Source organism: Nocardia sp. NPDC047654, from assembly GCF_043205035.1.
Lineage (GTDB): Bacteria > Actinomycetota > Actinomycetes > Mycobacteriales > Mycobacteriaceae > Nocardia.
In genome coordinates, this window is the sequence record NZ_JBIDDF010000002.1 from 1 (window position 1) to 114,861 (window position 114,861).

The 114,861-nt window shown below is 68.2% G+C and carries 101 protein-coding genes, 4 tRNA genes and 2 pseudogenes (1 of these 107 only partly in view); 48 read left to right on the forward strand and 59 right to left on the reverse strand.

Annotated elements, in window-relative coordinates; genetic code table 11:
• Positions 1–735 (forward strand): annotated as a pseudogene (locus ACGF7Y_RS08555) (cytochrome b); the annotation flags it as partial.
• 98 nt (positions 736–833) lie between these two features.
• Here the strand turns inward: ACGF7Y_RS08555 and ACGF7Y_RS08560 are convergent.
• Positions 834–1,043 carry a DUF397 domain-containing protein gene (locus ACGF7Y_RS08560; RefSeq protein ID WP_391460737.1) on the reverse strand — a complete coding sequence of 70 codons (210 nt, stop codon included), beginning with the start codon at positions 1,041–1,043 and terminating at the stop codon, positions 834–836.
• Positions 1,044–1,466: 423 nt separating this feature from the next.
• On the opposite strand from ACGF7Y_RS08560, the gene ACGF7Y_RS08565 reads away from it, so the two are divergent.
• The 3 genes from ACGF7Y_RS08565 to ACGF7Y_RS08575 are packed head-to-tail and all read left to right on the forward strand — an operon-like array spanning position 1,467 to position 3,649.
• Positions 1,467–1,949 carry a DUF309 domain-containing protein gene (locus ACGF7Y_RS08565; protein ID WP_393231055.1) on the forward strand — a complete coding sequence of 161 codons (483 nt, stop codon included), beginning with the start codon at positions 1,467–1,469 and terminating at the stop codon, positions 1,947–1,949.
• Positions 1,950–1,965: 16 nt separating this feature from the next.
• Positions 1,966–2,922, forward strand: coding sequence for a tRNA glutamyl-Q(34) synthetase GluQRS (gene gluQRS, locus ACGF7Y_RS08570; protein WP_393231058.1), 957 nt, complete (start codon positions 1,966–1,968; stop codon positions 2,920–2,922).
• A 46-nt stretch (positions 2,923–2,968) separates the two neighbouring features.
• Entirely contained in the window at positions 2,969–3,649 is a 681-nt protein-coding gene (locus ACGF7Y_RS08575; protein WP_393231060.1) for an RDD family protein, read from the forward strand.
• Positions 3,650–3,724: 75 nt separating this feature from the next.
• Here ACGF7Y_RS08575 and ACGF7Y_RS08580 read toward each other — a convergent pair whose 3' ends face one another.
• Positions 3,725–4,243, reverse strand: coding sequence for a DUF4190 domain-containing protein (locus tag ACGF7Y_RS08580; protein WP_040864386.1), 519 nt, complete (start codon positions 4,241–4,243; stop codon positions 3,725–3,727).
• 29 nt (positions 4,244–4,272) lie between these two features.
• Here ACGF7Y_RS08580 and ACGF7Y_RS08585 point away from each other — a divergent pair, with 29 nt between their 5' ends.
• Positions 4,273–5,052, forward strand: coding sequence for a queuosine precursor transporter (locus ACGF7Y_RS08585; RefSeq protein ID WP_393231063.1), 780 nt, complete (start codon positions 4,273–4,275; stop codon positions 5,050–5,052).
• Between the two features lie 67 nt (positions 5,053–5,119).
• Here ACGF7Y_RS08585 and tgt read toward each other — a convergent pair whose 3' ends face one another.
• The 5 genes from tgt to ACGF7Y_RS08610 form a co-directional block, all read right to left on the reverse strand.
• Positions 5,120–6,391 (reverse strand): tRNA guanosine(34) transglycosylase Tgt, encoded by a 1,272-nt coding sequence (gene tgt / locus ACGF7Y_RS08590; RefSeq protein ID WP_393231066.1) that lies wholly within the window; start codon positions 6,389–6,391, stop codon positions 5,120–5,122.
• Positions 6,392–6,448: 57 nt separating this feature from the next.
• Positions 6,449–8,353: an ABC transporter ATP-binding protein gene (locus ACGF7Y_RS08595; RefSeq protein ID WP_393231069.1), complete on the reverse strand. Its 1,905-nt coding sequence runs from the start codon at positions 8,351–8,353 to the stop codon at positions 6,449–6,451.
• The gene (locus ACGF7Y_RS08600; protein ID WP_393231072.1) at positions 8,350–10,083 is read right to left on the reverse strand and encodes an ABC transporter ATP-binding protein; all 1,734 of its coding nucleotides are present in this window, start codon (positions 10,081–10,083) and stop codon (positions 8,350–8,352) included. Before ACGF7Y_RS08600 ends, ACGF7Y_RS08595 begins: the two co-directional genes overlap by 4 nt.
• 88 nt (positions 10,084–10,171) lie before the next feature.
• A complete protein-coding gene (locus tag ACGF7Y_RS08605; protein ID WP_393231074.1) occupies positions 10,172–10,675 on the reverse strand; it encodes an RrF2 family transcriptional regulator in 504 nt (167 codons plus the stop codon).
• Between the two features lie 36 nt (positions 10,676–10,711).
• Positions 10,712–11,302 carry a TetR/AcrR family transcriptional regulator gene (locus ACGF7Y_RS08610; protein ID WP_393231076.1) on the reverse strand — a complete coding sequence of 197 codons (591 nt, stop codon included), beginning with the start codon at positions 11,300–11,302 and terminating at the stop codon, positions 10,712–10,714.
• A gap of 202 nt (positions 11,303–11,504) precedes the next feature.
• On the opposite strand from ACGF7Y_RS08610, the gene ACGF7Y_RS08615 reads away from it, so the two are divergent.
• Entirely contained in the window at positions 11,505–13,799 is a 2,295-nt protein-coding gene (locus ACGF7Y_RS08615) for an MMPL family transporter (protein ID WP_393231078.1), read from the forward strand.
• Between the two features lie 57 nt (positions 13,800–13,856).
• Here the strand turns inward: ACGF7Y_RS08615 and ACGF7Y_RS08620 are convergent, their stop codons facing one another.
• Both ACGF7Y_RS08620 and ACGF7Y_RS08625 read right to left on the reverse strand, forming a co-directional pair.
• Entirely contained in the window at positions 13,857–14,111 is a 255-nt protein-coding gene (locus ACGF7Y_RS08620; RefSeq protein WP_051174791.1) for a hypothetical protein, read from the reverse strand.
• Between the two features lie 213 nt (positions 14,112–14,324).
• Positions 14,325–14,525, reverse strand: a complete 201-nt coding sequence (locus ACGF7Y_RS08625) for a hypothetical protein (RefSeq protein WP_040864380.1) — start codon at positions 14,523–14,525, stop codon at positions 14,325–14,327.
• Positions 14,526–14,691: 166 nt separating this feature from the next.
• Here ACGF7Y_RS08625 and ACGF7Y_RS08630 point away from each other — a divergent pair, with 166 nt between their 5' ends.
• The 5 genes from ACGF7Y_RS08630 to ACGF7Y_RS08650 all read left to right on the forward strand — a co-directional run bounded on the left by ACGF7Y_RS08630 (position 14,692) and on the right by ACGF7Y_RS08650 (position 18,398).
• Positions 14,692–14,988 (forward strand): DUF6191 domain-containing protein, encoded by a 297-nt coding sequence (locus ACGF7Y_RS08630; RefSeq protein WP_393231081.1) that lies wholly within the window; start codon positions 14,692–14,694, stop codon positions 14,986–14,988.
• A 55-nt stretch (positions 14,989–15,043) separates the two neighbouring features.
• Entirely contained in the window at positions 15,044–15,367 is a 324-nt protein-coding gene (locus tag ACGF7Y_RS08635) for a hypothetical protein (protein WP_393231084.1), read from the forward strand.
• 1 nt (position 15,368) lies between these two features.
• Positions 15,369–15,986: a carboxymuconolactone decarboxylase family protein gene (locus ACGF7Y_RS08640; RefSeq protein ID WP_393231087.1), complete on the forward strand. Its 618-nt coding sequence runs from the start codon at positions 15,369–15,371 to the stop codon at positions 15,984–15,986.
• A 52-nt stretch (positions 15,987–16,038) separates the two neighbouring features.
• A complete protein-coding gene (locus ACGF7Y_RS08645) occupies positions 16,039–17,445 on the forward strand; it encodes an amidohydrolase family protein (protein ID WP_393231090.1) in 1,407 nt (468 codons plus the stop codon).
• Between the two features lie 116 nt (positions 17,446–17,561).
• The gene (locus tag ACGF7Y_RS08650; RefSeq protein ID WP_393231092.1) at positions 17,562–18,398 is read left to right on the forward strand and encodes an antibiotic biosynthesis monooxygenase; all 837 of its coding nucleotides are present in this window, start codon (positions 17,562–17,564) and stop codon (positions 18,396–18,398) included.
• Positions 18,399–18,404: 6 nt separating this feature from the next.
• Here ACGF7Y_RS08650 and ACGF7Y_RS08655 read toward each other — a convergent pair whose 3' ends face one another.
• The 4 genes from ACGF7Y_RS08655 to ACGF7Y_RS08670 form a co-directional block, all read right to left on the reverse strand.
• Entirely contained in the window at positions 18,405–18,860 is a 456-nt protein-coding gene (locus ACGF7Y_RS08655; protein ID WP_393231095.1) for a deaminase, read from the reverse strand.
• A 77-nt stretch (positions 18,861–18,937) separates the two neighbouring features.
• A tRNA-Ser gene (locus ACGF7Y_RS08660) sits at positions 18,938–19,025 on the reverse strand.
• 67 nt (positions 19,026–19,092) lie between these two features.
• Positions 19,093–19,527 carry a nucleoside deaminase gene (locus ACGF7Y_RS08665; RefSeq protein ID WP_357123370.1) on the reverse strand — a complete coding sequence of 145 codons (435 nt, stop codon included), beginning with the start codon at positions 19,525–19,527 and terminating at the stop codon, positions 19,093–19,095.
• 43 nt (positions 19,528–19,570) lie between these two features.
• Positions 19,571–20,110: a tRNA adenosine deaminase-associated protein gene (locus ACGF7Y_RS08670; RefSeq protein ID WP_040864375.1), complete on the reverse strand. Its 540-nt coding sequence runs from the start codon at positions 20,108–20,110 to the stop codon at positions 19,571–19,573.
• 70 nt (positions 20,111–20,180) lie between these two features.
• Here ACGF7Y_RS08670 and ACGF7Y_RS08675 point away from each other — a divergent pair, with 70 nt between their 5' ends.
• The gene (locus ACGF7Y_RS08675) at positions 20,181–21,119 is read left to right on the forward strand and encodes a prephenate dehydrogenase (RefSeq protein WP_393231098.1); all 939 of its coding nucleotides are present in this window, start codon (positions 20,181–20,183) and stop codon (positions 21,117–21,119) included.
• Positions 21,120–21,413: 294 nt separating this feature from the next.
• Here ACGF7Y_RS08675 and ACGF7Y_RS08680 read toward each other — a convergent pair whose 3' ends face one another.
• The 3 genes from ACGF7Y_RS08680 to ACGF7Y_RS08690 are packed head-to-tail and all read right to left on the reverse strand — an operon-like array spanning position 21,414 to position 25,820.
• Positions 21,414–22,028 carry a putative glycolipid-binding domain-containing protein gene (locus ACGF7Y_RS08680; protein WP_084499007.1) on the reverse strand — a complete coding sequence of 205 codons (615 nt, stop codon included), beginning with the start codon at positions 22,026–22,028 and terminating at the stop codon, positions 21,414–21,416.
• Between the two features lie 49 nt (positions 22,029–22,077).
• Positions 22,078–24,006: an ABC transporter ATP-binding protein gene (locus tag ACGF7Y_RS08685; RefSeq protein ID WP_393231101.1), complete on the reverse strand. Its 1,929-nt coding sequence runs from the start codon at positions 24,004–24,006 to the stop codon at positions 22,078–22,080.
• Between the two features lie 2 nt (positions 24,007–24,008).
• Positions 24,009–25,820 (reverse strand): ABC transporter ATP-binding protein, encoded by a 1,812-nt coding sequence (locus ACGF7Y_RS08690; RefSeq protein ID WP_393231103.1) that lies wholly within the window; start codon positions 25,818–25,820, stop codon positions 24,009–24,011.
• A 218-nt stretch (positions 25,821–26,038) separates the two neighbouring features.
• Between ACGF7Y_RS08690 and ACGF7Y_RS08695 the strand changes: the two genes are divergently transcribed.
• The gene (locus ACGF7Y_RS08695; protein WP_393231106.1) at positions 26,039–26,317 is read left to right on the forward strand and encodes a putative quinol monooxygenase; all 279 of its coding nucleotides are present in this window, start codon (positions 26,039–26,041) and stop codon (positions 26,315–26,317) included.
• On the opposite strand, the gene fadD32 (ACGF7Y_RS08700) is transcribed toward ACGF7Y_RS08695, so the two are convergent.
• Both fadD32 (ACGF7Y_RS08700) and ACGF7Y_RS08705 read right to left on the reverse strand, forming a co-directional pair.
• Complete coding sequence (fadD32, locus tag ACGF7Y_RS08700; protein ID WP_393231109.1) at positions 26,314–28,242, reverse strand: long-chain-fatty-acid--AMP ligase FadD32; 1,929 nt, start codon at positions 28,240–28,242, stop codon at positions 26,314–26,316. The two genes, ACGF7Y_RS08695 and fadD32 (ACGF7Y_RS08700), sit on opposite strands and share 4 nt — an antisense overlap.
• A 108-nt stretch (positions 28,243–28,350) precedes the next feature.
• The gene (locus tag ACGF7Y_RS08705; protein ID WP_393231112.1) at positions 28,351–29,601 is read right to left on the reverse strand and encodes a KasA/KasB family beta-ketoacyl-ACP synthase; all 1,251 of its coding nucleotides are present in this window, start codon (positions 29,599–29,601) and stop codon (positions 28,351–28,353) included.
• Positions 29,602–29,936: 335 nt separating this feature from the next.
• Here ACGF7Y_RS08705 and ACGF7Y_RS08710 point away from each other — a divergent pair, with 335 nt between their 5' ends.
• From ACGF7Y_RS08710 to ACGF7Y_RS08730, 5 genes are all read left to right on the forward strand, one after another.
• Positions 29,937–31,070, forward strand: coding sequence for a DNA cytosine methyltransferase (locus tag ACGF7Y_RS08710; RefSeq protein WP_393233052.1), 1,134 nt, complete (start codon positions 29,937–29,939; stop codon positions 31,068–31,070).
• Entirely contained in the window at positions 31,067–31,495 is a 429-nt protein-coding gene (locus ACGF7Y_RS08715; RefSeq protein WP_393231115.1) for a very short patch repair endonuclease, read from the forward strand. The genes ACGF7Y_RS08710 and ACGF7Y_RS08715 overlap by 4 nt, the downstream gene beginning before the upstream one ends.
• Positions 31,496–31,713: 218 nt before the next feature.
• Positions 31,714–32,439, forward strand: a complete 726-nt coding sequence (locus tag ACGF7Y_RS08720; protein ID WP_393231117.1) for a DUF998 domain-containing protein — start codon at positions 31,714–31,716, stop codon at positions 32,437–32,439.
• A 163-nt stretch (positions 32,440–32,602) separates the two neighbouring features.
• A complete protein-coding gene (locus tag ACGF7Y_RS08725; protein WP_393231119.1) occupies positions 32,603–32,995 on the forward strand; it encodes a RidA family protein in 393 nt (130 codons plus the stop codon).
• A 495-nt stretch (positions 32,996–33,490) separates the two neighbouring features.
• A complete protein-coding gene (locus ACGF7Y_RS08730) occupies positions 33,491–34,213 on the forward strand; it encodes a maleylpyruvate isomerase family mycothiol-dependent enzyme (protein ID WP_393231122.1) in 723 nt (240 codons plus the stop codon).
• Positions 34,214–34,238: 25 nt separating this feature from the next.
• Here ACGF7Y_RS08730 and ACGF7Y_RS08735 read toward each other — a convergent pair whose 3' ends face one another.
• Together ACGF7Y_RS08735 and ACGF7Y_RS08740 are read right to left on the reverse strand one after the other, a co-directional pair.
• The gene (locus ACGF7Y_RS08735; RefSeq protein ID WP_393231125.1) at positions 34,239–34,700 is read right to left on the reverse strand and encodes a DUF6228 family protein; all 462 of its coding nucleotides are present in this window, start codon (positions 34,698–34,700) and stop codon (positions 34,239–34,241) included.
• Between the two features lie 198 nt (positions 34,701–34,898).
• Positions 34,899–35,273, reverse strand: a complete 375-nt coding sequence (locus ACGF7Y_RS08740; protein WP_393231128.1) for a hypothetical protein — start codon at positions 35,271–35,273, stop codon at positions 34,899–34,901.
• A gap of 199 nt (positions 35,274–35,472) precedes the next feature.
• On the opposite strand from ACGF7Y_RS08740, the gene ACGF7Y_RS08745 reads away from it, so the two are divergent.
• Positions 35,473–35,691, forward strand: a complete 219-nt coding sequence (locus ACGF7Y_RS08745) for a hypothetical protein (protein WP_393231131.1) — start codon at positions 35,473–35,475, stop codon at positions 35,689–35,691.
• A 46-nt stretch (positions 35,692–35,737) separates the two neighbouring features.
• Positions 35,738–35,983 (forward strand): hypothetical protein, encoded by a 246-nt coding sequence (locus tag ACGF7Y_RS08750; RefSeq protein WP_393231132.1) that lies wholly within the window; start codon positions 35,738–35,740, stop codon positions 35,981–35,983.
• A gap of 89 nt (positions 35,984–36,072) precedes the next feature.
• Here the strand turns inward: ACGF7Y_RS08750 and ACGF7Y_RS08755 are convergent, their stop codons facing one another.
• From ACGF7Y_RS08755 to ACGF7Y_RS08770, 4 genes are all read right to left on the reverse strand, one after another.
• Positions 36,073–36,741, reverse strand: coding sequence for a pentapeptide repeat-containing protein (locus ACGF7Y_RS08755; RefSeq protein ID WP_393233055.1), 669 nt, complete (start codon positions 36,739–36,741; stop codon positions 36,073–36,075).
• A 179-nt stretch (positions 36,742–36,920) separates the two neighbouring features.
• Positions 36,921–36,993 (reverse strand) — tRNA-Arg (locus tag ACGF7Y_RS08760).
• A 34-nt stretch (positions 36,994–37,027) separates the two neighbouring features.
• Positions 37,028–37,117, reverse strand: a tRNA-Ser gene (locus ACGF7Y_RS08765).
• Positions 37,118–37,205: 88 nt separating this feature from the next.
• Positions 37,206–37,913, reverse strand: coding sequence for a dienelactone hydrolase family protein (locus ACGF7Y_RS08770; protein WP_393233057.1), 708 nt, complete (start codon positions 37,911–37,913; stop codon positions 37,206–37,208).
• Positions 37,914–38,030: 117 nt separating this feature from the next.
• Between ACGF7Y_RS08770 and hisC the strand changes: the two genes are divergently transcribed.
• Complete coding sequence (hisC, locus tag ACGF7Y_RS08775; RefSeq protein WP_393231134.1) at positions 38,031–39,104, forward strand: histidinol-phosphate transaminase; 1,074 nt, start codon at positions 38,031–38,033, stop codon at positions 39,102–39,104.
• Here the strand turns inward: hisC and ACGF7Y_RS08780 are convergent.
• Complete coding sequence (locus ACGF7Y_RS08780) at positions 39,101–40,174, reverse strand: alpha/beta hydrolase (RefSeq protein WP_393231137.1); 1,074 nt, start codon at positions 40,172–40,174, stop codon at positions 39,101–39,103. The genes hisC and ACGF7Y_RS08780 overlap by 4 nt on opposite strands.
• 574 nt (positions 40,175–40,748) lie before the next feature.
• On the opposite strand from ACGF7Y_RS08780, the gene ACGF7Y_RS08785 reads away from it, so the two are divergent.
• Complete coding sequence (locus tag ACGF7Y_RS08785; protein ID WP_393231139.1) at positions 40,749–41,891, forward strand: nitric oxide synthase oxygenase; 1,143 nt, start codon at positions 40,749–40,751, stop codon at positions 41,889–41,891.
• A 42-nt stretch (positions 41,892–41,933) separates the two neighbouring features.
• Here ACGF7Y_RS08785 and ACGF7Y_RS08790 read toward each other — a convergent pair.
• The 3 genes from ACGF7Y_RS08790 to ACGF7Y_RS08800 form a co-directional block, all read right to left on the reverse strand.
• A tRNA-Ser gene (locus ACGF7Y_RS08790) sits at positions 41,934–42,018 on the reverse strand.
• A 24-nt stretch (positions 42,019–42,042) separates the two neighbouring features.
• Positions 42,043–42,453 carry a MarR family transcriptional regulator gene (locus tag ACGF7Y_RS08795; RefSeq protein WP_357123355.1) on the reverse strand — a complete coding sequence of 137 codons (411 nt, stop codon included), beginning with the start codon at positions 42,451–42,453 and terminating at the stop codon, positions 42,043–42,045.
• Positions 42,454–42,584: 131 nt separating this feature from the next.
• A complete protein-coding gene (locus tag ACGF7Y_RS08800; protein ID WP_393231142.1) occupies positions 42,585–43,763 on the reverse strand; it encodes an alpha-hydroxy-acid oxidizing protein in 1,179 nt (392 codons plus the stop codon).
• A 136-nt stretch (positions 43,764–43,899) separates the two neighbouring features.
• On the opposite strand from ACGF7Y_RS08800, the gene ACGF7Y_RS08805 reads away from it, so the two are divergent.
• Positions 43,900–44,904 (forward strand): NAD(P)H-quinone oxidoreductase, encoded by a 1,005-nt coding sequence (locus tag ACGF7Y_RS08805; RefSeq protein WP_393231144.1) that lies wholly within the window; start codon positions 43,900–43,902, stop codon positions 44,902–44,904.
• A gap of 7 nt (positions 44,905–44,911) precedes the next feature.
• On the opposite strand, the gene ACGF7Y_RS08810 is transcribed toward ACGF7Y_RS08805, so the two are convergent.
• On the reverse strand, positions 44,912–46,114 hold the full coding sequence (locus ACGF7Y_RS08810; RefSeq protein ID WP_040864285.1) for a cysteine desulfurase-like protein: 1,203 nt from the start codon (positions 46,112–46,114) through the stop codon (positions 44,912–44,914).
• Positions 46,115–46,365: 251 nt separating this feature from the next.
• Between ACGF7Y_RS08810 and ACGF7Y_RS08815 the strand changes: the two genes are divergently transcribed.
• The 7 genes from ACGF7Y_RS08815 (at position 46,366) to ACGF7Y_RS08845 (ending at position 52,905) form a co-directional block, all read left to right on the forward strand.
• Entirely contained in the window at positions 46,366–46,971 is a 606-nt protein-coding gene (locus ACGF7Y_RS08815; protein ID WP_393231147.1) for a bacterial proteasome activator family protein, read from the forward strand.
• 213 nt (positions 46,972–47,184) lie between these two features.
• Positions 47,185–48,066 carry an ABC transporter permease gene (locus tag ACGF7Y_RS08820; RefSeq protein ID WP_393231150.1) on the forward strand — a complete coding sequence of 294 codons (882 nt, stop codon included), beginning with the start codon at positions 47,185–47,187 and terminating at the stop codon, positions 48,064–48,066.
• Positions 48,067–48,077: 11 nt separating this feature from the next.
• Positions 48,078–48,914 (forward strand): ABC transporter ATP-binding protein, encoded by an 837-nt coding sequence (locus tag ACGF7Y_RS08825; protein WP_357043370.1) that lies wholly within the window; start codon positions 48,078–48,080, stop codon positions 48,912–48,914.
• Positions 48,911–49,843: a glycosyltransferase gene (locus ACGF7Y_RS08830; protein ID WP_393231153.1), complete on the forward strand. Its 933-nt coding sequence runs from the start codon at positions 48,911–48,913 to the stop codon at positions 49,841–49,843. Before ACGF7Y_RS08825 ends, ACGF7Y_RS08830 begins: the two co-directional genes overlap by 4 nt.
• Positions 49,844–50,095: 252 nt before the next feature.
• Positions 50,096–51,142: a ribosome small subunit-dependent GTPase A gene (gene rsgA / locus ACGF7Y_RS08835; RefSeq protein ID WP_393231155.1), complete on the forward strand. Its 1,047-nt coding sequence runs from the start codon at positions 50,096–50,098 to the stop codon at positions 51,140–51,142.
• Between the two features lie 57 nt (positions 51,143–51,199).
• On the forward strand, positions 51,200–51,907 hold the full coding sequence (locus tag ACGF7Y_RS08840; RefSeq protein ID WP_357043364.1) for a hypothetical protein: 708 nt from the start codon (positions 51,200–51,202) through the stop codon (positions 51,905–51,907).
• Positions 51,908–52,053: 146 nt separating this feature from the next.
• Positions 52,054–52,905, forward strand: a complete 852-nt coding sequence (locus ACGF7Y_RS08845; RefSeq protein ID WP_393231158.1) for an SDR family oxidoreductase — start codon at positions 52,054–52,056, stop codon at positions 52,903–52,905.
• Positions 52,906–53,010: 105 nt separating this feature from the next.
• On the opposite strand, the gene ACGF7Y_RS08850 is transcribed toward ACGF7Y_RS08845, so the two are convergent.
• Both ACGF7Y_RS08850 and ACGF7Y_RS08855 read right to left on the reverse strand, forming a co-directional pair.
• Complete coding sequence (locus ACGF7Y_RS08850) at positions 53,011–54,927, reverse strand: glycosyltransferase (protein ID WP_393231160.1); 1,917 nt, start codon at positions 54,925–54,927, stop codon at positions 53,011–53,013.
• Positions 54,928–55,061: 134 nt separating this feature from the next.
• Positions 55,062–55,598, reverse strand: a complete 537-nt coding sequence (locus tag ACGF7Y_RS08855; RefSeq protein ID WP_393231163.1) for a GtrA family protein — start codon at positions 55,596–55,598, stop codon at positions 55,062–55,064.
• Between the two features lie 147 nt (positions 55,599–55,745).
• Between ACGF7Y_RS08855 and ACGF7Y_RS08860 the strand changes: the two genes are divergently transcribed.
• Positions 55,746–56,738 (forward strand): glycosyltransferase, encoded by a 993-nt coding sequence (locus ACGF7Y_RS08860; RefSeq protein ID WP_063048314.1) that lies wholly within the window; start codon positions 55,746–55,748, stop codon positions 56,736–56,738.
• Positions 56,735–58,330 (forward strand): DUF2142 domain-containing protein, encoded by a 1,596-nt coding sequence (locus ACGF7Y_RS08865; RefSeq protein ID WP_393231166.1) that lies wholly within the window; start codon positions 56,735–56,737, stop codon positions 58,328–58,330. The genes ACGF7Y_RS08860 and ACGF7Y_RS08865 overlap by 4 nt, the downstream gene beginning before the upstream one ends.
• Positions 58,331–58,379: 49 nt before the next feature.
• On the opposite strand, the gene rfbB is transcribed toward ACGF7Y_RS08865, so the two are convergent.
• Positions 58,380–59,396: a dTDP-glucose 4,6-dehydratase gene (gene rfbB / locus ACGF7Y_RS08870; RefSeq protein ID WP_393231169.1), complete on the reverse strand. Its 1,017-nt coding sequence runs from the start codon at positions 59,394–59,396 to the stop codon at positions 58,380–58,382.
• A gap of 306 nt (positions 59,397–59,702) precedes the next feature.
• On the opposite strand from rfbB, the gene ACGF7Y_RS08875 reads away from it, so the two are divergent.
• The gene (locus tag ACGF7Y_RS08875; RefSeq protein WP_393231171.1) at positions 59,703–60,410 is read left to right on the forward strand and encodes a hypothetical protein; all 708 of its coding nucleotides are present in this window, start codon (positions 59,703–59,705) and stop codon (positions 60,408–60,410) included.
• Between the two features lie 181 nt (positions 60,411–60,591).
• On the opposite strand, the gene ACGF7Y_RS08880 is transcribed toward ACGF7Y_RS08875, so the two are convergent.
• Positions 60,592–61,581, reverse strand: coding sequence for an alpha/beta hydrolase (locus ACGF7Y_RS08880; protein WP_393231174.1), 990 nt, complete (start codon positions 61,579–61,581; stop codon positions 60,592–60,594).
• Positions 61,582–61,809: 228 nt separating this feature from the next.
• Here ACGF7Y_RS08880 and rfbA point away from each other — a divergent pair, with 228 nt between their 5' ends.
• Positions 61,810–62,682: a glucose-1-phosphate thymidylyltransferase RfbA gene (rfbA, locus tag ACGF7Y_RS08885; RefSeq protein ID WP_357123196.1), complete on the forward strand. Its 873-nt coding sequence runs from the start codon at positions 61,810–61,812 to the stop codon at positions 62,680–62,682.
• 2 nt (positions 62,683–62,684) lie between these two features.
• Positions 62,685–63,233, forward strand: coding sequence for a dTDP-4-dehydrorhamnose 3,5-epimerase family protein (locus ACGF7Y_RS08890; RefSeq protein ID WP_040864275.1), 549 nt, complete (start codon positions 62,685–62,687; stop codon positions 63,231–63,233).
• Between the two features lie 177 nt (positions 63,234–63,410).
• On the opposite strand, the gene ACGF7Y_RS08895 is transcribed toward ACGF7Y_RS08890, so the two are convergent.
• Positions 63,411–64,877 (reverse strand): MFS transporter, encoded by a 1,467-nt coding sequence (locus ACGF7Y_RS08895; RefSeq protein ID WP_393231177.1) that lies wholly within the window; start codon positions 64,875–64,877, stop codon positions 63,411–63,413.
• A gap of 85 nt (positions 64,878–64,962) precedes the next feature.
• On the opposite strand from ACGF7Y_RS08895, the gene ACGF7Y_RS08900 reads away from it, so the two are divergent.
• On the forward strand, positions 64,963–65,391 hold the full coding sequence (locus ACGF7Y_RS08900) for a MarR family winged helix-turn-helix transcriptional regulator (protein WP_393231180.1): 429 nt from the start codon (positions 64,963–64,965) through the stop codon (positions 65,389–65,391).
• A gap of 20 nt (positions 65,392–65,411) precedes the next feature.
• Here the strand turns inward: ACGF7Y_RS08900 and ACGF7Y_RS08905 are convergent, their stop codons facing one another.
• On the reverse strand, positions 65,412–66,287 hold the full coding sequence (locus ACGF7Y_RS08905; RefSeq protein ID WP_393231182.1) for a helix-turn-helix domain-containing protein: 876 nt from the start codon (positions 66,285–66,287) through the stop codon (positions 65,412–65,414).
• A gap of 208 nt (positions 66,288–66,495) precedes the next feature.
• On the reverse strand, positions 66,496–67,074 hold the full coding sequence (locus ACGF7Y_RS08910) for a DUF4282 domain-containing protein (RefSeq protein WP_393231184.1): 579 nt from the start codon (positions 67,072–67,074) through the stop codon (positions 66,496–66,498).
• A 292-nt stretch (positions 67,075–67,366) separates the two neighbouring features.
• Between ACGF7Y_RS08910 and ACGF7Y_RS08915 the strand changes: the two genes are divergently transcribed.
• The 3 genes from ACGF7Y_RS08915 (at position 67,367) to ACGF7Y_RS08925 (ending at position 71,127) form a co-directional block, all read left to right on the forward strand.
• Entirely contained in the window at positions 67,367–67,885 is a 519-nt protein-coding gene (locus ACGF7Y_RS08915; RefSeq protein WP_245548778.1) for a hypothetical protein, read from the forward strand.
• A 190-nt stretch (positions 67,886–68,075) separates the two neighbouring features.
• The gene (locus ACGF7Y_RS08920) at positions 68,076–70,262 is read left to right on the forward strand and encodes a molybdopterin-dependent oxidoreductase (RefSeq protein WP_393231188.1); all 2,187 of its coding nucleotides are present in this window, start codon (positions 68,076–68,078) and stop codon (positions 70,260–70,262) included.
• 232 nt (positions 70,263–70,494) lie between these two features.
• Positions 70,495–71,127: a pyridoxamine 5'-phosphate oxidase family protein gene (locus ACGF7Y_RS08925; protein WP_393233061.1), complete on the forward strand. Its 633-nt coding sequence runs from the start codon at positions 70,495–70,497 to the stop codon at positions 71,125–71,127.
• 112 nt (positions 71,128–71,239) lie between these two features.
• On the opposite strand, the pseudogene ACGF7Y_RS08930 reads toward ACGF7Y_RS08925, so the two are convergent.
• From ACGF7Y_RS08930 to ACGF7Y_RS08945, 4 genes and pseudogenes are all read right to left on the reverse strand, one after another.
• A pseudogene (locus ACGF7Y_RS08930) lies at positions 71,240–71,824 on the reverse strand (NAD(P)-dependent oxidoreductase); the annotation flags it as partial.
• Between the two features lie 37 nt (positions 71,825–71,861).
• Entirely contained in the window at positions 71,862–72,089 is a 228-nt protein-coding gene (locus ACGF7Y_RS08935; protein WP_393231191.1) for a hypothetical protein, read from the reverse strand.
• A gap of 43 nt (positions 72,090–72,132) precedes the next feature.
• A complete protein-coding gene (locus ACGF7Y_RS08940; RefSeq protein WP_393231193.1) occupies positions 72,133–72,732 on the reverse strand; it encodes a DUF1109 domain-containing protein in 600 nt (199 codons plus the stop codon).
• Between the two features lie 343 nt (positions 72,733–73,075).
• On the reverse strand, positions 73,076–74,011 hold the full coding sequence (locus ACGF7Y_RS08945) for an AraC family transcriptional regulator (protein WP_393231195.1): 936 nt from the start codon (positions 74,009–74,011) through the stop codon (positions 73,076–73,078).
• Positions 74,012–74,227: 216 nt separating this feature from the next.
• Here ACGF7Y_RS08945 and ACGF7Y_RS08950 point away from each other — a divergent pair, with 216 nt between their 5' ends.
• Complete coding sequence (locus ACGF7Y_RS08950) at positions 74,228–75,055, forward strand: alpha/beta fold hydrolase (RefSeq protein WP_393231198.1); 828 nt, start codon at positions 74,228–74,230, stop codon at positions 75,053–75,055.
• On the opposite strand, the gene ACGF7Y_RS08955 is transcribed toward ACGF7Y_RS08950, so the two are convergent.
• Complete coding sequence (locus ACGF7Y_RS08955; RefSeq protein ID WP_245660055.1) at positions 75,056–75,511, reverse strand: GtrA family protein; 456 nt, start codon at positions 75,509–75,511, stop codon at positions 75,056–75,058.
• 118 nt (positions 75,512–75,629) lie between these two features.
• On the opposite strand from ACGF7Y_RS08955, the gene ACGF7Y_RS08960 reads away from it, so the two are divergent.
• From ACGF7Y_RS08960 to ACGF7Y_RS08980, 5 genes are all read left to right on the forward strand, one after another.
• Positions 75,630–77,117 carry an FAD-binding oxidoreductase gene (locus ACGF7Y_RS08960; RefSeq protein ID WP_245660056.1) on the forward strand — a complete coding sequence of 496 codons (1,488 nt, stop codon included), beginning with the start codon at positions 75,630–75,632 and terminating at the stop codon, positions 77,115–77,117.
• Positions 77,114–77,875, forward strand: a complete 762-nt coding sequence (locus tag ACGF7Y_RS08965) for a decaprenylphospho-beta-D-erythro-pentofuranosid-2-ulose 2-reductase (protein WP_393231200.1) — start codon at positions 77,114–77,116, stop codon at positions 77,873–77,875. The genes ACGF7Y_RS08960 and ACGF7Y_RS08965 overlap by 4 nt, the downstream gene beginning before the upstream one ends.
• A gap of 210 nt (positions 77,876–78,085) precedes the next feature.
• Entirely contained in the window at positions 78,086–80,041 is a 1,956-nt protein-coding gene (locus ACGF7Y_RS08970; protein ID WP_393233064.1) for a galactan 5-O-arabinofuranosyltransferase, read from the forward strand.
• 198 nt (positions 80,042–80,239) lie between these two features.
• Positions 80,240–82,039 carry a DUF6541 family protein gene (locus tag ACGF7Y_RS08975; RefSeq protein WP_393233067.1) on the forward strand — a complete coding sequence of 600 codons (1,800 nt, stop codon included), beginning with the start codon at positions 80,240–80,242 and terminating at the stop codon, positions 82,037–82,039.
• An 11-nt stretch (positions 82,040–82,050) separates the two neighbouring features.
• Positions 82,051–85,398, forward strand: a complete 3,348-nt coding sequence (locus ACGF7Y_RS08980; RefSeq protein WP_393231201.1) for an arabinosyltransferase domain-containing protein — start codon at positions 82,051–82,053, stop codon at positions 85,396–85,398.
• A 60-nt stretch (positions 85,399–85,458) separates the two neighbouring features.
• Here the strand turns inward: ACGF7Y_RS08980 and ACGF7Y_RS08985 are convergent, their stop codons facing one another.
• Positions 85,459–86,391 (reverse strand): NADP-dependent oxidoreductase, encoded by a 933-nt coding sequence (locus ACGF7Y_RS08985; RefSeq protein WP_393231204.1) that lies wholly within the window; start codon positions 86,389–86,391, stop codon positions 85,459–85,461.
• Between the two features lie 99 nt (positions 86,392–86,490).
• Between ACGF7Y_RS08985 and ACGF7Y_RS08990 the strand changes: the two genes are divergently transcribed.
• Together ACGF7Y_RS08990 and ACGF7Y_RS08995 are read left to right on the forward strand one after the other, a co-directional pair.
• Positions 86,491–86,892 (forward strand): winged helix-turn-helix transcriptional regulator, encoded by a 402-nt coding sequence (locus ACGF7Y_RS08990; protein WP_393231206.1) that lies wholly within the window; start codon positions 86,491–86,493, stop codon positions 86,890–86,892.
• A gap of 85 nt (positions 86,893–86,977) precedes the next feature.
• Entirely contained in the window at positions 86,978–87,136 is a 159-nt protein-coding gene (locus ACGF7Y_RS08995; protein WP_168434190.1) for a hypothetical protein, read from the forward strand.
• 157 nt (positions 87,137–87,293) lie between these two features.
• On the opposite strand, the gene ACGF7Y_RS09000 is transcribed toward ACGF7Y_RS08995, so the two are convergent.
• The 3 genes from ACGF7Y_RS09000 to ACGF7Y_RS09010 form a co-directional block, all read right to left on the reverse strand.
• Entirely contained in the window at positions 87,294–87,710 is a 417-nt protein-coding gene (locus ACGF7Y_RS09000; protein WP_393231208.1) for a type II toxin-antitoxin system VapC family toxin, read from the reverse strand.
• Positions 87,707–87,922: a type II toxin-antitoxin system CcdA family antitoxin gene (locus ACGF7Y_RS09005; protein WP_357123125.1), complete on the reverse strand. Its 216-nt coding sequence runs from the start codon at positions 87,920–87,922 to the stop codon at positions 87,707–87,709. The genes ACGF7Y_RS09000 and ACGF7Y_RS09005 overlap by 4 nt, the downstream gene beginning before the upstream one ends.
• A gap of 127 nt (positions 87,923–88,049) precedes the next feature.
• Positions 88,050–91,415, reverse strand: a complete 3,366-nt coding sequence (locus ACGF7Y_RS09010; RefSeq protein ID WP_393231211.1) for an arabinosyltransferase domain-containing protein — start codon at positions 91,413–91,415, stop codon at positions 88,050–88,052.
• Positions 91,416–91,599: 184 nt separating this feature from the next.
• Between ACGF7Y_RS09010 and ACGF7Y_RS09015 the strand changes: the two genes are divergently transcribed.
• Positions 91,600–92,097: a peptidylprolyl isomerase gene (locus tag ACGF7Y_RS09015; protein WP_393231214.1), complete on the forward strand. Its 498-nt coding sequence runs from the start codon at positions 91,600–91,602 to the stop codon at positions 92,095–92,097.
• Positions 92,098–92,163: 66 nt separating this feature from the next.
• Here ACGF7Y_RS09015 and ACGF7Y_RS09020 read toward each other — a convergent pair whose 3' ends face one another.
• The 14 genes from ACGF7Y_RS09020 to ACGF7Y_RS09085 form a co-directional block, all read right to left on the reverse strand.
• Positions 92,164–93,708, reverse strand: coding sequence for an acyl-CoA carboxylase subunit beta (locus ACGF7Y_RS09020; protein WP_040864253.1), 1,545 nt, complete (start codon positions 93,706–93,708; stop codon positions 92,164–92,166).
• Complete coding sequence (pks13, locus tag ACGF7Y_RS09025) at positions 93,705–99,059, reverse strand: polyketide synthase Pks13 (RefSeq protein ID WP_393231217.1); 5,355 nt, start codon at positions 99,057–99,059, stop codon at positions 93,705–93,707. The genes ACGF7Y_RS09020 and pks13 overlap by 4 nt, the downstream gene beginning before the upstream one ends.
• 110 nt (positions 99,060–99,169) lie before the next feature.
• The gene (gene fadD32 / locus ACGF7Y_RS09030; protein WP_393231220.1) at positions 99,170–101,083 is read right to left on the reverse strand and encodes a long-chain-fatty-acid--AMP ligase FadD32; all 1,914 of its coding nucleotides are present in this window, start codon (positions 101,081–101,083) and stop codon (positions 99,170–99,172) included.
• A 189-nt stretch (positions 101,084–101,272) separates the two neighbouring features.
• Entirely contained in the window at positions 101,273–102,316 is a 1,044-nt protein-coding gene (locus tag ACGF7Y_RS09035) for an LLM class F420-dependent oxidoreductase (RefSeq protein WP_083863172.1), read from the reverse strand.
• A 169-nt stretch (positions 102,317–102,485) separates the two neighbouring features.
• The gene (locus ACGF7Y_RS09040) at positions 102,486–103,421 is read right to left on the reverse strand and encodes a cutinase family protein (RefSeq protein WP_393233069.1); all 936 of its coding nucleotides are present in this window, start codon (positions 103,419–103,421) and stop codon (positions 102,486–102,488) included.
• 47 nt (positions 103,422–103,468) lie between these two features.
• A complete protein-coding gene (locus ACGF7Y_RS09045) occupies positions 103,469–103,993 on the reverse strand; it encodes a DUF732 domain-containing protein (protein ID WP_357123109.1) in 525 nt (174 codons plus the stop codon).
• Between the two features lie 115 nt (positions 103,994–104,108).
• Positions 104,109–105,908 carry an alpha/beta hydrolase-fold protein gene (locus ACGF7Y_RS09050; protein ID WP_393233072.1) on the reverse strand — a complete coding sequence of 600 codons (1,800 nt, stop codon included), beginning with the start codon at positions 105,906–105,908 and terminating at the stop codon, positions 104,109–104,111.
• A 222-nt stretch (positions 105,909–106,130) separates the two neighbouring features.
• Entirely contained in the window at positions 106,131–107,171 is a 1,041-nt protein-coding gene (locus tag ACGF7Y_RS09055; RefSeq protein WP_245548770.1) for an alpha/beta hydrolase family protein, read from the reverse strand.
• An 872-nt stretch (positions 107,172–108,043) separates the two neighbouring features.
• Positions 108,044–109,105, reverse strand: coding sequence for an alpha/beta hydrolase (locus ACGF7Y_RS09060; protein ID WP_393231225.1), 1,062 nt, complete (start codon positions 109,103–109,105; stop codon positions 108,044–108,046).
• Between the two features lie 301 nt (positions 109,106–109,406).
• Positions 109,407–110,474, reverse strand: coding sequence for an alpha/beta hydrolase family protein (locus tag ACGF7Y_RS09065; protein ID WP_051174760.1), 1,068 nt, complete (start codon positions 110,472–110,474; stop codon positions 109,407–109,409).
• Positions 110,475–110,698: 224 nt separating this feature from the next.
• The gene (gene zomB / locus ACGF7Y_RS09070; protein WP_393233075.1) at positions 110,699–112,639 is read right to left on the reverse strand and encodes a flagellar motor control protein ZomB; all 1,941 of its coding nucleotides are present in this window, start codon (positions 112,637–112,639) and stop codon (positions 110,699–110,701) included.
• Between the two features lie 4 nt (positions 112,640–112,643).
• Positions 112,644–113,570 (reverse strand): decaprenyl-phosphate phosphoribosyltransferase, encoded by a 927-nt coding sequence (locus ACGF7Y_RS09075; RefSeq protein ID WP_393231227.1) that lies wholly within the window; start codon positions 113,568–113,570, stop codon positions 112,644–112,646.
• A gap of 1 nt (position 113,571) precedes the next feature.
• Positions 113,572–114,132, reverse strand: coding sequence for a phosphatase PAP2 family protein (locus ACGF7Y_RS09080; protein WP_051174779.1), 561 nt, complete (start codon positions 114,130–114,132; stop codon positions 113,572–113,574).
• A 74-nt stretch (positions 114,133–114,206) separates the two neighbouring features.
• A protein-coding gene (locus ACGF7Y_RS09085; RefSeq protein ID WP_393231229.1) for a glycosyltransferase crosses the window boundary here: on the reverse strand, positions 114,207–114,861 show its 3' portion. Its footprint extends 1,280 nt past the window's final position; 655 of the gene's 1,935 nt are visible here — the last part of the coding sequence; its start codon lies beyond the right edge, outside the window; its stop codon occupies positions 114,207–114,209.

Consider the following 114,861-nt stretch of genomic DNA (forward strand, 5'->3'; position numbering starts at 1 on the left):
TTCTACATGATGTGGACCGACGGCTTGGCCCGGTTGATGCCGCCGTGGGAGCTGTATCTGGGCCGCTACACCGTGCCCGCGGTGTTCTGGGTCGCATTGCTCATGGGTCTGGTGTTCACCGTGCTGATCGCCTATCCCTGGATCGAGAAGCGGCTCACCGGCGATAGGAGCGCCCATCACAACCTGCTGCAACGCCCCCGCGACGTGCCCGTTCGCACGGCGATCGGCGCGATGGCGATCGCGTTCTACGTGGTGCTGACGCTGTCGTGCGTCAACGACATCATCGCCTACAAGTTCCAGATCTCCTTGAACGCGACGACCTGGGCAGGCCGCATCGGGATCCTGCTGCTGCCGCCGATCGCCTACGTGCTGGCCTACCGCATCTGCCTCGGCTTGCAGCGCAGCGACCGCGCGGTGCTCGAGCACGGGGTGGAGACCGGAGTGGTCAAGCGCTTGCCGCACGGCGAATACATCGAGGTGCATCAGCCGCTCGGCCCGGTCGACGCGCACGGCCACCCGATTCCGCTGGAGTACCAGGGCGCACCCGTCCCGAAGAAGATGAGCAAGCTGGGCGCGGCCGGCAAGCCGGGCACCGGCAGTTTCCTGCGTGCGGATCCGCGCGGGGAGAGCGTGCGGCACTTCGAGATCGAGCACGAAGAGGAACGCAGGCAGCTCGCCGTGCTGCGCAAGGTTCAGCAACGAGCGAACGGCGACGGAAACGGTTCCGCGCACTAGGGATTCGCGCCGCGGCCGAACCGCCCGAAAACCGCGAAGGCCCCGAGTCCACACGACCCGGGGCCCGCTTTGCCTTGTTCAGGCCATTCCGGAGCGGTTCAGCCGCGCCGGAACTCTCCCGTCGAGAACCCTATTAGGAATGCATCCCACTCGCCCGGCGCAAACGCCAAGACCGGGCCACGTCCACTGTCCTTGGTGTCACGAACCGCGACATTGCCGTCGACGAGAAAAGCGACTTCCACGCAGTTCCCATCCGGACCGCTGTATGTGCTCTTGCGCCACACAGCGCCCGTCCAATCAACCTCCACGGCACTAGCTCCTTTGCTGCGTCGAGAGCGAGATTTCTCCTGACATCGTTCCAGCTAGCATCGGTACCCGACTGGAAAGCCGAATCCCGTGGTGCACCCCGTGCCGGAGCGCACTTTCCCGGTGCGTAGATATCGCACATCGAGTTCGAGAGGAAATTAACCTCGCGCGGGGCCTGTCCCCGCGCGGTAACACTAGCAGGTCCTTCGAAAGTTTGCCCGCCTCTTGCCTATTCAACCATCGCAACCACACACGTTTGCGAAGTGCGGAAGTTGCGGGAGCATTGCCAGCCTCCCTCATCCATTCTGAACACTGGCGTACCACAATGTTTTTAACGGATGTGATTGCTCTGTTATCGGAGCACAATTCATGCTCGCCCACGGGGCGCGTCGACGCGGCCCCCGCGGCCGTGCATGATGGAACCTATGGTCGAACGCGCTCGTGACGACGCAGGTCGCGCCCGTAATGCCCGTCCGCGCGACCGTCTCGGGCGGCCGCTGCCTCCCGGGAGCACCGGAGTTGCCCGAATTCCGGACGATCTCGATCTTCCACCCCAGCAAACCTTGACCTTCGCCCAGCAACTGCTGGACGACGGACTTGCATTCAACGCACACGAGGTTTTAGAGGCCGCATGGAAGAACGGACCGTTCGCCGAGCGGATGCTGTGGCAAGCGCTCGCGCAGTTCGCTGTCGGGCTGACCCACATACAGCGCGGTAATCCGAAGGGAGCGCGTACACTGCTCGCCCGCGCTGTGTCGCGGTTGACGGCATACCAGCCGGAGAGCGGGCGAGCGCCCTACGATATCGACCTCGCCGGATTGGTCGCCCACGCCGAGGCCCTGCTCGCCACGCTGGATGCGGGCGACGAACCGGCGGACGCCGACCTTCGGCCGCGTCTGCGCGGTTGAGCGCGTCGCTCCTACCATGGCCGACGTGCGCACCTCATCGTCTACCGCCGGTCCCGTGACCGAACCGGGCGCGGGCCGGTATGCGCCGAGCCCGTCCGGGGACCTGCATCTGGGCAATCTCCGCACCGCGCTGCTGGCCTGGGCATTCGCTCGGTCCACCGGCCGCCGCTTCCTGCTGCGGATCGACGATCTGGACCGGGTGCGTCCCGGTGCGGAGCAGCGGCAACTGGACGACCTCGCGGCGATCGGCGTGGACTGGGACGGACCCGTGGTACGCCAGTCCGAGCAGTCGGCGCGGTACGAGGCGGCCATCGATCACCTCGCCGCCGCCGGTCTCACCTACGAATGCTTCTGCACCCGAAGGGAAATCCAGAAAGCTGCGACAGCGCCGCACGGGCCGATGGGCGCCTACCCCGGCACCTGCCGCACGCTGAGCGCCTCGGAACGGGCCCGGCTGCGCACCGAGGGTCGTCCGGCCGCGCTGCGTCTGCGCGCCACGGTCACCGAGTTCGAAGTGCGGGACGAGCTGCACGGTCGCTACCGCGGCCCGGTGGACGACGTGGTGCTGCGGCGCGGCGACGGCGTCCCGGCCTACAATCTCGCCGTCGTGGTGGACGACGCGGCCCAAGGCGTCGACCAGGTGGTGCGCGGCGACGACCTGTTGCCGTCGACCCCGCGCCAGGCCTACCTCGCGACCCTGCTCGGCCTGCCGGTGCCGAGCTACGCGCACGTGCCGTTGGTGCTCAATACGGACGGTCGGCGACTGGCGAAACGGGATGGGGCGGTGACACTCCGCGAACGATCGGCGCTCGGCAACACGCCGGAGGAAGTAGTCTCGGCACTGGCCGCTTCGCTCGGCTTCACCGCGACATCGTCGTCCGAGCTACTCGCGTGTTTCGACACCCGGCGGCTGCCCCGCGAACCGTGGATACTCGACGTTCATGGGTTGTTGCGAAGCAGCCCATGTCCGTAACGTACGCATCGTCCAACTACTGATCAATCGACGAGGACAAACAACTATGACAAGCGGTGGGTACGACCCCAACCAGTATCCTCAGGGCGGGCAGCCGTACGGGCAGCCGTACCCGCAGGGGGGCGACCAGTACGGGCAGCAGCCCCAGTACGGCCAGCAGCAGCCCCAGTACGGCCAGCAGCCGCAATACGGCCAGCAGCAGCCCCAGTACGGGCAGCAGCCGCAGTACGGTCAGCAGCAGCCGCAGTACGGCCAGGATCCCTACGGTCAGTACCCGCAACAGCCCGGGTTCAACGCCTACGGCGGTCAGCCGGGGGACCTCGGCACGCGCATCGGCGCCCGCGTCATCGACGCGATCATCCTGATGATCCCGTACTTCATCCTGTACATCCTGGTCAACAACTCGGTGGGCCTGACCATCGGGCTCGGCCTGGTGTGGACCCTGGTCCAGCTCGGCTACTTCGTCGGCATGGAGACCTCGCAGGGCACCACGCTCGGCAAGAAGATCCTCGGCCTGAAGGTGCTCGCCCCGGGCGGCGCCGCCAAGATCGACCCGGTCACCTCGCTGAAGCGCAACGCGTTCGTCGCGGCGAACATCATTCCGTGCGTCGGCGGCCTGGTCTCGCTTGGTCTGGCGATCTACATCATGGTCACCATCTCGCAGGACCCGAACAAGCAGGGCTGGCACGACAAGTTCGCCGGCGGCACCCAGGTCGTCAAGGCCTGATCCGCCACAGCGATATCGAAAGCGCAGGGGCGCACCCGGATCGGGTGCGCCCCTGTTGCTTTCCCGGCCGTGCCGCTACGTGCTGGTCGCCCCCGCGATGATCACGACGACGAACCACAGGATGCCGAGCACGATCGCGCCGACACCGATCCAGATGCCCGCCAGCGCCATGCCGCGTCCTTCTTGACCGCTCTGCTTGACCTGATTCAGCGCGATCACCCCGAGGATGATGCCGACGATCGAGCCGAGCCCACAGGTGACGAATCCGACCAGTGATGAGATCAGCGCGCCGATCGCCATGCCGTTGGTGCCCTGCGCCGGGACTCCGTAGGGCTGGTAGGGAGTCTGGTAGCCGTAGTTCGGCTGACCGTACGGCTGCACGGGCTGCTGGTAGGACGGATACTGCGGCTGCGGAGGCGGCGTCATCGGCTGCGAGGGCGGCTGTACCGGGTACTGCGGCGCCGACGGGTAACCCGAGGGCTGCTGCTCAGGACTCGGGTACTGCGGGACCGAACTCTGCCCACCGGACTCCGGCGACACGCCTTGGCCGCCGTACTGCTTCCACCACTCGTCGGAATCGCCGGGATTCGTCATTGCTACAGCGTATTCCACAACCTGGTTGGATGATGCGGGTGAGTGAGTCGAAAACCACGCAAGAGCACGGCGGGTCTGGGCGCCCCGCGGACCATGCGGCATTTGCCCAGGTCGCGCGGGGGTACTACGCACCGATCGTGGCCCTGTTCACTGCCACCCTGATCATTTCCAACATCTGCGCCACCAAGGGGGTGGAGTTCCTCGGCGATCGGTCGGTGTCGCTCGGGCCGCTACAAGTCCTGCCGATCGCGACCGATGGCGCCTTCTTCCTGTTCCCCCTGGCCTACATCCTCGGCGACGTACTGAGCGAGGTGTACGGCTTCCGCGCCACCCGCCGGGCCATCTACTACGGCTTCGCCGCCCTGCTGCTGACGGTCGCGTGCTTCGCCATCGCGATCCGGCTGCCCGCCGCGAGCTTCTACGACAACCAAGAGGCGTTCCGCACCGTCCTCGGGACGACGCCCCGGCTCGTCATCGCGGGCCTGGCCGGGTACTTCGTCGGCCAGCTGCTGAATTCCGCGACGCTGGTGCTGATCAAGGAGCGGACGAAGGAAAAGTACCTGTGGGCCAGGCTCATCGGATCGACCATCGTCGGCGAGTTCGCCGACACGCTGATCTTCTGCTCGATCGCCGCGGGCGCCATCGGCATCGATACCTGGCAGCAGTTCCTCAACTACGTGATCATCGGCTTCCTCTGGAAGACCCTCTGCGAGGTGGTCGTGCTCCCGATCACCTACCGGGTGATCGCGTTGCTCAAGAAGCACGAACCCAGCTACGCGCCGACCGGAGTGGATCCACTGCGCACCTGACGAGTTCCCCGACCACCCTGCGGCGCGGGCGCCGCAAGAGACGATCGCGGCTCCGTGGAGCTCCCGATCAGCCTTGCGGACCCGCGCCGTCGTGTTCCCGGAAAGCCTTTCCCCTCCCCCAACGCCCTAAAGTCTCGGCCTTGTGCTCATCGAAGTAGCCACCATCGATGCTGTGCCGGATGCGGTCGACCAGGCGAACCGTGAACCGTTCGTTGTGAATGGTGCACAGCGTGGAGGCGAGCATCTCCTTGGCCTTGAACAGGTGATGGATGTAGGCGCGCGTGTAGTTGGCGCAGGTGTAGCAGTCGCAGTTCTCGTCGATCGGGGTGAAGTCGCGACGGAAGCGGCTGGTGTTGATGTTGAAGCGGCCGGTGTCGACGTAGATCGCGGCGTTGCGGGCGACCCGGGACGGATTCACACAGTCGAAGGTGTCCGCGCCGTTCTCGATCGCGGTGAAGATGTCCTCCGGTTCGCTGATGCCGAGCATGTGACGCGGCTTGTCCTCGGGCAGCTCGTCGCAGCACCAACCGACGGTAGCGCCCAGGTTGTGCTTCTCCAGCGCCCCACCGATGCCGTAGCCGTCGAATCCCGTTCCCGCACTTCCGCGAATCGATTCCAGCCCTCGACACGCCTTCCGGCGCAGGTCCTCGTACTGCGCGCCCTGAATGACGGCGAACAGCGCCTGGTACGGACGATGCGTGCGCGCGGTGGTCAGCCGCTCGTGCTCGTCGATGCAGCGCTGCGCCCACTCGTGCGTGCGCTGTACCGATCGCTCCTGGTAGGCACGGGTGTTGAGCAGCGTGGTGAGTTCGTCGAAAGCGAACATGATGTCGGCGCCGAGCTGGTGCTGGATGCCCATCGACACCTCGGGGGTGAACCGGTGCGCGGAGCCGTCGAGGTGGGAGCGGAAGGTGACCCCGTCGTCGTCCACGGTGGCCAGCCGCTCTTTGCCGGGTGCGATCACGTCGTCGCTGCGCACGTCGACCGCCTCCATCGCCAGCACCTTCTTGAAGCCGACCCCCAGTGACATCACCTGGAACCCGCCGCTGTCGGTGAAGGTCGGTCCCGGCCAGTTCATGAACGCGCCGAGCCCGCCCGCCTCGTCCACGATGTCGGCGCCGGGTTGCAGGTAGAGGTGGTAGGCGTTGGCCAGCAGCGCTTGGGCGCCGAGTTCCCGCATGGTCTCCGGCAGCACCGCCTTGACCGTCGCCTTGGTGCCCACCGGGATGAACGCGGGCGTGGCGATCGCCCCGTGCGGCGTGGCGATCACACCGGACCGGCCGTGCCGCCCGTCCAGGCGCGTACCGACGGTGAAGGAGAAGGATTCGGGACCGGACACCCCGCTATCCTCGCAGTTCGCCACCCGCCGCCCGAACCAGCCCACCGCTCGCCCGCCTCACACCGCTCCCGCGAACTGGGCGTTGTACAGGCGGTAGTACGCCCCGCGCTCCTCGAGCAAACGCTCATGCGAGCCGTGTTCCACGATCCGGCCCGCCTCCATGACGACGATCAGGTCGGCGTCGCGGATGGTGGACAGGCGGTGGGCGATGACGAAGCTGGTCCGGTCGCGGCGCAGGGCGGCGGTGGCGTGCTGCACCAGCAGCTCGGTGCGGGTGTCCACCGAGCTGGTCGCCTCGTCCAGGATGAGGATGGACGGCTTGGCGAGGAACGCGCGCGCGATGGTGATGAGCTGTTTCTCGCCCGCGCTGACGCCGGAGCCCTCCTCATCGATGACCGTGTCGTAGCCGTCGGGCAGCGCGTGCACGAAACGGTCGACGTAGGCGGCGCGCGCCGCGGCGAGGATCTCTTCTTCGCTCGCGTTCGGGTTGCCGTAGGCGATGTTCTCCCGGATGGTGCCGCGGAACAGCCAGGTGTCCTGCAGCACCATGCCGATGCGCGAGCGCAGGTGGTCGCGGGTGATCTCGGTGATGTCGACGCCGTCGATGGTGATCGTGCCCGCGTCCAGTTCGTAGAACCGCATGAGCAGGTTCACCAGCGTGGTCTTGCCCGCGCCGGTGGGCCCGACGATGGCGACCACGTGCCCAGGGTCGGCCACCAGCGACAGTCGCTCGATCACCGGCTTGTCGGGTTCGTAGCGGAACGAGACGGCCTCGAACTCCACCCGGCCGCGGTCGACCGGACGCGCGTCGGCCATCACCGGGTCCGGGCTCTGCTCCTCGGCGTCGAGGATCTCGAAGATCCGCTCGGCGGAGGCGACGCCGGACTGCAACAGGTTGGCCATCGCGCCGAGCTGGGTCAGCGGCTGACTGAACTGACGGGAGTACTGGATGAACGCCTGCACCTCGCCGAGCGAGAGGCTGCCCGTGGCCACTTTCAGGCCGCCGACCAGCGCGACCAGCACGAAGTTCACGTTCCCGAGGAACATGATCGCGGGCATGATCATGCCCGAGATGAACTGCGCTTTGAAGCTGGCCTGGTAGAGCTGTTCGTTGCGCTGGTCGAACTCCTTGCCGACCTCGCGGTTACGGCCGAACGCGGTGACCACCTCGTGCCCCGAGTACGCCTCCTCGACCTGGGCGTTGACCAGACCGGTGTACTTCCACTGGTCGATGAAGTGCGGCTTGGACCGTTTCGCGATCTGCGCGGTGACCACGATGGCGGCGGGCACGGTAAGCAAGGCGATCACCGCGAGCTGCCAGGAGATCCAGAACATCATGACCAGGATGCCGAGCACCGAGAACACCGAGATGAGCAGCTGGCTCATGGTCTGCTGCAGGCTCTGCGAGACGTTGTCGACGTCGTTGGTCACCCGGCTGAGCACGTCACCGCGCGGCGCGGAGTCGAAGTAGCGCAACGGAAGCCGATGGATCTTGTCCTCGACCTCGCCGCGCAGCCGCTTCACCGTTCGATTGATCACGACGTTGAGCAGATAGCCCTGCAACCACCCGAAGACGGCCGCGCCGATGTACAGCAGGAGCACCAGGGCGAGGACCCGGCCGACCGCGCCGAAGTCCACTCCGACGCCGGGCACCACGTCCATGGCGCCGAGCATGTCGGCGAAGGTGTTGTCGCCCTTGGCTCGCAGGCCTTCGATCGCCTGGTCCTTGGTCACCCCGGACGGCAGCTGTTTGCCGACCACGCCGTCGAAGACGAGGTTGGTCGCTTTGCCGAGGATGTAGGGCCCGATGGTGTTCAGCACCACGGAGACGATGACGAGCGCGATGATCAGCCCGACCTGGAAACGCTCCGGCGCGAGCCTGCGCAGCAGCCGCTTCAGCGATGGTCCGAACGATTTCGCTTTGGCGTCCGGCGCACCGGGAGTGGGCATTCCGGGTCTCATCGCGCCTCCTCGGCACTCAGTTGCGACTCGACGATCTCCCGGTACTCCGAGCAATCCCGCAACAGTTGCTCGTGGGTGCCGATCCCGGCCATCGCGCCGTCCTCGAGCACCACGATCTGATCCGCGTCCCGGATGGTGGCGATGCGCTGCGCGACGATGACAACCGACGCGTCCGAGGTCTCCGGCTTCAGCGCTTCGCGCAGCCTGGCGTCGGTCGCGACGTCGAGCGCGGAGAACGAGTCGTCGAACAAATACACCCTCGGCTTCTTCACCAGCGCTCGCGCGATGGCCAACCGCTGGCGCTGGCCTCCGGAAACGGTGGTGCCGCCCTGAGCGACAGGTGTCTGCAGCCCCTCCGGCATCTCCCGGACGAAATCGGCGGCCTGCGCGATCTCGAGTGCGCGCCAGAGTTCGTCGTCGGTGGCGTGCGGATTGCCGTAGCGCAGATTGCTCGCGATCGTGCCGGAGAAGAGGTACCCCTTCTGCGGGACGAGGCCGATCTGCGAACGCAATACCTCCAGGTCGATGTGGCGAACGTCGGTGCCGCCGACGTAGACCGCGCCGTCGGTGACGTCCATCAGCCGGGGAATGAGGTTGATCAGCGTGGTTTTCCCGGCGCCGGTGGAGCCGACTATGGCGGTGGTGGTGCCGGGACGCACCTGGAAACGGATGGCCTTCAGCACCGGCTTTTCCGCACCGGGGAAGGCGAACTCGGCGAACTGGAAGTCCACGATGGCCGGGTCGTCGGTGAACGGCTGCGGCAAACGCGGCGGGTGCACCGAGGATTCGGTGTCGAGCACCTCGCCGATCCGGTCGGCGGAGACCGCGGCGCGCGGCGCCATCATGGCCAGGAACGAGGCCATCATCACGGCCATCAGGATCTGCATGATGTAGGACAGCATCGCGGTGAGCGAACCGATCTGCATGTGCCCGGCGTCGATCGCGTGCCCGCCGAACCAGATCACCGCGACCGCGGTGACATTGCTGATCAGCATGACCGTGGGGAACATCAGCGCCATCAACCGGCCGACCCGCAGCGCGGTGTCGGTGAGTTCGGTGTTGGCCAGCCCGAAGCGCCAGGTCTCCTGCCGTTCCCGTACGAACGCCCGCACCACGCGGATACCGGTGATCTGCTCGCGCAGTACCCGATTGACCTCATCGATCCTGGCCTGCATGTCGCGGAAGCCGGGCACCATCTTGGAGATGATCACGCCCATGGCCAAAGCCAGCGCGGGCACCGCGATCAGCAGCAGCCAGGACAGCCCGAGATCCTCGCGCAAGGCCATGATGATGCCGCCCACGCACATGATCGGCGCCATCACCAGGATGGTCGCCGACATCACGATGAGCAGCTGAACCTGCTGAATGTCGTTGGTATTGCGGGTGATCAGCGAGGGCGCGCCGAACATCCCCACTTCGCGCGCGGAGAACGTGCCGACGCGGTGCAGCAGCGCGCCGCGCAGGTCGCGGCCCGCGCCCATGGCCGCCTGCGCGCCGAGATAGACCGAAGCGGCCGAGGCGACGATCTGCACCCCCGTGACCGCGAGCATCCACAAGCCGGTGGTCCAGATGTAGCCGAGATCACCTTTGGTGACGCCGTTGTCGATCAAGTCCGCGTTCAGGCTGGGCAGATACAGCATCGCGATCACGGAAACCAGCTGAAGCGCAACAACCCCCGCCAGCTGGGCGCGGTAAGGGTACAGATGCGAACGAAGGAGTCTGGTCAGCATGATGAATCGCAGGCTACCGGCTGTCGGCGCGAGGCGTCGCGAAGATTTCTGACCTGCATGAATGCTCTCCAGTCGAGGGTATGCGGAGCTAGCGACGCGCCCAGGCGCCCGGGTCTTCGGTGAGCGCCTCGACGAATCCGGGAAGCCGATCGTTCGCGATGTCGGCGATGGAGACGTTCTCCAGCACCGCCCGGATGTTGACCCGCAGCGCGATCCACACCCGCTGCAACGGTTCGGCCGCACCGGAATAGTGGACGTCCTCGGGCCGGGCGCCACGCACCGACGCCAGCGGGCCCTCGATCGCGCGGATCACGTCGGCGATGGAGATGTCGGCCGCGGCCCTGGCCAGCCAGTAGCCGCCGTCCGGACCGCGCCTGCTGATCACCAGTTCGGCTCGGCGCAGCTCGCCGAGCACGGACTCGAGCACTTTCGGCGGAATCCGCTGGGCGGTGGCGATCGCTTCGGCCTTGACCACGGGCGCGGCCTGCACGAGGGGTGCGCCGAGCCCGACGACGGACTGGTCCAGTCGCGGCGCACTGGCGATCTCGAGCAGCGTCCGCACCGCGTAATCGACCTTCGCGGTGATGTGCACAGCAGCGACTCCTGGCGTCGAGGGGATAGCACGAATCTACGCGCCGCCGCCCGCCAGCACGCAGGTCGCGGCATCCAGCAGTGAGGATTCCACCAGTGAATCGTCCGCACCAGGCACGAGTTCCTTGGATACCAGCGCCACACCGATCACCTCGAGCGCGGCGCAGGCGCGCAGCTGCGCCTCCTCGGTGGCGTCCGGGCCGGCCAGCCACTCGCGCAGCGCCCGACTGGCGTCCATGAGATCCGGATAGCGGTCGGCCATGGCGTTGATGATGGCGACGGTGTCGCGCACGACCAGCGCCCCGGCGTCACGGTGATGAATCAGGCCGCGCAGATATGTGCGCAGCACCTGGCGGATGCTCTCGGCGTCGTGCGGTACCCGATCCAGATCGTTCACCACCGAACGCATGTGATCGACGATCGGATCGATGATCGCCAATAGCAGATCGAGCTTCGACGCGTAGTGATAGTAGAGCGACGCCTTTGTGATTCCTACCGCATCCGCGACCTCGCGCAAGCTGGTCTGCTCGAATCCTTTGGCCCCGAACAGCTTCACCGCGGCGTCTCGAATCGCGCTTTTAGTGCCTCCACCTGCGGCGACAGCGCCGGGTGTGTCACGCACAGACATTCGATGATCCTCTCATCACCTTCGCATCGAGCGAACGTCGCCCGCAGAATAGAGGTTGTTCCTCCGCTTAGCTCCTGGGTAGTCTACCTACCGCACGGTAGGCAGAAAGCGTCAGTGGAGGCGGAGGTAGGCAGGGCACCCCCGCGAGTGCTGTCTACACGCAGACCCAGCACGATCCCAGTCATCGCTAGGAGAACCACTCGTGTCCGTTTATCTGTACAGATGGGGAAAGTTCGCTTTCCGCCGGAAATGGATAGTCCTTCCCGTCTGGCTCGTCTTGTTCGTGCTCCTCGGTGGTCTCGGGGCACAGCTCAGCAAGCCGATGAGCAACGACTTCAGCATGCCGAACCTGCCGTCCGAACGTGCCAACGAGATCCTCGACAAGCACTTCCCGGGCGCCTCCGCCGCGTTCAAGTTCGACGCGGTCACCGGCACCTATGTCGCCGCCGCTCCGGAGGGACAGAAGCTGACCGACCCGGCGAACCGTGCGGCGCTGGACGCGTTCATCGCCGATCTCGGCAGGCTCGACATCGTCGATCACAGCAAACCCATCGTCAACCCGGTCGAAGCGGCCGACAAGATGGGCTGCCTGGCCAACCCCGACCCCGCGCAGTGCAGTGGCGCCCCGCTGAACGTGCTCAGCCAGACCGCGCCCGCGACCGTGGCGGTGATCAACGTCCCGTTCACGATCGCGAAGTTCACCGACGTGACCGACGCGCACCGGGAAGCGGCGTACGCCGTCGCCTCCGGCGCGCGTAACGCCGGGCTCACCGTCGAGATGAGCGGCTCGATCGCGCAGAAGCAGGAAGCGCCCAGCGGCAAGTCCGAGATGATCGGCATGGCCGTCGCGCTGGTCGTGATGATCGTCGCGTTCGGCGCCATCGTCGCGGCGTTCGTGCCGATCGTCACCGCGATCGTCGGTCTCGGCGCGGCCACCTCGCTGATCATGCTGGGCACCTCGGTGATCGAGATCCCCAGCTTCACCACGTTCCTCGCCTCGATGATCGGCATCGCGCTGTCCATCGACTACGCGCTGTTCATCGTGTCCAGGTACAAGCACGAACTCGCGGTCCAGGACTCGCCGGAAGAGGCCGCGGGCACCGCGCTTGGCACGGCCGGTTCCGCCGTCGTGTTCGCCGGTCTGACCGTCATCATCGCGCTGGCCGGCCTGAGCATCGTCGGCGTCCAGTTCATGACCTTCATGGGCCTGGGTGGCGCGATCGCCGCCGGTTTCGCGGTGCTCACCGCGATCACGCTGATGCCCGCGCTGCTCGGCGCGTTCGGTCGCTTCCTGTTCAAGCCGAAGCTGCCGGTCGTCGCCCAGCACGATCCCGAGGACGAGACCTCGGTCACCAACGGCATGCGCTTCGGCAGGCTGATCGGCCGCGTGCCGTGGGTCGCGCTGATCCTGAGCGTCGTGGTGCTCGGCGCGCTCGCCGCCCCCGCGGCAGGCCTGAACCTCGGCCTGCCCGGCGACGACAGCATGCCGAAGACCTCCACCATCCGGAAGGCCTACGAGCTGCGCACCGAGGGCTTCGGCGAGGGCAGCAACGGCATACTGAACGTGGCCGTCGACCTGAGCGCCGTGCCCGCCGAGAACCGGGACGCGGCGGTGCGGGCGCTGCGCGACAAGCTCGCGTCCTACCCCGGCATGGACTACGTCACCGAGCCGCAGTGGAGCCAGGACCAGCAGGGCGCGCTGCTGGACGGCGTCCCGAAGTCCGGGCCCAACAACCAGGCCACCAAGGACCTGGTGCAGGACGCCAGGGAGGCCGAAGGCCAGCTGAAGGCCGAGTACGGCATCGAGTACGGCATCACCGGCACCACGGCGATCTACGCCGACGTCGACCACGTGCTGCTCAGCAAGATCGTGCCCTACCTGGCGATCGTGGCGGGCGCGGCGTTCGTCCTGCTGATCCTGGTGTTCCGGTCGATCCTGGTGCCGCTCACCGCGGCGCTCGGGTTCCTGCTGTCGATGGCGGCGACCTTCGGCGCGACCGTGCTGATCTTCCAGGAGGGCAAGCTCGGCCTGATCGAGGACCCGCATCCGCTGGTCAGCTTCATGCCGATCATGCTGATCGGCCTGGTGTTCGGCCTCGCGATGGACTACCAGGTCTTCCTGGTGACCCGGATGCGCGAGGAGTTCGTGCACGGCAAGTCGGCCAAGGACGCGGTGGTCGCCGGCTACCACCACGGCGCGCGCGTGGTGACCTCGGCGGCGATCATCATGATCTCGGTGTTCGGCTCCTTCCTGCTGGAGACCGACGTGACCGCGAAATCGTTCGGCTTCGCCTTGGCGGTGGGCGTGCTGCTGGACGCGTTCATCGTCCGGATGGTGCTGATTCCGTCGCTGCTGGTGATCATGGGCAAGTGGTCGTGGTGGATGCCGAAGTGGCTCGACCGCATCCTGCCCGACATCGACGTCGAGGGCTCGAAGCTGCGTGAGTTGCAGCGGCGTTCGGCCGAGACGGCGAAAGAACCGGTCGGCGTCAGCTGATTCGACGGCCATGGCTCGGCCCCGCATCCGGATTCCGGATGCGGGGCCGAGTGCGTTTCACCGGCTCGGTTGCGGAAGTTCGCAGTCACCCACTCGCGGATTCACCCCGACGTAGTTGAGCGGGCCCGCGAGGGCGGTGAGACCGATCGTGCCCCAACCGGCGCAGTTCAGCGGGGGCCCGCTGTCGAAATAGTGCCGCTGACCGGCCGCGAGCAACCCGATCGCCAGCCAGGCCAGCAGCAGGAAGCCGAATACCCGGGAGCCGGCGCCCGGCCCGCGTCTGGCACGCGCACGGGATTCGTAGTCGCGCATCTCATCGGTTCCTTCCGTGCACCCCGTAAAGGGGAATACCCGGCCGCACCGACAGCTATCCAACAAACACCAGAGTGATACGCACACATTTGTAAATAGCAAATGTTCAGTTCACATCTGAGACCGCTCAACTCGCGGCTCGTCCCGAGCGTACGAATAGCGGACGGCCGGGTGCGCATGCCCACCCGGCCGTCCGCTATTCACTCGATCGAACTACGGACTGGGTTGCGGGACATTGCAATCCGCGACCTTCGGATTCACGCCCATGTAGTTGAGCGGTCCCGCGATGACAGTGACGGCGATGGTGCCGAAACCGGCGCAGTTCACCGGCCCACTGTCGAAGTAGTGGCGTTGTGCTGCGGCGATCACGCCGATCAGCAACCAGATCAAGACGATTACACTTCCGATTCTCATGTTTCTCTCGCGCATCGTTCCCGCGCGGACTGTCCGACGGCGCATCTGGCATCGCGTCCTTCCCGCACTTTCCGTATCGGGCGTATACCCGCGATCTCACCCGTTACCCGCCGTGAAACGAGCAATTTTCGAATCGGTTCGGCGCGGCCGGGTAGCTTTGGTAGGCATGGCATCGGTGTTGCAGTGGTGGATCCCCGGATGGGTGATCCTGCTCGTACTGGTGGCGGTCTACGAGCTGACCGTGAACAAACGTCGCAGGCGCCGCCGAACCCCCGTCTCCGGCACGTTCACCGACGAGTTCACCGCGCTGTTCTACGCGACCAAGCGCATGGAGCTGGACCATCGCGAATCCGTGTCGATGCTGCGGGACGAGCAGGACGAGGGCGCGCCACCGCTGGTCGGGGTCGACCTGGAGCACCACCGGGTGGTGCTTCGCAAGCAAGCGGAGGGCGGTAGCGACTGACGCTGCGCGCCTGCGATTTCCAGCGAAGGCGGCGGTCGTCGGCCAGAATGGGCCCATGCGTGGCTCGATGAGTGAGAAATGGGAGCGGTTCGGTGCGCACCTCGAGACCGCACCGGGGCGGCTGTCGAGCGAGATCCGCCGCGTCTTGCGAGCCAGAGCCGCCGCAACAGCTGATCCGGGCCCGCACGACCCGACGGAACTCGCCACCTTCGCCGATCTGGTGGCCGACCGGTCCTACCGGGTCACCGAGCAGCAGATCGCGGCGTTGAAAGCGGCCGGGCACACCGACGACGAGATATTCGAGGCGACCGCGGTCGCCGCCTACGGCGCGGCCGACCGGCGCCTGCGCGCCGCGCAGCTGGCGTGGGAGGGGAACTGAAATGTGGCTCGAAGCGGTGCGATCCGGCCACGACCGGCCCACCAGGTTCGTGTTGTGGACCATGCGTCGGTTCAGCGGCGTCGAGGTCCCCGCGGTGCTGAAGGTGCTGTTCTATCGGCATCGGTTCTTCGGATCGCCGCTGTCGGACCTGATCCAGGAGGCCATGCGCGGACCGTCGTACTGGACCGTCGCCGAACGCGAGATCTTCGCGACGCACACCTCCCAGGCCAACGAGTGCCCGTTCTGCGCGACTTCGCACGAGGCCATCGCCGGTGCGTACATCGACGCCGACGTGGTGACTCGCGCTTTGGCCGACGGCACGGATTCCCCGCTGCGCCCCGAGGCGCGCGCCATGCTCGGTTTCCTCGCGAAGATGGCCCGTGATCCCGAGGGATTGACCGCGCAGGACGCAGCCGTGGTCCGGCTGGCGGGGGTTTCCCGGGACGCGTTCGACGAGGCCGTCTGGGTTGGCACCTGCTTCAACGTGATCAACCGGATGATGAACGCCGTCGGGGCGGGCCCGCTGGAGGGCAGGCAGCCGAGCGTGAGCGCCCGATTCATCAAACTCGCCGGCTACCGTATGCCGCCGCCGGTGACATTGTTCTCGCGCGGCGTCTGACCGCTTTTCCCGCGATTCACTCGCGTACCGGATCGATGTGTGTTCTCCTCGAATGGTGAGCCAAGTCCACTTGGGGCACATTTTTCACATCGCCGGTAGCCCTGCTGCCCGCGATGCGCCCGACGCGCTGGCCGACGTCCCGGACGGGGCTTTGATAATCGACGACCGTGGTCGGGTCGTATTCTGCGGAACGCTCTCGGATATCCCGGACGAGTACCGCGCCGAAAAAGTGTTCGACCATCGACCCGGATTCCTGCTTCCCGGGTTCGTCGACACCCATGTTCATTTCCCGCAGACCTTCGCGGGAGATTCCTACGGCGGCGGCCAACTGCTGGAATGGCTGGAATTGTGCATCTATCCGGCGGAATCCCGTTACGCCGAAGTGGAGTTCGCGCAATCGGCGGCAGCCGAATTCTGTACCCGGCGCATCGCCGCGGGCACCACGGCGGCGATGGTGTTCGGCTCGGCGTTCCCGCACGCGCAAGACGCGCTGTTCGCCGAAACCCGCCGACGTGGTCTCCGGATGGTCGGCGGCCGTGGCATCCAAACGACCGGAGAGCCGTCGGCAGCGCCCTTGATCACCACCGAAGACGACGCCATCCGCTTGACGAGCGAGGAGATCGACAAATGGCACGCCGCCGACACCGGTGACGTGGATACCGCCCTGTTGCACGTGGCGATCGTCCCCCGCTTTTCGCTGGCGGTGACTCGGCGAACCTTGAACAACCTCGGCGAGCTTTACGACTCGGTGCGCGAACGCGGCGTCTATTTCCACACTCATCTCAACGAGAACAACCGTCCGGGAACCGGGGAAGTCGACACCACCAAGCACGCCTACGGCGTGACCACCTATCTGGACACCTATGACGGGAAATTCCTGCCCGGATCGGCGGTGGGCGGCAAGAGCCTGCTCGGTAGGCGCAGCATCCTCGCCCACTGCGTGCACTGCCAGGACGTCGAGCTGGCGCGGATGGCCGAAACGGGCACGTCGGTGGCGCATTGTCCGGTGTCGCAGCAGTTCCTCGGCTCCGGCACGATGCCGTGGAAGCGGACGCTCGCCTCCGGCGTCACGGTGGCCGCGGGCACCGATTACGGCGGTGGCGACGAATGGCTGATCCCGCAGGTGCTGGCGGCCGCGTTCAAGGTGCACATCTCCGAGCCGAGCGAGCACGGGGTGTCGATGCATCCGGCGGAAATGTTGTTCACCGGCACGCTGGCCGGGGCGCGCGCCTTGGATATGGAAAATCGTTTCGGGAATTTCGACGTCGGTAAGGAAGCCGACTTCATCGTGGTGGAACCGGCGCGCGTTCCGGCTCTGGAACACACGCTGGCACAGGGTATTCGTTCCGAAGACCCCGCATTGGCCCGGGATCAGACGTTGTTCGCGCTGCTGATGGGTATCCGCGAACCCGCGATCACCGAGGTCTATGTGCGGGGTCGCCGCATCGACGTCGCATAGCGTCGATGGACGCCGCCGCTACCGCCGTAACGGTCTTTCACCGACCGGCGCACGACGGGGATTTTCGGGACTGGCTCATGCGGATCACCGAAATCGCCCGTCGAATGGACGGATTCGTGAGTTCCTCCATGGCGGTCACCGAAGGCGCGCTTCTCGAACCGGGTTTCAGCGTCACATTCCGATCCGAACCCGCACTGCACGCATTTCTGGACTCAGCCGAACGAGCGGCCGCACTGGCCGACGGCACAACGCTCGGTTTTCATTGCAAGAGCTCGGATCTGGTCATCGTCGAAGGCGGGTCGCCACCGCCGGGTATCGGCGTGTTCCGGCACAGCGTCGCGCGCGACAAGGAAGCCGAATTCGAGGCCACCGAGGCACGGCTCGTCGCGGTGAGTTCCACGTTTCCGGGATTCGAAGGCGCCGCCCTTTTCCCGTCGGACGGCGGGCGCTGGTTTTCGGTGCTCCGATTCCGTACGGAGCGGCAGTTGTCGGATTGGCTGGGCTCGGACGAACGCGCCGCCACCCTACCGGAATTGCGCGCGAAGCTGACCGAGGACTTCACCGTGCAGGCGCACACCACGCCGTTCGGCTCGACCGTGCGAACGGTCGACGGCGAGACCAGGATGACGCCGACGTGGAAGACCGCCATGCTGGTGTTGCTGGTGCTGTATCCGACGGTGATGGTGCTGTCGCGTTTCCTCGGCCCGGTGCTGGACCGGGCGGGAGCGTCACCGTGGCTGGCGTTGTGGCTCAGCCAGATCGTGAGCGTGGGCTTGATGAGCTACTACCTGTCGCCCGCGGTGGCGAGCCGGTTCCGCCGGTGGCTCGATCCGATCGACGGCGCGGGCCTGCGGATCAGCGTCGCGGGGGCGGCGGTGGTCGTCGCGCTCTACGCGCTGACGCTGTTGCTGTTCGCGTCGGTGCGCTGGTTGCAGTACTGGGACTACGACTGAGCGTGCTCAGGACAGGTCGAGATGCCGGTTCATCGACATCGCCGCCTCGGCCAGTTCGGGCAGTTCGAGCACCGTGACCCCCGCCTGCCGCAGTTTCTCCACACCGACGCAGTTCACCACGAACGTCGACGGCTCGCGCCACGCGATCACCGCGACCGGGATACCGGCCCGCAGAATCCGGTCGGTGCACGGCAGCCGGTCCTTCGTTCCGCGTTCGGAGCAGGGCTCCAGCGTGCTGTAGAGCGTGGCCCGCCCCAGCCGCGGATCCGCCTGGTCGAGCTTGCCGAGCGCCGCCTCCTCGGCGTGCTCCTTGGGATCGGACTCGCGCGAGTAGCCGGTCGCGATCTCCACACCGTCGGCGACGATCACCGCGCCCACCGAGAACGCCCCCTCGGCCACCGGGCACAGGCGCGCGAGCTCGATGGCCCGGTACATCCAGTAGTGGTGGTCGGGCTCGGTCACCGGATCACCCTCCTTCGGCACTAGTCCCGCGAAAGATGAAAAGCCCCTCACCTGCGCGAACAGATGAGGGGCTGGAGCGGTGGCGGAGGGATTTGAACCCTCGGAGGGGGGTTACCCCTCACACGCTTTCGAGGCGTGCTCCTTAGGCCGCTCGGACACGCCACCGCCGACAACCATACCGGACCGTCGCCGGATCACTAAATCGCTTGCTGACCGGCGCTGCCCCGTGGGCTCAGCGCTGGGTCCGGAAGAACTCGTCGAGCAGTGCCGCGCACTCGTCCTCGAGCACTCCACCGCGCACCTGGGGGCGGTGATTGAGACGACGGTCGCGCACCACGTCCCACAGCGACCCGACAGCGCCGGTCTTCGGCTCCCACGCCCCGAAGACCAGGCGGCCCACCCGCGCGAGCACCAGCGCGCCCGCGCACATCGTGCACGGCTCCAGGGTGACGGCGAGGGTGGCGCCCTCCAGCCGCCATCCGTCGCCGTGCACCGCGGCGGCACGGCGCAGCGCCAGGATCTCCGCGTGCGCGGTCGGATCGCCGAGCGCTTCCCGCGCATTCGCGGCCCGCGCCAGTTCCCTTCCGGCGGAGTCGAACACCACCGCGCCGACCGGCACGTCACGATCCCCGGCGGCCGCCGCCGCGCTGATGGCGGCACGCACCATGTCGGCGTCCGACGAAATCGGGTCGTCCGGGAGAACACCCACGTCAGCGTGGCAGTTTGTCCAGTACCGCGGCGAGTTCGCCCGCGAAGCCGAGACGCTGGGCGATCATGCCGAGCTGCTCGTCCGGATACAGGTCGGTCTCGGCGAGGATGACGCTCAGCACCGGTTCGGGCAGGCCGAGATCGGCGAGCACCCCGAGGTCGCCCTCCTCCCACGGCTCGACGTCGTCCAGTTCATCCGGATCGATATCCGGAATCTCCACGTTCAGGGCCTCCAGGACGTCCGCGGCGATGTCGTAATCGATCGCGGCCGTGGCGTCCGAGACGAGCATGCGGGTCCCGCTCGGCGCCGGCCGGAGCACGATGAAGAACTCATCGTCGATGTCGAGCAAGCCGAACACCGCTCCGGAGCTGCGCAAAGCCTTCAGTTCGTTTTCCGCGGCGGACAAATCGGTGAGCGCGTCCCGGCTCAGCGGACTGCACCGCCATTTGCCTTCTTCGCGGACAACCGCCACTGCGAACCCTTCCACGTCGTCGTAATCGTCCGACGCCGCCCTGTTCGTGCCCGAGCGCTGTGCTGCCATGGCCGCAACGGTAGTCTGCTCGAGCGGAAATGTTGAAGTCGTGTGCCAATCTGTTCGGGTGACTTCGGCGATGAAAGCACCCGTGTGCGTCCTCGGGACCGGTCTGATCGGTGGATCGCTATTACGCGCGGCCGTCGCCGCGGGCTATGACGGCTGGGGATACAACCGGTCGGCGGCGGGCGCGCAGGCCGCCCGCGCCGACGGATTCGACGTCACCGAAGATCTGCCCGCCGCGTTGCGCCGCGCCGCGGGAACCGACGCGCTGATCGTCGTCGCGGTGCCGATGCCCGCGGTGGACCACATGCTCTCCGCGATCGCCACCTACGCCCCCGAGTGCGCGCTCACCGATGTGGTGAGCGTGAAGGCGCCGGTCGCGGCGGCCGTGCGCGACCACGGGCTCGCCGACCGGTACGTCGGCGGTCATCCGATGGCGGGTACATCCGAATCCGGCTGGGCCGCCACCGATCCGGAGTTGTTCCGCGACGCGGTGTGGGCGGTCGGCGTCGACGAGGGCACCCGGGCGGAGCCGTGGACCCGCGTGGCGCGGCTCGCCCTGGACTGCGGCTCGGTGGTGGTACCGGTGGTGGCCGCGGAGCACGATCGCGCCGTCGCGCGCATCTCCCATCTCCCGCATGTGCTGGCCGAGGCCTTGGCTCTGGCGGGCGCGACCGGGGGCGATCTCGCGCTGGGACTGGCGGCCGGATCGTTCCGCGACGGCACCCGGGTGGCGGGCACGGCGCCCGGTTTGGTCCGCGCGATCTGCGAACCGAATTCGGCGGCGCTGCTGGACGTTCTGGACGAAACGCTCACCGTGCTCGGCGCGGCCCGCGACAGCCTGCGCGAGGAGACATCCCTGGCGGATCTGGTCGAGGCCGGGCACGACGCCCGAGGACGCTACGAATCCGCGCGGCGTTGGGAGATCACGGATACCCGCCCGGGAGACCAGAATTGGCTGGAAGACCTGCGGGCGGCCGGACAGCGCGGTGGCGTCATCACGCAGCTGGGCTGACCTCGCGCTCCAACGGCGCCCCGCGGCACGTCATGCTGTCGGCGCGGCCTCGGCGACAGCCAGGGAACTCGACGATCCGGGCCCTCAGCATGACCAGCACGGCATCACCGCGTCGAGATCGGCTCGGTGGACTGTGCGATGTCCGGCCCGGTTCCCCGAGAATCGCGATCTGGACCGCCCAGCGTCCCGGCTCGGCGCTGGACGCGTACCCGTCGGACCCACGAGCGGGTCGCGACAACTCGGTGCGGCCCCGGCTTGCCACATGCGCAGCTCGGGCCACCATCCGCACCGCTATCAGATCCGTTCGGCCAGCCCCGGGTAGTCCAGGAGGAAGCCGTCGGCATCCACCGTGACCGTGGCGCTGGAGACCGGCGACAGCACGCTGATGCCGTCGGCGGCGCTGCTGTAGATCAGCGTGGCCTCTTGGACGAGCAGGTCGGGCAGGCGGACATAGACCACCGGGACCTGGACGTCCTCGACCGCGTGTTGCAGGTCGTAGCGGCGGATCGGCAGCGTGTTGAAGAACGGGCTGAGCACCACGTCCACGTCGAGGGCGCCTGCGAAGGTGGAGCGCACATGGTTGCCGCCCGCGTCGACGAGCCAGTAGTTCTCCTCGTCACGGGCGATCGAGGCGTGCCGCTCACCGGCGGCCGTCGTGGTGCGCAGCGACAGCCGCTTCGTCGCACCGTTCTCGTCGGTGACCAGGTCGTATGACGCGCTGAAGGCGGGGTGATCCGCGCTCGCGCCGCCGATCATGCGCCCGGCGGCGCGGATGCGGTTGCCATTGAGCTGCACCCGCACCGACTCCATCCGGGTCGCGTCGTGGGCGCGCCAGGTGAGGATCGCCGGCCACCGGGATTCCTGCGGACTCGCGGCGGGGCGCTCGGGGTCGGGGGCTGGGGTCGTCACGTATCTACCGTAAGCGACACCCGCCCCCGGCCCGCACAACCGCCGCTCATCACACCAGCGACTCCCGCCACGCCGCGTGCAGGCCCGCGAACCGGCCGCTGCCTCCGATCAGGGCGTCCGGCGCGCCGTCCTCGACGATCCGGCCGGATTCCAGCACCAGCACCCGGTCCGCGATCGCCACCGTGGACAGCCGGTGGGCGATGATCACCGCCGTGCGCCCGCGCAGCACGGTCTCCAGCGCCCGCTGCACCAGCCGTTCGCTGGGGATGTCCAGGCTCGAGGTGGCCTCGTCCAGCACGATCACAGCCGGGTCGGCGAGGAACACCCGCGCGAACGCCACCAGCTGCCGCTGCCCCGCCGAGAGCCTGCCGCCGCGCTTGCGCACGTCGGTGCCGAAGCCCTCGGGCAGCGCCTGCACGAAGTCGTACAGTCCGACGGCGCGCGCCGCCGCGAACACCTCCGCGTCGGTGGCCTCTGGCCTGCCCAACCGGATGTTGTCGGCCACCGAACCGGAGAACAGGTAGGACTCCTGGGTGACCATCACCACGTTGCGGCGCAGGTCGGCGTCGGACACCTCGCGCAGGTCGACGCCGTCCAGGGTGACCGTGCCGCCGGACGGGTCGTAGAACCGCGTCAGCAGCTTCGCCAGTGTCGACTTGCCGGCACCGGTCGCGCCCACCAGCGCGATCACCTGCCCGGCCGGGATGTCCAGGGTGAATTCCGGCAGCACCGGTCGCGCCCGCCGATCGGGCTCACCCGGTTCGGTGGACGGCGCTGAGTGGGCATCCTTCCGCGTGGACGAGTAACCGAACCACACCTTCTCCATGCGCACCGCGCCCGACGCCTTCTCCAATGCCACCGGTCGCGCGGGCTCTGGCACCGACGGCTCCTCCTCGAGCACGCCCGAGATCTTCTCCAGCGCGGCCGCCGCGGACTGGTAGGCGTTGAACACCTGCGCCAGCTCGTCCAGCGGCCCGTAGAACTCGTTGAGGTACAGCAGGTAGGCCGCGAGCACGCCGACCGCGAGGTCACCCTCGATCACCCGCCAGGCGCCGACCACGATGACGGTGACCGTGGTCAGGTTGCCGAGCAGCTTGGTCAGCCCGGCGTAGTCGCCCATGCCGCGCATCGCCGCGGTGGTCGCCTGGCGGTATTCGGAGTCCTCGATCGCGAGCACCGACTCGTTGCGCTGTTCCCGGCGGAACGCCTGCACCGCCCGCATGCCGCCCATCGACTCGACGAACTGCACGACCACCTTGGCGATCGCGGCGCGCGTGCGCCGGTAGCCCGCTCGCTGCCTGCGCTGCGCCCACCGCGTGACCATGACCAGCGGGACGAATCCGACCAGCACGATCGCGGCGAGAGCCTGATCCAGGTAGATCAGCAGAGCCGCGATGGTGAGCACCGACAGGATCGCGCTCAACGCCTGGTTCAGGGCGCTTTCCAGCAGATCCTGGAGCGTCTCGATGTCGCCGGTGAGCCGCGCCACCACCTTGCCGGAGGTGTACTTCTCGTGGAAGGCGACGCTGAGCCGCTGCACGTGCGTGAACGCGCGTACCCGCAGGTCGAACAGCACGCTCTGACTGAGCCTGCCGGACACCCGCAGGAAGGAGTACGTGCAGACCACGCCGAGCAGGACCGAGCCGAGGAAACCGGCCACGCTCCCGGCCAGCGGCCCCCAGTTCCCCTCGACGCCGCGCGCGATGCCGGTGTCCAGCGCGTGCGCGATGAACAGCGGCGCGGACACCTTCGCGACGTTGTCCAGCACGATGAGCACCAGCGCGAGCGCGGTGAGCTTGCGGTAGGGCTTGATCAGGTCGAGCAGCAGCCGACGGGAGCGCCCGGCCAGCACCAGATTGCCGGTCTCGGTGACCGCTTTGTCCTCGCCCGCGATGCCACGCCAGTCGGCCGCGACTTCCTCGCGGGCCGGAACGGGCTCCGGTGCTTCGTCTTTCGCGTCAGAGATCGTCGCGGTCATCGCTACTCACCTCCCATCAGTTCGCGGTAGCTCCTACTGGTACGCAGCAGTTGATCGTGGGTGCCCTCCGCGACGATCCGGCCGTCGGCGAGCACCGCCACCCGGTCGGCCAGCGCCGCCGTGGACGGGCGATGCGCGACCAGCAGCGTCGTCGCGTCGGCCAGCACGGTGCGCAGGCGCGCCTGCACCCGCTCCTCGGTCTCCACGTCGAGCGCGGACAGCGGGTCGTCGAGCACCATGATCCGGCTGCGCTCGCCCCCGCCCGCACCGGTGAGCACCGCGCGGGCCAGCGCGAGCCGCTGCCGCTGGCCACCGGACAAGCTGAGGCCCTGTTCGCCGATCCTGGTGTCCAAGCCCCAAGGCAGGTCGTCCACGAACTCGGTGGCCTGCGCGACCTCCAGGGCGCGGCGAACGTCGGCGTCGGTGGCGGTCGGGTCGCCGAGCGCGACGTTCTCGCGCACGCTCGCGGAGAACAGCACCGGATCCTCGAAGGCGACCGACACCAGCGACCGCAGATCGGCGACTCGCATCGTCGCGATGTCGATGCCGTCGATGGTGATCGCGCCGTCGGTCACGTCGTACAGGCGCGGGATCAAGTTGAGCAGCGCCGTCTTGCCGCTGCCCGTCGCCCCGACCAGCGCCACGGTCTCGCCGGGGCGCACCCGTAACGTCACCTCTCGCAGCACATCGTCTTCGGCCTCGGGGAAGGCGAATCGCACGGCGTTCAAGCGCAATTCGCCGCGGATGCGCTCGGGCAGCTCCACCGGGTCGGCCGGATCGGTGATGTCGGCGGGGGTGTCGATGATCTCCCAGTACCGGTCGGCGGCGGTGCGCGCGTCGTTCAGCTCGGCGAGCAGGAAGCCGGTCCAGATGATCGGCCACTGCAAGAAGGTCGCCAGCGTGATGCCCGCGATCAAGGTGCCGAGCGTCATCGTGCCGTGGGCCACCGCGTACCCGCCGTACCCCAGCGCGAACGCGATGGCCAGCTGCGGCAGGCTCACCATGAGCGACCACAACGTCGCGTCCAGGCGCGCTTTCAGCAGCTCGGTCTGCCGTAGCTCCTGCGCCTGCGCGGTGAAGCGGTGGCCGAAGAACACGCCGCGCCCGAACGCCTTGAGCACCCGGATGCCCTGCGCGGATTCCTCTGCCGTCGTGGCCAAATCGCCGGACTGGTCCTGGGAACGCCTGGACGCCACCGCGTATCGGCGTTCGAAGCGAATGCAGCCGATCACCAGCGGGATCGAGATCACCGCGAAGATCAAGCCGATCTGCGGGCTCAACGCGATCAGCACGAGCAGGCCGACCGGGATGATCACGCAGTGGACCAGCAGGAACGGCGCCGCGAAGGACACGAACCGGCGCATGGTGGCCAGATCATCGATCGCTCGCGAGAGCAGCTGACCCGACTCCCACGCGTCGTGCCTGCCGATCGACAGCGCTTGCAGCTTGCGGAAGATCTCGGCGCGCACCGTGATCTCGAACCGCGTCGCGGGCGCGGCGATCAGCCAGCGGCGCCCCCACACGCCTGCGGCCTCCACCAGGCCGAGCGCCGCGACCGCGGCCACCGGCCCGAGCGCGCCCGCGAGATCGCGGTGGGCGACAGGGCCGTCGATGATCCGGGCGATCATCAGCGGGATGACGACGGCCGTCAGGCCGGACAACACCGCGAGGCCGCTGGCGGCGAGCAGGATGCCGGCATGCGGACGCAGGTACGGCCCGAATCGGCGCAGAGAATGCAGGCGGCCCGTGGCGGCGGGCCGCCCCGTTCTATCGGCCTCCGGTTCGGCCGACGAAACGTCCAGTGCGACAGACAAGACTCCCCCTCGAGGTATGTGACTGGCGGCGGAGAACGGGACCCACGGTGATGTTCGCAGCGGGGTCCGACATTCCAGGGTCGCACCGGAACGTGTATCGACCAACCGATTTTCCGGCTGCCGCCGGAGATCCGCGGCGACGGGTGCGACGCTCATTCGCCAAGCCAACAACCTCGAGTGAACTCGAGGTCAAACCGCACAGATCTAGACTTCCTCCCATGCTGATCGTCGCCGGATATCTGCGGGTCACCGATCGCGACCGTTACCTCGACAGCTGCCGGGAGGTCGTGGCCCTGGCCCGCGCCCGCGAAGACTGCCTGGACTTCAGCCTCGGCGCGGACCTGCTCGAACCCGATCGGGTGAACGTCTACGAGCGCTGGACCACCCGTGCCGCGGTGGAACGCTTCCGCGGCACGGGTACCTCGGGCGACCTCGACGCTCTGATCGTGGGCGCCGACATCCGGGAATTCGAGTACGAGACCGAGACCCGGCTCTAGCCGACGACCGCGGTCTCCGACTCCCAATCCTGCGGCGCGTCCGGGAACGCCTGCTGCTGGTGGCCGCCGCGCAGCGTGCCCTCCAGATAGGCCGCCCGGCAGGCGCGGCGGGCGATCTTGCCGCTGGACGTGCGCGGAATCGAACCAGCGGGCACCAGCAGCACGTCCCGGACCATGACGCCGTGGCGATGCGCGATCGCGGCGCGCACGGTGTCGGCAACCGACTCCGACTCGAGCTTGCCCGCACCGGTATTGCGCTCGGCGACGATCACCAACTGCTCGGAGGTGTCCTCGGCGTCGAACGCCAGACCGGAGCGGCTGCCCTGCTCGAAGACCAGTGCGGGCAGTTCGTTGGCGGGCACCGAGAACGCCGCGACGAAGCCGGGGCGCAGCGCCGTGCTGGATTCCTGGGCCGAGAACTCCAGGTCCTGCGGATAGTGGTTGCGGCCGTCGACGATGACCAAGTCCTTGACCCGGCCGGTGATGTACAGCTCGCCGTCGAGGTAGGCGCCGAAATCGCCGGTGCGCATCCAGTTGGCGTCGGGCGGCGTGCCCTCCGCGTGACTGTTCTCGGGCAATCGGGCGGCCAGTTTCGCGCGGAAGGTGGCCTCGGTCTCCTCGGGGCGCCCCCAGTACCCGATGCCCATGTTCTCGCCGTGCAGCCAGATCTCACCGACCTCGCCGTCCCGTCGCTCGGTGCCGTGTTCGGGGTCGACGATCACCGCCCACTGCGACAGCGCGACGTACCCGCAGGACACCTGCGCGATGGCGTTGTCCGCGTCAGCGGCGACCTCGACCATCCGCCCGGCGTTCAACTCGGTCCGGTCGACATGGACGACCTTCGCCTTGTCCCGTGCCCGGGTGGCGGAGACGAACACCGTCGCCTCGGCCATGCCGTAGGAGGGTTTGATCGCCGTCTCCGGCAACCCGTACGGCGCGAACGCGTCGTTGAACTTCTTCATCGACGACACCGACACCGGTTCGCTGCCGTTGATCAGCCCGATCACATTGGACAGATCCAATTTCTCGCCCGGCTTCGGCTTCCCGCGCGCCGCGGCGTGTTCGAACGCAAAGTTGGGTGCGGCGGCGAATGTTCCGGCGCCGTCGGAGGCCGCGGCCAGCTCCTTGATCCAGCGATAAGGGCGGCGCACGAACGCGCTCGGCGACATGATCGTGATGAATCCGCCGCCGACCGTCGGCAGGATCACGCAGAGCAGGCCCATGTCGTGGAACAGCGGCAACCAGGTGACCCCGCGCGAATGCTCGGTGACGCCGATGGCATCGATCATCTGCAACAGATTCGTGCCCACCGCTCGATGGGTGATCGCTACGCCCGCGGGCGTCCGGGTCGACCCCGAGGTGTACTGCAGATAGGCGACGCTGTCGATGTTGATGTCCGGGCGCACCCACGAGGCGCCGACGCTATCGGGAATCGCCTCCACCGCGATGATGCGCGGACGCTGCGGCGGCGGCAGATGCCGGAAGAATTTCCGCACACCACCGGCCGCGGAGCCCGAGGTGAGGATCGCCGCCGGAGTGCAGTCACCCAGCACCGCGTGCAAGCGGTCGGTGTGGCCCTGTTCCTCCGGATCGAACAGCGGGACCGCGATAGTGCCCGCGTACACCGCGGCGAACAGCGAGACGACGTAGTCGAGTCCTTGCGGAGCGAGAATCGCCACTCGGTCGCCCGGCTGGGTGACCTGTTGCAGCCGTGCCGCCACCGCGTGCAAGCGCACACCGAACTGCCGCCAGGTGAGTTCGTGGTACTCGCCGTCCCTTTCCCGGGAGTAGTCGATGAAGCGGTAGGCGAGTTCGTCGCCGTTCTCCGCGCTGTGCTTGTCGACGAAGTCGATCAGGGTCCTGTCGCCGCGGATTCTGATATTGCCCTGATCGTCCAGATAGTCGTCGAAGGTTTCGTCGATCATCGCCTTATCCTTTTCCAGCGCACAGCCACTCAGGGCGTGCAATGACACCGAACACAGGTCGATAACGAAGCGCCGGGAAGGCTAGCAGGTGTCCCGGCCACCTGGCGGTCAGTACCGTCCGAAGGCGAGCGCGACATTGTGCCCGCCGAATCCGAACGAGTTGTTCAGGGCGTAATCGATGCGGCCGGGCCTGGCTTGGCCGTGCACCACGTCCAAATCGATGTCCGGATCCTGATTGTCCAGATTCAGCGTGGGCGGAACGATTTCGTCGCGCACGCTCAGCACCGTGAGCACCGATTCGAGCGCCCCGACCGCGCCGATGGAATGACCGAGGGCCGATTTGGGCGCGTAGACCGACGCGTGGTTGCCCACTGCCTGGCTGATCGCGCGTGCCTCCGCCGTGTCACCGATCGGAGTGGCGGTCGCGTGCGCGTTGACGTGTGTGACGTCGGCCTTGGCCAGACCCGCCGTCCGCATCGCACGGGTCATCGCACGCGCGGCCCCGGTGCCCTCCGGGTCCGGCGCCACCAGGTGGAAGCCGTCGGAGGTGATGCCGGCGCCCATCAGCCGGGCGTGAATGGTCGCGCCGCGCGCTCTGGCGTGCTCCTCGGTCTCCAGCACCATCAGCGCGCCCGCCTCGCCGAAGACGAAGCCGTCCCGCTCGGCGTCGAACGGACGTGAGGCGCTCTTCGGCGCGTCGTTGCGGGTGCTCATCGCGCGCATCATGCTGAACGCCGCGATGGCGAGGGCCTGGATGGAACCCTCCACGCCGCCGGTGACCACCATGTCGGCGTCACCCATGACGATCGCCCGCCACGCGTTGGCGATCGCCTCCGCACCGGAGGAACAGGCCGACACCGGCGTCGTCACCCCGGCCCGCGCCCCGAGTTCCAGCGCGACGCAGGCGGCGGCGCCGTTCGGCATCACGGCCTGGACGGTGTACGGCGACACCTTGCGGTAACCCCCGTTTCGCAGCTTGTCCCGAGCGTGGATCATCGCCTCCGCGCCGCCGAGCCCCGTGCCGATCGACACCGCCAGACGGTGCTTGTCCACTTCGGGACTGCCCGCGTTGCGCCAGACCTCACGCCCGAGCACGACGGCCAGCTGTTCCACGTAGGCGAGCCTGCGGGCCTCCGCCACGTCCAGATACGTCGCGGGCGGGACCTCGAGATGGCCGCCGATGCGCACCGGCAGTTCGAATTCGTCGATGAAATCGTCTTCCAGGACGTCGATACCGCTGTCGCCGTTGAGCAAGCCCTTCCACGTGGAATCCACGTCACCCGCGAGGGAGGTGGTCGCCGCGAGGCTGGTGACCACAACGGGGGGAAACTGTCCGTTTCTGGTGGAAGGCATCTGCATGTTTCGCTCACTTTCCCTAGCGTCGCTCTGGAACGTCGTCGAGCAGAAGCAATGCGCGAGCGCGCCACCAGGATCGTGGGCGGCCCGCACGGATAGCACTGGAGCGCAGGCGGAACGGCCGGTCATCACGTCCGTGCGCGACCACCCTTGTGCATTATTGGAAATGCGCACGGATCGCACTGCGTGACACGCGGACCGTACCAGGTGCCGAGACCGATGGTCGCGTGTTCGGGTATCGCCTCGGACGACTCGAGTAACCTGCTCCCCGGGCACGGGACGCGCGGGCGGCGTCCGGTGTGGACGCGAGAAAGGGAAGGTCGTTGACGGGCGCGCGGATGGTCGGGCTGTTCGCCGGGATCGGCGGACTCGAGCTCGGCCTCGGCAGGCACGGCTGGCACACCGAGCTGCTGTGCGAGATCGAGCCCGGGGCCCAAGGGGTGCTCGCCGCCCGTTTCCCGGACGTGCCCCTGCATTCCGACATCACCCGGCTGCGGGCGATTCCGGCCGGAACGGAGTTGGTCGCGGCGGGATTCCCGTGCCAGGACCTGTCCCAGGCGGGGCGCACCGCGGGCATCACCGGCACGCGCTCGGGTCTGGTCGACGAGGTGTTCCGGCTGGTGCGCCGCAAGCGCGGCCCACGCTGGCTCCTGATCGAGAACGTGCCTTTCATGCTCCAGCTCGGGCGCGGCGCGGCGATGCGGCACATCACCGGCGCGCTCGACGAACTCGGCTATACCTGGGCCTACCGCGTAGTGGACGCCCGCGCCTTCGGCCTGCCCCAGCGCCGACAGCGGGTGCTGATGCTGGCTTCCCGCACCGAGGACCCGCGCGGGGTGCTGTTCGGCGAGGACGCCGGTCCCCGCGTCATCGGCGATCCCGAGGTCGATCCGTGCGGCTTCTACTGGACCGAAGGGGTGCGTGGGCTGGGCTGGGCGGTGAACGCGGTTCCGACGCTGAAGGGCGGCTCCGCGCTCGGCATCGCCAGCCCGCCCGCTGTACGGCTGCCGTCCGGGGAGATCGTCACGCCGGGAATCTCGGACGCCGAACGCCTCCAGGGCTTCGACCCTGGCTGGACGGCACCCGCCACCGAGATGCCGGGCATCCGGAAGGGCCACCGCTGGAAGCTGGTCGGCAACGCGGTGAGCGTGCGGATGGCGGCCTGGGTGGGATCGCGGCTGGCCGCTCCGCTCGCCCCGATCTCCGGGGATCAGCCGCTGGCGCCGGGCACGCCATGGCCGGTCGCGGCGTGGGGGCGCTCCGGTATGGCCTACCGGGTGCCGGTCTCGACCTGGCCGGTGCACGAGCCGTACGAGGACCTGGCCCACTTCCTCACCGACGCGCGGTTGCTGTCCGCCCGCGCGACCGCCGGGTTCCTTCGCCGCACCACCATGGGCAGTCTGCGTTTCCCGCCCGGCTTCCTGGCCGATGTGGAATGCCATTTGGATCGGATGGGCGGCTGGGCGGCATGAACCGGCCCCCTACCGACGCGGCCACCAGCGCGCGGATGGCGCGCCAGCGGCGCACCGGAACCGATCCCGAACTCGCGCTGCGCCGGGAACTGCATCGCCGCGGGCTGCGCTACTTCGTCGACCGCGCGCCGATCCGGGGCCAGCGCAGGCGCGCGGATCTGGTCTTCCCACGCCGGCGAGTCGCGGTCTACGTCGACGGCTGTTTCTGGCACCGCTGCCCGCAGCACGCCACCGATCCGAAGAACAACGCCGAATGGTGGGCGATCAAGCTGGCGGGCAACGTGGCCAGGGACCGGGCCACCGACGCGGCGCTCGTCGCGGCGGGATGGCGCGTGGTCCGCGTCTGGGAGCACGAGGATCCCGTCAGCGCGGCCGATCGCGTCCAGGCCGAGTTGTCAGCGGTGGTGGCGCACCCGCACGAGTGAACGCGGAGCGTGTGCGGCCAGGTAGCCGGACATCACCATCACCGTGATGACCGCGATTCCGGCGGCGGCAGTCGCGAAACCGAGCATGGGGACCTCCTCGAGTTGCAGCTGTCACCCAGCGTGCCGGGCGAAGCTGACAAGACCCTGTGTCCCGGATGGTAATGATGTGTGCGGCCCGCCGCTGTCCGGCGCGCTCTGGAAACCAGCACAATGGGGACGTGACGGATGGCTCGGACATCGCCGTTCGGCGGGTGCGACCGGCAACTGTGCTGGTCGCCGCGGCGATCGCGATCGCGGGGCTCTGCTATTCGTCCTGGGTGCTCCAGTTCGCGCTGAAGATCGATCTCGACCCGGTCGACACGTTCCTCAGCGAACTGGACGCGGAGGGCAAGCCGTACCGGGAGGTGTTCGCGACCGCGGACCTGATCGTCGGGGTGTCGCTCATGCCCGCCGCCGTCGCGGGACTGCTGTTGTTCCCGCGCCGCAGGATGACCACGGTCGGCTGGATCGCGCTGTTCTGCTTCGGCGCGGCGACCATCGCCGACGTCCTGCTACCGCTGCGCGACTGCACGCCCGGCGAGAGCGGGTGCGGCGGCCCGAGCGAACTGTTTCCGCAACTGCATCAGCCGCACGCGCTGACGAGCACGCTGGCGGTCACCTCGATCGCGGTCGCCGCGTGCGCCTTCAGCCTCGCCGCGTTCCGCTACCGGCGCTGGCGGGTGCTGCGCGAATTCGGCTTCGTCGTGTTGGTGATCGGCGCGCTGGCGACGACCTGGATGCTGGTGGCCGACAATCTGCCGGGGAACTACGCGCTCGGGATCGCCCAGCGGATTCAGGTGGGAGCGATGTCGCTGTGGTTGATCGCCTTGGCGGCCGCCGTCATCGTGGAGAGCCGGGAGCGGACCGAGCCGAGCCGATTACCGAGTCGCCCGGACGGATCCTGACGACTGCGAGTCGATCGCTGCGGATGACGCTTCGGCGTGCACGGCGACACCGTGGTCGTGCGAACCTTCCAGGACCGCGAGAATGCCCTTGGCGCGGCTGATCGGCGCGTGTGGCGGGCCTCGCAGAGCGGGCCGCGCTCGGCGCCATGCGATGCTTTCGCCCATGAGTGATCGCGTGAACATCTCCTCGGGTTCGGAGTTCGAAGACCTCGTCGGCTACTCGCGGGCGGTCCGGCTCGGCAATGTCGTCGCGGTCAGCGGAACCACCGCTTCCGCCCCCGGCGGCACGGCCGTCGGCGGCGACGACATCGGCGAGCAGACGAGGGAAACTCTGCGGCGCATCGGCTCCGCGCTGGAGGAGGCGGGCGCGAGCCTGGCCGACGTGGTGCGCACCCGAATCTTCGTCACCGACATCGCCCGTTGGCCCGAGGTCGCCAAGGCGCACGCGGAGGTGTTCGGCGAGATCCGTCCGGCGACGGCCATGTACGAGATCAAGGGCTTGATCACCCCGGCCCTGCTGGTCGAGATCGAAGCCGACGCGATCGTCGCCGGGTAGGGCGACGAGCGGCGCGATTCCTTCGCGTGCCCGCAGTCCGCGCACACGCTGGTCGACGAACTGATCGTGCTCGACTCCGGTTACAGAACCCCGACGCCACGTCACCGCGCTCCCGAACATCACCAATCCGCCGACCGGACCGGCGATCGCCGCGAGACCCGTGGCCGCCGCGCCGTAGTTCGACGCCCAGCGCCGGACGAACTCAACGGCCCGGGCACATCACAGAGCCCGGCGGGCCGGCTCGCATGGGGTGGTGATCGCGCCGTGTCCGCGCTCGCCGAGACTCGACCGGCACCTGCCGCTCTTCCGGAGCCGACGCCATCCCGGCGTCGAGGACTGAGCAGTCCATCGAGCGGTAGCAGGTGACCGATTCGAGGGACGCCCATCCCGCACTCATGCCGTCGGTTTCCGGTGGCCTCGGATCACCCTGTTCCCAGAACGAACCCGGCCCGTCGTTCGCGACGAGCCGGGTTCTCTCTCGCTAGGGTCGAAACCGTGACCACCGCCTCGCAGACCCCCGTGCAACTCGACACCGTCGCCGAGGCGACCACCCGCCTGCTCGACACCATCCGTGGCCTCGACGAGCACGCCGTCACCCAACCCTCCTTGCTGCCCGGCTGGACTCGCGGCCACGTCCTGGCCCACCTCGCCCGCAACGCCGACAGCCTGGTGAACCTGCTGCTGTGGGCCCACACCGGCGTCGAAATCCCGCAATACGCCAGCGCTTTCCTGCGCGACAGCGACATCGAAGCGGGCGCGCCCCGCCCGCTCTCCGAGCAACTCGCCGACAACGAGGCCGCCGCCACCCGCTTCCTCGGCCTCGCCCGCTCACTCACCGACGACGCGTGGCAAGCCCAGGTCCGCACCCGCCAAGGCCGCCCCATCCCCGCGACCGAAGTCCTCTGGATGCGCCTGCAAGAAGTCGAAATCCACCACGTCGACCTGAACGCGGGCTACACCCCCGCCCACTGGCCCGCCCCCTTCGTCACCCGAATCCTCCCCCAGGCCACCGCCGACCTCACCCGCCTCACCACCGACACCCCCCTCGCCCCCTTCACCCTCCACGCCACAGACTCCGACTTCACCGCCACCATCGGCCCCACCCCCGCCACCCACACCATCTCCGGCCCCGCCTCCTCCCTCGCCGCCTGGCTACTGGGCCGCAGCCCCGGCTCCGACCTGACCGGCACCCTCCCGGACCTTCCCGCCTGGAAGTGAAATGTCGTTCATCCATCGGTTCGATTCACGAGGGTTGAAGGAACCGATGGACTGCCACGGCGAATCGCCGCATCTCCTCCCCTGCTTCCAGACCCGTGACCACGGATGCGCTCCACGTGTTCGGACGGGCGCAGTCGTGTGGGCTCAACGTCCAGGTCATCTCGACGTAGCCACGCGCATGGTGCTGCGCCTCGACCCGCAGATCGCGATCCAGGCTTTCCCAGATCCGGATGCCGGACCAGCCGGTAAATTCCGCCGCCAGACCATCGAGAAACCGTGCCAGAGAGCTACCTTCGTACAAATCGACAGTGAGCCCGTGAACCGCGGCACGCATCTGCTCGCCGGAGAGCTCGGCACAAAACGCCACGATCTCGTCGTCATAGGGCGCAATACGGTTCCAAATCCTGACCCTGCTCCCGAGAGTTGGGTAGATCAATTCCACCGCCTGCCCGTCCTCGGCCGACCCGAGGTCGAATTCACACCCCACAACTCCAGGCTAACTCCGGGCGCGAGCGCCAAGCCAGGCCTTCCGGCGCAGATAATTCACCGGCCGCGCTCGATTACCCGGCTCCGTTCCTGGCTGTGCCGATAACCACGCTGCACCTGCGGCGACGTGCCCGGAGGTTCCTTCTCCGCCGCCTCACGTACCTTGAACGCAGCCTCTCGTTCCTGTCCGGGGGCCCAGTCAAGCCTGACCTGCCGTCCGGTCCGGTTCGCTCTGCTCCCACGCGGCGACCGGCAGCGACAAGTAGACCCCGAAATGGTCCAGTCCTGTCGCCTGCTCGATCTCGGCGTACAGTCGCTCGACCCGCTCCTGCCTACTGTCGGCCCGGCTGGCGAACCACTTCGACCGCACCTCGATCACCACATCCAGCCCACTGCGATCGAACGGACCCAACTCCCGGAATCGAATCTCGACATCTCCCGGCTGCAGATCCGAGTCGTACGGTTCCTCCGGGCATTCGACCGCCACCGAGACCAGATGCGGAAGTCGTTGCGCGAGTTCGCGAAGGATCGCCTCGGGGACACACGATGCATAGGTCACCTCGATCAACGGCACGCAGAGAGTATATCGATCTGCCCCTGTGATCAGGGCTCGGCGACGTCACCCCCGCCCCAGAGCCGACAAGCACCGACTCGTCCGAATTCGACGTCGAGCTTCCGGTGGAGCCGACGTAGCCATCACCTGAAGACAGCTTCGTCCAGCGGCGCACGCACAGACGATCGCCACCGCGGCGCCGAGGGCAGCAATCCACCCGATGCGAACCTGGAATGCGCCAACCGAGCAGTCGCCACGGATACGACACATTCACATCGAATCCGGCGCGCTGACGCTGGACCATCAGGCAGGTGCAGAGCAAGCCCAGCATGTCGCCGACGCCTTGGCCACGCTTTCCGGCTTAGCGCTCGTCGTGACCATCGACGACGACGTGCGAGCCGACCTACCACCGCTGCCCTGCGCTGAGCTTTGGGCTTGAACGCCCTTCTCGACAAGCCCCGCGTCAAACGATCGAAAGGAGCATCGTGACGTCGTCCGACCGCCCGGAGCACTCGGCAGAAGCACCCCGGCCCTTTCCATCTGCCGAGGACCACAAGACCTTCGTCCAGGCCGACGGAAAGCTGGCGGAACACATGTGCAAGGTCCACCTGTTGGATCTGACGCCTGAGCGCGCCGAGAAGTTGCGGAATATCCACGCCCGACATCGCCCGGACGACTGCCTGGTTCACCTGGCTGCGGCATATCTGCTGCTCGGTGAGGACCGCGTCTGACCAGCGCGCCGGCCAGAGTGCCGGAGGGACGTCGGCTGAACATAGTTTCTGTTCCCAGCGAATGCGGCCGCGCTCGGCGGCTCACCGCCCTATGCGGGTTGGTGAACCTCGACATCAGCCGCGCCGTTGGACGTGAACCAACCCAGCAATTCCGGCCCGTCCAGAAGATCTGGGCAGTCGACACCGACGTCGACAGGCCCGATGACCAAGCCGCTCACGCCGTCGACAGCACAGCCCGCCAGCCGAGCACCCGAGAGTCGTGTTCGTTCGAATACGCACCCGCGGAGGTCGGCGTCACGAAGATCCGATCCGGAGAACGAGGCTCGTCGCAGGCACGCTCCACGGAGATCCGCGCCGAGGAAATCGGACTGGCTGAAATCCGCTCGCTGCATGTCGGCGTCGCACAGCTTCGCGTACCGCGCGTGACAGCCACGCCCCTGGACCTTTCGAAGATCGGCTCCGCTCAGATCAGCTTCCGACAACCGCGCCCCGGCAAGCCAAGCGGTGTACAGATCGGCTCCGACAAGCAGCACTCGGTCCATCGCGGACTCACTGAGTTCTGCTCCGAGTAGGTCCAGCCCGGACAGGTCCGAACCCGCGAAATCCAGCCCGTTGCCATTGAGGAGTGACGACGTCGTCTGCTTCGCCGACGGGCGGGCGGTAAGCCTCTCCAGATAGTCGGACAGCGCCCGGTGAGCCAGCGGGTCCTCGGGCCAACGACGAACGCTACTCAGCGAACGACCGCGCGCAGTGGTCATCTCTGCCAAAGCACCTTCCTTGCCATCTCGCCCCGCCGCTGCACAACGCAATTCACCTAACGCCGCGCAGCGTAACGGGGTGAGGGCCTGGCTGCTCCACTCAGCGGCGAAGTTGTCATCAGGTGTCGAAAGAAATGCGGAAGGCCCCTCCACATCAAGCGGAGGGGCCTTCCGAAGAGTGCGCCCGAAGGGATTCGAACCCCTAACCTTCTGATCCGTAGTCAGATGCTCTATCCGTTGAGCTACGGGCGCAGGTGTTATTCAGTTGTACCCGGTTTCCCGGGCTTGGCGGAGGCGAGAGGATTTGAACCTCCGGTCCCCGTGAAGGGACAACTCATTAGCAGTGAGTCCCATTCGGCCGCTCTGGCACGCCTCCTGGAGCCTTCTCTTCGAGGGCACCGGTCCTTTCGAACCGCCGAGCCAAAAGGTTACAGTAGCTACCGTCCAGATCACAAAACGGCTGGTCAGCGTAGGTTACTGTCGAACCAATCGAAGATTCTGGTCTGGGAATCGACCGCATCATCCCCGTCGTCCGCGTCGGAGGTGTCGGCGCGGTGGTGCGAGCCGGGGTAGGTGACGACCAGGCTGGCGACCGCGGCGCGAGCGGTGGCGTCGCGCAGCTGGTCGACCTGGGCGGGCGGGGTGGCCGGGTCGTCCACGCCGAACAGGCCGAGCCACGGCGCCTGCAGGTTCGGAGCGGCGCGCACCAAGGCGTCGGCCTGGTCGGTGAGCGGCTCGACGATGCCGGGCGACGCGACGCTCACCGCGGCGCCGATCGGACGATTGGTCGCGACCAGGAACGCCGCGGTGCCCGCGGAATCGAAGCCGAGCACGCCGATGGTGTCGGGGAACACCCCACGCCGGGTGAGCCAGTCGAAGCAGGCGTCGAAGTCGTCGAACAGCTCGTCGCCGAAGACTCCGTCGCCGGGTTGGCCGCCTCCCCGATGGAAGAGTTTGGGTGCGACAACCGTCCAGCCCTCGCCTGCCAGCGCGTCCATCAGGTCGCGTAATCGGCCGGTGAACTCGCCGGACTCGTGCAGCAGCACGATCCCGCCGCGTGCGTTTCCTTCCGGCTCCACCACCGTGATGGGCACCTGCCCACCGCTGGCCGGCCGCTCGTCTTCCTGGTCGCTCGCCCGCAGCGGGGCCATATCGTCGTAGGTGCCCGACATGAAACCAGCGTAGGGCGCGTTGCCGATCTTCGGTAGAAATTGCACGTGAGGGCCTATAGACCAGAGATTTTCCGGTACGCCGATCGGGCTTTCCACGGCGCGGATTAGGGTTGGAGTGTGACAGCGCAGATCCGGCCGGACCTCGAATCGATCCCGGCGTACACCCCCGGCCGCAGCAATCCCGGCGCGGTCAAACTGGCCAGCAACGAGACGACCGTCGGTCCGCTGCCCGCCGCCGCCAAAGCCATCGCCGAGGCGGCCGAACTGGCCAACCGGTATCCGGACAATCAGGTCACCGAGCTGCGCACGGTGCTGGCCGAGTTCCTCGGGGTCGGTTTCGAGAACGTCGCGGTCGGCTGCGGCAGTGTGGCGCTCTGCCAGGAGCTGGTGCAGATCACCTGCTCGTCCGCGTCCGACGAGGTGCTGTTCGCGTGGCGCTCCTTCGAGGCGTATCCGATCGTCACCAAGGTGGGCAACGCCACCGCCGTGCAGGTGCCGCTCACGCCGGGGCAGGTGCACGATCTGGACGCGCTGGCCGCCGCGGTCACCGAGCGGACCAAGCTGGTCTTCGTCTGCAACCCGAACAACCCGACCGGCACCGCCGTCGGCAAGGCCGAGTTGGTCCGGTTCCTGGACGCGGTGCCGTCGCACGTGCTGGTGGTGCTGGACGAGGCGTACTACGAGTACGTCCGGCTGGCCGACCACCCCGACGGCGTCGAGATCGGCCGGAGCAGGCCCAATGTGGTTGTGCTGCGGACCTTCTCCAAGGCGTACGGCCTGGCCGGGCTGCGGGTGGGTTACGCGGTGGGCGACCCGGCCGTGATCACGGCCCTGCTGAAGGTGCACATCCCGTTCAGCGTGAACCGCCTCGCGCAGGCGGCGGCGATCGCGTCGCTGGAGGCGCGCCACGAATTGCTGGATCGCACCGACCTCCTGGTCACCGAACGCGCACGGGTGCGCGACGCCTTGGTGGCGGCGGGCTACCCGGTGCCGCCGAGCGAGGCGAACTTCGTCTGGCTGCCGCTGGGCGCGCGCAGCGCCGAGTTCGGCGAGGCGAGCGCGGCGGCGGGGGTGCTGGTGCGGCCGTACGGGACGGACGGGGTGCGCGTCACGATCGGCGACCCACACGAGAACGATCTGTTCCTGAGCTTCGCCCGTGAGCCGGAGGTGCTCGCGCGGTTCCTGGTTTAGCGCACGCCGATCGCGGGCGCGATCGTCGGCCAGGAGAGGGCGAGTTCGTCCTCCCAGTACGGCCAGGAGTGCGTGCCGGTGGCACGGAAGTGCGCGGTGATCGGGATGCCGAGCGACCGAAGCCGGTCGGTGAGCCGCCGGGTGCACGCGTTGGTCGCGGCCTCCAGCGGGCCGCCGAACGTGATGGCGCTGGGCAGGTCGACGTTCGGGGTGCCGGGCACGTCGTGCACGCCGGGCAGGCCGCTGCCGACGGACAGATAGATCGTCTTGCCGCGCAACGCGTCCGCGTGCAGGGTGACGTCGTGCGCCAGCCAGGCCGGGTCGTCCTGCTTGCCGAACATGTTGTCCGGCTCGCCCATGTAGGTGGCCACCACGGCGCGCGCCTGCGCCTGGCCGATATCGGTGCCCATCGAGAAGCAGCCGCTGTGCGCCGCGATCGCCTTGTAGAGCGTCGGCTGGCGGAACGCGAGCATCATCGCGGCCTCCGCGCCCATCGAGACGCCCATGACCGCGTTGGTGCCGTTGCCGTCGAACTTCGCGTCGATCAGCGGGGGCAACTCCTTGGCGAGGAACGTCTCCCACTTGTTGGTGCCGAGCACCGGGTCGGCCTGCTGCCAGTCGGTGTAGAAGCTGGCCGGACCGCCGACGGTGAGCACGACGTTGACGTCCTTGTCCGCGTAGAAGCGGTCGGCGTGCCCCAGCTCGGTCCAGTTGTTGCTGTCGGGGCTCGCGCTGCGCCCGTCGAGCATGTACACGGTGGGACGGGGGTGCGACTGGTCGCGCGGGAGGAGGACCTGCACCTCGACCTCACGACTCATCGCGGGCGAGGCGACGAAGACACGCAGCCAGCGATCGTTGATCGGTTCGACGCGCTCGATCCGTGGCGTCGAGGGCTGTTTACTGGTCGGTTCGGCCGGACCCGGCCCGTCCGCGGACCCGGTGTTGACCGGCGGCGTTTTACCGGGCGCCGCCGTGACCTGGGGAGCACCGAACGACACCGCACCGGAGACGAGTGCGGCAGTGATCAGGGCGCTGGAAAGCCAACGCCGCACCCGGCGGCGACAGAGCATGCGAACCATCCTGCCAGAGACGTCGAGGGTGGGCCGAGGGCCATCACCATGTCGAGGAACACCCACCGCACTCAGCATGCGGCAGTGGCCTTCGGTGACCTCCGACAGCAGAAGCCAGACCGTCGACATCGGGCAGAAGCGAACCGCCCGGCCCTCGAAAGGTAGACCCGGTCAACGGTACTCGGCACGCCGGATCCGGTTCCCCTCCGGACGATCCAGCAAATCCAGCAAATCGCGGCACACCATCAGCACACCCGCCGTACGCTGAGCGCCGAGCCTTTTCGGAATTCGAACCAGGACGGGCATGATCGCGTATCCACACCGCTGGCGCCGAGGTCATCGCCCTGCGTTTCGGCGAGGTATGCGGACCGGCCGCCCGGTTCTCGTTCTCGAAAGCCCTTCTGGGATCGAAATGATGTTCGGACGGGAGCTATTTCACGGCATCTGCCCTGCGCGCCTTCGCGGGCCGCCACGCGACTCCAGCGGTACCGGCGCGCTCACGCGCGAATTCTCCTGCTCGACTCGTCTGTTTCATCGCAGCACCTATGCCCGACCGGAGAAAACCGTGAATCCAATGTCACCCGTCTCCTCGATCGAGAACGAATCGGACACAGCGACTTTCCGCGCCGATCTGGAACGCCGGATGCGGGAGTGTGACGAGTTCTTCCGGCTGCCCGAATTGGCGCACCTGAGCGCCCAGCGCAGGCGCAGCGCGCTGGAGCAGCTCGAACAGACCGGCTCCTATCTCCAGACCGCCGAGGAGATCCTGATCGGAGCCAAAGTCGCCTGGCGTAATCACGCCCGCTGCGTGGGCCGGAAACACTGGCGCTCGCTGAAATTGCTCGACGCCCGGCGGGTGCGCTCGGCACGCGATCTGGCCGAGATCTGCTGGCAGCATCTGCACATGGCCACCAACAACGGCGCCATCCAGTCGATGATCACCGTCGGGCCGCCACGGCAAGCGGACGGGCGCGAGTTCCGCATCGTCAGCCCGCAGATCATCCGGTACGCGGGCTATCGCAACGGGGACGGCACGGTCACCGGCGACGCCGCCAACGTCGAGCTCACCGAATTCGCGATGAAGCTCGGGTGGCGCGGCGCCGGAACGCCGTTCGACATTCTCCCGCTGCTGATCAGCACGCCGGACGAGCCGATCCGCTGGTTCGACATCCCGCCCGAACTCGCACGCGAGGTGGAACTCGAGCACCCCGAGTTCGAGTGGTTCGCCGGCCTGGGCCTGCGCTGGCACGCGCTGCCCGCCGTGTCGAATATGAATCTCGAGATCGGCGGCATGACGTATCCGTTCGCGCCGTTCAACGGCTGGTACCTGGGCGCGGAAATCGGCGCGCGCAATCTCAGCGACGCCAACCGCTACAACATGCTCCCGCTGATCGCGGAGATGATGTGCCTGGACACCAGGGCCGAGCGCAACCTCTGGCGCGATCAGGCCCTGGTCGAGCTCAATCGCGCGGTGCTGCACAGCTTCCGCAAGGCGGGCGTATACATCGTCGACCACCACACCGTCGCCAAGCAGTTCTGCGATCACGTCCAACGCGAGGAAGCCGCGGGCCGCGCCTGCCCCACCGACTGGTCCTGGATCAACCCGCCGATCTCATCCGGGCTGACACCGACCTTCCACCGCTACTACGACCCACCCGATCTCGACATCCGGCCGAACTTCGTCCGCAGGGATTTCAGCGCGGACACCGCGGGATAACCGCTCATGCACTCCATGCGCATGGGTCGGCGAGGAGTGGAGCGGAGACGGAGGGATTTGAACCCCCGGTCGCTCTCGCGACGCTCGCTTTCAAGGCGAGTGCATTCGGCCGCTCTGCCACGTCTCCAGGGAACCGATCGTAGCCGACGGCTCAGCCGGAGTGCTTACCGATTTCCTCGTCCACGCGTCCGAAGACGTCGCCGATCACCTCGAGCTGGGCAGGGGCGAGCAGGTCGATGAAGTGGCGCCGGACGGCTTCGACGTGGCCGGGCGCGGCGGCTTGCAGGCGGCGCAGGCCCTCGTCGGTGAGTTCGGCGAGCACGCCGCGGCCGTCCTCCAGGCAGGTGTTGCGGCGGACCATCTGCTGCGCCTCCAGCCGCCGAATCTGATGGGTGAGCTTGCTGCGCGAGGACAGCACGCCGTCGGCCAGCTCGCTCATCCGCAGCGAGCGGTCCGGAGCCTCCGAGAGCAGAACCAGAATCCGGTATTCGGCGACGGACAGGTCGCTGTCGCGCTGCAACTGACGATTCAACGCCGTCATCAGGCGCTGGTGACCGTCCATGTAGGCGCGCCAGGCGCGCTGCTGCGCCGGGGTGAGCCAGCGTGGCTCGGCCAGGACGCGACCGCTCGGTTCGGGATGCACGCTGGCCATTCTATGCTCGGCTAACTGCGGAAATGGGCAACTATCGCAGGTCAGCGCACCGTGGACAGCAGGGCGCGGTTCACCCCGGCCGGGCTCGTGCACCCGGAGAGGCCGAGCGCGGAGTCGAAATCGGCGAGCAGTGCCCGCAACGCGTGCCGGGCCCCCGCCGCGCCCGCGAGACCGAGGCCGTAGGCCCACGGCCGCCCGTACAGCACCGCCTTCGCGCCCAAGGCCAGTGCGATGAGCACGTCGGAACCGGTGCGCGGACCGGAATCGAACAGCACGTCGGCGCGGTCGCCGATGGTGGCCACTACCGCGGGCAATGCGTCCAGCGCCGCGATCGAGCCGTCCACCTGGCGGCCGCCGTGATTGCTCACCACCACCGCGTCGGCGCCCGCGTCCACCACCTGGCGCGCGTCATCGGGATGCAGGATGCCCTTCACCGCGATCGGGAGGTCGGTCCACTCGCGCAGACGTGCGAGGTCGGCGGGCCGCAGCGTGTGGTTGCCGAAGAGTCCGACCCAGGTGAGGACGGCCGTTCGCATCGCATCCTCGCTCTCCTCCGGCGCGGCCGGCAGCTTGGCCCGGAACACCGGGTCGGACAGGTAGTTGGCGATGCCCTTGCCGTGCAGGAACGGCAGGTGCGCCTGCTCGAGGTCGCGCGGTCGCCAGCCCAGCGTCGGGGTGTCCACGGTGACCACGATCGCCGAGGCCCCGGCCCGCTCGGCGCGCCGGACGAACGAGCAGGCCAGTTCGTCGTCGGCGGGCCAGTACAGCTGGTACCACCACGCTCCGGCCGCGGCGCCGACGTCCTCGATGGTCGAGGAGGCGGCGGTGGACAGCACCGTGCCGATGCCGAGTTCCTTGGTGACCTCGGCGACGATCACCTCGCCGCCCTCGTGCAGCAGTTCGAGGACGCCGATCGGCGCGGTGAGCACGGGCGCGGCCAGCTTCGTGCCGAGCACCTCGACGGACAGATCGCGGACGCCGGGCCCGGTGGAGCCGCGCAACATTCGCGGCAGGATGCGATAGCGGTCGAAGGCCGACCGGTTGGCCGCGGCGGTGCGCTCCGCGGACGCGCTGCCCGCGACGTAGGCGAAGGCGGCCGGATCGAGCCGCTCCCGGGCGAGCGTCTCCAGACCCGCGGCGGTCATGGGCAATTCGGGTGTCGAGCCACCCAGACCGCCCAGGTAGATCTCGTTCTGGAAATCGATGAAGCCGCCACTCACCACCGGAACGGTAGTCCGTGACGCCGGTCACCGCAGGCCGCTTGCCGGATTGCGTTTCCGCAGCACGTTTCCCTCCCGGCTCCCCTGCGCGGGGGGCAGCGCGCAACCGCCGCTGCGGGCGGAGCACTATGGCACGGTGCGCGCGATAGTTCTGAAAGGTTCCGGCGGTCCCGAGGTCATGTCGTTGTCGGAGGTGCCGGATCCGGAGCCCGGACACGGTGAAGTGCTGATCGAGGTGGACGCGGCGGGCGTCAATCGGGCCGATCTGTTGCAGCGTCAGGGCTACTACCCGCCCCCGCCGGGAGCCAGCCCGCTGCTCGGCCTCGAATGCTCCGGTGTGATCGCCGAACTCGGCGACGGAGTGCGGGAGTGGGCGGTCGGCGATCGAGTCTGCGCGCTGCTGTCCGGCGGCGGTTACGCCGAGCGGGTCGTGGTGCCTGCGACCCAGGTGCTTCCGGTTCCCGACGCCCTGGACCTGGGCGCGGCGGCCGGGCTGCCCGAAGTGGCGGCGACCGTGTGGTCGAACCTGGTGATGACCGCGCGGCTGCGGGCCGATCAGCTGGTGTTGGTGCACGGTGGCGGCAGCGGGATCGGCACGCATGCCATTCAGGTCGCCAAAGCTCTCGGCGCGCGTGTGGCGGTGACCGCGGGCTCGGCGGACAAGCTGGCGCGCTGCGCGGAGCTGGGGGCGGATGTACTGATCAATTACAAGGAGGACGATTTCGTCGCCGTCGTGCGCGCCCAGCGATCGAGCGCCGGCGGCGTCGGCGCGGACGTCATCCTGGACAACATGGGCGCGGCCTACCTGGGACGGAACGTCGACGCGCTGGCCGAGCACGGCCGACTCGTGGTGATCGGCATGCAGGGTGGCGTGTCCGCCGAGCTGAACCTGGGTGTCCTGTTGCGCAAGTGGGGCACCGTGCACGCCACCAACGTGCGCGCGCGGCCCGCGACCGGCGTCGGCAGCAAAGCCGAGATCGTGGGCGAGGTGCGCAGGCAGCTGTGGCCGCTGGTCGCCGACGGCACGGTGGCGCCGGTCATCGCCGCCGAACTGCCGATCGAGGAGGCCGCCGAAGCGCACCGGCTGCTGGACTCCGGCGAGGTGTTCGGCAAGGTGGTGCTCCGGGTACGGGAGCTGTGAGCGCCGCTCACTCCAGCGCGAGCAGTGCCCTGCCGAGCTGATCGATCTCGAACTTGGTGGTGTAGGGCGCGAGGCCGATGGTCACCGCGCCGCCTTCGTCGTTGACGCCGAGCGCGTCCAGCAGCCTGCTGCCGCCGTGCACGCCGCTCACCGTGCCGATCCGGTTGTCGGCGAGCTTCGCCGCGACCTTCTCCGCCTGCATGCCGCCGAGCGTGAAGCTGACCGTGGGGATGCGGGTGGACGCGCGGCCGATCACGGTGAGACCGGGGATCGAGTCGAGCACGCTCATCAAGTGCTCGAACAGCTGGTCGTGGTAGTCCTGCAACGAGGTGATCGACATCTCCAGGCGCTCGCGCCGGGTGCCGCGCGCCCGCTCGTCCAGCCCCGCCAGGAAGTCGATGGAGGTGGTCAGGCCCGCCAGCAGCGCGTACTGGTGCCCGCCGACCTCGAGCCGCTCGGCGCCCTTGGCGTAGGGGTTCAAGGACATGGACGGAATCCGGTCCAGGAAGGCCGGGTCACGGAAGACCAACGCGCCGATCTGCGGACCGCCCCATGCCGGTGCGCTCAGCGCGACGACGTCGGCGTTCAGTTCATCGATGTCGATCAGCGCGTAGGGCGCGGCGCCGAACGCGTCGGCCACCAGCAGCCCGCCCACTTCGTGCACCCGGTCCGCGGCCACCCGCACGGCCGGGGCGGAGCCGACGATCGGCGAGGCGGCGGTGAGCGCGACCAGCCGCGCTGTAGGCCCGATCAGTTCCTCGAACTGCCAGGACGGCATCTCGCAGGTCTCGATCTCCACCTCGGCCCAGCGCACGTGCGCGCCGTAGCGGTTGGCGATGCGCAGCCACGGCGCGACGTTGGCCTCGTCGTCCAGCCGCGAGAGCACGATGCCGGTGCCGAGGCCAAGGCGAGAACTCAGCGATTCGGCGAGCCAGGCCAGCAGGACCGCGCGGTCGGGGCCGAGTACGACACCCGCCGGGTCGCCGCCGACGAGGTCCGCCACGGCCTCGCGAGCCGCGTCCAGAATCGCCGCGCTGCGCACCGCGGCGCCGTTGCGGCCGATATGTGAGAAGGAGGAGGTTCGGAAACCCGTTGACACGGCGCGGGATACCGCGTCCGGAACCAGCATGCCCGCTTGCGGGTCGAGGTGGATCCAGCCGTCGCCCAGGGACGGTATCAGGCCCCGAACCCTCGCGACGTCGTAAGTCATGCTGGCCACTCTAAGGGCAGCGGACGAGCCTGTGTAACCGCGTTCCCCTCCACATCGTGGCGGGAGCACAGCAACCTGGGACTCAGCATGGCGACCGACTTTCGACAAATCCGAACCACACGACCCGAACAGAATAGAACGCCGACCTCCCGCGGCGGCGTGGACCGGCGGCGCGCGCCGAACCATGCCGCGAGCGCGGCCCGGGAGCACCGGCTTAGCGCGTTCGGACCGAACACGACATGATAGGGACCATGACGCACTCGGACGAGGCACCGGACCACATCGTCGTTGTCGGACCCGACGGCAGGCCCCTGGCCATTCCGGCGGTAGCCGGATCGGAGACGCCCTACACCGCTCAGGTCGTGACCGACGACGATAATAAGGACAACTCGGACGACCGGGACGACTCCGGCGAATCGCTCGCCGACATGGTCGAGCAGCCCGCGAAGGTCATGCGGATCGGCACCATGATCAAGCAACTGCTCGAGGAGGTGCGGGCCGCTCCCCTGGACGAGGCCAGCCGCAATCGCCTCAAGGAGATCCACAAGTCCTCGGTGCGCGAGCTCGAACAGGGGCTCGCCCCCGAACTGCGGGAGGAACTCGAGCGGCTCACCCTGCCGTTCACCGACGACACCGCTCCGACCGACGCCGAGTTGCGGATCGCGCAGGCCCAGCTGGTCGGCTGGCTGGAGGGCCTGTTCCACGGCATCCAGACCGCACTGTTCGCCCAGCAGATGGCCGCGCGCGCCCAGCTCGAACAGATGCGTCAGGGCGCGTTACCGCCCGGCATCCAGGCCGTCGACCCGCGCGGCGGACAGACCAGTCACGTCACCGGCGGTTCCGGCCAGTACCTGTGAGACCGGCGACGCGCGTGTGCCACGCGGGGGTAGGAAGCCGCAAGGGTAGTCTCGTGCACCGTGCCCGCCGCTGCCGCTCGCTCCGACTCGGTCTCCGACCCGAGTGCGGTGCGTCCTGAAGAGAGCTCAGTTGGTTCCGATGACCAAGCGCGTTCAGATGACACCTCGCCCGAGCACACGGCGCCGTCCGGCGACGACTCGCAGGAGCGTCCGGTGAGCGCGGCCACCCCGGAGACGGAGACGTTGCACTCGGGAGCCACCGAGGCGAAGATCGTGCCGGACTCCCAGACGTTCCGGCGCGCGTTCCAGGATTTCGCGGGCGGGTTCGCGCAGCGCGAGCTGTGGCTGTCGCTGGGCTGGCAGGACATCAAGCAGCGCTACCGCCGCTCGGTGCTCGGCCCGTTCTGGATCACCATCGCCACCGGCTTGCAGGCCGTGGCGATGGGTGTGCTGTACGCGGCGCTGCTCGGCCAGCCGCTGCGCGAGTACCTGCCGTACGTGACGGTCGGGCTGATCATCTGGAACGTGATCAGCGCGAGCATCCTGGAGGGCTCGGAGGTCTTCATCGCCAACGAGGGCCTGATCAAGCAGCTTCCTTCCGCGCTCAGCGTGCACGTCTACCGGATGGTGTGGCGGCAGCTGCTGTTCTTCGCCCACAACATGGTCATCTACCTGGTGATGCTCGCCGCGTTCGGCGTCTGGCGGCACCTCGGGGTGGCCAGCCTGATGGCGATTCCGGCGATCGCGCTGATCTTCCTGAATTCCATGTGGGTGTCGATCGTCTTCGGCATCTTCAGCACTCGCTACCGCGACATCGCGCCGATTCTCGGCAGCACCACGCTGATGCTGTTCGTGCTGACGCCGGTCATGTGGACAACCAAGACTCTGCAATCGCAGGTCGGCACCGGCGACCGCGCGAAACTGGCCGAACTCGTGCCGACGTTCCACTATCTCGAAATCGTCCGGGCGCCGTTGCTCGGCGAGCCGCAGGAGCTGCGGCACTGGGTGATCGTCGGCACGATCACCCTGGTCGGCTGGATCGTGGCGATCTTCGCCATGAAGCAGTACCGTTCGCGCGTACCGTACTGGGTATAGGAGCGCCCCCGATGAGTCGTGTGAGTATCGAGACCCAGGAGGCGTGGGTCGAATTCCCGATCTTCGACGCCAAATCGCGGTCGTTGAAAAAAGCGTTCCTCGGTAAAGCGGGCGGCGCGATCGGGCGCAATCAGTCCGATGTCGTCGTGGTCGAAGCCCTTCGGGAGATCAATCTCTCGTTGAAGGAGGGCGACCGGGTCGGCTTGGTCGGGCACAACGGCGCGGGTAAGTCGACGCTGCTGCGCTTGCTTTCCGGCATCTACGAGCCGTCGCGCGGCAGTGCGCGCATCCGCGGGCGGGTGGCGCCGGTGTTCGACCTCGGCGTCGGCATGGATCCGGAGATCTCCGGCTACGAGAACATCATCATCCGCGGCCTGTTCCTCGGGCAGACGCGTAAGCAGATGCTGGCGAAGATCGATGAGATCGCGGATTTCACCGAGCTCGGCGAATACCTGTCCATGCCGCTGCGCACCTATTCCACCGGTATGCGGGTGCGCCTGGCAATGGGCGTGGTCACCTCGATCGATCCGGAAATCCTGCTGCTGGACGAGGGTATCGGCGCCGTCGACGCGGAATTCATGAAGAAGGCCCGGCTGCGGTTGCAGTCCTTGGTAGCGCGTTCCGGCATCCTGGTTTTCGCCAGCCATTCCAACGAATTCCTCGCGCAGCTGTGCGATACGGCGCTGTGGATCGACCACGGCCAGATCCGCTTGCGCGGCGGCATCGAAGAAGTGGTGCGAGCCTATGAGGGGCCGGACGCCGGGAATCACGTCGCGACCGTGCTGCGCGAAATGGAAGCCGAACGGGCCGGCGAAACAGAACGAGAATTGGAGCGGAACAAGGCATGAGCGGTCTCCCGGCGAAGTCCGCTGCGACGGACTCGGATTCGCCGCAGCGCATCGTGGCGGTCGTGGTCACGCACAGGCGCCGTGAACTGCTCGCCGAGTCGCTGAAAGTCGTTGCGTCCCAGTCCCGGCCGGTGGATCACCTGATCGTGATCGACAACGGCAACGAGGCGGAGGTCGCCGACCTGGTGCGCGACCAGCCGGTGGAATCCACCTACCTGGGCTCGGCGCACAACCTGGGCGGCGCGGGCGGGTTCGCGCTCGGCATGCTGCACGCGCTGAGCATCGGCGCGGACTGGGTGTGGCTCGCCGACGACGACGGCAGGCCCGAAGGCCCCGATGTGCTGTCCACCCTGCTGGACTGCGCGAAGCGGCACGGCCTGGTCGAGGTCTCGCCCGTGGTCTGCGACATCGATGAGCCCGACCGTCTCGCCTTCCCGCTGCGCCGCGGCGTGGTCTGGCGCAGGCTGCGCTCGGAACTCGGCGACGAGGATTTCCTGCCCGGCATCGCCTCGCTGTTCAACGGCGCGCTGATCTCCGCGCAGGCGGTCGACGTGATCGGCGTGCCGGACCTGCGCCTGTTCGTGCGCGGTGACGAGGTCGAGGTGCATCGCAGGCTGGTGCGCTCCGGACTGCCGTTCGGCACCTGCCTGCAGACGGCGTATCTGCATCCCAACGGCGCGGCCGAGTTCAAGCCGATCCTCGGCGGCCGGATGCACACGCAGTACCCGGACGATCCGGTGAAGCGCTACTTCACCTACCGCAACCGCGGCTATCTGATGTCCCAGCCGGGTATGCGGAAACTGCTTCCCCAGGAATGGGTTCGCTTCTCCTGGTTCTTCCTGGTCACTCGCCGTGACCCCGCCGGCCTGCGCGAATGGTTCCACCTTCGCTCCCTCGGCCGCCACGAGCAGTTCGGCAAACCCGACTGATCCGCCGCGGGTCGCGCCGTCGGCGGTGCGCGGCCCGCGGAAGTCGGAAATTCGGTTGTGCCGGACGGGGGCCGGGTGCGAGAGTGGGTCGACTGCGAGAGCGGAAGGAGGTGTGGACCGTGACGAGGAACGTGCGGATTGTCGTGTCCGGGCGAGCCGATCTCAGTCGCGCCGCCACACGAGACTCCACCTCATTCTCCGCTCGCTGAACCCTGGTCGGGTTCGGCGCCCGACGAAGGATTCCTTTCCACCATGGTCGACCACGACCTTCTCGTCCCTTACGGCTGGACCGAAGCCGTTTCCGCCCGATACTCCTCGATGATCGAGGACGGTTGTGTGCCCGCGCGGGTGATCCGCATGGATCGCAGTGAATGCGATGTAGCCACACCGAACGGGCTGGCCCGCGCTCGCTGCCCGCGCTCGGATTCCGAGGTCAGCGGGTTGTGCACCGGTGATTGGGTGACCGTCGACGCCACGTCGGCCGTGCGGCGCTTGCTGCCGCGCCGCTCGGCGATCGTGCGGTCGTCGGTTTCCGGCCGGTCGCAGGGCCAGGTGCTCGCCGCCAATGTCGACACCGTCCTGATCTGCACCGCCGCCGACGGCGATGTGGACCTCGGTCGCATCGAACGCATGCTCGCGCTGGCCTGGGAGAGCGACGCCCAGCCCATCGTGCTGCTCACCAAGGCCGACGCGGCCGACGACCTCCCGCTCGACGAGGTGCGCGCCGTCGCGCCGGGCGCTGCTGTACTCGAGGTGAGCGCGAACACCGGCCTGGGGCTCGATGTGCTCACCGCGATGCTCGACGGCACCGTCGCACTGCTCGGACCCTCCGGTGCTGGGAAGTCGACCCTCGCCAACGCGCTGCTCGGCGCGGAGATCTTCGCCACCAACGCGGTCCGCGACGCGGACAAGAAAGGCAGGCACACCACGGTGCACCGGGAACTGCGCCCGCTGCCCGGCGGCGGCACCCTGATCGATACGCCGGGGCTGCGCGGCATCGGGCTGTGGGACGCCACCGAAGGCATCGAGAAGACCTTCAGTGACATCGAATCCCTCGCGGTCCAGTGCCGTTTCGGCGATTGCGCGCACCGCGGCGAACCGGGGTGCGCGGTGCGGGAAGCGATCGACAGCGGCGAGCTCACCCAGCGCAGACTCGACAGCTACAACAAGCTGGCGCGCGAAAACGAGTGGGCGCGGGCGCGCACCGACAAGCGGCTGCAAGCCGAACGTGAACGGGCTTGGCGGGATATCACCAAGCAGCACCGCAAGATGTTCCGGGAGCGGAACTCGCGACGCTGACCCAGCGGGGGGCACGGTAGGGTGCCCCTCGCATCATTCGCTATCTGGGAGGGATAGATGAGTCATCCCGGCGGGTATCCGCCACACGGCCAGCAGCCCGGTTCATGGCCCGGGCAGCCGGCGTTCGGTCAGCAACCGCCCGTCGGTCAGTATCCGCCGCAGGCGCCCGCGCAGTACGCGCCGCCTCCGGGGCAGCATCCGAGCCAACCGCATCTCGCCCAGCCGCAGGCGGGGCAGCCGCCGTACGGGCAACCGCAATTCGGCCAGCCCGCACCGCAATACGGTCAGCCGCAGCCATATGGGCAGCCGCAGCAGTTCGGGCAGCCGCAACCGTACGGGCAGCCGCAGCAGTTCGCACCACAGCAGGGTTACGGCCAACCCGCCGACCCACCGGGCATCACCATCGATGCCTCGTACTCGATCTGGACGTTCCTGCTCGCGCTGACCAAGCCGAAGATCCTGGTCAACGGCCAGCGGGTGCCCAACACCCGATGGGGCGCGAACCACATCCCGGTCGGGCCGGGCCAGTACCACGTCCGGGTCACCACTCCGTGGTTGTTCGACATGGGTGCGGCGAACGTCACCGTGCCGATCGCCGAGGGACAGGCCGCGCGGTTCTACTACAAGCCGCCGGTTGTGATCTTCCTCAACGGCGCGATCGGACCGGTTCCGCAGAAGGCGCCGGGCATGCTGTTCCTCTACATCGTCTGGGCCCTGGTCGGACTGATGTTCCTGCTGAACATCGTGCTCATCGCCACGATCTGAGCCGCGGCCGGAGGGCGCCGGCACGCCGGCGCCCTCTCTTCGCGCACCCTATGCAACTGGTTGCATAACGGCGAGGTTTACGCTTAGTCTGCAAGCGCGTACAGCCGAGGGCCGGTGCTCGCGGCGGAAACGAAGGAGCAGGTCAGATGACGGAATCGGGATCAAAGCCGCTAGCGGGCCGGACGATGATCATGTCCGGCGGCAGCCGCGGCATCGGGCTGGAGATCGCCAAGCGGGCCGCGGCGGACGGCGCCAACATCACCCTGATCGCGAAGACCGATCAGCCGCATCCGAAACTGCCCGGCACGATCCACACCGCCGCCGCGGAGCTCGAGGCGGCGGGCGGCCAGGTGTTGCCGTTCGTGGGCGACGTCCGCATCGACGAGTCGGTGGCCGAGGCGGTGCGGCGGACGGTCGAGCGCTTCGGCGGCATCGACATCGTGGTGAACAACGCCTCGGCGATCGACCTGTCCCCCACGGACGCGCTGACGATGAAGAAGTACGACCTGATGCAGGACATCAACTGCCGCGGCAGCTTCCTGCTGTCCAAGCTGAGCATCCCGCATCTGCGCGAATCGGCGAAGTCCGGGCGCAACCCGCACATCCTCACCCTGTCGCCGCCGCTGAACCTCGACCCCAAATGGGCGGGCGCGTCGCTGGGCTACACCATCGCCAAGTACGGCATGTCGCTGACCACGCTGGGCCTGGCCGAGGAACTCAAGGGCGACGGCATCGGCGTCAACTCGCTGTGGCCGCGCACCACCATCGCGACGGCCGCGGTGAAGAACCTGCTCGGCGGCGAGGAGATGGTCTCCACCTCGCGCACCCCCGACATCTACGCCGACGCCGCCTACCTGGTGCTCACCTCGCCCGGCAAGGAGACCAGCGGCAACTTCTTCATCGATGACGAAGTCCTGGCCGCGCACGGCATCACCGATCTGGACAAGTACCGCGTCACCCCGGGCGACGGCGAACTCACCACAGATCTCTTTCTCTGACGCGCCGGCTGCCGCGACGCGAACGCTCGCGCGGCAACCGGTTTCGTGAAGAGTGCCGGGCGCCCCCGATGCCGTTCGCGGCTTCGGGGGCGCCCGGTCTCCGGCCTACGTGCGAGGCGTGGCGGACCCCTCGATCCCGTACAGCCGCTCCCAGTTCTCCCGGCTGGTCAGTTCCGGCATGGCGGCGCGGTACTGCGCCTGCAACGCGGGCAACTCCCGGCGCAGACGGCGCAGCACACGCACCATGCGGCGCAGCAACTGAAGCGCGCGGGCCTTGTCGCGCCTGCGCACCCGGACGCCGGACTGCGAGGCGTCGGTGACCACTACGTGGTCGAACAGCGAGACATGCCACCAGTAGGCGTCTTCCCTGGTGACGCCGATGATGCCGTGCTGGGTACGACCGAGCCACTGATTGATCGCGCGCTTGATCAGCACCAGCAGCACACGACTGGGTTCGCCACCCGCACGGCGCAATTGGATGTCGGCCGAGCGGACCGGCGGCGTCGCGGCCGGGTGCTTGATCGTCTCGGCGTAATCCGCCCGGCTCGTGCGCGCGGCGGCCAGCGCTTCGATACCGCCGTCCCGCAGCACCTTCGGGCCCTTCAGGAAGTCCTCGATGCCCTGCAACGTGGTGTGCACCAGGCCATACTGCATCGCGACCAGTTGCTCGGACATCTCCCGGAACAGCTTGCGGCTGATCTCCTTACCGTCCAGCTCCGTATGCATCGAGCCGACGATCAGCGAGTTCCGGGTACTGAAGTAACGCGCCCAGTCGTCGTAGTCCTTCCAGTAGAAGTCCGCGTGCCAAACCGCGGCGTTGGGCAGCGTGACGGTGACGAAACCGTGCTCGCGCGCCCGGACGCCGTATTCCACGTCGTCCCACTGGAAGAAGATCGGGATCGGCAGCCCGATCTTCGCGACCACCTCGGCCGGGATCAGGCAGGTCCACCAGGCGTTGTAGCCCGCGTCGACACGGCGCTCCTGGTTCTTCTTCAACATGCTGGTGTTGCGCAGCGCCTTCGGCACCTTCTGGCCGTGCCGCAGCCGGTTCAGGTGCACCTCCTCCGCGCCGACGTTGAGGTAGTCGGGGTTGAGCAGGAACAGCATCTGCGCGCCGACCAGGGTCGGCTCGACCGTCAGGTTGGCGAACGCGTTCAGCCGCAGCACCGTCTCCGGCTCGCACAGGATATCGTCGTCCATCAGGATGACGTCGGCGTGCTCGTTGACCGCGGACACCTCGTAGAGCCCGCGGGTGAAGCCGCCCGCGCCGCCGAGGTTCGGCTGGCGCAGGTAGCGCAGCTTCTCGCCGAGGACCGGTGCGACCTCCTGGTAGCGCGGCCGGTTCTCGACCAGATCGGTGCCCTGGTCGACCACGTACACCGCGTCGATCGCGGCGAGCACGGTCGGATCGGAGGCGAGCGCCGCCACCGTCTCGGCGCAGTCGGCCGCGCGGTTGAAGGTGCAGATCGCGATGGCGACCGGGCGAACACGCTCCGGCGCGACGGCGGTCCAGCTCAGCTCCGCGATGCCGAGCGCGCCGCCGATGGCGTCGAACTCCAGCCATAGCGCCCCGCCGTCGACGTACTGGTCGAGCGGGGCGGTCAGCGTGACCGAACCGCTCGCGTCGACCCGCGCGGTGTCGATGATCCGGCGATGCCCCGCGATGTCGGAGGCCACCAGCCGAATCCTCGCCTTCGCGACCACCTCGAGCACCATGGTGGCCCGCACTTCGGTGACCGTGGTCCAGCGCTGCCAGTAGCTGGCGGCGAACCGGCCGAAATAGGTGTTCGTGTGCGCGGTCGCGCCCTTGTCCAACCGCAAGGTCTGGCGTTCCCGGTGCGCGCCGCCTTTCACGACGGCATACAGCTCGTCGCTCACCTTCGCCGACGGACCGGTGAAGATGCCGCGCTGGAGCACGAGCCGGTCCGGCGCCCGATGGTCGGCGCGCAGCGCGGCAGGCGCCTCAGCGGCCGTCGAGCGATCGTTTGTTTCGGTAACGGCCTCGATAGCCGACTGATCCATGAAATCCTCGAAATTTCTCATTGTGCCGGACGGGACAGACACGCCCCTCGATGCCTCACGGCGGGGGTGAGGATATCAACCGCCCTGTGCGCTTGCCCGCCGTACAGCCATGCCGACGTGTGCTCGAACCATTGCTAAACGTTCGCCGATTCGTTGTCGGTAGCGCCGCTCGTGCCCGCCCGCGCCCCGGTGAAGACGAATTTGTCGTAAGCCCAGAACCGGAACACCACGGCCACGATCTGCCCGATCAACGTACCGGAGATGTTGTCCGACAGCGGGCTGGACAGGTCGAGCACGTAGCGGGAGAAGCCGAGACAGCCCAGTTGCAGGCCGATCGCGACGACGTTGAACACGGCGTACAGGAGGTACTCGCGTCCGGGATTGTCGGTTTGCTTGTGCGCGAAAGTCCACCATTTGTTGCCGAAATAGGTCACCACCGTCGCCACCGCGATCGCGATGATCTTGGCCGGAAGCGGGTAGTGATACAGCACGCCCTCGCCGCCCCAGAAGACCAGGAGGTTGTACGTGCCCGCGTCCACCAGGAAGCCGATCGCGCCGACCACGAGGAACGCCCCGCCTCTGCGCAGCGCGGTGAGCACCTTGCGCACGACCGATGCGGTCTCCGGCGTCACTGGCTGGCCCGCGGGTGCGGTGGACTCACTGGATGGCACGGCCCGACGGTACCGCAGCCTCGCGCAACCGCCCGCGAGGGGAAAATCGGCTCCCGCGCACGGTGAGGTCGGCCACGCACAAGCTGTGAGTTCCCTGTACCCTCCCCGTGTTCCCACATTCACCACCGATCGCGAGGATTGACCCGGGTGGACTCCACCGAGCTCCGTATTGCCGCCGTGGTTCCGTGTCACAACGAAGAGGCCTCGGTCGCCAAGGTCGTGGCCGATCTGCAGGCCGCCGTGCCGGGGATCGTCGTCTACGTCTACGACAATCTGAGTACGGACGCCACCGCCGAGCGCGCCCGGGAGGCCGGAGCGATCGTGCGGCACGAGCACACCAAAGGCAAGGGCAATGTGGTGCGCCGCGCCTTCGCCGATATCGAAGCCGACGTGTACCTGATGGTCGACGGCGACGACACCTACGAGGCGTCGGCCGCGCCGCTGATGATCAAGACGCTGCTGGACGGCCCCTATGATCACGTGCTCGGCGTGCGCAAGCAGGACGAGGGCGCCTCCGCCTACCGCGCGGGCCACGAGACCGGCAACAGGGTGCTCAACGGCGTGGTCGGCAAGGTGTTCGGGGAGAACGTCGAGGACATGCTCTCCGGCTTCCGGGTGTTCTCCCGCCGTTTCGTGAAGAGCTTCCCCGCGGTGTCCCGGGAGTTCGAGATCGAGACCGAGCTCACCGTGCATTCGCTGCACCTGCGGGTGCCGCAGACAGCGGTGCCGGTCGGCTTCCGCGATCGCCCGGCGGGCAGCGAGAGCAAGCTGCGCACCTATCACGACGGGTTCAAGATCCTCGCCCTGATCATCGGGCTGGCCCGGCACGAGCGGCCGGTGGCGTTCTACGGCCTGTTCGGCACGCTGAGCTGGCTGGTCTCGATCATCCTGACCATCCCGATAATCGTCGAGTTCTACAACACCCACACGGTGCCCCGGTTCCCGACGCTGTTCCTCGCCTTCACCCTGCTGCTGCTGGGCAGCCTCGCCTGGACGGCGGGCCTCATCCTCGACGGCATCCGCCGCTCCCGCCACGAAGCCGCGCGCCTGGTCTACCTGCGCTACACCGCGGTGGGCGCGGACGACCCGCGGATCACCGGCGCCGGCGCTGCCGCCCGTGACGCCGGAGCCGGGCGTTGACGACCAAGGCGGATCCCACCGCGACGCCGGACAAGGATCTGGACGAGCCGACGGACACCGCACCACTACCCGCGACCGACACCGCACCGCTACCCGCCGTCGACGCCGAGGCGGAGACTGCTCCCGGCACGGACCGGGGCCCGAAAGGCTTCGCGGGCCGCATGGTGACCCGGCTGGGCGCAGCGACGATCGCCTTCACCCTGCTGGCGACGATCTTCGGAGCGCTGTTCACCGTCCTCACCCCACCGTTCTGGGGTCATGACGAGATCACCCAGTTCGGCCGCGCCTACCAGGTCGCGCACGGCGGTTTCCTGCCGCAGAAGATCCACGACGATCGCGGCATCGCCTACGGCGGCGACATCCCGTCCAGCATCACCGTGCTGATGGGCTACGCGTTGCAGGACTACACCACCAACCCGGACGAGCCGGATCCGATGGTGGGCGATCCGGCCCGCTACGACCGGTTGACGAGCGCCGCGGTGTCGGATGCCACCGAACCGGTCTGGTTCACCAACACCGCCGCCTACTCGCCGGTTCCCTACATTCCCGCCGCCATCGGTATCCGCCTCGGCGAACTCTTCGGGCTCGACGTGGGCGGCCTCCTGCTGCTCACCCGCCTGGCCGGACTGGTGGCCTACCTCGCGGTGGTCGGGTTCGGCCTGTACGCCTTGCGCGCGCACCGGGTGCAGTGGCTGGCGTTCACCGTCGCCGTGCTGCCGATCGCGGTGTTCCAGGCGGGCACGGTCACCGCCGACACCATGACCAACGCGCTGGCCATCCTGGTCTCCGCGCTGCTGGTGAAGGCCCTGTTCCTCGGCGAGCGACTGGGCCGGGTGGAGATCGGCGCGCTGCTGGCCGCGACGATCCTGCTGCCGGTGAGCAAGCCCACCTATGTGCTGCTGGCATTGCTGGTCGCCTTGGTGCCCGCCGAGCGGTTCGGTTTCAGCGGCCGGCGGCGCGGAATCCCGTGGATCTTCGCCGCGCTCGGCGCGCTCGCCTTCGCGGTGTGGATGAAGATCGCGGCGCCGACCGGGGACGGGATGGGCCTGATGCGGCCGCCGCACCAGTGGCATTCGGTGCGTCCCGGCGATCAGCTCAATGGCATCCTGCGCGACCCACCGGAATTCGTGCACGTATTCGGCGAGAGCATCGCGCTGCGCGACCAGCGCTGGTTCAGCCAGTTCTTCGGCGAACTCGGCTTCGCCTACGTCGACGTGCCCGCCCTGTCGATGCTGGCCTGTCTGCTGGCGTTCGCGGTGAGTCTCGGCATCGCCGAACGGATGACCGCCCCGGCCTTCCGCCGCACCCTGATCGTCGCGCTCACCATGGCCGCAAGCGTCGCGATGATCTACGTGACGCTGTACATGTCGTTCACGCCGGTCGGCTACTACATCATCGATGGCGTGCAGGGCCGCTACTTCGTGCCGCTGGCGATCGTGACGCTCGCGGTGCTGCTGCGCTGGATGCCGCTGCGGCTCACCGATTCGACGGGCAAGACTCCGTCGGTGGGCCCGGCCGTCACCGTGCTGGTGGCGTCCAGTGTGGCGCTGATCGCCGCGGCGGCGAAGTACTACACCATCGTCTGGGGCTGAGGGTCGATCACGGCGCCTCGGGGCTGGTCCCCGAGGCGCCGTTGTCGTTTCAGTCGCCCGTCGCGCTGAGCGTCCGCTCCCCCGCCGCGGTGTAGGCCCGCTCGGTGGCCGCCTTGTATGGGCGCCACCAGGATTCGTTGTCCCGATACCACCGGATGGTCGCCGCGAGGCCGGCGCGGAAGTCCGCGTAGCGGGGCCGCCAACCGAGTTCGGAACGCAGCAATGTCGCGTCGATCGCGTAGCGCTGGTCGTGGCCGGGCCGGTCGGTGACGTGATCGAAATCGTCGGGATCGCGGTCGAACTCGGCGAGGATCATCCGCACCACGGACTTGTTGTCGAGTTGGCCGTCGGCGCCGATCAGGTAGGTCTGCCCGATCCGGCCGTGGCGCAGGATCTCCCACACGGCGCGGTTGTGGTCCTCGACGTGAATCCAGTCGCGCACCTGATGCCCCGCTCCGTAGAGCCGGGGACGCACCCCGTCGATCAAGTTGGTGATCTGGCGCGGGATGAATTTTTCCACGTGCTGGTAGGGCCCGTAGTTGTTACTGCAGTTGGAGATGGTGGCGCGCACGCCGAACGAACGGGTCCACGCGCGCACCAGCAGATCGCTGGATGCCTTGGTGGCCGAGTAGGGGCTGGACGGGTTGTACGGGGTGGTCTCGGTGAAGGCCGGGTCGTCGGGGGCCAGGTCGCCGTAGACCTCGTCGGTCGACACGTGGTGGTAGCGCACGTCGTGCCTGCGCACGGCTTGCAGCAGGGCATAGGTGCCGACGATATTCGTCTGCACGAACGGCCACGGCTCGGCGAGAGAGTTGTCGTTGTGTGATTCCGCGGCGAAGTGCACCACCGCGTCGACGCCACCGACCAGCTCGTCGACCAGATCGAGATCGGCGATGTCACCGTGCACGAAGCGGATGCGGTCGGCCACCGGGTCGAGCGAGGCCCGGTTCCCGGCGTAGGTCAAGGCGTCGAGGACGACGACGGTCGCATCCGGGTGGTCGGACACGGTCTGCTGGACGAAGTTCGCGCCGATGAACCCGGCGCCGCCGGTGACGAGCAATCGCACCCCATGACTGTACGTGGGGCCGCGCCGAACCGGCGAAGGACTCGAAACCCGGTGCGGCCGAGTGCCACTCCATGATTTTTAACTGTGACGTTCGTCTCATTGACTTCCCAGCGAATAGAATTATCGGATTGTTTTGTTCCGGAAAACCCCGGTCAGCGCCCACATTTCCGAGACCCCACCGAGCCGTGGGTCTCGATGGTGAACAAAATTTGAATAAACAGTCACAAGCGGTTCACCACGCGTTAGCTGGTCTAGATTTTGCTCGTCTAGTCCCCTCCGAACGTTCCAATCGAGGTTCCAAACAAAATGCTGATGAGGAAATTCGCCGCGACGTCGGCACTGCTGATCGCCGCCCTCGGCGTCACCGCCGGCACCGTGAACGCGGCTCCGGCCCCCGAGGCCGATGGCGCGGTGAACTTCACCGCCCACGCGACCGACACCCAGTCCATCATCACGACCGATGCCGGTTCCATGGTCGTCGAGGATGGCACCTTCAAGGTCAAGGCCGCCAACGGCGACGTGCTGACCGGCATGCCGCTGACCTTCCGGGTCGACGACTTCGAGTTCCCGATCGCTGCCGAGATCGCGGACCACACCGCCACCCTGACCCCCCAGTTCGACATGGCGCACGCGACCTACAAGCCGGTCGCCCTCCCCTTCGAGGACAAGGCGCCGTGGAAGTCCGAGTACGACCGTGAGACGGCCGCCTTCAACCGCATGAAGGACACCATCTCGACCGGCGCCACCATCGGCACCCTGGTCGGCGGCCTCAGCGGCGCCGCAGTCGGCTGCGTGCTCGGCGGCATCGCCGGCGCCACCGTCGCCTCGGCGGCCATCATCGGCCTGTTCGGCGCGTTCATCCCGGCTGCCGCCATCGGCTGCCTCGGCGGCATCATCGCCGTCGGCGCCCTGGGCACCCTCGCCGGCCAGCTGCTGGTCACCGCTCCGGTCGCGATCGGTGCTGCGATCCAGTACTTCAGCACCATCAACCAGCCGTTCAACGCGCCGAAGTAATTCGCGAACGAACGCACAACTGAAAATCAGCGAAGCCCCGTCCGCGTGATCGTGTGGACGGGGCTTCGCTTTTCTTCGATTCGGAACCGATCTCGGCCGGTGCGGCGCAGCGCTCCGTACAGGACGCGAGCCCCGTCCCGCCTGGAATGCGGGGCGAGGCTCGCCTCGAAAGGCCGGGCGGTCAAGCCGTCCGTGCCTGCTGGTCGTCCTCGATGCGGGCCCGCACGAACCGCGAGACCCGCGCCAGCGCCGCCCTGCTCTCCGGCAGGCCCGGCGCGATGCTCATGAAGGCGTGGACCTGGCCGCGCCACAGTTCCAGCGCGTTCGGCACGCCCGCCGCGGTGAGCCGCTGTGCCATCAATTCGGAGTCGAAGCGCAGCACCTCGTCCTCGGCGGCGATCAGCAGCACGGGGGGCAGCGCGGACAGCACCGCGTTGACCGGCGACAGACTCGGATCGAGCGCCCCGTCGATCTCGGCGCCGATGCGCACCACCGCTTCCAGCGCCGACAGCGGGATATACGGATCGCGCGTCACATTCACATAGTCGCGCTTCGCCCCGTAGTCCAGATCGAGCAGCGGGCTCAAGCCGACCAACCCGGCGGGCGCGGGCAGACCCGATTCCAGGGCGAGCAGCGCGGTCGCGAAGGTGAGGTATCCGCCCGCCGAGTCGCCCGCGAAGATGATCCGCCCCGGATCGGCGCCGTGACGCAGCAGCCAGCGGTAGGCGGCGAGGCAGTCGCGCACCGAGTCGGTGATCCGCGTGCCGGGCAGTTGGCGGTACTCGACGTTGATCACGGGCAGACCGGTACGGCGGGCCAGGCTGGCCGCGATCGGGCGGTGGCTGCGGGTACTGCAGATCGCGAAACCGCCGCCGTGCATATAGAGCACCGCGCCGTGGCGCAGCGCACGCGACGCACCGGCCGGGCGGATGATCTCCAGGCGGATACCGTGCAGCGACACCTGCTCCCGGTCGATGCCGTGCGGCCGAGGACGCAACCGCGCCAGCCCGTCCACGGTGGCGGCGCCGAGAGGAATGGTCGACCTGGTGACCGGGAAGGTTCGCAGCACCGGCCGGACCACGCCCATACAGGTGGCCAGCAGCAGCCGCGATTGCGCGCTGGGGCCCTTCGGGTTCATCACCACGCCGGGCTCGCCGTCTCTGGTCGCCATCGCGCACCTACCTCACAACTGGTGCGCCGAATCACGACCGGACCGAGGTCGCCCAGGCGAGCTGTCGGCGCTGACATCTCACGCGGTGTCTTTTCAGAACACCATGCGCATAGTGACCTACGCAACAGAATCGCTCGATCCGCGCCGCGGCGAAACAACCGTGACCGAATCGAGGACTACTCGGAACCTCACCGAATCCCGGCGTCGTGAAACTGGCAGACTCCATGCATGCGCGGAATCATCTTGGCGGGCGGCACCGGCTCCCGGTTGCACCCGATCACGCGCGGGGTGAGCAAGCAGCTGGTCCCGGTCTACGACAAACCCATGGTCTACTACCCCCTTTCCACGCTCATGCTCGCGGGGATCAGGGACATCCTGGTGATCACGACACCCGATGACGCCGCGGCGTTCCGGCGGCTGCTCGGCGACGGCACGCAGTTCGGCCTGTCGCTCGGCTACGTGGTCCAGCCCGAGCCGGATGGCCTGGCCAGGGCCTTCGTCCTCGGCGCCGACCATATCGGCGCGGATTGCGCCGCACTGGTGCTCGGCGACAACATCTTTCACGGCCCCGGCCTCGGCACCAGCCTGAATCGCTTCCACGGGATCGACGGCGGCGCGGTGTTCGCCTACTGGGTCTCCGATCCCACCGCCTACGGCGTGGTGGAGTTCACCGAGGGGCGGGCGGTGTCCATCGAGGAGAAGCCCAAGACGCCGCGGTCGAACTACGCCATTCCGGGCCTGTACTTCTACGACAACGACGTGGTGGAGATCGCCCGGTCGCTGCGACCCTCCGCGCGCGGCGAATACGAGATCACCGACATCAATCGCGCCTACCTGGAACAGGATCGCCTGAGCGTGGACGTACTCGCCCGCGGCACCGCGTGGCTGGACACCGGCACCTTCGATTCCCTGCTGGACGCGGCCAATTACGTGCGCACCATCGAAGAGCGGCAAGGCCTCAAGATCGGCGTCCCCGAAGAGGTGGCCTGGCGGATGGGTTTCATCGACGACGAGCAGCTGTGCAGACTGGCCGAACCGATGATCCGCTCCGGTTACGGCCGCTACCTGCTCGATTTGCTCGAACGCGGACGGGACTGGTGAGCATGGAGTTCCGGGAGCTCGCGGTGCCGGGCGCGTGGGTGGTCACGCCTCGCCAGCACGGCGACGATCGCGGCATGTTCCTCGAGGGCTTCAAGGCCTCGGAGTTCGAGAAGGCGACCGGGCGACCGTTCGACCTGCGGCAGGTGAACTGCTCGGTGTCGGCGGCCGGGGTGCTGCGCGGCATCCACTACACCGAGGATCCGCCGGGCCAGGCCAAGTACGTGACCTGCGTGCGCGGTGCGTTCCTCGACGTGGTGGTCGACCTGCGCCCCGGTTCGCCGACCTACGGTCGCTGGGACAGCGTGCTGCTCGACGACGTCGACCGGCGCTCGGTCTTCCTGTCCGAAGGACTCGGCCACGCGATCCTGTCGCTGGAGGACGGATCGACCGTCACCTACCTGTGCTCACTGGAGTACCAGCCGGAGTTCGACCACGACATGGACGCGTTCGATCCGACGCTGGGCATCGAATGGCCGCGCGTGGGGCGGGACGGCAGCGAACTCACCTTCGTCCGGTCAGCGAAAGATACTGCGGCCCCGCCGTTCTCCTGATCCGCACGAAGGAGCAACGCCCGTCCTGACCCGCGCGCCGGACCGCGCGGGTCAGGACAGCCGCACGACAAGCGCTGGGCGACGCAGCCGGTCCGAGGCTCGAGAGAAAGGCGACCCCTGCGACGCCGAGCGCCGCCACCCGGTGCGGGTGACGGCGCGTTGCGGCCGGTACAGCGGTCAGGCCACGAGTTCCAGTTCCTTCGACTCGTCCACCACCCGCTCCCGGGTCCGGAATCGCGGCGCGAAGGCGAGCAGGGCGACGAGCGCGCCGACGATGGACACGCCCGCGGCGAACTCCAGGCCGGGACGGTAGGTGTCGAGCATCCCGGCGGCCGAGATGTCGGCGTGTGCGCCGGAGGAGATGATCGCCGTGGTCACCGCGAGCACGATGGCCGCGCCAACCTGCATGGAGGTCTGCAGCACGCCGGCCGCGAGACCCTGCTCCTCGTCCTCGATACCGTTGGTGGCCTGGATGTTGATGGCGGGGAAGCCCACCCAACCGATGCCGATGAGCAGCACCGCGGGCAGCAGCATCGTCAGGTAGGAGGGGGCGGTGTCCAGCCGCAGGAACAGCAGGTAACCGACGGCCATCACGACCATGGTCACCGCGATCACCGGCCCGGTGCCGAAACGATCCACGAGCTTGTCGGAGAAGAACGCCGACAGCACCACCAGCAGACCGACCGGCAGCAGCGCCATCGCCAGCTTCAGCGGGGACCAGTCGAGGGTGTCCTGCATGTACAGGGTCACGATGAACTGCCAGCTGAAGTAGGAGCCCGCCACCGCGACGATCGCGAGACTGGCGCGGACCAGCGAGGACTTGCGCAGGATGCCGAGGCGGACCAGCGGGTAGCGCACTCGCTTCTCCACCGCGACGAACCCGGCGAACAGCGCGACGACCGCGAGGAACGAGCCGATGGTGCGCGCCGACGCCCAACCGGCTTCCGGCGCGGCCACCACGGTGTAGACCAGCAGCAGCATGGCGGTGGTGGACAGCAGCGCACCCAGCAGGTCGTGTCCGCCTTCCTCGGCGGGCTTGTCCTTGGGCACCAGCACGTACGCCGAGACCAGCGCGGCGAGCGCGATCGGCACCGGCAGCAGGAAGGTCCAGCGCCAGCCGACGCCGGTCATCAGGCCGCCGAACAGCAGGCCCATGGAGTAGCCGCCCGCGCCGAACACCGTGTAGATGGACAGCGCCTTGTTCCGGGCGGGGCCCTCGGCGAAGTTCGTGGTGATGATGGACAAGCCGGTCGGCGCGGTGAACGCGGCGGCGAGGCCCTTGACGAAGCGGGTGAGGATCAGCAGCGGACCGGAGCTGACCAGACCGCCGGCCAGCGACGCGACCGCGAAGACCGCGAGGGCGATCAGGAAGACCTTGCGGCGCCCGAGCAGGTCGGCGGTGCGGCCGCCGAGCAGCAGCAGCCCGCCGTAGCCGAGCACGTAGCCGCTGACCAGCCATTGCAGGGTCGAGGTGGACAGGTCGAGTTCCGCGCCGATGGACGGCAGGGCGACACCGATCATCGAAACGTCGAGGCCGTCGAGGAACAACACGATGCACAGCGTGATCAGCATGCCCCAGAGCCGGGCTGACCATCTGGCCGGATCGGTCGCCTGAGCGGCCGAGAGCGTCGCTGGTGAAGTCATGCGGGGAACATTACATGCGTGTGCATTAAATGCCAACACATTTAATGCGGTTGCATACACTTGTCGAGCCCACTAAGATGGGGCCATGTCGAAGCCGACCACCGTGAGCACAGCCCAGCGCGCTCTCGCGCCGGCCGGGCTGGTTGCAGAGTGGCGCGAGCTGCTCGACCGGCACGCGGCGGTGAGTTGCGCACTCGAGAAGGCGCTGCAGAACGGGCATCACATCGGGCTCAGCGAATTCGAGACGCTGGACCGGCTGGTGGACGCGAACTGCGGCGACTACCGCATGAGCGACCTGGCCAACGACATCTACCTCAGTCAGAGCGCGCTCTCGCGGGCCGTGGCCCGGCTGGAGCGCGACGGGCTCGTCCAGCGCACCATGTGCGCGCAAGACCGCCGCGCCGTGTTCGTATGCCTCACCGAGAAGGGCCGCGAGGTCTACGAGCAGGCCTTGCCCACCCACCGGGAGGTTTTGCGCGACACCTGGAACCTGCCGGGGCCGCCGAAGTGCTGATCAGCGCCGGATAGGCCTGGTCAGAGCGATTTCCGGGCGTCTTCGATGCGTGCTCGCGCGTCGACCGCCGCCGCCTCGATGCTCGCGAAGGCCGCCCGGAAGCGCGCGATCTCGTGTTTCTTGTCCATGTAGACCGGCCCGGTGAATGCCTCCAGGTAGACCACCGGCGGTTCGGACGGTTCGCCGGAGCGCACCTCGGGGAACTCCAGCAGCACGAACCGGCCCGACGTCATGCCGTCGTGGTAACCGCACTCGGTGGGCACCACCCGGAACCGGACGTTCGGCAGTTCGGTCACGCACAGCAGGTGGTCGAGCTGCCCCGCGGTTACCTCCGGGTCGCCGATGCGCCGTCGCAAGACGGCCTCGTCGATCAGCGCGTCCAGCCGCAGCGGCGCGTCGGCGCGGGTGACCAGCGCCTGCCTGGCCTGGCGCAACCGCACCCTGCGGTCGATCTCGCCGGCGGACAACTCCGGGTGCGCGGCCGTGACCACCGCGCGGGTGTAGCCCTCGGTCTGTAGCAGTCCGGGAACGAGCTCGTTCTCGTAGGTGAACAGCCGGGTGGCCGCCTCTTCCAGCCCGATGTAGACGTCGAAGCCCTCCGGGATCACGTCGCCGTAGGCGGTCCACCAGCCTTTTGCCTTCGTGTCGCGCGCCAGCGCGCGCAGCGGTTCGAGCAGGTCGGGCGGCGCGCCGTAGACCTTGCACATCGCCTCGACATCGAGACCACGCAGCGAGGTCTGGCCGGTCTCGATTCGCCAGATCTTCGCCTCCGACCACTCCAGCTGCTGCGCGGCCACCCGCGTGGTCATCCCGGCCCGGGTGCGCAGATCGCGCAAGTGCCTGCCGAGCTGCCTGCGCGGCATCGTCGATCCGGTCGTTCCCTGTGGTAAAGCCATGCTTCCCCCCTGTCCAGCCGCACACCGCCCGCACCGTGCGTTTGCGCGGTGTGCGGCGCGGCGCGCACTCTCCGGAAACCCGTGGTGGATGTGCCGGGTATCCGAACAGCATTGTTCACAGTGAGACTCACAGCGGTCACGGCACGCGTCTCAGCCAGGCCGATGGCTTCCGAGAGTCAAACCACTTCCGCACGCCGCGCTTTCGTCCCTACCTGCGCGGGTTGCGCTTGCGGAAGCGCCAGAACTGCACTGCTCGAACGTCTTCGGACAACTGGTTGACCGGCTCGGCCACGTCCGACAACGCCTGGAACAGATCGTCGGCCAGCTCGCTGATGTGCTCCACCCTCGTCGCCAGGCGGGCGGCGTTCACCAGGAACTCGAGCATCAGGCGGACGGCGGCCGCGATGGTGAGGCCGAGCGGGACGCCCAGCAGCGCGGCGAGCACGCCGAGCGCCGCGGACACCCGCCATGCCGCCACCGTCAGCGTGATCGGCACGGCGAAGGCGAACACCAGCCCCAGGATGTAGGCCAGCGGCAAGAGCGTGCGGGTGGCCGGGCGGTGGAACTGCACATCGAGCAGGGCGCGCGCGGCGGCGGCGCTCCACTGCGCGAACGCGCGGGGGCTGCGGAACGGCTCGGCGGGTTCCTCTTCGTCGGAGGCGGTCCCGGCGAGCCGCTTGGCCGCCGACTCCTTCCACGTGAGCCAGCGCGACTCGGCCTCGTACTCCTCGACGTCCGCGGTTTCGCGGTCCGCGGGCGCTCCGGCACCGTGGGGTTCGTCACTCATGCCGAGAATCCTCCTTGCCCGGGGCGCTCCGATCCAGCCGGAAACGCACGCCACCGGTATGTTTTCGCACCCGCGACTCCCAGGGGGCCATCCACAGCGACCTCACAGCTCCGGCGCAGCGAGTGGCCAGGTCCGGGGTTGAAAGTAGCTGCGTGGCAACCATGGCGAGCCACCTCGGGATGCCCGGCGAGACACGTACGAACCTCTCGGAAATGAGACGTAGGCGACACTCCGGAAATTTTCTCGGAGAACGCGTAACGCCCGTGGCGGCCCCCGCCGATACGACCCATGAATGCAGGACCCAAAGATCTACCGGGGAATGGAGAAGACAGTGCGCACCACGTTTCCGACTTCCGTCACGGCGGCCGAACTGACCGCCGCTGCGCAGGACTACAACCAGCGCGGGTGGACGGTCGCCGAAACGGCCAACGGTCTGAGCCTGATCACCGACGACGACCTGTCCGGCATCGAGGTCACCGGCGAACTGGCCGGCGAGGTCCGCCGCTTCCTGCGCGCGAACAACCTGTCCGGCGCGGTGATCGAGATCCCCGGCCCGGAGCGTCGCGAGATCCACCTGGTCACCGGCGTCCGCAAGGCCGCGATGGCGTTGCAGGCGCTGCGCGAGGCCGGGGCCACCGTGTACACCGACGGCGCAGGCATCCCGCTGCCGCCCACCCAGCTCTCGGCCGGCTCGGCCTGCTGGGGCGTCGCGCCCGCCGAGGCGCGTTGGGTGCCGCCGGTCGTCGCCCTCGCCGCAGCCGTGCGCGCCGCCACCTCGGCGCGCCGCACCAAGCTGACCATCGCCTGCTGAGCAACGCCTCCCTGATCGGATGAACCTGCTGATCGCGGGCCGGGGCCGCGCTACCCGGCCTGTTTGCGACCGGTATCCGTCCTGACGCTCCGGATCCCCACCCCGGAGCGCCGCCGGGTACCGGTCGTTTGGCGTTGCCGAATATCGAGCGTTCTCTTTTCAGTTCCACCGCCGGACGACAAGATGGGGTATGGCCCCGATCACGCAAGCGCGCAATCTGCTGCGGACCTGCCCACTCTGTGAGGCGGTCTGCGGCTTGGACATCACCCTGGACGCCGACGACCACGTGACCTCGGTCCGCGGCGACCGCAGCGATCCCTTCAGCAAGGGCTTCATCTGCCCCAAGGGAGCCAGCTTCGGCCATCTCGACGAGGACCCGGACCGGGTGACCGAACCGCTGATCCGCGACCGCGCGACCGGCGCCTGGCACGCCGCGACCTGGGACGAAGCTTTCGATTACATCGCCGCGCGGTTCCCCGCCGTTGTGGCCGAGCACGGGAACCAGTCGGCCGCGGCCTACTTGGGCAATCCGAACGCGCACACCGTGGCCGGCGCGCTGTACGTGCCGATGCTGCTGCGCGCGCTGGGCACCAAGAACATCTACTCGGCCAGCACCGCCGACCAGATGCCCAAGCAGGTGGCCAGTGGGCTGATGTTCGGCGACCCGCTGACCGTGCCGGTGCCCGACCTGGACCGCACCGATTATCTGCTGATGCTGGGCGCCAATCCGCTGGAATCGAACGGTTCGCTGTGCACCGCACCGGATTTCCCGGGCAGGCTGAAGGCCCTGCGCGGCAGGGGCGGCCGCTTCGTGGTGGTCGACCCTCGGGTGACCCGCACCGCGAAACTCGCCGACGAGCACCTGTTCATCCGGCCGGGCAGCGATGCCTACCTGCTGTTCGGCATCGTGCACACGCTCTTCGCCGAGCAATTGACCGATCTGCGCGTCGAAGTCACGGGGGTGGACGAATTGCGCGCGACCGCCGCGGCGTTCGACCCGGATACCGTCGCGGCCCGCACCGGCGTGCCCGCGTCCACGATCGTGCGGCTCGCCCGCGAGCTCGCGGCGGCGCCGACCGCCGCGGTGTACGCCCGCATCGGCACCTGCACCGCCGAATTCGGCACGATCACGCAATGGCTGGTCGACGCGATCAACGCGCTGACCGGCAACCTCGACTCCCCCGGCGGAGCTATGTTCGCCACGGCTGCCGCCGGCGGCATCCCCCGGACCAAGCCGTTCCGTGCCGGGCGCTGGACCAGCCGGGTCCGCGAGCTACCCGAGGCGATGGGCGAGCTGCCCGTCGCGACGCTCGCCGACGAGATCACCACGCCCGGCGAGGGGCAGATCCGCGCCCTGGTGACGGTCGCGGGCAATCCCGTGCTGTCCGCGCCGAGCGGCGCCCGCCTGGACGAGGCATTCGCCCAGCTCGACTTCATGGTGAGCGTGGACCGCTACGTGAACGAGACCACCAGGCACGCCGATGTGATCCTGCCTCCCCCGCGTCCCACCCAATCCCCGCACTACGATTTCGCGCTGCTGCAATTCGCCGTGCGCAATTACACCCGCTACTCGCGCCCGCTGGTGCCGCTGGGTGACCGGCCCTCCGAGCCCGCCGTCCTGGCACGTCTGGCCGCCGCGCTCACCGGCAGGCCGCACAACGGCTCCGACGGGATGGATCCGCTCACCGCCATGGACGAACTCGTCATCGCGGGCCTGCTGCACAAGGCCGGGCTTGCGGAGCGGCGCGGCGACCTGATCGGCGAGAACAGCACCGAGCAGCGTATCGACCTGATGCTGCGCCTCGGGCCGTACGGCGAATGGAACGGCGGCACGCTCAATCTGCAAGCGCTGCTGGACAACCCGCACGGCATCGACCTCGGCCCGTTGCGGCCGCGCCTGCCGGGTGTCCTGCGCACGGCGAGCGGCCGCGTGGACCTGGCCCCGCAGCCCCTGCTCGACGACGTGGCGCGGATGCGGGCTCGCCTGGCCGACGAGGCGCCGGAGATCGTGCTGATCGGGCGGCGGCAGCTGCGGTCCAACAACAGCTGGATGCACAACATCGCGCCGCTGGTGAGCGGGTCGAATCGCTGCACACTGCACATCAATCCGGCCGACGTGGCACGGCTGGGGCTCGGCGATCAAGCGGTGGTCAAGTCGGCCGCCGGGACCCTGACGGTTCCACTGGAGCCGACGGAGGCCATCATGCCCGGCGTGGTGAGCCTGCCGCACGGGTGGGGCCACGCCGACAGCGGCCAGACCGTGGCCCGCGCGCACGCGGGTGTCAACGCCAATGTGCTGACCGATGATTCGGTGGTCGACGCACCCTCCGGCAACGCCGTGTTCAACGGGGTTCCGGTCACGCTGACCCCGGCCTGACACACCGCGAACCACTCCCGCAAATGCCGACCGGCCGGAAACAGTTCCGGCCGGTCGGCTTTTAGCTAATCGTCCGAAATGCTTGGTACGTACGAAAATCGGCAGGATTTTCGATACTGATTTCCACGTTTTACCTAGCGATCCTCATCTAAAATCGACACGATCTCGGTACGACCGCGGTTCAATGTCGAGCCTGGTGGACCCCGGATTCCGGCGACCAGAGGGGGCGGCGATGCCCGGCATGCACGGTGGCAGCAGCGGCGAGCGTGAGCTGCAGGAACAGTACGGAACACAAGATCGAGCACAGCGGTTCTACGACGATCAGATGCTCGATCGGCTCAACCCGACGATGATCGATTTCATCGGCCGGATGGATATGGCGTTCATCGCAACGGCGGACAAAAGCGGCGAATGCGACTCGAGTTTCCGTGCCGGACCGCCCGGTTTTCTGCACGTCATCGATGAACATACGATCGCCTATCCGGAATACCGTGGCAACGGCGTCATGGCCAGCCTCGGCAATATCCTGGAGAACGCGCACGTCGGGATACTGCTGCTCGATTTCGTGCGCGACCTCATCGGACTGCACATCAACGGTTCGGCACACATCGTCTCCGACCACGCCCTACGCAACGTCGTTTCCGACCTGCCGGTCAACCACAAGGGCCGCGTGGCCGAACACTGGGTCGTGGTCCGCGTGGAAGAGGCCTATATCCACTGCCGCAAGCACATCCCGCACCTGGTACCCGCCCCACGCGAACAGCGTGAGTGGGGCACCGACAACGTGCGGGCCAAGGGCGGCGACTACTTCGGAGCGAAGGCGGAGAAGAACGAACTGGCCGAGTCGCTCGTCAGCGGGCCCTGACCGGCGGAGCCGCTCCCAGCCCCGAATCCCATCCTGCCCGCGGGGGGCACACCATGGAGATCTCTTCTCGGGAAATGCCGCCGCTGGGTGCCACTCGTGGCCGGTGCCGGGGTCAGGAGGAGATGGCTACGGTGGTGGCGTAGGTGCGATCGTCGTCGAGGGCGGCGAGGAGGTAGTCGGCCAGGTCGATTCGGGCGGTGCGCGGGCCTACCTTCATCTCGGCATGGAGTGAGATGCGGGGGCGGCCGCCGGCGGGAGCGTCGGTCAATCGGGAGGGGCGGACGGCTGTCCAGCGCAAGTCGCTGTGTGCGAGCGGCTGTTCCATGCGCGCCATATCCGCATAGGTGTGCCGCATGACGTGGCGCAGGGCTCGGGCGAACAGCCGGGTGCCCGGTCCGGCATCGGCGGGGACGCCAAGGCCCGCTGAGGAGATCACCAGGAGTCGTCCGGACGGGCGCATGGCAGCGATGATCTCGGTGGTGCTGGTGGAATAGACAGTGGTGGGGCCGCGCCCGGTGGCACCGAGTGCGGAGAGCACCGCGTCGTGGTCATCGAGTAGTCCCGCCAATCCGTTCGGCGCGCACGGATCGGCCGTCACCACGGTCACGCGCGGGGCGGGAACCGTATTCGCGGCCCGGCGGACGATCGCGGTGACCCGATGCCCACGAGCCAGCGCGCGATCCACGACGATCCGGCCGGTGCGACCGGTGCTCCGAGGACAGCGATGGCGGCCATCAGTCGGCCATCAGTGCCATGGCGGCCCGTCGGGGTAGCAGCCGCAGTGCGGCGGCGAATGCGCGGTTGACCCGGCTGGTGTGAACAATGGGACCGGCATTGCCCGCCAACGCTTTGCGGGTGCGGTCCGCGACCTGCTCAGGCGTCCGGATCAACCAGGACGGCACATCAGCCGCAGTCTGGGAGGCCGTGGCGGTGACCCCGGGGCACAGGGCCGGCACTCGCACGCCGCGCGCTTTCTGTTCTTTATTTGTCTCGCCGCCCGCGACGTCAGTCGATGACGAAGACGAACGAATACCAGTGTCCGGACAGCTTTTCGAACCGACGGGCCCCGCTCCCCACCGGCTCGGCGCTCGGCGAGTAGACCCAGCCGTGGACAGTCGAGCCCACGAACCCATCGGCGTCGTAGAAGTAGACGGAACCATCGGACTGACGGTGCGCCGAACTGATCTCGAGCCCACCGAAGTTCAGATCGCGGCGGATACTCGGCCCGGTCTCGCGCAGCATCTCGACCGCGACTTCTTCCATCTCCGGACGTGCGGCGTCGAAGCCGTCGGGCCGAAAGATCAACCCCGCGACCAGCCCTGCGAGCACAACCACCGGTACCGCGGCGACCTTCCAGGACCACCGATGCTCTCTGCCGACCAGATACAGCGTCTTGATCGCCCACACCAGCAGGGAAAGACCCAGCAGAATCCCGCCGGCCACCAAACCGACGAGCCGATCCGGTCCGGTCGGGTCACCGACGAACGGCGCCCAGTCGAGATGGACGCACAAGAGAACCGCGACACCGAAGACTGTTCCCGCCAAGACCGCGCCCCCCGGCGCGGTGGCGGCGCCCTGTCCACCCTCGGTATGCCCATCAAGCACACGAGATGTCTCGATCGGAGCCTCCTCGTCTCGACGACCGTCCCAACGCCCGATCCGCGCTCGACGATGCCCTCGGCCGAACTCTACCGGCGTCCGGCCATCGGTACCGAGGGCCGGACGTGAGAGGTGATAACTCGGCGGCGACCGTCGTGGTCATCGGGTTGGAGATACGCGTTCAGTTTCAACAGAAGGGCCAGCGCAGTAGCCAGTTGCGGGACAACGCGGCTCGCGTCGGCGCCTACTTCTCCGCCGAAGAATCGTGTGGCCGTTGGGGTTCAGGTGGACGGCGCCGTGCTCGATCCCGCCCCGTGTGCCGACGAACACCGCATCCGACGACCTTCGCTCAGCGCGGTCGTACTTCCTGCGGAGTCACCCCGAACCGCGTTTTGAACGCGGCTCCGAAGGCGCTGAGCGAGCGGAAACCGCTGGCGTACGCGATGTCGGCGACGGCTCGGTCGCGTGGGGCTTCGCGGAGGCGGCGGTGCGCGCGGTCGAGGCGTTCGGCGCGGATCAGGTCGCTCGGTGTCGTACCGGTGTGGTGCAAGGCCAGTTGGATCTGGCGCAGTGACCAGCCGAGGCTTCGCGCGATCACGGTGGGCGTCAGGCTCGGGTCGTCGGCGTGGCGGCGGACGTGATCGCGGACCGCGGCGTCCACCGTGGCCAGCACGGTGGGTGCCGGGTCGCGGCGGCGCAGGCAGAGGCCGAGTAGATCGACGATCGTGGCACAGGCGGAAGCGAACTCGGGACCGTCGACGGCCGCGCGCTGCTTGCCGAGTTCGGTGATCATGCCTGTGACAACCGATCCCAGGCCCTCCCGCAGGTCGATCAGTGCGGGTCCCGCGCCGAGCTCGAGGGGCAACGCGCCCGCCGGGACGTTCAACACCCAGCCGCGCGCGGCCATGGGCTGGCGGAATTCCACGGGACGGGTCTTGGTGACCACCGCCCCATGCCCAGGGACTACCTGGGCGGCGATGTCGTCCTGCCGAAGATGCAATGCGCCCGCGACCGGGATCATCATCCGCAGGCTCTCATCGCCGTCGTGCCGGATGTCCGCCCGGGTTCTGGCGTAGACGATGCTGTCGGACCAGAAATCGATCAGCTGATAGCCCGCGTATCGCTGCACGGCCGTAGCGCCACGGAACGACGCCGGACTGGCGAAGCGGCACTGCAACGTGCCCTGGTTACGACAGACGTGCTCGGCCCAGAAGTCGGCCGACTCGCGGGGCAGGACTGCGCCCGTATCGACTCGTTCCACGCGATATGGCTCGGCGATCGACACGAGCATCCTCCAGACCGGCGTGCGCGCTTGCGTCAGACCCGTGCACGGATCAGGTCGAGCGCGCATGGTTCCACGCCTAACGTGAGAGTCCGATCGTACAGATCACAGCCCAGAACATCGGAGCGTAGCAACCGGCGGCGGGACCCGTTCGACGTGGCGGGAAGACAACCCGGCCGCGCACCGGCCCGCCGCTCACCGCGAGGAATGAGCACTGTCATGGACCGCAGGCATATCCACATACAGACTCGGCTCGGGTTGCTGCACGTCGTGCTGACCGGCAGCGGCCATCCGATCGTGATGTGGCCGAGCCTTCTGATGGACGCCGCCCTCTGGGACGCGCAGGTCGCTCACTTCGCACGGAATTTCCTGACCATCGCGGTGGACCCGCCCGGCCACGGCGGGTCAAGTCGTCTCGAGCGGCCCTTCACCTTCGACGAGTGCGCGGGCTGTGTGGTCGACATCCTCGATCAGCTCGGCTTGCCTCGGACGCATTTCATCGGGAACTCCTGGGGCGCGATGATCGGCGGCACCCTCGCCGCCGAATTCCCTGATCGCGTCGAGTCCGCCGTTCTGATGAACGGCACGGCGTCATCGGCACCGCTCGGTCAGCGGCTGCAGTACCGGACGTTGCTGATGGTGATCCGGATCCTCGGCGGGATTCGCCCACCGCTCACCAGATCGGTGGTTCGCGCGTTTCTCGGCCCGACAACCGAACGCACCCGCCCGCAGGTGGTCCGGCAGGTCGTCGACGTGGCGCGTCGCAATGATCCGGCATCGGTCGCTCACGCCGTGCGATCGGTGGTGATCGACCGCCCGGACCAACGAGGCCGCTTCGCCTCGATCACCTGTCCCACACTGATCGTCGGAGGCCGCGAGGATCGCACGTTCCCCGTGCCCGAACTAGAGGTCATGGCGAAGTCCATCCCCGGCGCGGAACTCGTGGTCGTGGACGGTGCCGCACACCTCGCGGCAGCGGAGATCCCCGACGAAGTCAATCGATTGGTGGAGACCTTTCTGACCCACCGCGGCGCGACGAGCGAATAGTCAGCGGATCTTGAAGATCACCAAGCGCTGGACGACGAAGTTGATGACGGTCGCGGTGCCCTGGGCGATGACGAAGGCCAGCGGCTGGCGCCACCACTCGCCGGGGAGGGTGAAGTAGAACAGGTTGTTGATGCCGACCTGCACCGCGAAGGTCACCGCGTAGAGCGCGACGACCGCGAGGAAGCGGGCGCGGCTGGGTGGGGCCTGGAAGGTCCAGCGGCGATTGATCAGGTAGGCGGTTGTGGTGCCCGCCACGAAACTGATCGACTTGGCGACGATGACCGGCAGGCCCACCAGGTTGAGCAGCAGGCTGTAGAGCCCGTAGTCGACGACGGCCGAGAACCCGCCGGTGAGGGTGAACCGGATGATCTGCGTCTTGAGGTCGACATCGCTGCCGCCGGGCTCGTCGACCAGCGGCAACTCCGCCGGAAGCGGCAGGTGGGGTTCGGCTTGCACGCCGACGAGCGTAGCGTCGAACCGGCGATGACCGGGATTCGGCGTTGATCCGACGGGTACGCCACTACCCATGGGTAGAGCGACCCCGTTCCCATCTGGCGTCATACCTGTAGCCTCTATGCCGATGTCCACGAAAGCTCCGACCGCCACCAAGACAACCGGGAACGACAAGGGCGCCGGCGTCACGAACGACGGCCCGGCCGCGGGGAACGCGTTCGACCTTCCGACGCGCACCCGTACGTTGACCGGGTGGGGTCGCACCGCACCCACCTCTTCCGAAGTGCTCTCGACCAGCGATCCCGAACTGATCGCCAAGGCAGTCGCCATGGTCGCCGAGGACAACGACGGCAAGCCCGCCCACCTGCGGCGCGGCGTGATCGCCCGCGGTCTCGGCCGCTCCTACGGCGACCACGCGCAGAACGCGGGCGGCCTGGTCGTCGACATGACCGCGCTGAACAACATCCATCGGATCGACCGCGACACCCGCATCGTGGACGTGGACGGCGGCGTCAGCCTGGACCAACTCATGAAGGCGGCGCTGCCGTTCGGGCTCTGGGTGCCGGTGCTGCCCGGCACCCGCCAGGTGACGATCGGGGGCGCGATCGCCTCCGACATCCACGGCAAGAACCACCACAGCGAGGGCAGCTTCGGCAATCACGTGCGCTCGATCGATCTGCTCACCGCCGACGGGCAGGTGCAGCACATCACGCCGAAGCGCAACGCCAAGCTGTTCTGGGCGACCGTCGGCGGCAACGGGCTCACCGGCATCATCCTGCGCGCGACCATCGAGATGGTGCCCACGGAGACCGCCTACTTCCTCAACGACGGCGTGAAGACCACGACCCTCGACGAGACCATCGCCGCGCACAGCGACGGCAGCGAGGCGAACTACACCTACTCGAGCGCCTGGTTCGACGTGATCAGCCCGCTGCCCAAGCTGGGCCGCGCCACGATCACCCGGGGCAGGCTGGCCAAGCTCGACGAACTGCCCAAGCGGCTGCGCAGCAAGCCGCTGAAGTTCGACGCGCCGCAGCTGATGACCGTCCCGGACATCTTCCCGAACTGGACGATGAACAAGGTCACGCTGATGTCCATCGGCGAGGCGTACTACCGGATGGGCGGCAACTACACCGGCAAGGTGCAGAATCTGACGCAGTTCTATCACCCGCTGGACATGATCGCGGAATGGAACCGCGGCTACGGCTCCAACGGCTTCCTCCAGTACCAGTTCGTGGTGCCCACCGAGGCGGTCGAGGAATTCAAGCGGATCATCATCGACATCCAGGCGTCCGGGCACTACTCGGCGCTGAACGTGTTCAAGCTGTTCGGCCCGGGCAACCAGGCCCCGCTGAGCTTCCCGATGCCGGGCTGGAACATCTGCGTCGACTTCCCGATCAAGCCTGGCCTCAACGAGCTGGTCGGCGAGCTGGACCGGCGGGTGCTCGAGTTCGGCGGGCGGCTGTACACCGCGAAGGACTCGCGGACCACCGCCGAGACCTTCCACAAGATGTATCCCAGGATCGACGAGTGGATCAAGGTCCGCCGCAGCGTCGACCCCACAGGCGTGTTCATGTCCGATATGGCGAGAAGGCTGGAGCTGCAGTGATCAATGCCGTTGGCAACCCGCAGTCGATTCTGCTGCTGGGTGGCACCTCGGAGATCGGCTTGGCGATCTGCGCGGAGTACCTGAAGAAGGGGCCCGCGCGCATCACCCTCGCGGCGCTGCCCGGTGATCCGCTGCGGGAGGACGCGGTCGCCCAGATGAAGGCCGCGGGCGCGAGCCAGGTCGACGTCATCGACTTCGACGCGCTCGACACCGAGAGCCACCCCAAGGTGATCGACGCCGCGTGGGACGCGGGTGACGTGGACGTCGCGATCGTCGCCTTCGCCCTCGACGGAGATCCCGAGGAGCTGTGGCAGAACCAGAGCAAGGCCGTGCGGGTCGCCCAGATCAACTACACCGCCTCGGTCTCCGTCGGCGTGCTGGTGGGCGAGAAGATGAAGGCGCAGGGCTTCGGCCGGATCATCGCGATGTCGTCGGTCGCCGGTGAGCGGGTGCGGCGCTCGAACTTCGTCTACGGGTCGACCAAAGCCGGCCTGGACGGCTTCTACCTCGGGCTCGGCGAAGCGCTGCGGCCGCACGGCCCGCGCGTGCTTGTGATCCGGCCCGGCATGGTGCGCACCAAGTTCTCGGCGCACGTCAAAGAGGCTCCGCTCACCGTCGACAAGGAAGATGTCGCGGCGCTGGCGGTCGCGGCCTCGCAGCGGGGGAAGGAACTGGTCTGGGCGCCGGGCGGCTTCCGCTACGTGATGATGGTGCTGCGGCACGTCCCGCGCGCGATCTTCCGCAGACTGCCGATCTGACCCTCGGCGAACGAACTCGGTGCCCGCGTGATCGGTGATCGCGCGGGCACCTATCGTCTGACGGAGTGGACCCTGTGAACCCGGAGGCGCCATGCGAGTAATCCAGTGCGACGAGTGCGGAGCGGTCCGTTGAGCACGGTGACCGCAACGGACGAAGCGCCGCCGCGGCCCGCCGATCCGGCCCCGGCGCCGGGGCGGAGGTCGCTCGCGATGCGGCAGATCGCCTCGGGCGTCGGCGAGGCCGCGCTCGCGGCGATCGTCGCCGCGGTGGTGGCCGCCGTCGGGCTCGTCGCGTTCTCGCTGGTGCAGTGGCCCGCCTTCAACGCCTCGAACGTGACGCGGGCGCTGACCACGGTCGGGCAGGTCGCCGCCGCGGTCATGCTCGCGGTCGCGATCGCGCTGCTGCAGCTGCGCAAGTGGCCCTGGGTCGCGAAACCGCTGTCCTGGGTCGGTCTTTCGACGTTCGTCACGTTCACGCTCGGCATGCCGCTGGCGGCGACGAAGCTGTATCTGTTCGGCGTCTCGGTGGATCAGGAGTTCCGCACCGAGTTCCTCACGCGGCTCACCGATTCCGCCGCGCTGCGCGATATGACGTACGCGGATCTGCCGTCCTTCTACCCCGCGGGCTGGTTCTGGATCGGCGGCCGGGTGGCGAATCTGCTCGGGATGGACGGCTGGGAGGTGTTCAAGCCGTACGCGATCGGCTTCCTCGCGGTGGCCGCCGTCGTCGCGCTGGTGCTGTGGTCGAAGCTGATCCGCGCGGATTGGGCGGTGGGCGTCGCTGCGGCGAGCACGGCGGTCACCCTGGCCTACGCCGCGCCCGAGGCGTACAGCGCCGTCATCGTGCTGCTGCTTCCGCCCGCCCTCGTGCTCGCTTGGGGGGCGCTGTATCGACCCCTCGAGGACGTGAAGGCGGACGACGCCGAGCAGCGCACCGCCGGTGGGTGGGGCGCGGTCGTCGGCACCGGATTGTTCCTGGGCTGGGCGGCCACGTTCTACACCCTCTACTTCCTCGTGGCCGCCTTCGCGGTCGCTCTGATGGGGCTGCTGGCGGCCTTCTTCGCCGTGCGCGCGCAGCGTACCGCCGCCCACCCGCGCCGCGCTCGCGTGGCGACGGCCTCGGCCCGCCCCACATGGCGCGCGGCGGTGCCGCCGCTGACGCGGCTGGTGGTGATCGCGGCGATCGCCGGACTGGTCGCGCTCGTCGTGTGGGCCCCGTACCTGGCGAAGGCGCTGCGCGGCACGACCGCGAGCTCCGGAACCGCCCTGCACTACCTGCCGGAGGCGGGAGCCGAACTGCCCCTGCCGATGTTCCAGTTCTCGCTGCTCGGAGCGCTGTGCCTGGTCGGCACCATATGGCTGGTGCTGCGCGGGGCGTCGTCGCGGAGGGCGCAGGCGCTGGGGATCGGGGTGGCGGCGATCTACCTGTGGACGCTGCTGTCCATGGTGGCGACCGCCGCGGGCACCACGCTGCTGTCGTTCCGGCTGGAGCCGGTGCTGCTGGTGTTGCTGTCGGTCGCCGGCGCGTTCGGGTTCGTGGAGGGCGCGCGGGCGATCTACCAGGCTTTGAACGAGCCCGCCCGGTTCCGGCTGGTGGCGATCGTCGTCGCGACGATCGGCGCGTTGGCCTTCGCTCAGGACATCCCGCATGTGCTGACCGCCGAGATCACCACCGCCTACACCGACACCGACGGTGACGGAAACCGGGCCGACCAGCGAGCCGCCTCAGCGGTTGCGCGCTACCGCGAGGTGGACCAGGCGCTCACCGCGCAGACCGGGCGACCCCGATCGGACACGGTGGTGCTCACCGCCGACACCAGCTTCCTTTCCTTCTACCCCTACTTCGGCTTCCAGGCGCTCACCTCGCACTACGCCAATCCGCTCGCCGATTTCGCGGAGCGCGGGGCCACCATCAAGCGCTGGAGCGAACTGAAGACGTCGCAGGAGTTGCTCGACGCGATGGCGGCGAGCCCGTGGCGTGCGCCGGACGCGTTCCTGTTCCGGCGCAGCGGCGACAGCTACACCTTGCGGCTGGCCAAGGACGTCTACCCGAACGACCCGAACGTGGCGCGCTACTCGGTGAGCTTCCCCAAGGAACTGTTCGCCGACTCGCGTTTCACCAGCACGGACATCGGGCCGTTCACGCTGGTCACCGTCCGCCGCTGACCGACGCGGCGAATTCGCCACGGTTGAACTCGCGCAAAGTGGATACCCCTCCCGTTTGTCGGTCCACGCACAGCGTGGTTGGTACGGAGGGCGCTGTCGAGGAGTGATGCGCAGGTGACACGTGCACAAGACGTCGAGACCGGCGCGGAGACGGAATCGGCGGAGGTCGCGGTCGCGACGGAAGCGACAGCGGCCGGAGTGCTCACCAGTCCCGCGCGAACCCGGCTCCCCCGCCTCCGGGCCGGTGGCGCCGATCTGCTCGTCGGTCTCGGCTACCTGGCACTGGCCGCGGCGGTGCTGTCGGGTCAGTGGCGCGACACCGACAGCGGATACCTGATCAAGAGCGGTCAGGACCAGACGATGTGGGAGTGGTTCTTCGCCGTCACCGCGCACTCGGTCGCCAACTTGCAGAACCCGCTCGGCACCGACCTGCAGAACTTTCCGGCCGGGGTGAACATGATGGCCAATACGGCCATGTTCGGCGTCGGCGTGCCGCTGACGCCGGTCACCTTGCTCTTCGGGCCCACCGTCACGTTCGTGCTCGTGCTCACCATCGGCCTGGCCGGTACGGCGTTCGCCTGGTATCACCTCTTCTCCCGCGAACTCGTCCGATCCCGGGTCGCCGCGGTGATCGGCGGTCTGTTCTGCGGTTTCGCGCCCGGGATGATCTCGCACGCCAACGCGCACCCGAATTTCGTCGTGCTGCTGCTGCTTCCGATCATCGCGGGCCTGCTGATCCGGATGACGCGGCGAGCAGCGCAGCCGCGCCGGCGGGTGCGCGATGCCGTCGTCCTCGGCCTTCTGGTCGCGATGCAGATCGCGCTCGGCGAGGAACCGCTGCTGATCTTCGCACTCGCGTTCGGCCTGTTCGCGCTCGTCTACCACCTGCATGCTCCACGCGCCGGACTGCGCGTGGCGCGGACGATCGCCCCCACCCTCGTGCTGGGCGCGGTGATCACGCTGGCGCTCGCCGAGATCCCGCTGTGGTGGCAGTTCTTCGGCCCGCAGAGCTATCGCTCGATCGACCACGGCCCGATGGGCAACGATCTCGAAGCGCTGGTGCAGTTCCCATCCGAGTCGCTGGGTGGCGTGTTCGCTCCCGGCCAGAACGTGGCGATCAACCCGACCGAGCAGAACGCGTACTTCGGCTGGCCGCTGCTGCTCCTCGTGGTGTTCACCGTGGGGCTGCTGTGGCGCGACCGGGTGGTGCGGGCCGCGGCCGTGGTGATCGCGGTCTTCGGAGTGCTGTCGCTGGGCGCGGTCGCCACGATCGGCAAGCGGCCCACCGGCATCGCGCTGCCGTGGCGCTTGGCCGAACAGGTCCCGCTGCTGAACACGGTGCTGGAGAGCAGGCTCAGCATGGCCGCGATCCCGGCCATCGCGATCGTGCTCGCGCTGGCCAGCGAGCGGGCGGTGCAGACCTGGACGCAATCGGCGGTGGACTGGAAGCCGCTCGCGTGGTTCGGCGCTCTCGCCTGCGCGCTGCTGCCGTTGATCCCGACAATCCTGCCGGTGGTCGAACGGACGCCGACGCCGGATTTCTTCGCCGACGGCGCCGTACGCCGCTACGTCGGCGACGGATCGGTGGTTCTGGTACCGCCGCCCCGGCCGCCCGACGCGCGGGGGCTGCGCTGGCAGGCCGACGCCGAGTTCAGCTTCCCGCTCGCGGGGGGTTACTTCGTCGGCCCGACCGGTACGACCAAGAAAGGGATCTACGGCCCCGAGGCCCGTCCGACCACCGCTCTGCTGGTGCAGGCGCAGGACACCGGGGTGGTGCCACGGATCGACGCCGACGTGCGCGCCCACGCGCTGGATGATCTGCGGTTCTGGCGCGCCGACGTCCTGGTGCTGCCCGCGACGAGGAACGGCGAGGTACTACGCGAGACGGTCACGCAGCTGCTCGGATTCACGCCGACGCGCGTCGAGGACGTCTGGCTGTGGGACGTTCATACGCTGCGCGCGTCGGGGGCAGTCGGAATCACACCGGACGGTAGCTAGCATCAACCACCGTGCGACCGGACCGATCTTCTCGAGCGTTCACCCGTATCCGCTTGATCGCCCTCCTCTCCGGGCTTCTCGGATTCCTGCTGGCGTTGCTGACCCCGATCCTGCCGGTGCGGCAGGATCGGGCGAGCGTGGACTGGCCCGAGCCGGGCGCCGCGAGCGTGGCGGCGCCGCTGGTGTCCTACGAACCGCTGCGGTTGCGCGCGACGCTGCCCTGCTCGCTGGTGAGCGAGCTCGGAGCGGGCGGCACCGTGCTGTCCACCGTCCCGGTGGCCTCCGGCCAGGCGGCGACCAAAGGTCTGGTGGTCTCGGTCGCCGACGGCGTCCTCTCGGCGGTGCTGCGGGACATCCCGCTGCTGTCCGCGCCGCTGGCGGAGGTCGGGTCCTGCGCGACGATCGGCATCGAGTCGAACGCCGCCGCGACGACCCTCGAACTCACCGGCGTCACCCGCCAGGACGGCACGCCGTTCCGGACCACGATCGGCCGGGACGTGCGGCCGCAGTTGGTCGGCGTGTTCACCGACCTGGATGCCGGTCGGCTCGCCGGAGCGCAGGTGCACGCGGACATCGACTCGCGTTTCTCCTCCACACCGACGCCGCTGAAGCTGGCCGCCATGCTCGCCGCCGCTGTGTTCACGCTGATCGCACTCGTCGCACTGCATCTGCTGGACACCACCGACGGGCGCAAAGCGCGGCGGTTCCTGCCCGCGCACTGGTGGCGCGTCACCCCGGCGGACGGCGTCGTGCTGGGCATCCTGGCGCTGTGGCACGTCATCGGGGCGAACACCTCCGACGACGGCTACATCCTGAACATGGCGCGAGCCTCCGAGCACGCGGGCTACATGGCGAACTATTACCGCTGGTTCGCGGTCCCCGAGGCTCCGTTCGGCTGGTCCTACGAGGTGCTGGCCTGGATGGCCCGGATCTCCGACGCGAGCCTGTGGATGCGACTGCCCACCTTGCTCGCGGGGGTCGTCTGCTGGCTGGTGATCAGCCGGGAGGTGCTGCCCCGCCTCGGCGCCCGGGCACGCCGCAACAAGGTGGCGCTGTGGACGGCCGGGTTGGTGTTCCTCGCGTTCTGGCTGCCCTACGACAACGGGCTGCGCCCCGAACCGCTGATCGCGGCGGGGGCGCTGCTCACCTGGTGCTCGATCGAACGCGCCATCGCGACCGGCCGGTTGCTGCCCGCGGCGGTGGCCGTGCTGATCGCCGCGTTCTCCCTTGCGGCGGGCCCGACCGGTCTGATCTGCATCGCGGCCCTGATCGCCGGGTCGCGACCGGTACTGCTGATCATCGTCAAGCGTGCGCGCGGTGTGATCCCGGCCCGCACCGGACCCGACGCGGACGCGGCCGCCGCGGGTTCCGCCGAGGCCGCGGCAGCGGTGAACGCTCCCGGGACCGTGCGCAAGACCTCCCGGGCGGCGGCGGTCTTCCGGTTCGCCGCGCTGCTCGCCCCCGGCCTGGCCGCGGGCACGCTGGTGCTCGTAGTGATCTTCGCCGACCAGACGCTGTCGACGGTGCTGGAAGCCACCCGGGTCCGCACGATCGTCGGCCCGAATGTCGCGTGGTTCGACGAGCGCACCCGCTGGGATTCGCTGCTCATGCTCTCGCCGGACGGGTCACTGGCGCGACGGTTCGGCGTATTGGTGATGCTGCTGTGCCTGCTGGTGTGTGTGCTGCAAGTGCTGCGCAAGGGCCGGATTCCGGGCACCTCACGCGGTCCTTCGGTGCGCATTCTCGGCATCGTGTTCGCGTCGCTGTTCTTGATGATGTTCACCCCCACCAAGTGGACGCACCACTTCGGCGTATACGCCGGACTGGCCGGATCGCTGGCCGCGCTGGCCGCGGTCGCGGTGGGCACCACCGGCATTCGTTCTCCGCGCAACCGCGCGCTGTTCGCCGCCGCTGTGCTGTTCCTGCTCGCCGTGACCTTCACCGGCTCCAACGGGTGGTGGTATGTGTCCAGCTACGGTGTCCCGTGGTGGGACAAGGCGCCGCTGATCGCGGGCAAGGGACTGTCCACGTTGTTCCTCGGACTCAGCGGCGTCGCGTTGCTGATCGCCATCTGGCTGCACTACCGGGAACCGTATCGGCGCGAGCGGACGATGGCGCCACGGCGTTTCGACCGGTGGGCGTCGGCGCCGCTGACCGTCGCCGCCGCGCTGCTGGTGGTGTTCGAGGTCGCCTCGCTCGCCAAGGCCGCGGCCACGCAGTACCCCGCGTACTCGATCACCAAGTCGAACGTGGAATCGGTCGGCGGGGATTCGTGCGCGCTGGCCAACGAGGTGCTGGTGGAGACCGACACCGCCGATTCGCTGCTGCAACCCTTCGCCGGATCGCCCGCGGACGGATCGGCCGCGCAGAACAAGGGTTTCACTCCGAACGGGGTGGCGAGCGACCTCACCGCCGATGCCGAGGAGACGGTTTCCGGCGGTGCGAACTCGGTGGACAAGGATTCCGAGAACAAGACCAGCAAGACCACCGGCGCGGGCACCGGAGGCGGCACCACCGCGCAGGCGGGCATCAACGGCAGTACCGTCGCGCTGCCGTTCGGCCTGGACGCGGCGAAGACCCCGGTGCTGGGCAGCTACCAGGAGGGCGAGCAGCAGCAGGCGAAGTTGACCACCCAGTGGTACCGGCTCGACCTGACCGACAGCATGCGCCACGACCCGGCCTACCAGGTGCTCGCGATCACCGCGGCGGGCCGGATCCGGTCGGTGGACGCCGACGGCGTGCTCACCTACGGACAGGAACTGCACCTGGAGTACGGCGTCCGCGGCGCGGACGGCGAGGTGCGCACGCTCGGCTCGATCGATCCGCTGGACATCGGCCCCGCACCGTCCTGGCGCAACCTTCGGGTGCCGCTGGATCGACTGCCGGGGGAAGTGAACGCGGTGCGGCTGGTCGCGATCGATAACGACATCACGCCCAAGCAGTGGCTGGCCGTCACCCCGCCCCGGCTGCCCAAGCTGGCCACGCTGAATTCCGTGGTCGGCTCGCAGGATCCGGTGCTGCTCGACTGGCACGTCGGACTGGCCTTCCCGTGCCAGCGGCCGTTCGACCACAAGGACGGCGTCGGCGAGATCCCGCGGTGGCGCATCCTGCCCGACCGGGTCGGCTCCGACGCCTCCAACGCCTGGCAGGACGACATCGGCGGCGGCCCCCTCGGCTGGACCGGCCTGCTGCTGAAGTCCCAAACCGTCCCCGCCTACCTCGACCACGACTGGGCCCGCGACTGGGGCTCCCTCGAGAAATTCACCCTCTACGCCCCCGACGCCACCCCCGCCACCATCCACATCTCCCACCGAACCCGCACCGGCCTCGACACCGACGACCCCATCCGCATCCGCTGACCGGCATCCGGACTCCGCTTTCCACGGGTGGCACGGGACATGTGCCACTCGTGGTCGAGGTCAGGGGATGAGGACGAGGCGGCCGCGCAGGCCGCCGGAGGCGAGGCGCTTGTGGGCGGCTTCGACGGAGGTGAGGGGAAGGGTTTCGGCTACGCGGAGGGTGAGTTCGCCCGCGTCGACGTGGGCGACCAGTTGGTCGAGTTGCGCGCGATCGGCGCGGACCAGCACCGTGCGGACCTCGGTTCCGCGCAACGGGATCGGGGTGTTCGGGACGCTGATGGACACGAACCGTCCGCCGCCGCGCACCGCCGCGAGCGTCGTGGGGCCGAGGGCGGCCGCGTCGAGGGCGGCGTCCACTCCGCCGGGGACGAGGGCGCGGACAGCATCCGGCAAGGACGCCTGGCGCGGCACGAAATCGGTGGCGCCCAACGCGCGGACCGTGTCCTCGTCGGCGGGCGAGGCCGACGCGATCACCCGCACGCCTCGCGCGGCGGCGAGTTCGACGGCGAAGCCGCCGACCGCGCCCGCCGCGCCGGTCACCAGCAGCGTGTCGGTGGAGGTGAGATCCAGCGCGTCGAGGGCCTGGATCGCGGTGAGGCCGTTGAGCGGGATGGTGGCCGCCTGCACCGGAGGCACGGAAACCGGAGCCGGCGCGACGTTTCCGGCCTCCAGGACCACATAGTCGGCCTGTGCGCCGAGCGAGACGTCGAGCCGGTCGCTGATGCCGATCACCGCCTGCCCCACCGTGAACCCCGTGACGCCCGCGCCGAGCGCGTCCACCGTGCCCGCGACGTCCCAGCCGACGCCCCATTGGTGGCGCGGCGCCGCGAACGGCGTGCCGCCCACGCCCGCACGCACCATCAGGTCGACCGGATTCACCGTCGCCGCCGCGACCGCGATCCGGATCGCGCCCGGACCCGGTTGCGGCGTCGGCACTTCCACGATCTCCACCTCGGCTTCCGGTCCCGGCCGGTGAACCACTACTGCGCGCATGGCGTTCCTTCCTCTCGGCTGCCGACCAACTTACGAGGAGCTACTATCTTCTGGGTAGTAGTTACCCGAGAGTGCGTTAGAGGTGGCGAGGTATCCCCGATGGCGACGAAGACCGCGGCGCAGCGCCGTGAGCTGGCCAAACAGCGTTACGACGCGTATATCGCCGAGTGCCCGACCCGGCAGCTGCTGGACCGGATCAGCGACAAATGGGTTAGCCTCGTGCTCGCTGCGCTCGCCGAGGGCCCTTTGCGCTACGCCGAACTGAACCGGATCATCGCGGGCGTGAGCCCCAAGATGCTCACCCAGACGCTGCGGGGACTGGAGCGCGACGGCTTGGTGGAGAGGCGGATCACCGCCGAAGTGCCGGTCCGCGTCGACTACGAACTCACCCCGCTCGGGCACAGTCTTCAGCCGGTCATGAGCGCCGTCAAAGCCTGGGCGGAGGCGCGCATGGACGACGTCATCGCCGCACGGGCGCGCTACGACGGCATCGGTAAGTAAACCGGTTGTCCGGTCTGAAAATGTGCTCCCACCTGTGGCTAAACATCGCAGGACGAATCGGGTCGATGGCCTTAATCTGATTGCCATGACAACGGCATTCGATGAAATGGATCTACGCGATCTTGTCGGACTGCTCAGCGAAGAGGAACAACGGGAGCTGCGGCCTGCGGTGCTGCGCGTGCTCGGCCGCCTCCCTTCGCAAGAGGTGCTCCGGCGCGAGCTCGGTCTTCGATTGAAGGTCTGAGCGCCCGGTTCGCACCGGCGAAATACGGCAGGGCCGCCGCGCAGGGTTCACCTGCGCGGCGGCCCTGTGTTCGGGTATCTATCCCGTAGCCAGCTCGCCGAAAGCGACATCGACGGGTATCGGCACGTCACAGAGATGCCAATACTCTCGACCTTGCCTATTCGCGCTGCTCGGCCACAGCGCGGATCTCCTCGGCGCAGGACGCCGCTCGAGCCAGACGTCCGTCCGTGGTGATCAGCGGCATGTCCAGCTGTTCGGCGAGTTCGACATAGAGAGCATCGGTCAGCCTGATAGCGGCACGCCGAGCCCAAGCCCCCTTGGTGAGGTTCATCAGTGGATGGCGGGTCAGTGGGGCGCGAGCGAGACGGCTCAGCGCGGTCTTGACTTCGGCATCGGTCAGATCGCCGGCACGGTTCAGTCGCCCAAGCGCGGACAGCACTTCGGCGTCGAAGTGCGCCGGGACGTGCATGACCGTCGTCGTGATCCGCGCGGTCACAGCGGCCGTGCGATCGTTGCGCATGAGTATGTCGACCATCGCGCTGGCGTCCAGCACAATCTGTTCGGTTTCGGTCACTGGCCGAACTCATCCCGCGCCGAATCAACAGCGGCGATGATGACCTCGTGTGAGACCTCAGGCCGGTCGTCGAACTCGGCCAACCATGCCGAGGTGGCGGTCTTTTCGAGTTCCGCGAGGATCGCGGCCTGAGTGAGCGCGGACACATTCAGCCCACGTTCCCGGGCGCGTTCAGCCAGTTCGTCGGGCACATAGACATTGAGCCGAGTCATACGCCAAATATACACACTTGTGTGTGTATAGATCGCTGAGGATGTCGCCGAGTTGTCCATGACACCAGAAGGCCGTCGCACAGGGGTTCTGCGCGACGGCCCGCTGGCCGGGATCACCCGAAACGGATCAGAAGACCCGCAGGCTGCCCGGCGACCAGAACCCGGAACGAGTGGTCGTACCGGTCTCGAGCTTCGCCGGGACGGCGTTGCGGTCGTACTGGTCGTAGCGCTCCAGCGAGCCCCAGTCGCGCGCCCAGTCGTCCTTGAGGTAGGTGGGCACGGTGACCGACTTGGCCAGCATCTGGGAGAAGCCGAGCGGGCCGCCGAACTCCTCGGCCTGCCAGGTGTTAGTCGAGCTGATGGCCAGCGGGCGGTCCGGCAGGATGCGGTAGCCGGGCACCTCGGCCACGCCGTTCTCGTGGTCGAACGGACGCTGGCAGGGGAACTGCAGGCCCACCGCCCAGTCCAGCAGGATCGGCTGCTGGGAGCCCAGCAGGCTGTTGAGCGTCTGCAACTTCGGCATCCGCGGCGGCGTGAACGCCAGCCACTGGTCCCCGATCAGGATCGGGTCGTTGGCCACGATGCGCACCGCGTCGGCGTCGGGCGCGATCTCGTCCAACGGCACCCGCAGGTTGCGCCAGGACGGGAACGGGCCGATGTCGCGCGGCAGATAGGTGCCGAGCTTCTGCACGCTGCCGTCGGGCAGGTGCTTGCCGTAGTCGACGGTCAGCGATTGGCCGTACTTCATCGCGCCGGTGTCGTCGAAGGAGAGGATGCGACCGGCGGCCGAGATCACCACCAGCGGCTTGTCCGCCGAACGAGCGGGCAGTTCGTACCAGCTCGAGGTGACGTTCGCAGGCTGCTGCACACCGTTCTGGTAGCTGCCGAGGATCGGCGTGGTGGCCGGGTCCAGACCGAACGGGAGGGCGACGGTGGAGCCGTTGACGCCGAGCGCGCCCTGACCGCCGCCGGTGCCCGCGCTCTGTCCCTCCGCGAACGCCGCGCCGACCGACTGGGTGGAGGTGTTGCCGGTGCCCGGCTTCACCTCGACGCTGTCGGCGGACAGATCGTTGGGCACGCCGTTCGGAGCGAAGCCGACCGGATCGACGCCGGCCAGCGGGTCGGCCGGATCGGTCGGCGGATGCGCCGGATCGATGATCGGCGCGAGCCTGCCGCCGTTCGGGTCCGGCTCCACCAGCACGTCGTTGGCCAGACCGCAGGTGCTGCCGCCGAGCGCGTCGAAATTCGACCGCGCCAGCGAGTACGCCGGATACTGCGAGACCGCGCCCTTGACCAGCGAGAGCACTTCGAGCGCGACCATCAGGGCGGCGACCACGGTCAGCGGGATCGCGGCGAACCGGCGGATCCGCCTGCCGCGCGCCGTCTTCGCCGACGGCTGCGGCGCGGTGTAGTCCTCCCGCAGCGCGTACCAGCCGACCAGCGCCAGTGCCAGGCCGAACAGCAAGAGCATAACCGTGTTGGACTGGTAACCGTGCAGCGAGATGCGCTTGTCGAACCAGGGCACGCCGAAGCTGGACACGTACCAGTAGCCGTTGATGCCGGAGAACGCGATCGCGAGCACGAACAGCAATCCGGCCAGGAAGATCGCCCGGTTCTTACGGGCCCGCAAGGCGCTCGCCGAGACCGCGACGGCGGTGACCGCCGCCAGCGAGCCCGCGATGCCCGCGTACGCGCCGAAGTGGTGGGTCCACTTGGTCGGGTTGAACATCATGAAGAAGATGGTTCCGAAGACCACGCCCATCAGCCGCCAGGTCGGCCCGCTCGCGATACCCGGCACCTGCCTGCGCCGCAGCAGCACGAGCATCGTGGTGAACAGGCACAGCAGCATCACCAGGAAGGCGAAGCGGCGCGACAGCGAACCGTCGACGGTCTCCACGAACAGGTAGTAGTAGCGCAGGTAGTCCTCGTACCAGGCCAGGTTCGGCCCGGTCACCTGACGCACCCGGTTGGCCTCCTGGATGCCCGCGAAGGTCTGGTCGCTGTAGACCACGGTGAGCACGAGAACGCCCGCCGCGGCGATCGGCGCGAGCAACGGGAGCGTCGAGCCCCACCGCCCGGCGCCCAGCGCGGCGAAGTGCCGGTGCTTGCGCACCACGATGCGCACCATCGGACGGATACCGGCCAGCAGCGCCGCCACGCACATCAGTCCCGTCGGCGCGGCCGCCAGGGTGAACGCCGCCACCAGGATCGCCACCGCGGCGGGCAGCAGCCGTCCGGTGGCGATGGCCCGCTCGATCGACACCCAGGTCAGCAGCGCGCCGAGCGCGACGACCGGCTCGGAGCGCAATCCGTTGTCGAACGGCAGCCAGAACGCCAGGAACACCAGTCCGCCGGTCCACAGCGCCACCTTGCTGGTGCGCACACCGCGGCCCAGGCGGGGCACCACCTCGCGGCTGATCACCAGCCAGCAGAGGATCGCGCAGGCCAGGGCGGGCAACCGCACCCAGGGGCTGGCGGTTGAGATCTCCGAGAAGACCTGGATCACGTAGTAGTACCAGCCGAACGGCGCCTCCGGCACGCCGTACCAGCGGAAGTAGTTGGCCATGTAGCCCGCGTGCGGCGCCACCCGCACCATGCTGAGGATGTAGCCGTCGTCGGAAGTGTTGGCGCCCGCGAAATGCCACAGCAGCAGCGTGCCGATCACCGCGCCATCCGCCCAGGTCGGCTTCAGCCAGTTCGCCGGAAGGAACCGGCGGTGCCCGCGCCCGTCACTGCTGTCCAGCCGGGCCAGCGCCGCCAGGGCGATCAGCGTGCACAACACCGCCGCGATCATCGCGATCAGCTTGATCGCGGTCGGGCTGGACGAGAAACGAGTGTCCACCGTCATGTCGAACGACAACCCCGCGGGCGCCGCGCCCTTGAGGTCGGAGAACACACCCACCACCTGGGGCCGCAGATCGCCGCCGAGCTGCCCCTCCACCGGCACGGTGACCAGCTCGGTCGTGCCGGGCGCCGCACCCTCGACCGGCCGCTCCACCTGCTTGGTGAGCCCGGCGAACGCACCGTAGGTGCGCTCGCTGTCCGAGCTGATGGTCAGCGACGTGCACTCGCCCATGCGGCTGCGGTCGGCCGACACCACCACAGCGTTGCGATCGATCACGTCGACCGAGGTCTCCGAGACCCGCACGAACATCGCCTCCAGCGCGGCCCGGTCGCCCTGCGGCGGCGCGGTGGCCAGCAGCATGCCGCCCCGCTCGGGCAGCTGGGCGATGGTCTCGCACGGGATCGTCGCCTTCAGGTCGATCGGGACCTGCGACATCAGCGGCGCCTGCACGTTGCCGAGCGTCCCGCTCTGCGGCCACTTCAGCACCGCGGTCGTCTGCGTGACCGGCAGGAACGGGGTCGCCAGCGCGAACAGCGCGCCGAGCAGACCGGCGAGCAATGCGATGAGCCGAGCGGTCCGGAAATCGTTCGGGGTCACCGCCGGGGCGGCGGGGGGTTTCGTGAGAACAGCGGTTGCGGCGTCGGGCACGGTTGGCAATGCTATCTGCCCGTCTGTCCGCGCGGGCGTCGCGCCGCCGGGAGAAATCGCGGGTCCTCAGTATGTTCGGAGCCGACTGCCAGAATGTTGTGCTGACGGGCCGGAGAAATGGCGCCCGACGACCAATCGACCCCGTCCTGCTGACCGCTACCGACCACAATGGAAAGGTGGGCGTATGACCAAGGTGAATCTCTCGACGAACTACGGACCGATCGTCCTCGAACTGGACGACCAGAAAGCACCGAACACGGTGCGCAATTTCGTGGACTACGTGAACGCGGGCCACTACAACGGCACGATCTTCCACCGCGTCATTCCCGGCTTCATGATCCAGGGCGGCGGCTTCGAGCCGGGCCTGCGCCAGAAGGGCACGCAAGCGCCCATCCAGAACGAGGCGAACAACGGCCTGAAGAACAACAAGTACACCGTCGCGATGGCCCGCACCAACGACCCGCACTCGGCCACCGCGCAGTTCTTCATCAACGTCTCCGACAACGACTTCCTCAACCACTCCGCGCCCACCGCGGCGGGCTGGGGCTACACCGTCTTCGGCGCGGTGACCGAAGGCACCGACGTGGTCGACAAGATCGCGGGCGTCGCCACGTCCTCGGCCGGCGGGCACCAGGACGTCCCGGTGAGCGACGTCGTCATCGAATCCGCCACCGTCAGCTGATCATTCGGCGCCCATGACGCGAATCGGGCCGCGCCCCAGGGGGTGCGGCCCGATCGTGTTCGCAGCCTACAGCGGCAGCAGGTGATGCTTGCGCGGGTTGCGGGCAATAGCCTTGTCCCGCAACAACTGGAGCGCACGACGGATTTCCAGCCGGGTCGTCGCGGGCTCGATGACCGCGTCGACGTATCCGCGCTCGGCGGCCACCCACGGGGTCGCCACGGTGGCGTTGTAGAAATCGATCATCTGCTGGCGGATCGCGGCGCGCTGGTCCTCGGGCGCGGCCTCGATCTGCTTGGCTCCGATCAGGCTGACCGCGCTCTCCGCGCCCATGACGGCGATCCGCGCGGTGGGCCAGGCCAGGTTCACGTCGGCGCCCAGCTGCTTGGAGCCCATCACGGCGTAGCCGCCGCCGTAGGACTTGCGGATCACCACGGTGACCTTCGGGACCGACGCCTCCACGTAGGAGAACAGGAACCGTCCGCCACGCTTGATGACGCCGATCTTCTCCTGTTCCACGCCGGGCAGGAACCCGGGCGTGTCGACGACGAACACCAGCGGGATCTCGAACGCGTCGCACAGCCGCACGAAATGCGCGGCCTTGTCCGAGGCGCGGGCGTCCAGCGCTCCCGCGTACACCATCGGCTGGTTGGCCACCACGCCGACGCTGCGCCCGTCCACCCGGGCGAATCCGGTGATGACGTTGCGGCCCGCCGACGCGCCGACCTCGTGGAAGGCGCCGTCGTCGAAGATGCGCAACAGGATCTCGTGCATGTCGTACCCGGAGTTGTCGGAGTCCGGGACGATCGAGTTCAGTTCCAGGTCGCTGTCGGTGGTCTCCGGCTCCAGGCCGGGATTCACGACCGGCGCCAGCTCCTGGCAGCTGGTCGGCAGGTAGCCCAGGTAATCGCGCACCCACTCGAACGCGGCCGCCTCGTCCTTGGCCACGTGGTGGATGTTGCCGTACTCCGCCTGGCTGCGCGCCCCGCCGAGTTCCTCGAGGCTGACGTCCTCGCCGGTGACCTCCCGGATCACCTTCGGCCCGGTGACGAACATGTACGCCTCTTCGGTCGCCACCACCACGTCGGTGTTGATCGGGGCGTAGACGGCGCCACCCGCGCACTTGCCGAGGATCATCGAGATCTGCGGAACCAGGCCGGACAGCGGCTCCTGGCGGCGGCCCAGCTCGGCGTACCACGCCAGCGAGGTCACCGCTTCCTGCACGCGGGCGCCGCCGGAGTCGTTGATACCGACCACCGGGCAGCCGACCTTGGCCGCGTACTCCAGGATCCCGGCGACCTTGCGGCCGAACATCTCACCGACCGAACCGCCGTACACGGTCTGGTCGTGCGAGAACACCGCCACGGGCCTGCCTTCGACCAGGCCGTGCCCGGTGACGACGCCGTCGCCGTAGAGCGCGGCGGGATCGCCCGGTTTGCGTACCAGCGCGCCGATCTCCACGAAGGTTCCCGGATCGAGCAGCATGTTGATCCGGTCGCGGGCGCTGGGGATGCCTTTCTTCGCCCGCTTGGCGATCCCCGCTTCACCCGCGGGCTCCTGCGCCAAATCCAGGCGCTTGCGCAGGTCGGCGAGTTTTTCGGCAGTCGTGCTCACTTGGCCCCTTTCGCCTCGATCGCGGCGAGCTTCGCGGTCAGGTCGGCTCCGATCTTCCCGATCCGCGGTTCGTCGATGATCTGCAGGTGGTCGCCGGCGATGTGGACGACCTCCAAATTCGGGATGTACTCGTCCCAGCCGCCGTTGGGCACCCGGTCGGCGAAGCGTGGCTCGAGCTCGATCATCCCGTCGTGGTAGCGATCGGCGAGGTAGAGCACGACGTTGCCGTCGTAGTGCGTGGGTTGGGTTCGAGCGAGGTGACGGCTATCGATCCATGAAGTGCGCTGGTGTTCGAGCACACCGCCGGGGATCTTCGCGCCACTGATCTTGATCAGGTCGCTGATCATCTTGAACTGCTCTTCGTCGGAGGCCGCCGCCAGCGTCTCCAACTGATCGCGGTCCAATTCGCCGTCGACGCCATAGGTCTTCTTGGCGAACGCCTGGTAGCGCTCGATCCGCCGCACGCGCTCCTCGGGACTGTTGTCCTCGCCCTGAGTCGGAATGGCCAGATCGATCAGGCCGACCACGCGAACGTCCGCGCCCTCGGCTCGGAGCAACTGGGCGGTCTGCATGGCCAGCACCGCACCCAGCGACCAGCCGTACAGCACGAACGGGCCGTCGCCCTGGATCTTGCGCAGCTCGGGCAGGTACTGGCGCGCCCGCTCCTCGATCGAACCGTCGACCCGCTCGAGGCCGTACATCGGCGTCTCGGCGGGCAGCCGCTTCAACAGGGGCTCATACACCAGCGTGTTGCCGCCCGAGGGGTGGAACACGAAGACGGGCACCGCGTTCGAGCCCTCCGCGCGCGGCCGCAGCGGACGGACGAAACCGTCCACATCCGCGCCGCTGTCCTGCAGGTCGCGGACGATGTCGGAGAGCTGCTCGATGGTCTCGCAGTCGAGTACGTCATCGACGGTGACCTCGGCCTTGACCCGTTCGGTCAGGCGCGCGGCCAGTTTCTCCGCGGTGTCCTCGTCCAGGATCGGCAGCGTGTTGAAGATGCCTCCGGCCGATTTCCCGGTGACCACCGCCCAGGTGGCGAAGGTCAGGCGCTCGGCGGCGTCACGTGGCGGAACGTCGTCCTCGTCGGCGGGTTGCTGTGCGCCGCCGAAAACGGCCGCGGGCGCGGCCGGAGCCGCGGCGACCGGTGTGGCCTGGGCCGCCGGCTGCTCGGCGGGAGCCGCGTCGGCTTCGGCGGCCTTTTCCGGGCTCGCAGTCGCTGCCGCGGGAGCCGAATCGACCTCGGTCACAGCGGTTTCCGCTATGGCGTCCGGTGAAACGGACGCGGCGCCCGCCACCGCGGCGACCGGGTCAGCGCCGGTGGCCAGGGCCGCCCTGGCCGCGGACATGAAGTCCGCGTCGACAGTCAGCTCGCCGCTGCCGCCCGCCGCCTTGTCGGCAGCCTGCTGGTCGGCCATCGCCTGCACCTCGTCGCGGTGCTCGATCGCGTACCGCAGCACCTTGCCGACCTCGTGCAGGCTCGCGTCCCGCACGGCCTGCACCTGCAGCTGCGGGATGTCGAACTCGTATTCGACCCGGTTCTTGATGCGCATCGCCATCAGCGAGTCCAAGCCCAGTTCCATCAGCGGGATCTCCATCGGAAGATCCTCGACCGCGTAACCCATGGACTCCGCGACGATCAGCGCGAGCCGCTCTTCGACGGTCTGCGTGCCGTTCGGATCCCACCGGTCACCGAAGGTCTCCACGACCTCGAGGTCGGCGTCGCTGCGCGTCTGCGCGGCGATCGCCGGGACCGGCTCGGCCGCCACGGGTTCCGGCAGCGCAGCGCCGGAGGTCACCACGGCGTCGAACACCAGGCGGAAGGCGTTGCCCTCCTTGGCGTGGACCTGCACCGAGGCGCCGCCGGGATGCGGGGTGAGCGTGGTGGTGAGCGTGCCCGCCGCCGGGATCGGCGCGTGCGGAATCGACGCGCCCAGCGAGACGTCGCTGAGCACCTGCGCCGACGCGGCACGCACCAGTCCGGCGAGATCGGTCACCGAGGACGCCTGGACCTCCCAGACGTGCCTGCCGTCCGGCAGCGCGACGTGCGCGCCGGGCAACCGGCCGTTGCCGCCCGTGGCCAGCCGGACGTTCGGCCAGTACTCCTTGCGCACGAACGTGGTGCGCGGGATGTCGGCGTAATCGCCGGGGCCGAGCAGCGAGAACAGATCGACCTTGTGCCCGTGCACGTAGAGCTGGGCGAGCGCGGCGATCACGCCCGCGGACTCGTCCTCCTTGCGCTTGAGCGTGGGGATGAGCTGCGCGTCGTGCACCCCCGCGGCGAAGGTGGTGCCGAGCACCTGCATCAACGCGACGGAATTCGGCGCCAGCTCCAGGAACGTGGTGTGGCCCGCGTCCACCGCGAGCTTCACCGCGTTGGTGAAGTACACGCTGTGGCGCATGTTCTTGACCCAGTAGTCCTCGTCGTGGATCGGGTCGTTGCCCGCGCGGAAGAACTCTTCCTTGTGCACCGTCGAGTACAAGCCGGTCTTCAGCTTGGTGGGCTCGATGCCGGCCAATTCCGCGGCCAGCTCGCCGAGCAGCGGGTCCATCTGCGAGGTGTGGCCCGCGCCGCGGGTCTGCAGCACCCGGGCGAACTTGCCCGCCGCCTCCACCTGCGCGACGATCGCCGCCACCTGATCCTGCGGGCCGCCGATCACCGTGTTTGTCGGCGCCGCGTACACCGCGACCTCGACGTCCGGGTAGTCCGGCAGCAGGCTCGCGACGTCCTCGGCGCTGTACTCGATGAGCGCCATGTTGCGCACGTCGTCGTCGCTGATCATCTGCTCGCCCTCGCCCATCAGGCGGGAACGGGCGCAGATCACGCGCACCGCGTCCTCGAGGGAGAGACCACCGGCGATGTACGCGCCCGCGACCTCGCCCATGGAATGGCCCACCACGGCGTCGGGTTCGGCGCCGTGCGCGCGCAGCAGCGCGGCCAGGCCGATCTGGATGGTGAAGATCCCGACCTGCGAGGTGCCGACGTTGTAGTCCTGGCTGTCGTCCAGGAACAGCTCGCGCACCGAGTATCCGGCCTCGTCCTGCACCAGCTCGTCGACCTCGTCGACGGCCCTGGCGAAGATCGAGTTCTCCAGGTAGAGCTGCTTGCCCATCTTGCGGTGCTGCGCGCCGAAACCGGCGAGCACCCACATCGGGCCCATGGCCGCGGGCGCGTCGGCGGTGAAGACGCCCGTACCCGGCTTGCCCGCCGCGATGGCGCGCAGTCCGGCGACCGCCTCCTCGTGCGTCTTGGCCAGCACCACGCCGCGCGAACGCCAGTGACTGCGCTTGGCCAGCGATCGCGCCACATCGGCGAGCGGAGTCTTCGCGCCTGCCTCGGACTCCAGCCAGTCGGCCAGCTCGGCCGCGGCACGGCGGCGGCGCGAGGGCAGGTAGCCCGACACCGGCAGGATCTGCGGCAGCGGCTCGGTGCGCTCGGCGGTCCACTCGGAGACCGGCGTGGCGGCTTCGGCGGCCAAGGAAACCTCGGCGACGGCCGCGACCTCGGCCTCCGCGACCACGGCATCGGCTTCCGCGATCACGCCCGTGGTCTCCTCGTCCAGCACGTCCTCGTTCAGCTGCGACTCGAGTTCGGCGAACGGCGCCTGCGCCCCGTGTGCGGCGGCAGGTACGTATTCCTGGACGACGATGTGCGCGTTGGTGCCGCCGAAACCGAAGCCGGAGACGCCGATGGTCGCCGTGCCGCTGTAGCGCGGGAACTCGGTGGGCTCGTCGACGACCTTCAGGTGCGCCTGGTCCCACGGGATGTACGGGTTCGGACCGGCGTAGCCGATGTTCGGCGGAATGACGTTGTGCTGCAACGACATGACCACCTTCGCCAGGCTCGCCGCACCGGCGCCCGACTCCAGGTGACCGAAGTTGGTCTTGGCCGAACCGAGCAGCGCGGGCTTGTCGGCGTCGCGGCCGCGGCCGACCACCCGGCCGAGCGCGTCCGCCTCGATCGGGTCGCCGAGCAGGGTGCCGGTGCCGTGCGCCTCGACGTAGTCGACCGAGGACGGCGCGATGCCCGCGTCGCGGTAGGCGCGGCGCAGTACCTCGGCCTGAGCGTCGGGATTCGGGGCGAGCAGGCCGTTGGACCGCCCGTCGTTGTTGACCGCCGAGCCCTTGATCACGGCGTAAACCGTGTCGCCGTCGCGCTCGGCGTCGGCGAGGCGCTTCAGCACCACCAGACCGCCGCCCTCGGAGCGGATCATGCCGTCGGCGTCGCTGGAGAACGCCTTGATGTGCCCGTCCTTGGCGAGGCCGCCGTTCGCGTCGAACCCGAGCGTGGCCATCGGCGCGAGCAGCATGTTCACGCCGCCGGCCAGCGCCAGGTCGGCCTCGCCGCCGCGCAGCGCCTGCACCGCCTCGTGCACCGCCACCAGCGTCGAGGAGCACGCGGTGTCGATGGACACCGACGGGCCGCGGAAGTCGAAGAAGTAGGAGACCCGGTTCGGGATGATCGAGCTGACGCTGCCCATGATCGCGTACGCCTCGGCCGACACCGGCACGTTCGGATCGCGCTCGCTGCCCAGCCCGAGCGCCGCGAGCAGCATGAAGTCGTTGCCCGAGGAACCGATGAACACGCCGACCGGCTCGCCCTTGAGGTCACTGGCCGGAATCCGCGCGTGCTCCAGCGCCTCCCAGGTCAGCTCCATCGCCAGGCGCTGTTGCGGATCCACCCGCTCGACCTCGACCGGCGACATGGCGAAGAACTCGGCGTCGAAGCCCTTGACGACCTCCTGATCGAGGTAGCCGCCCATGGTGTTGGCCTTCTCGATCGCCTCGGCCAGCTGCGGCTCGGCCAGGAACTCCGACCAGCGTCCCTCGGGCAGCTCCCGGATGCCGTCACCACGGCCGATGAGGAAATCCCAGGTCGTCTCCGGGGTGTCACCCGCGCCGGGCAGCCGGGTCGACAAACCCACGATGGCGATGTCGTGCGCCTCACCGGGACGGTAGCCCGCGGTGTAGAAGGCGTCGTCCGCGGCTTCCTCCGGAGCGTCCGGCTCGCCGTTGACGATCCGCTCGGCCAGCGAGGCGATGGTCGGGTGCTGGTACACGACGGTCGCGTTCAGCATCACGCCGGTCAGTTCCTCGATGTCCCCACCGAGGGCGAGGGCATCGCGCGAGGCGAGCCCGAACTCCTCCATCGGCCGGTCCACAGTGATCTGCTCGATCGGTTGCCCGGTCGCCTCGGAGACCCAGCGCCGCAGCCACTCACGCAGCTCCGCCACCGACATGTCGGTCTGCGCGCCACCCTTCGCGGACTCGGCCGGGGCCGCCGCGTCGGCGCCGGTCTCGACGGGTGGGGTGTCGGTCGTCTGGGTGGGCGTGCCCTCGTTGTCAGCCATCAATTCCTCAAGCTACCTGTGTCCGTACCGGGCGTACCGTGAATTGACGCCCGGCGCGTGGGAAGGTCGGCGCCGAGCGTCGATGGTCGGTCCGAGGCCGCCCCTGGCAATTACTCTTCCGGTGCATCGGGGAAAGCCTGCTGGGTGTAACCACCCCGCAGCGTTCCCTCCAGATAGGCCGCCCGGCACGCGCGGCGGGCGATCTTGCCACTGGACGTGCGCGGGATCGACCCCGCGGGCACCAGCAGCACATCTCGAACGGTCACGCCGTGGCGCTGGGAGATCGCCGCGCGCACCGCGTCGGCGATCGGCAGCGGATCGGCCTTGCCCGCACCCGGACCACGCTCGCCGACGACCACCAGTTGCTCTGAGGCGTCGTCGGCGTCGAACTGCAGGCCGGAGTGGCTGCCCTGCTCGAACACCTCGGCCGGGAGCTGGTTGGCAGGCACCGAGAACGCCGCGACGAAGCCGGGCCGCAGCGCGGTGCTGGCTTCCTGCGCGGAGAACTCCAGGTCCTGCGGGTAGTGGTTGCGCCCGTCCACGATCACCAGGTCCTTGACCCGGCCGGTGATGTAGAGCTCGCCTTCGAAGTACACGCCGTAGTCGCCGGTGCGCATCCAGTTCGCGTCCGGCTCGGTGCCCTCGGCGTGGCTGCCCTGCGACAGACGCTCGGTGACCTTGTTCTGGAACGTCGCGGCGGTCTCGTCGGGACGACCCCAGTAGCCGATGCCCATGTTGTTGCCGTGCAGCCAGATCTCGCCGACGTGCCCGTCGGGCACCTCACGACCGCCACCGGACTCCACGGACTCCGGATCGATGATCGTCGCCCACTGCGACAGCGCGACATAACCACAGGAAACCTGCGCGATCGCGTCCTCGTGGTTCGGGTCGACCTTCACCATGCGTCCCGCGTTGAGTTCCTTGCGGTCGACGTAGGTGACCTTGGCCTCGTCTTCGGCCTTGGTCGCGGAGACGAACAGCGTCGCCTCGGCCATGCCGTAGCAGGGCTTGATCGCCGTCTTCGGCAGGCCGTAGGGGGCGAACGCCTCGTTGAACTTCTTCATCGACGAGGTGGTCACCGGCTCGCTGCCGTTGATCAGGCCGATGACGTTCGACAGGTCCAGCGACTCGCCGTTCTTCGGCAGACCACGCGCCGCGGCGTGCTCGAACGCGAAGTTCGGTGCGGCGGCGAAAGTTCCGGCGCCGTCGGAGATCGCCGCCAGTTCCTTGATCCAGCGGTAGGGACGGCGCACGAACGCGCTCGGCGACATGATGGTGATGTACTTGCCGCCCACCGCGGGCAGGATCACCGTCAGCAGACCCATGTCGTGGAACAGCGGCAGCCAGGTGACGCCGCGTGAGTTCCAGTCCAGGTTGATCGCATCGACCATCTGCAGCAGGTTGGTGCCCACCGCGCGGTGGGTGATCTCCACACCGGCGGGCACCCGGGTGGAACCCGAGGTGTACTGCAGGTAGGCGATGTCGTCGATCGCGATGTCCGGGCGCACCCAGCTCTCGCCGACGCTGTCGGGGATCGCGTCCACCGCGATGATGCGCGGGCGCTGGGCTGCGGGCAGCGAGCGGAAGAACTGCCGGACCCCGGCCGCGGAGGAGCTCGCGGTCAGGATCGCCGAGGGCTCACAGTCGCCGAGCACGGCGTGCAGGCGATCGGTGTGACCGGGCTCGTCCGGGTCGAACAGCGGGACCGAGATGGTGCCCGCGTAGATCGCGGCGAAGAAGGAGATCACGTAGTCCAAGCCCTGCGGCGCGAGGATCGCGACCCGGTCGCCCGGGTTGGTCACCTGCTGCAGTCGAGCGGCCACCGCGCGCAGCCGAATACCGAACTCACGCCACGTCAGCTCCTGCGCCTCGCCGTCGCGCTCGCGCGAGTAGTCGATGTAGCGATACGCCAGGGTGTTCGCGTCGTTCCGGGTGTGCTTCTCGACGTGATCAACCAGGGTGTGATCCTCGGGAATACGGATGTTCCCGGTTTCGTCCAGGTAGTCGTCGAAAGTCTCTTCCATTCCTTCTTCTCCTCCGAGGCACACGCAGCAAGACGGCGAATCGCCGCTATTACCTGTGAGGCCCCGACTCGCTTTCGCCCGCGGGTGCTCCAAGTGCAGAGCCAGCCTGCAGATTTTGTGCGGTCTGCGCGGTGACCGCTTATCGGCTAGATGTACTCAAACCAGAGTCATGTTACAGAGAAGACCGGCTCACTCGTCCCGCAGCAGGGGAATAACGGGGGCGAACGCGTCCATCTGGGTGGGGAATACACCGACGTAGGACATCGAGGTGAGCTGCCGCACACGGCGGATCTGCTCGGCGATCTCCTCGAATGTGCCGATCGCCACGTAGGGCGAGTTCAGGATGTCCTCGACGGACAGCTGAACATCGACTTCCAGGTTCGGGTGCAGTCCCCGGTCCAACGCCGACAGCGCCATCTCCGCGGTCTTCTCGCGATCGTCGGTGATCACGACCGCGGTGACGGCCCAGTTCAGTTCGATGTCGGCGAACCGGTCACCGGCGGCCTCCTTGATCAGATTCACCTTTTCCACGGCCTTCTCGATGGTGATGCCGGAGAGCAGGCCCTTGCCGTTCTTGGTGGTCACCGGAACGACGGAGATGATGTCGGCGTGCTTGGCGGCCAGGCGCAGCATCTTCGGACCGCCACCGCCGGTGCAGATCGGCGGGCGCGGACCCTGCCGCGGCCTCGGTGTGCCTTTGATGCCCCGGACCTGGTAGTGCTTGCCCTCGAAGGTGCACTCCTGGCCGCGCAGCAGCACGTCGAGAATGGTCAGCGCCTCGTCGAGCTTCTCCAGCCGGACACCGGGCGATTCGTAGGCGATGCCCGCGTTGTCGAACTCCTCCTTGATCCAGCCCGCGCCGAGGCCGACCTCGAGCCTGCCCTTGGACAGCACGTCGATGGTCGCCAGGTCCTTGGCCAGCACGACGGGGTGGCGGAAACCGTTCGCCAGCACCGACGTGCCGAGCCGGATCTTCTCGGTGGCCTGGGTCAGCGCGCCGAGCGCGGCGATCGGCCCGATCTGCTCGCCGAGGTGATCGGGCACCACGAAGGTGTCGAAGCCGTATTCCTCGGCCTGCTGAGCGGTCTGCACGAACTTGCGCGCACCGCCCTCCTGCTTGTTTCCCTCGCCGGCCGCCGCGAAGCGGAACGGACGCAACGGAGTGCCCAGCGCGGACAACGCAGCATCCGCGTCACGGCTCGCCGTGGTGGCCGGTGCGGCGGCTTCTGTCATGAACTCATGCTCCTGGCTGTAAGGAAAATACGGGCGCGACGCCCGCCCGGGTCTGCGCTGCGGTGGTGCCCGGCGTCGCGATCACCAGCGCACTTTACAGCGTGCTACCCAACTCGAGTTGCGCTTGTCACGCCAAGGGGGTGCGGGGTATCTCACGGTCTGTGAATTCTCACGAATGGGGCGGATGCGGCGCTGCCTCGATGAGGCCCGCCGCCCAGTTGGTGGTCCACTGCGTCGCGGTGGTGCCGTCACCGTCGACGACGTAGGTGTTGTAGAGGGCGTGCACCGGGTTCCCCGCCGCCCGGACCAGCGAATTCACGCTGCCCACGATGTTCCACGGACTCAGTGCCTCCCGTGGGGCATCGCAGATCAGATCCCCGGGCGCGCACATGGTGTAGGTACGGTCGGCCAGCGCGCCGAAGCCCCCTTGACGCGGACCGGTCATCGTGATGCCGGGCACGTTCAACCCCTTCAGCGCGACTTCGGCACCCACGCCGGGCACGGGCGTCCCGATCTGGATCGGCTGACCCTGGCCGGTCTCGCCGGTGCGGCGTCCGTCGGCGATCAATGTCACGCCGAGCACCAGATCGGCGGGCACCGGGCCGTCGCCCGCGCCGATCTGCGCGGCGACGTCACCCGCGATCACCGCACCTTGGGAGAACCCGGCGAGCACGTAGGTGGTCAACGGGCACTCCTGATGCCGTGCGGCCATGGCGTCGACCATTCGCGCCGTGCCCTCGGACCGGCTGTTGTTGTAGGACTGCTGGCCGTCCGGCGGGATCGCGATCGGATTGGAGAACTGCGCGACGTAAGGAACGGTGTACACGTCCACCCGCTCGCTGGGGAACCGCTGGGTGATCGGACCGGAGACGTTGAGCATCAGCGATACCGGGTTCGCGGTGGGATTGTGCGGATCGTCGAAGCTGTTCGACTCCCAGGTGCCGGGCACCGAGATCATCTGCACGTCGGGACAACTGGCCGGCTGCGAAGTCGGCCGCTCCGGCGGCTTCGGGCCAGGGCCGGGCGGGCGCAGACGCCCCGCCAGCAGATACCACAGCAGCAGGACCACCAGGACGATCAGCAGCACGACGCCGATCACGACCAGACATCCCGCCGGCCTGAACCGGCGGGAGGTCGAACGGGAACGCGAACTCACTGGCAGTACGTGGCGCGAGCGGTGGTGATGTAGATCTGCCCGGCCTTCTCCACCGGCATCTTGGCCGGGTCGAAGGACGGATCGGAACCTGCCATGGCGTTGACGAAGGTCATCAGATCCTGATCGGACGCACCGGCGGCGGTGCCCTGGCAGACGTACGCGCCGATGCTCAGTGCGATGTCCGGGGTGGACGGGGTGACGCCCTGCTTGGCCAGATCGTCCAGGAACCGCTTGTCCTTGTCGGTGAGCTTCGAGGTGTCCGCGGGCGGGACGGCTTCGGTCGGCACCGGCTGCGGACGCTCGGGGGCCACCGTCGTCGTGGGCTGCTCCGGCGCGGGAGCGGGCTGACCGGTGTCGGCGGGCGTCGATGCGGCCGGCGACGTCGTCGTCGCCGTCGTGGTGCGGGCAGGCGTCGACGGAGTGCTCGTCGCGGTCGAATCATTGTCGCCGCACGCGGCGAGCAGGCCGGTCGCGGCGAGCGCCACGACTACGCCGAATACCTTTCCACGGGTCCGATGCATGAATTCTTGTCCTCGATCTGTCGCTGAGCGGGGGTCGGGTCGCCCACCAGGCTAGCTGGGTCGTCTTTGCCGCGCCTTCGGCCGGTGCCGGCGGGAGTCGGACGATCCGACCGTCTCAGAGGCTGTGGACTTCCGGTTTGCCGTCGCGCACCGTGATGAAGCCGCCTTGGAAGTTCTGTTGCATGCCGTCCGAGATGGGGAACTCGTCGCCGGTGGGGTAGCCGAGTTTGCCGTTCTCGTAGCCGGTCTCGCGCCAGGCGTCCAGCACCGGGCCGTTGCGCACCGCCCAGGCGCCGGAGACGGGGCTCCAGTAGATGTTGCCGCCTTCGAATCGGCTGAACCGGCCCAGTTCCTTCAGCGCCTGTTCCTCGTCGACCGGGAAGCCGAGCGGACTGTTCTCGAAGCCGAGCTGGGCGTACTTGCCGAGGATCAGACCCTGGACACGATGCACGCCGGTGGCTCCGCTGTAGTAGAACGGGCCGTTCTCGAAGGCTTGCACGACGCCGTCGCGGCTCGGTGTCTTGATCTCCGGCGCGACCGGATAACCGGCGGGGCCGCGTTCGAACCCCTGCTTGCCCCATTCCGCCAGGATCGCGCCGCGGACCACCTGGGCACCGGTCTGCGGCGTCCAGTACAGCGAGCCGTTCTGGAAGGACTGGTATTTGCCGCGACCATCCTCCAGCGCGCGCTCCTCGCTGGTCGGCAGGCCGAGCGGTCCGGTGGGCCCCCCTGCCGCCTGGTAACCCGCACCGAACAGACCGCCGACCGGATACGCGCCGCTGCCCGGCGTGTGGAACACCCGGCCACCCGCGAAGTCCTGAGCGGTGCCGCCCGCCACCGCGTACTCCCCGGTGAGGCAGTGGCGGAGCCAGCCCGCCGCGGCGGCCACCGGGCCGATCGCACCGCCCGGCTGGCAGTCGGGCTTGCCTTGGTCGACGCCCAGCGCGGAGGCGGCCTGGGCCCAGGACTGGCGCATCTCGAAATCCCAGTACGGCCAGGAGTGGGTGCCGGACGGGCGATAGTTCACCTGCGCCGGGATGGCCAGCTTGGACAGCTTGGTCACGAAGTTCTGCGAGGTGAGCCGCGCGAGGATCTCCAAACCCATGCCCGCGATATTCGTGCTCACCCCGGGTATGCCGAGGGCCTGGTCGTAGGGTCCGATCGCGCCACTGCCGCTGGAGATGTACAGGCTGACGCCCCGCAGCTTGTCGGCCAGCATGTACGGGTCGTGCGCCTCCCACTCCGGTCCGGTCTGCGGACCCCACATGGCGGCGGAGTCGAACCCGCCCGCGTCGCGCATCGCGAACTCGATGGCCTGGGGCATGCCCAGCGTCGTGGTGGTCAAGAAGCCGGAGTACGAGGCGGCGTGCCGCACGAAGCCGGGGTTGCGGGCGGCCAGGAGCATCGCGGCCGTGCCGCCCATCGACAACCCTTCCATGCCCCGTACGCTCGTCGCCCGCCAATGGCTCTCCAGCAGCGGCGGAAGCTCCTTGGTCAGGAAGGTTTCCCACTTGTAGGTGCGGCCGTTGTCCGGCTCCAGCCAATCGGTGTAGAAGCTGGACTGCCCGCCGATGGGCAGCACGACGGTGACGTTCTTGTCGGCGAAGAAATCGACCGCCCCCGCCTCCTTCGTCCAGCCGTTCTCGTCGTCGGTCGCGCGCAGGCCGTCGAGCAGGAACAGCACCGGGAACCGGGCCTCAGGGCGGGCGTTCCAGTCCCTGGCCAGCAGCAACTGCACCTGGATCGGCGCACCCATGGACGGCGAGGTCACCCACAGCGCGACGCGACGGTCGCTGAGCCACTGGACCTTCTCCAGCACGGGCGCGGCCACGGCCACCGTGGGTTCCGCGGCCGCGGGTGCCTCCACGGACGTGCCCGCGGCTAGGGGGACCACCAGTGCGGTGGCGAGCAGCATCAGCCGCTCGCGTGCCGAACGAGCGACGAGACGCCCGCGTATGCCACAGCTACCGCGCGTAATCCCTGCCACAGAAGCTTTGTACTCCCGTTATAGCGACGTTTACGGGAGACACGCGCTGCCTAGCAAACTATGTTCGCTGTCCCGCGATCAGCACTGGCCCCGAACGCAATTCAGGCCGCACCGAAACGGTGCGGCCTGAATGCGAGAAGGTGGATCAGATCACCAGGCGCCGGTGGCGTCCAGGATCATGTTGCGGGAGGCGAACAGCTGGCCCTCCCAGTACTTCCAGGAGTGGGTGCCCGCGGCCGGGAAGTCGAACCGGGCCGGGATACCCAGCGAGCTCAGGCGAGCCTGGAACGCACGGGTGTTGACCAGCGAAAGGGCTTCCAGCGCCATCGCGTTACCGGTGTTGAACACGCCGACCGCCGAGTTCGGCTGGTCGAACTGACCCGGCAGACCGCTGGCGGCCGAGATGTACATCGGCAGGCCCTTCAGCTGCGGCGCGAACACGAACGGGTCCATCCGCAGCCACTGCGGGCTCCACGGCGCGGCCATCGAGTCGACGTTGAAGCGGCCCGCGTCCAGCATCGCGACGCGGATCGCCTCGCGCATGCCCGGCGCGGAGATGTTCAGGTAGCCCGAGTAGGAGGCGGCGAACTTGAACTGGTCGCGGTGGTAGGCCGCGAGAGCCAGCGCAGCGCTGCCGCCCATGGACAGGCCGACGACCGCGTTGTTGGTGCGCGAGACGCCGTAGCCCTCCAGGAAGGCCGGGAGCTCCTTGGTGAGGAAGGTCTCCCACTTGTAGGTGGTCTTCTGGCCGTTCAGGTTCGACGGTGCGTACCAGTCGGTGTAGAAGCTGGACTGGCCGCCGACCGGCATCACCAGGGTGATGTTGTCGTTGCCGAACTGCTGCAGCGCGTTGGTCTCGAACGACCAGGCGTTGCGGTCGTCGCGGGCACGAAGGCCGTCGAGCAGGTAGAGCGCCGCGTTACCGCCGCGCGCGGCCCACTGGACCTGGACCTTGATCGGGCCCATGCTGGAGGGGACCATCAGGTCCTCGAAGCCACCCGCGGGCGCTCGCAACACCGGCGCGTGCGCCGACGGCGCCGCGGTGGCGAGCGTCGGGGTCGCCAGGCCCGCGGCAATCGGTAGCGCCAATGCGGCGGCACCGACAGCCAGAATTCGATTACGCCAACCGCGAGGCGCGCCTCGTCGTCCCGACTCTGTTCTCTTCGGCGCGGCCGCCCTGCCGAAACGCATGAATCCTGCTCTCTTTCTGCTGTTGTGGTGCCACCTCGCCACCCGAAGGGCGAAGCGGCACCCGTGTTGCCAACGAGACGCGCGTCACGGACATGGTCCCGACAATCCGATCCCCGTGACGGCGCTACAACGATCTGGTCACACTTGCGCTCGCTGGACGATATTCGACGGTCCCGGCTTTAGCAAGATCCGAGGTCTTTCCACTGGCCGAAATCCATCCGTTTGCGCAAGGTAATGATGCGGTGACCTTATCGCGTTCTCGCGGTGATGTCGTCTTGGATCGCAAGATATTCGCGCTCCTGGCGGGAACTGTCACCGACTCGAGATCTTCGCAATCCCGGCGTCCGGCTCGCCCCCTAACCGGCGCACCGCGCGTCCGGTCGACGACGCGAAGACCCGGCAGGACCGTCGACCGAGATGTGATCGGCCCCGAGATCTGCCGTGATAGCCACGAGAATGATCTCGAGCAAACAGTTCTAGCTCCGAAGATCTTATCGCAGCGATTCCACAGCAAACGAATCGGGGACAGTCGCGCCCTCCCCACCCACCCCTAAAACCCCCTACTCTGCCCAACCCCTACCCCGAGTTCGGCCGCCCAGAGCCCCCACACACCCCCTACAGCACCCCAGTCACCGAGAAGCCACACAACTGCACAAACGCGAACAAATATTCTCGAACCATGGGTGCGTCACAAGCGCGAGATCCCACTCACCCACCCTCCTCGGGGTGCGAGTCATACGAGCGCCGTTCGCGGCCCGGCTCGCGTCGGAGCGGACGAAGCGCATGCGCCGCAGGGGCGAGTCTCGTCCGCTCCGGCGCGAGCCATAAAGGGGGCCGCGAACACCCAGCGCCACAGGCGCTGGAAATCCAACTCACCCGATGTTCGCCGACATATCCGGAATCATTCGCATGGCCTCGTCGGACCAGTTGTTCCAGGCGTGAATACCGAACGGCGGGAAGGAGTACACGGCGTTGCCGCCGCCGAGCGTCGCCATCCGCACCTGGAACGCGCGGGTGTTGGCCAGTGCCAGGGTCTCCAGACCCATGCCGTTGAGGGTGCCGAAGCTGGGCGGGTCGGTGGCCGAGGGCAGGCCGCTGGCCGCGGCGATCCACACGCGGGTGCCGTTGCGGACCAGGTTGGGGGCGAACACGAACGGGTCCATCCGCAGCCACTGCGGACTCCACGGCGGAGCCATCGAGTCGACGTTGTAGCCGCCCGCGTCCAGCATGGCGGCGCGGATCGCCTCGCGCATGCCCGGCGCCGAGTTGTTCAGATACCCGGAAAACGAGCCGGCGAAGCTGAACTGGTCCGGGTGGTAGGCGGCCAGGGTCAGCGCCGCGCTGCCACCCATCGACAACCCGAAGGCGCCGTTGCGATTCGGGTTGAACCCGAGCCGGTCACGCAGCGCCCAGCGCAGGTTGTTGGTCAGAAAGGTCTCCCACTGGTAGCGGTAGCTCTTGCCCGGCCCGCCCGCGAACCCGTCCAGCCCGCCGGAACCGGTGCTCGAACCGCTACCCGCCGGAATGCCCAGGAACTCGCTGGGCGCGATCCAGTCGGCGTAGAAGCTCGACATGCCGCCGACCGGCATGACCACGTTGATGTTCTGGCTCGCCAGGACTTGCGGGATGTTCGTCTCGATCTCCCAGCCGTTCAGCGATTCCGGCGCCCGCATGCCGTCGAGCACGTAGACGACGCGATTGGTGTTGCCGTCCGCCGCCCGCAGGATCCGGGTCTTGATCGGGCCCATGCCGGAATCGACCCAGAAGTCGAAGGCCGCGGGGTCGAAGGCCGCCGATGCCGTGGCGCCGGTGCCCGCGATGGTCGTGCCGAGCGGCAACAGCAGCGCCACGGCGACGCCGAGGGCGGACCGTCGCAACCACGAACCGGATGTTCGAGACCCCTCGGGCCCGCGCTTCCCGCGCGCACTACGCATCACATTCGACCTTTCCCTCGAGCGGCCTCGTTCAGCAAACTTTCAGCGATCAATACCGAGCCCTCATCGGGCCCCGAGTCGCCACGTCTACCGAGAAATGGACGAATAGATCTCGGTGCATGTCGTTGGAGTATCAATCGGGAACGAATGCCTTCATGTTGCTGGATGGTGATCCAGACCACAACTACCGAAGCCCGTTTTCTTCGTATTCGTTGCCGAATTACCGCCGGACGACCCGGTAAACGCCGAAAGACCGCTCCGTACCGTTGGCGCGGAGCGGTCTTTCGTCGCGATTGCCGAGCTACCCGATGTTGGCGGACAGGTCGGGGATCATCCGGTAGACCTCGTCGGCCCAGTAGTTCCAGTTGTGCACACCGACGGCCGGGAAGTCGTAGGTGACGTTGTTCGCGCCCAGGGTGAGCATGCGGACCTGGAACGCGCGGGTGTTGGCCAAGGCCAGCGCTTCCAGCCCCATCGCGTTGACGGTGTTGAAGCTCAAACCGTCGGCCCCGCTCGGCAGACCGCTACCGGCGGATACCCACAGGCGGGTGTTGTTCGCCTTCAGCCGCGGCGCGAATACGAACGGGTCCATCCGCAGCCACTGCGGGCCCCACGGCGGCGCCATCGCGTCGATGTTGTAGCCGCCCGCGTCCAGCATCGCCACGCGCAGCGCCTCACGCATGCCCGGCGCGGAGATGTTCAGATAGCCGGAGTACGAACCGGCGTAACGGAACTGGTCGGGGTGGTAGGCCGCCAGGGTGAGCGCGGCGCTGCCGCCCATGGACAGGCCGAATACGCCGTTGCCGTTCGGGTTGAATCCGAGCCGGTCGCGCAGCGCCCAGCGCAGGTTGTTGGTGAGGAAGGTTTCCCACTTGTAGGTGCTGGTCTTGCCCGGTCCGCCGGCGGAACCGGTCAGCAGGCCGGAGCCGGAGTTCGCCGAACCGGTGGACGACGAGCCCGCGCTGCCCAGGCCGAAGAAATCGCTCGGACCGTTCCAATCCGCGTAGAAGCTGGACGGTCCGCCGACCGGCATGACCACGTTGATGTTCCACTTGGTCAGCTCACGAACGACCTCGGTGTCGATCTCCCAGCCGCTCAGGTCGGTGCGCGCGCGCATACCGTCCAGCGCGTAGACCACGCGCCCGGTGTTGCCGTCGGCGGCGCGGAAGACGCGGGACTTGATCGGCCCCATCTCCGAATCGACCCAGAAGTCGAAACCGTCCGGGTTGAACGCGGCGGACGCCGGGGCGGCAGGGCCTGCCACCGACACCCCGAGCGGTAGCAGAACCGCCAGCGACACCAGCACGGACCGCTTGAGCCAGGAACCTGCTCTTCGAGTATTAAGACGACGCCCGATCACGCCTCGCATCAGTTTGAACCTTTCGTTTCACAGCGACAGCGGCAAGCCGTCCACACGGTAACCCGCCGATGCCCTCAACCGATGGACGCCACGGCCGGGCATACGGTCGTAGCGTATATCGGTATCGACACGGTGGCGTTACCAAAAAGAGATAAAGCGGCGTACGCCACTTTATCGGACTCGCACAAGGCCCTGGTCGGCGTGCATGACCTGGCCCGGTGCGTGCCACGGATTCAGCGCGGCGCGATCGGTTGCGGGAACGGATCGGCCAGTCCGCACCGCTGGATCTCGTACTTCGGCACTCGGTCGATGCGGTACTTCGCGAAACGCAGCGAGTTACGCAGGTTGTGCCGGAACCGCTCGAAGGTGAGCGGGTCGCGCGAGGAGATCAGCAGTGCCTGGGTGTCCGGGCAGGACATCGCGGTCCGTGCCTGGGTCACCCATTTCTCGTCCAGATACCAGGGCATCCACGGTTTCTTGTCCACCATGCCCGCGTCCACGATGACCCAGTCCGGGTACAGGCTCTTGTCGTGCCCGATCCGGCCGTCGGTGAGGCGGTCGGTGTGCGCCGCCAGCGGGTAGGCCAGGCCCATCGGATCGATCACACGCACGTCCAATGGGACGTTCATGCTGGTCATCCCGAGGTTCAGGAAGTAGACCGTGTGCCCGGCGCCGCCGTCCGGGATGGGCTGCGGCGGCGGAGCGACATACCAGAACATGAACGAGGGCGAGTTCAGCAGCAGGCCGCCGTTCGGGCTCGCGGTGATGTCGTCGACCATGGCGCGGATACGCGGATAGTCCAGGTAGTCCTCGGCCAGTATCGGGTGGTCGTGCCCGGTGTTGAGCACGTAGTAGACGCGCTCGTCGACGATGCCGGTGGAGGTGATCTTGGTGCCGGTCTTGATCGCGGTGGTGTTGGCGGCGAACAGCGCCCAGCCCGCGACGCCGACGAATGCCACGGCGATCACCGCGAAGGACCAATCGGCGGCGGTCGCCGCGCGCACCCCGCCCCGGGGCGCGCGAATCGGGATGACCGCGACCGGGAGCAGCAGCAGGAACAGCTGCGGCAGCAGCATCCGGCCGTGCATGAAGTCGCCGCCGACTCGCAGCGCGTACAGGGTCAGCAGGAAACCGCTGACGAGGGCCATGGCGACCACCGCTCCCGGGGAGCGCAGCCACGTCCGGACCCGCTGGATCGACCGACCGCGCGCGCCCGACGAACCGGCGTCGGCGGTCCGGCCTGCCCGCGTGCGCGCGGCGAGCACGCCGGCGAGCAGCAACACCAGCAACGGCGCCCACAGGAAGTACGGACCGACGAGGTCCCAGAGGTAGGTGAAGCCCTGCCCCCACTTGGCTCCGCCCGCGTCCTTGGCGACGGCGGTGTTGGGGTAGGGCAGACCGTAGTAGCCCATCCGCCAGATCTGGTAACCCAGCGGAACCAGCCCGGCCACCGCGACGATCACCGCGCGCAGCACGATCGGCCGCAGCTTGCTCTCCGGCATGGGCGCGAAGAAGATCATCAGCAGCGCCAGCGCGCCGACCAGGGTCATCTCGGGACGGATCAGCGGGGCGAGCCCGGCGAGGAAGACCAGTCCGAGCAGGCCGGGCAGACGCACCGACTTCGCCTGGCTCCAGCGCATCAGCTGCCACCACAGCAGGCCGATCCAGCAGATCACCAAGCCGCTTTCCAGCCCGGAGGTGACGTAGTCGCGGGCCGGGGGCAGTGCGATGTAGACCAGCACGCCCGCTGGCAGCAACAGCCCGGTGCCCGCGCCGCCCCACAGCCGCGCCGAGCCGAGCATGGCGAACACGACCGCGGCCAGCGACACCGTGAGCGCGACACCGAGCACCACGTACTCGAGCCGCGCCTGGGTCAGCCAGCTGAAGAACCAGACCAGGTAGGTCCACGCGGTGCTGGTGTTGGTTTCGACGCGCTCGCCCTCGTTGAAGACGGGGCCGTTGCCCGCCAGCAGGTTGCGGACGGTGCGCAACACGATGAGGCCGTCGTCGGCGATCCACCGTCGCTGCCAGCCTCCGACCGCGAAAAGAACAACGGTGAGCGCGATCCCACCGACGAACGTGGCTTCGGATAGGCGCGTGAACCGCGACGCGGAGCGGGTCTGCTCATCGGCTTGCCGCTCCGCCGCGTGTTCCGTTCGCTCCGCTACCAGCATCTCGTCAGGTGAGATAGACAGCGACACCTACCGCTCCGATCCAGGCGATTGCGAGGAACTGCAGGATGCGGTCCCCCAGCGCGATCTCTTCCGGTTCCCCGGCCTCGCCACCATCGACGTCGACCGCGTAACGCAGGATTGCGATGGTAAACGGGATCATCGAGATTGCGAACCAGTTGGTGTCTTTGATGCCGTCCTGCTGGAACGCCCAGAGCCCGTAGAACACCACGACCGCCGTCGCGGCCAGCGTCCAGATGAAGCGCAGGTAGGTGGGCGTGTAGTACTCCAGCGACTTGCGGATCTTGGCGCCGGTGCCCAGCGCGATCTGCAGTTCCGCGTAGCGCTTGCCCGCGGCCATGAACAGCGAGCCGAAGGCCATGATCAACAGGAACCATTGCGACAGGTCGATGTCGGCCGCCGCGCCACCGGCCACCGCGCGCAGCAGGAACCCGGACGACACGATGCAGATGTCCAGCACGGCCTGATGCTTGAGGCCGAAGCAGTAGGCCAGCTGAATGCCGATGTAGACCGCCATCACCACGGCCAGATTCCACGAGGCGAGGAACGATCCCGCGATCGACCCGGCCAGCAGCGTGGCCGACAGCAGATAGGCCAGGTTCACCGGGACGATGCCCGCGGCGATCGGCCGGAACCGCTTGGTCGGGTGCGCCCGGTCGGCCTCCACGTCGAGCGCGTCGTTCACCAGGTAGATGCCCGACGCCGCCATGCAGAACACCACGAAGGCGATGCCGACGGGCGCGAGCACGTTCACGTCGGTGGCCGTGCCCGCGGCCAGCGGGGCGGCGAGCACCAAGACGTTCTTGACCCACTGCCGCGGACGGACTGCCTTGAACAGACCGCCGGCCAGCGTCTTGGGCGGGCCCTTGACTACCGCCTCGGCGAGGTCGGCGCCGGTCGGCTCTTCACTCATGTCAACCAAGGCTCTTTCTTGTGCGGTCACTGTCGAGTCTCTTTTCGGCGGCGAGCAGGGCGGCGGCGGACGCGGCGCCGAGCGCGGAACCGGCGAGCACGTCGGAGGGGTAGTGCACCCCGAGGACCACCCGGGAAAGCAGCATCGGGGGGACGAGCACCGCAGGCAAGGGTAGCCCGGTCAATCTGCCGAGCAACACGGCCGCCGCCGTCGTCGAGGTCGCGTGCGAGGACGGGAAGCTCAATTTGCTCGGCGTCCCCACGTTGACCTGCACCGACGGGTCGTTGGGGCGCGGTCGGCGAACCACGCGCTTGATGACGATCGAGGCTGCGTGCGCGCCGACCGCGCCGACCGCGACCCCGGCCCACTGTCTGCGCCGCGGTTTGTCGACCAGCCATCCCGCGGCCGCGATGCCGACCCAGCCGAGCGCGTGCTCGCCGAAGTGCGACATGCTGCGGGCCGCGGACACCACGGCAGGTTTGCTGCCGAGGGTGGCCTGCACGGCGTTGATGATCGCGACTTCCGGCGGCGCCTGCTCGGCCCTCGCCGGTCGCGCGGACACCGGGCCGCCGTGCCCGTTGGCGCTGTGCAACGGCGGCTGCACGGCCGCGTCGTCGGCGGCGCTCGCTCCGAGACTCACTGCTGTCCGTCCTTCGTGTCGATCCCGAAGACCTTCTCCCAGGCCGCGGTGCTGGTCAGCTGCGGGTGGGCGGCGCGGTAACGCTGCTGCATCTCCGGGAAGCGGGCGGCCAGCTCCTTGCGCAGGCGCATGGCCTCCTTGAACAGGCCGAGCGCCTGGCGCGGATCGCGCTTGCGGTAGACGACGCCGCGGCCGTCGGCCGTGGTGACGGTGACGCCGTCGACCTGCGAGAGCAGAAACCAGCGCGCGTCCAGCGTCGGCACGTTCAGCTGCGGGGTCTCATGGTGCTCGGAGTGCGCGGGACGGAAGTTGTGTACCAGGCCCTTTGCCAAGCGGACCACCTTGGCGATCGGGTTGGCGGGCTCGCCCACCGCCCCGACACCGATGTGGCTGGCCAGCGGCAGTTCGGTGGACGAGGGCAGGATCACCGCGTCCGGGTACTGCTTGCGCAGCTCGTGCACCGCGCCCAGCGCACTGGGCAGCAGCTGGAACAGCCGCTCGGGGCCGGCCAGGAAGTCGCGGATGGCGAGATTCTGGATCGCGACCGTCGAGTACTCCAGGCAGAGCAGGTGCTTCAGGGTGGCCTTGATCGTGTTCACGACCATGCCCCGCCCGTTGCCCGGCAGGTGCAGTGAGGCGACGACCAGGCGA

Bases quoted from the DNA above. Each gene is read 5' to 3' on its own strand.
- ACGF7Y_RS08575 (WP_393231060.1), top strand. From the start codon at position 2,969: ATGACAAGCGGTGGGTACGACCCCAACCAGTATCCTCAGGGCGGGCAG.
- ACGF7Y_RS08850 (WP_393231160.1), bottom strand. From the start codon at position 54,927: ATGGATCAGTCGGCTATCGAGGCCGTTACCGAAACAAACGATCGCTCG.
- ACGF7Y_RS08985 (WP_393231204.1), bottom strand. From the start codon at position 86,391: ATGCGCGCAGTAGTGGTTCACCGGCCGGGACCGGAAGCCGAGGTGGAG.
- ACGF7Y_RS08995 (WP_168434190.1), top strand. From the start codon at position 86,978: ATGACAACGGCATTCGATGAAATGGATCTACGCGATCTTGTCGGACTG.
- ACGF7Y_RS08960 (WP_245660056.1), top strand. From the start codon at position 75,630: ATGCCGATGTCCACGAAAGCTCCGACCGCCACCAAGACAACCGGGAAC.
- ACGF7Y_RS08725 (WP_393231119.1), top strand. From the start codon at position 32,603: ATGAGTGATCGCGTGAACATCTCCTCGGGTTCGGAGTTCGAAGACCTC.
- ACGF7Y_RS08640 (WP_393231087.1), top strand. From the start codon at position 15,369: ATGTGGCTCGAAGCGGTGCGATCCGGCCACGACCGGCCCACCAGGTTC.
- ACGF7Y_RS09005 (WP_357123125.1), bottom strand. From the start codon at position 87,922: ATGACTCGGCTCAATGTCTATGTGCCCGACGAACTGGCTGAACGCGCC.
- ACGF7Y_RS08755 (WP_393233055.1), bottom strand. From the start codon at position 36,741: ATGACCACTGCGCGCGGTCGTTCGCTGAGTAGCGTTCGTCGTTGGCCC.
- zomB (WP_393233075.1), bottom strand. From the start codon at position 112,639: ATGCTGGTAGCGGAGCGAACGGAACACGCGGCGGAGCGGCAAGCCGAT.
- ACGF7Y_RS08950 (WP_393231198.1), top strand. From the start codon at position 74,228: ATGGACCGCAGGCATATCCACATACAGACTCGGCTCGGGTTGCTGCAC.
- ACGF7Y_RS08990 (WP_393231206.1), top strand. From the start codon at position 86,491: ATGGCGACGAAGACCGCGGCGCAGCGCCGTGAGCTGGCCAAACAGCGT.
- pks13 (WP_393231217.1), bottom strand. From the start codon at position 99,059: ATGGCTGACAACGAGGGCACGCCCACCCAGACGACCGACACCCCACCC.
- ACGF7Y_RS09035 (WP_083863172.1), bottom strand. From the start codon at position 102,316: ATGACAGAAGCCGCCGCACCGGCCACCACGGCGAGCCGTGACGCGGAT.
- ACGF7Y_RS08710 (WP_393233052.1), top strand. From the start codon at position 29,937: ATGGTCGGGCTGTTCGCCGGGATCGGCGGACTCGAGCTCGGCCTCGGC.
- ACGF7Y_RS08910 (WP_393231184.1), bottom strand. From the start codon at position 67,074: ATGAGTGACGAACCCCACGGTGCCGGAGCGCCCGCGGACCGCGAAACC.
- ACGF7Y_RS08795 (WP_357123355.1), bottom strand. From the start codon at position 42,453: ATGGACGGTCACCAGCGCCTGATGACGGCGTTGAATCGTCAGTTGCAG.
- ACGF7Y_RS08745 (WP_393231131.1), top strand. From the start codon at position 35,473: ATGCGAACCTGGAATGCGCCAACCGAGCAGTCGCCACGGATACGACAC.
- ACGF7Y_RS08670 (WP_040864375.1), bottom strand. From the start codon at position 20,110: ATGGCAGCACAGCGCTCGGGCACGAACAGGGCGGCGTCGGACGATTAC.
- ACGF7Y_RS08685 (WP_393231101.1), bottom strand. From the start codon at position 24,006: ATGACCGCGACGATCTCTGACGCGAAAGACGAAGCACCGGAGCCCGTT.
- rsgA (WP_393231155.1), top strand. From the start codon at position 50,096: ATGGTCGACCACGACCTTCTCGTCCCTTACGGCTGGACCGAAGCCGTT.
- ACGF7Y_RS08645 (WP_393231090.1), top strand. From the start codon at position 16,039: ATGGTGAGCCAAGTCCACTTGGGGCACATTTTTCACATCGCCGGTAGC.
- ACGF7Y_RS08925 (WP_393233061.1), top strand. From the start codon at position 70,495: ATGCCCGGCATGCACGGTGGCAGCAGCGGCGAGCGTGAGCTGCAGGAA.
- ACGF7Y_RS08815 (WP_393231147.1), top strand. From the start codon at position 46,366: ATGACGCACTCGGACGAGGCACCGGACCACATCGTCGTTGTCGGACCC.
- ACGF7Y_RS08900 (WP_393231180.1), top strand. From the start codon at position 64,963: ATGTCGAAGCCGACCACCGTGAGCACAGCCCAGCGCGCTCTCGCGCCG.
- ACGF7Y_RS08665 (WP_357123370.1), bottom strand. From the start codon at position 19,527: ATGGTGCGTGCCGCCATCAGCGCGGCGGCGGCCGCCGGGGATCGTGAC.
- ACGF7Y_RS08595 (WP_393231069.1), bottom strand. From the start codon at position 8,353: ATGAGACCCGGAATGCCCACTCCCGGTGCGCCGGACGCCAAAGCGAAA.
- ACGF7Y_RS09075 (WP_393231227.1), bottom strand. From the start codon at position 113,570: ATGAGTGAAGAGCCGACCGGCGCCGACCTCGCCGAGGCGGTAGTCAAG.
- ACGF7Y_RS08770 (WP_393233057.1), bottom strand. From the start codon at position 37,913: ATGTCGGGCACCTACGACGATATGGCCCCGCTGCGGGCGAGCGACCAG.
- fadD32 (WP_393231220.1), bottom strand. From the start codon at position 101,083: ATGGAAGAGACTTTCGACGACTACCTGGACGAAACCGGGAACATCCGT.
- ACGF7Y_RS08845 (WP_393231158.1), top strand. From the start codon at position 52,054: ATGACGGAATCGGGATCAAAGCCGCTAGCGGGCCGGACGATGATCATG.
- ACGF7Y_RS09050 (WP_393233072.1), bottom strand. From the start codon at position 105,908: ATGCTGCTCGCCACCGCACTGGTGGTCCCCCTAGCCGCGGGCACGTCC.
- ACGF7Y_RS08810 (WP_040864285.1), bottom strand. From the start codon at position 46,114: ATGACTTACGACGTCGCGAGGGTTCGGGGCCTGATACCGTCCCTGGGC.
- ACGF7Y_RS08630 (WP_393231081.1), top strand. From the start codon at position 14,692: ATGGCATCGGTGTTGCAGTGGTGGATCCCCGGATGGGTGATCCTGCTC.
- ACGF7Y_RS08825 (WP_357043370.1), top strand. From the start codon at position 48,078: ATGAGTCGTGTGAGTATCGAGACCCAGGAGGCGTGGGTCGAATTCCCG.
- ACGF7Y_RS08780 (WP_393231137.1), bottom strand. From the start codon at position 40,174: ATGCTCTGTCGCCGCCGGGTGCGGCGTTGGCTTTCCAGCGCCCTGATC.
- gluQRS (WP_393231058.1), top strand. From the start codon at position 1,966: ATGGCCGACGTGCGCACCTCATCGTCTACCGCCGGTCCCGTGACCGAA.
- ACGF7Y_RS09045 (WP_357123109.1), bottom strand. From the start codon at position 103,993: ATGCATCGGACCCGTGGAAAGGTATTCGGCGTAGTCGTGGCGCTCGCC.
- ACGF7Y_RS08620 (WP_051174791.1), bottom strand. From the start codon at position 14,111: ATGCGCGACTACGAATCCCGTGCGCGTGCCAGACGCGGGCCGGGCGCC.
- ACGF7Y_RS08585 (WP_393231063.1), top strand. From the start codon at position 4,273: ATGATGCGGGTGAGTGAGTCGAAAACCACGCAAGAGCACGGCGGGTCT.
- ACGF7Y_RS08625 (WP_040864380.1), bottom strand. From the start codon at position 14,525: ATGAGAATCGGAAGTGTAATCGTCTTGATCTGGTTGCTGATCGGCGTG.
- ACGF7Y_RS08875 (WP_393231171.1), top strand. From the start codon at position 59,703: ATGCTGATGAGGAAATTCGCCGCGACGTCGGCACTGCTGATCGCCGCC.
- rfbA (WP_357123196.1), top strand. From the start codon at position 61,810: ATGCGCGGAATCATCTTGGCGGGCGGCACCGGCTCCCGGTTGCACCCG.
- ACGF7Y_RS08905 (WP_393231182.1), bottom strand. From the start codon at position 66,287: ATGGCTTTACCACAGGGAACGACCGGATCGACGATGCCGCGCAGGCAG.
- ACGF7Y_RS08895 (WP_393231177.1), bottom strand. From the start codon at position 64,877: ATGACTTCACCAGCGACGCTCTCGGCCGCTCAGGCGACCGATCCGGCC.
- ACGF7Y_RS08830 (WP_393231153.1), top strand. From the start codon at position 48,911: ATGAGCGGTCTCCCGGCGAAGTCCGCTGCGACGGACTCGGATTCGCCG.
- ACGF7Y_RS09065 (WP_051174760.1), bottom strand. From the start codon at position 110,474: ATGCGAGGCGTGATCGGGCGTCGTCTTAATACTCGAAGAGCAGGTTCC.
- ACGF7Y_RS08970 (WP_393233064.1), top strand. From the start codon at position 78,086: ATGCGGCAGATCGCCTCGGGCGTCGGCGAGGCCGCGCTCGCGGCGATC.
- ACGF7Y_RS08580 (WP_040864386.1), bottom strand. From the start codon at position 4,243: ATGACGAATCCCGGCGATTCCGACGAGTGGTGGAAGCAGTACGGCGGC.
- ACGF7Y_RS08880 (WP_393231174.1), bottom strand. From the start codon at position 61,581: ATGGCGACCAGAGACGGCGAGCCCGGCGTGGTGATGAACCCGAAGGGC.
- fadD32 (WP_393231109.1), bottom strand. From the start codon at position 28,242: ATGATCGACGAAACCTTCGACGACTATCTGGACGATCAGGGCAATATC.
- ACGF7Y_RS08705 (WP_393231112.1), bottom strand. From the start codon at position 29,601: ATGCAGATGCCTTCCACCAGAAACGGACAGTTTCCCCCCGTTGTGGTC.
- ACGF7Y_RS08890 (WP_040864275.1), top strand. From the start codon at position 62,685: ATGGAGTTCCGGGAGCTCGCGGTGCCGGGCGCGTGGGTGGTCACGCCT.
- ACGF7Y_RS08695 (WP_393231106.1), top strand. From the start codon at position 26,039: ATGCTGATCGTCGCCGGATATCTGCGGGTCACCGATCGCGACCGTTAC.
- ACGF7Y_RS08565 (WP_393231055.1), top strand. From the start codon at position 1,467: ATGGTCGAACGCGCTCGTGACGACGCAGGTCGCGCCCGTAATGCCCGT.
- ACGF7Y_RS08610 (WP_393231076.1), bottom strand. From the start codon at position 11,302: ATGTCTGTGCGTGACACACCCGGCGCTGTCGCCGCAGGTGGAGGCACT.
- ACGF7Y_RS08600 (WP_393231072.1), bottom strand. From the start codon at position 10,083: ATGCTGACCAGACTCCTTCGTTCGCATCTGTACCCTTACCGCGCCCAG.
- ACGF7Y_RS08840 (WP_357043364.1), top strand. From the start codon at position 51,200: ATGAGTCATCCCGGCGGGTATCCGCCACACGGCCAGCAGCCCGGTTCA.
- ACGF7Y_RS09055 (WP_245548770.1), bottom strand. From the start codon at position 107,171: ATGCGTTTCGGCAGGGCGGCCGCGCCGAAGAGAACAGAGTCGGGACGA.
- ACGF7Y_RS08915 (WP_245548778.1), top strand. From the start codon at position 67,367: ATGCAGGACCCAAAGATCTACCGGGGAATGGAGAAGACAGTGCGCACC.
- ACGF7Y_RS08920 (WP_393231188.1), top strand. From the start codon at position 68,076: ATGGCCCCGATCACGCAAGCGCGCAATCTGCTGCGGACCTGCCCACTC.
- ACGF7Y_RS09015 (WP_393231214.1), top strand. From the start codon at position 91,600: ATGACCAAGGTGAATCTCTCGACGAACTACGGACCGATCGTCCTCGAA.
- ACGF7Y_RS09060 (WP_393231225.1), bottom strand. From the start codon at position 109,105: ATGCGTAGTGCGCGCGGGAAGCGCGGGCCCGAGGGGTCTCGAACATCC.
- ACGF7Y_RS08675 (WP_393231098.1), top strand. From the start codon at position 20,181: ATGAAAGCACCCGTGTGCGTCCTCGGGACCGGTCTGATCGGTGGATCG.
- ACGF7Y_RS08785 (WP_393231139.1), top strand. From the start codon at position 40,749: ATGTCACCCGTCTCCTCGATCGAGAACGAATCGGACACAGCGACTTTC.
- ACGF7Y_RS08635 (WP_393231084.1), top strand. From the start codon at position 15,044: ATGCGTGGCTCGATGAGTGAGAAATGGGAGCGGTTCGGTGCGCACCTC.
- ACGF7Y_RS08715 (WP_393231115.1), top strand. From the start codon at position 31,067: ATGAACCGGCCCCCTACCGACGCGGCCACCAGCGCGCGGATGGCGCGC.